The following is a 115343-nucleotide window of genomic DNA, read 5'->3' on the forward strand; positions in this document are numbered from 1 at the left end:
CCGTTTTTTGGGGGGAATGCTTAAAGATACAAAAAAGGCAACTAACTCGCAATGAATTAGTTGCCTTAAATTTTATTATTTTAGGAATATCCCTAAATAAAATGTTCTGTCATTCTGAACGCAGTGAAGAATCTGCTTTCCAATATAAAAGGAAAAGAGATTCTTCACTGCGTTCGGAATGACAGAACAATATTTTTTAGAAATTAATCATGCTCAGAACCTTGTCCGTAGCTCCGGCATTACTGGTGACGTAATATCCGGCATTGGTTCCGGTTTCCCGCAGGAAGGCTTCATCCGCCAACATCCGGTCGAGCAATTCTTTCAATTCCTCATAATTCTTGATGGAGAAAGCACCTTTAGCCTCTATCAACTGCGTGGCTTCCATAAACTTCTGATATTTAGGTCCGAATATAACCGGAATACCATAAACCGCTGCTTCCAGCGTGTTATGGATGCCTACTCCAAAACCACCGCCAATGTAGGCAATCTCGCCATAACGATAGATAGAAGACAGCAAGCCGAAGCAATCAATAATCAGACAATCAGCCTTCTGCACATTTTTCTCATCCGCACGGGTATAACGCACATACGACCGTTTCAACTTCCGGATAATCTCTACCAGATGATTTTCGTCTATCACGTGCGGCGCGATTATCAGTTTCACTTCCGGATGATTATTGAAGTATTCAATAAATAAATCTTCATCCGGTTGCCAGGAACTGCCGGCAACGAAAGTCATCGTATTGTTCTTAAAGAGTTTTACCAAAGGGAGGTCTTTCGCTTCTTCACGTATCTGCAACACACGGTCAAAACGCGTATCACCCACCACCGTCACACGGTTGATGCCTATTTTACCCAGATAGCGTTTGGAACGCTCATTTTGCACAAACAAATGGTCGAAACTGCGCAGCACATGACGATAGGTGCCGCCATACCATTTGAAGAAGATTTGTCCGCGACGGAATATAGACGACACACTGTACACCGGAATACGACGTTTGTGTAATTCATTCAGATAATTCTTCCAGAATTCATATTTGATGAAGAATGCCATGCAAGGATTAGCTATATCCAGGAACTTCTTCACATTCCGGGGCTTATCGAACGGCAGGTAGCACACCACGTCCGCTCCACGATAATTCTTACGGACCTCATATCCCGAAGGAGAGAAGAACGTCAGCAATATGCCGTAATCAGGATATTTGGCACGTATCTTCTCTATCAAAGGACGTCCCTGTTCAAATTCGCCCAAAGAAGCGGCATGAAACCAGATATAACGAACATCTTTTTCCAATTGCTGTCTGAGAAGTTCATATACCACCCAATGCCCCTTCATCATTTTACGGGGTTTACGGCTGAACGGAGCCGCCAGATGCACCAGAAGGTCGTAGATGCCTATCGCAAGGTCGTAAAGCATACTTATTGAATTAAAAATTTAAAAATTAAAAACTAAAAAGGAGTAAACCATGCCCAAGCAGTATTTTTTAATTTTTAATTTTCAATTAAGAAAGTACCTCGATTGCACGCTTCATGCGCGCCAGTGTCTCTTCTTTGCCTAACACCCAGGAGATGTCGAACATATGCGGGCCTTTCCCTTCGCCTACCAGTGTCAGACGGAAAGCATTCATTATGTTTCCGGTATGGTATCCTTTTTCGGCAATCCAGTCCATTACAATCTTTTCCTGGTTTTCAATGCCGAAGTCTTCGATACCTGCCAAGACCTCCATCAATTCGGTCATACACTGAGCCGAATCTTCTTTCCAGCGTTTCTTCACGGTCTTTTCATCATATTCGGTCGGAGCAACGAAGAAGAAGCTGCTGGCTTCCCAAAGTTCGCGTACGAAACTTACACGGTTCTTCATCATACCCACTACCGTCACTACTTTCTCAAACGGAGCTTCCACACCATGTTCTTTCAGAACGGGAACAAAAAGTTCCGCTATTTCCTCATCCGGTTTCAGCAGGATATATTCATGATTGAACCAGATACCTTTCTTAAAATCAAATTTAGCACCGGACTTGCTGCAATGGCTCAGATCGAACAGCTTTATCAGTTCTTCCATCGACATGAGTTCCTGGTCGTTGCCCGGATTCCAGCCCAGCAGAGCCAGGAAATTAATAACCGCTTCGGGCAGATAGCCGGATTCGCGATATCCGGAAGACACTTCACCGGTTTTAGGGTCATGCCATTCCAGGGGGAAAACGGGGAAACCGAGACGGTCGCCGTCACGCTTGCTCAACTTGCCGTTTCCTTCCGGCTTCAGCAACAAAGGCAGGTGGGCAAAAGCCGGCATCGTATCTTCCCAGCCGAAAGCACGGTACAGTAATACGTGCAACGGTGCAGAAGGCAACCATTCTTCACCGCGAATCACATGGGAAACTTCCATCAAATGGTCGTCCACAATATTTGCCAGGTGATAAGTAGGCAGTTCATCAGCCGATTTATAAAGTACCTTATCGTCAAGAATGGAAGAATTAATGATTACCTCACCACGGATAAGGTCGTTGACATGTACGTCTTCGTTAGGTTCTATCTTGAAACGAACCACATATTGCTTGCCTTCGGCAATCAGCGCATCCACTTCTTCCTTTGACAGTGTCAGTGAATTGCGCATCTGCATACGGGTAGAGGCATCATACTGGAAATTGGCAATCTCAGCACGCTTGGCGTCCAGCTCTTCCGGAGTATCAAAAGCAATATAAGCTTTACCGGCATCGAGCAATACCTTCACATACTTCTTGTATATTTCGCGACGCTCGGACTGACGGTACGGGCCATGGTCTCCTCCGAAACTCACTCCTTCATCGAAGGGAATGCCCAACCATTTGAACGACTCCAATATATATTCTTCCGCACCCGGCACAAAGCGGTTACTATCAGTATCTTCAATACGGAAAATCATATCGCCTCCATGTTGGCGTGCAAAAAGATAATTGTATAATGCTGTACGCACACCACCAATGTGCAAAGCCCCTGTAGGACTTGGGGCAAAACGAACTCTGACTCTTCTTTCTGTCATATTTTGCATCACTTATGAGATAATTAGATGGCAAAATTAAACCTTTTTTTCCACACTAATGTTTTTTTTTGTACTTTTCGCAAAAAATTCAACCGATATGAATAAATACAAGACCAAAAAGAGCTTTTCTTACAGAGATTTGCTATACAAAGCACTCATTTTTATCGGCACAGTAGCTGTTATTGTATACTTCCTGCCACGTGACGGCAAGTTCAATTATCAGTTCGATGTAGACAAGCCGTGGAAGTACGGACAGCTCATGGCTACTTTCGAATTTCCTATTTATAAGGATGATGCCGTCGTAAAACGGGAACAGGATAGTATTCTTGCCACTTTTCAGCCTTACTATCAATTAGATAAAAACATTGAGAAGACAGTGCTGAGTAAATTGAAAGCTGATTACCAGAGCCATCTGCGTGATGTCGTCCCTTCTTCGGACTATATGCGTTATCTGGAAAAAAGGTTGTCGGAAATCTATAAGGCGGGAATCGTTTCTACTGAGGAACTCAACAGATTACAGAAAGACAGCACCACCGCCATCATGGTGATTGATGACAAGCTTGCCAACCAACGAATCACAGAGCAACTGTTTTCCGTGAAAGATGCCTATTCCTATCTGCTCACGGCAGATACGGCTCATTATTCGCCTTATATCCTGCGGCAATGCTCCCTCAACGAATATCTATACCCGAATCTGACTTATGACGAGCAACGGACAGAAACGGCAAAGAAGGAAACTCTCGACAATTATGCCTGGGCAAACGGTATCGTAGTGAGCGGGCAGAAAATCATCGACCGGGGAGAGATTGTCACGCAGGAAACTTATAATATCCTTGAAAGCCTACGCAAAGAGTCTATCCAGCGCAGCGAATCAATCGGGCAGAAACGCCTGATACTGACGGGACAGATATTATTTGTCAGTGTGTTCATACTATGCTTCATGCTCTATCTCGATTTGTTCCGCAAGGATTATTATGAGCGTAAAGGCAGTCTGTCTCTACTTTTCACAATTATCATGTTCTATTGCGTGGTGACGGCTCTGATGGTGGCAAACAATATCTATAATGTCTACATCATCCCCTACGCCATGCTGCCTATCATCATCCGCGTATTCCTCGATTCGCGTACGGCATTCCTTACGCATGTGGTCACGATACTTATATGCTCCATCTGCCTGCGCTTTCCGCATGAGTTCATATTGCTGCAACTGTCGGCCGGACTGGTTGCCATTTTCAGTCTGCGTGAGTTGTCACAACGTTCACAGTTATTCCGGACAGCGGTACTGGTGATACTTACTTATGCTGCCGTTTATTTCTCTTTTGAACTGATAACGGAAAATGACCTGTCGAAACTGAATGGCAGTATGTATACCTACTTTACAGTCAATGGCGTACTTCTGCTGTTTGCCTATCCGCTTCTGTTCCTGCTGGAAAAGACTTTTGGCTTTACTTCCAACGTCACGCTGGTAGAGCTTTCCAATATCAACAGTCCGCTATTGCGCCGCTTGTCCGAAACTGTTCCGGGCACTTTCCAGCACTCCATGCAAGTAGCCAACCTTGCCGCAGAAGCTGCCAACCGTATCGGAGCTAAGAGTCAGTTGGTGCGTACCGGAGCTCTGTATCATGACATCGGAAAGATGGAAAATCCCGTATTCTTCACCGAGAACCAGTCGGGTGGCGTCAATCCTCACAAGAACCTCAGTTATGAGCAAAGTGCACAGGTCATCATCAGCCATGTGACGGACGGACTGAAGCTGGCGGAAAAGAATAATCTGCCTAAAGTGATAAAAGACTTTATCAGTACCCATCATGGCAGGGGAAAAACGAAATACTTCTATATCTCCTGGAAAAATGAGCATCCGGATGAGGAACCGAATGAAGAACTGTTCACTTACCCCGGCCCTAATCCGTTTACCCGCGAAACTGCTATCCTGATGATGGCGGACGCCGTGGAAGCTGCCTCCCGCAGCCTGCCCGAATATACGGAAGAGAGCATCAACAACCTGGTGGAGAAGATTATAGACTCGCAGGTGGAAGAAGGTTACTTCAAGGAATGTCCTATCACATTCAAGGATATCGCTATCGTCAAATCGGTTTTCAAAGAGAAGCTGAAGACGATTTACCATACCCGTATCAGTTATCCCGAACTTAAAAAATAAAGATTATGAGAACAGCCGCCCAAGACCAGAAACGTGCTGAAAGCTTACTGCAACACAGAGGCATCCGGCCACATGACATTCAGAGTTTCAGTTTCATGAAGCGCTTCCACGAAGCGCCACGTAAAAACAATCTGAAAGTGAAAGACAAATATGGCGCGGGCATATTGACACTGCACCTGAAACAGGGAATTAAAAGGGCTTTCTATGTCCACCCCTTCCAGCATCCGTCATCTATTATCCGCTATCTGATGGCACGGGAAATACCTTTTGATAATTCCGTGCCCAGAGAACGGACGGCTGCAGAAATCCCGACGACAACCTATCAGCGGCCATCCCTCTATATGTTCTATTTCTTTGCGCTTTTCATTACGTTCATGATATTGGGGTATCAGGCCGTTACAATTGATACATGGTGGGGCTACCTTCTCGGAGTCGTTTCATTCGGATTAGGCATTTACTTCATACATATGCTGATGACACGTTTCTGCTATCTGAAAGTGGATAATGAGAGCCTCAGCATATACAGTGTAGGGCGTGAAATCAAGTATCCTTATGAGAAAATACTCAAAGTAAACTTTGACTTTGCACGCGAACAGGCATTCACCCATGTGATGGAGATACTGGACAAGGATTACCACTATCGCCTTTACTACATAGGCAGGGTGTCCCGGCGGACATTAAGCGATATCGCCGAAGTACTGCAAAGCGCAGGGGTTGACGCCACATGCAGTCTGAATGAAAACAAACGTTTCTATCAAGATACATACGTAAACCATTAACCATACAACAATGGAATTATCAGAGACAGAACACAACAAAGCGGCACACTTCTTTCAAAAAAAGAACATACAACCGGAAGAAATCAAAAGTTTTCGTTTTATGGGGAATCACTACTGCAAGGGAGAATATTCTCCTGAAACAAAGATAGGTGCATCCATTCTTACATTGCAATTGGAGAAAGAAGAAAAAGTATTCCGCCTTAAGAAAGACCAGACAGCTATTCTCCGTTTTTTGCTCAGCAAAGGAATAACTTTCAGCAACTATACCCCGCAGAAAAGAAACGAAGGCCGGATAACGGAAAAGACTTATAGAAGTATTGCAAACATTGCATTTTGGTTTTGTGCCACTGCAATGGTAACACTTCTGGCCACTGCCGCTCTCAATGCAGTTTTCGATGGCAATACGATTTATCAATACAAATGGATGAAAGAAACAATGTTTTTCATATTAATTCCCTCATGCTTGTTCTGCGTCATTTTATGTTGGAATGCGCTCCTTTTCCAATGCAACTATGTGCAGGTCACATCAGAAGCACTAATTTTAAAAGGAATTGTATTCGAAACGATCTTGCCTTACAAACATATGCGTAAAGTCAATTTCAGCCAGGATTTCTCCAAACAGCCTTCCCCTATTTTAGAGTTGATGGATAAAGACTACCGTTATCGGAAGTATGCCTTGCGGGGAACAGCTTTCAAAGCGATTGATGAAATCACGAAAACATTGCGAGCGGCGGGTATCGATGCGACGAACAGTAATAGATAGAGCAACTCCTCACCGCAAACGTTCCAGCAGCCCCGCACAAGCATCTTCAAGCAGATCGAGCACATACTCAAAACCTTCGGCTCCACCGTAATACGGATCGGGCACGTGGTCGGCATGCGTAAAGCGGGTGCAATAGTCCGTCATGCGGTGTATCTTCTTCAATGCTTCAAGAGAAGGAGCTCGTTCCTTCAAATCCTCAATATTACGGTCGTCCATCCCGATGATTAAATCGAAGTTATAGAAATCTTCCGTCCGCACAGGACGTGAACGGTGTATCAGGTCATATCCCCTGCGAATAGCGTGCGCACGCATCCGGCTATCCGGCAGTTCTCCCTGATGATAGGACAGGATGCCGGCAGAATCTATCACGAACTCATTTTCCAGTCCGGCTTCTTCCAGCAAATGTTTCATCACACCTTCCGCCGAAGAAGAACGGCAGATATTTCCGAGGCATACAAACAGTATCTTACGTGGTTTCATAAGTATATTCTTTTTATTTTTATCAATTCTACATCGGGTCTACATCATAATAGACTATCAGAGATTTAAAACGGTCTTCAGCCACCATCTCCTTCTGCACCTGAACCAGCAATTCACGGGCACGGGCCATAGGCGCATTATACTCTATCTTCACGATAATCTTACGTATAAACAACGTCTGTATACGGGCAACAGGCGGTTTATCCGGCCCCAGCACACGATTGCCGAAAACAGCACGCAATTTGCCTGCCATGGTATACGCCATCAAGTCAAGCAATTGCTCGTTGCGATTCTTCAGATAGACGTAGACCAGGCGGTAATAAGGAGGGTAATGAAACATCTGTCGTTCAGCAAGTTGTCCGGCCACCATTTGCTCAAAATCATTACGAATGACTTGGGAGATAATGGGATGATCGATGCTTTTAGTCTGCAAAATAACCCGTCCACGTTTATTCTTCCTTCCGGCGCGTCCCGACACTTGCGCCATCAACTGGAAAGCGCGTTCGTAGGAACGGAAATCGGGATAATTCAACATCGTATCTGCATTCAGAATGCCTACCACGCTGACATGGTCGAAATCCAGCCCTTTGGAAACCATCTGCGTACCAATCAGTATATCTGTCTTTCCCTGCTCAAAATCTGCAATGATGCGTTCATAGGCCGATCGGGTACGGGTGGTATCCAAGTCCATACGGGCAACAGTAGCTTCAGGAAACAAAATCTTGATGTCATCTTCTATTTTCTCCGTTCCGAATCCACGATTGCGCAGGTCTGTCCCCTCGCATGCAGGACACTTACGGGGCAATTGATAAGTATAGCCGCAATAATGGCAAGTCAGTTGGTTCAATCCTTTATGGAATGTCAGGCTGACATCACAGTTCTTGCATTTCGGCACCCATCCACATGTGTGGCACTCAATCATCGGAGCAAAACCACGACGGTTCTGAAACAGGATGACCTGTTCTTTCTGGTCCAACGCTTCATGGATATATTGAAGCAACAATGGAGAGAAAGGTCCGTTCATGCGCTTCTTGCGATGCAGTTCATATATATCTACCGGGATAATCTCCGGCAACTGTATTTCTTTATACCGTTCTTTCAGTTCCACCAGCCCGTACTTGCCGGAAGTTGCATTATTCCAGGTTTCAATGGAAGGAGTGGCGGTACCCAGCAATGTCTTGGCACCATACATCGCTGCCAGAATGATTGCCGCGTTCCGGGCATGATAGCGGGGAGCGGGATCTTGCTGCTTATAGGTATTCTCATGTTCCTCGTCCACAATCACCAGTCCAAGATTGCGGAAAGGAAGGAAAATGGAAGAACGGACTCCCAGAATGATATCATATCCTTTTTCCGACAGTTGCTTCTGCCAGATTTCCACCCGTTCGGCATCGGGGAATTTAGAGTGGTAAATGCCCAGACGATCGCCGAATACGCGTTGCAGGCGTTCTGTAATCTGGGTGGTAAGGGCTATCTCCGGCAACAGATACAATACTTGTTTTCCTTGCCGGATGGTCTCTTCTATCAGATGGATATAGATTTCTGTTTTTCCGCTGGCAGTCACTCCATGCAGCAGACAGACATTCTTCGACTGGAAACTCTGCACAATCTCATCATGCGCCAGTTGCTGATGTTCATTCAAGGGATTCACAGGAAGGGTTTCCCGAACGACAGCACTCAGCCGTCCCACTTCCTGCTGGTAAACTTCAAAAACGTGCTTGTCCACCAAGCCATTGAATACAGCCGGTGAGGCGTCGGCCCGCAACAGAAGTTCTTTCTTCGTGACTTCTTTAGGAAAGCTTTTCAGCCCGTCTCCCCCCAGGATGCCGGACAGTTCGATGTACTTCATCAACAAATCCAACTGCTTCGGGGCACGTGCCAATTCATCAAAGAGTTCTTGCAATCTTTTCTCGTTCCGCACCGCATCCACCAGCCTTACGCGGGTTTCAGTCTTCGGTTTATAAGTCCGGCGAAGCTCTTCTTTCACAAAGATGGCCTCTTTATCGAGTAGTGATTTGATGACGGAGAGTATATTCTTGATGCCACTGTCCTTTTCCAGTTTCGTCACACATTGCTCCGGTTCGGCAGACAGCAAGTCCAGAATCTTCTGTTCCCGTTCGGGCAGACGAACTTCCGATTCAAAATCAGGATTATACTCCACCATTGTCTCGCTCTCCAGCTTCAGGCCGGAAGGCAGGGCGGCTTTATAAACATCCCCCTGTGTACAGAGATAATAATCCGCCAGCCATTCCCAGAACTTGAACTGCTCCGGCAGTAATATCGGACGGGCATCCAGCAAGATCGAGACTTCCTTTACCTCATATTCTTCCGGCTCAAAATAATGCACGTTGCGCACAATCGCCGTATAGTATTTCTTCCGCCCGAACGGTACTACCACCCGGCAACCTATTTGCACTTCATCCGCCCATTCTTCGGGCAAAGAATAGGTGAAACAGCGGGGTAAAGGCAATGGCAATATGACATCTGCAAACTTTTTCATCACGGCGGCAAAGATACAAAGAAGTATTCAATCCGGAACGAAAAGGAATGAAGCTTGTGGGCTGTAACCGCTTTTTTCTTCTTCCAACTGCTAATCCTTTTCTTAGGCATTCTTACACTTCTTTCTTCCTAAACTTAATAGTTTTGTATGTGAATAACTATTCTTTCCATCATGGGGTTCTTTTCTTTCCACCATGGATAAACTTTCTTTCCACCATGGTGGAAAGAAAAGAACCCCACGATGGAAAGAATAAATGTCTGCTACGTTTTTCATTAGCCGTCGCAGGAAAAACGGATAAAAGTGGCGGTGCGGCAACTTAGCAACATCTTTTCCGTGAGACTCTGTGTTATTCTGTGGTGAATCACATTCGTAACTGATTCATAACCTAATAAATAATGAACTAATTCAATCTATGAATTGTATATTTAGTATATAGAGAATAAAGTTATGACGCAGATTAAAATCAAACGGGTATATGAAGATCCCAAGACAGTGGACGGCTGTCGTGTGCTGGTAGACCGTCTGTGGCCCCGTGGCATGAAAAAGGAACGTCTGAAATATGATGTTTGGGAAAAAGACATCACCCCTTCCCCCGAACTCAGGAAGTGGTTTCATGAAGACCCGGTAGAACATTGGGAAGGTTTCTCTGCTATGTACCAGAAAGAGTTGGAAACATCTGAAGCTGCACGAAACTTCCTCACCAAAATCAAACCCTATAAAACGGTTACTTTGCTATATGCCTCCAAAGAACCTATCCGCAACCATGCCCGCATCCTGCAACAGTTTCTGGAAACACATCTTGGGGAATCGTGAATATTCACTATCTTTAAAGAAGATAAGCTGCATCTCAGCATAACTTTTTCATGCAAGCATGAAAGTTCTGCATTCGATTTGCATTATCTTTGCAACTGCTGTTCCTCGAAAAAGCGGACAGCATAACCATTTTTCAGAAAGGACAACCATGATAGAGTTGCGAACAGTCAACCTTACCCGTTATATCACCCCTTTACGCGAAGGCGGCTCACTACCTGCGCTGGCAGAAGCTGACGACGAATTCAAGTACGTCGTGAAGTTTCGCGGTGCCGGTCATGGCACAAAGGCACTGATTTCCGAGTTGATTGGCGGAGAAGTTGCACGTGTGCTGGGATTCAGAGTGCCGGAACTGGTTTTTCTGAACCTTGACGAAGCTTTCGGTCGTACCGAAGGAGATGAAGAAATACAGGATTTGTTGCAAGGCAGCCGTGGTCTGAACCTCGGACTGCATTTCTTGTCGGGAGCCCTGACCTTCGACCCCGTGGCAACCCAAGTAGACCCCGACCTGGCTTCCCGCATCGTCTGGCTGGATGCCTACCTCACGAATATAGACCGCACTTTCCGCAACACCAATATGCTGATGTGGCACAAGGAACTCTGGCTGATAGACCAGGGTGCTTCACTCTACTTCCATCACTCGTGGGAGAACTGGGAGAAGCATGCGGTAAGCCCCTTTGCCTATATCAAGAATCATGTATTGCTGCCCGAAGCGTCCCGGCTCGAAGAAGCCGATGCCGCCCTGCGCGTCCTGCTGACTGAGGAAAAGATACAGGAAATCGTCTCACTCATTCCCGACGATTGGTTGCACTGGAACGACACCCATGAGACACCCGAAGAAATCAGAGACATCTACCTCCGCTTTCTGACCGAAAGGCGGGCCCATTCCGAAATATTTGTAAAAGAAGCGCAGAATGCAAGGAAAGCACTTATATGAATACGCAGTTATCCGCCTGGTTCCCAAAGTAGAACGTGAAGAGTTCTTCAATGTAGGCGTAATCCTTTTCTCGAAAAAGGCAAACTTCATCAAATCCGTTTGCCGGGTGAACGAGGAGAAGTTGAAGCTATATGTGTCCGAAGTAGACCGGGAACTGGTGTTTGCACACTTGGATGTGTTCAACAAGATATGCTCAGGTGCCCGGGACGGCGGTCCCATTGCCCAGCTCGATGTTCCGGAACGTTTCCGGTGGCTGACAGCCGTGCGGAGTTCCTGCATTCAAACGTCCCGCCCACATGCCGGTTTCTCCGACGATCTGGACAGGACGTTAGAAAGATTATTCAAAGAATTGGTTTTATGACGGAGTAGCGTATTTCACTTTCAACTCCTCTACTCCCATTCCGGTGAAATAATCTTCAATAAAATTCCAGCGTTTCGTATCATCCATTCCGTCCGTTCCGAAGAAGAAGGAGAACAAATCTATCTGTTCTTGGAATATCTTTTCATTATTTTCAAGAATCAGATTATAGTATTCATCAGAAGACGCAATCCGCTCCAACGTTTCGGGCTCATCAAAAGTAACCGATACACAAGGCGTACCTCCACCTTCTACACTGAACGAAAGACAATCGAGCATAGAGAGCAGATTGAGCAACATATTCAGGTCAGAGAACGGTGTAGTATAGAACAGCAAACGATCTCCTTTTTCACCTACAATGCGCTGGCCAAACAGCTTCTGATAGCGGGACAACAACAAATCGAAACCTTTTGTCACCGTGAAAGAAAGTTCGTTAGAATCTTTCTTCTTCACGCTGCTGATGTAACTCACACTACGTCCTTCTTCCGTACGCGATTCTAACAATGAACCGATGAAACGTTTTGCCGACGGTACATCCATGTCATGTTCGGCAAACACCGCCCGTAATTCTTCTTCATCAAAGCGCCCTTTGGTTTTCCGGAGTTTGTCAACCAGCAATGTCTTCAAACTATTGAACAAGGCATCCATCCGCTGACGAATCACCGCCGCATCTTCTTTCAGCAATACTTCATGTTTGCCCACAGATACCGCACGCGAGCCTTCCCACAGTGTGCCGCCATTCAGTTTCTGCTTAAATTCCCTATATCCCAACTCTGCAAAACGTTCCTCCCAGAGTTTTTCCAGGCGTGCCGTGTATACATCTTCCGTACCGGGCACTTTCGTAAGATAAGCACTGAATTCATGAATAAAGGCGTCACCTGTCTTGTCTTGTATATATCCCTCTGTAAGCAGATTCTGCGGACTTACTTCCAGCAATTTCTTGCCATAACGATGACTCAAATCATCCTCCAGCCACAGCAAAGCGGTCTTAATCAGCTGTCCCAGTTCCGCCTCATATTCCAGCTTATTCTTCATTCGCGGCAGCTTCACCACAAACTCAAAGTCAGACAAAGACACCAGCATTTCCCGCTTTCCGCCTTTCATCCGGTACACCTCCATCAACTTTTTCAGTATCAGCGACAATTGCTCCTGTGCGATATTGCCTGCCATGTGGAGGCGTTTCATATAATAAAAATCCCGTTCGTGATAGTCCGTTGCCGAAACACCATGAATATCCATGTCGCGGGCTGCACGTCCGATTTCCTGTATATAATCGACAAACGTGCTGGATGGTGCCACATGATATACCCGGTCGATGTCACTGATATCCACACCCATACCGAAGGCTTTTGTAGCTACAATCATCCGCTTTTCGCCTTCTTTGAATTCCTGCACAATCGCCGCCTTCTGCTCTTTATCCTTCTTACCATAATAAGAAGCCACCAAATGCCAGTCGGTCGATTTCACCCACGTCTTCAGGCGCATATCGATGCCGCCTGCAAAGGGATAATAAAGAATCGTTTTATGTCCGTCGAGGAAGTCCTCCACCCTTTCGGCCACTACACGCTGCTTGGCTTTATCATACGTTTCCCCTTCCTCTATCTCCATTTGGCGAATGTCGAAACCAATATTCCTGCGCTTCACCGTACCTGCATAAAGCACACAAGGTTCCATTTGTAGCGAACGGATCGTTTCGAACACCATATCGTTGCCGCCTTTCGGATTCCAGACCGCCGTAGCCGTCAGTGCAAAAAGCGGAAACGCATAGCCGAGGCTCTTCTTCAACCCCTGCAGATAACGACCGAGGAACCAGTAATCCACACGGAATTCCTTACCCCAGGTAGTCACCGTATGGGCCTCGTCCACTACAACCAAACCGATACGACGTTCGCCCGCAAAATGCTTGATGTCATACGAAAGCAACAACTCCGGTGAAAGATAGAATAAATCCACTTCACCTTCACGCACTTGCCGGTACACTTCATTCTTTTGTTCGGGCGACAAGTCGGAAGAAGCATAAGCCACGCGCATATATCCCAGATCCTGCAAACTTTCCACCTGGTCTACAATCAGTGCTTTCAAGGGAGATACTACAATGGTAAGCAATCCGTATTCATTGCCCAAATAGATGGCGGGCAACTGGAACAACAAGGATTTTCCTGCTCCAGTGGGTGCCGTCAGCAAAATGTTGTCAACCTCTGTTTCCCCATTGCGCGCCTTCTCTGCTTCGGCAATGACACTTTCTATCAATTGCCCCTGCGAAATGTGAAGCGTGTCCTTCCCCTTGAACAAATCGTCGTACACTTCCAAGTCACGAAATTGTTCATACCCGTAAGTCTCTTTCAAAAGCGCATGTACCGCTTCCCGACAATCTCCGGGCAAATGCCGTTCTTTCAATTCCGGCAAGCGGCCTGCCGTTTCTTCTCGTGTTTCAGTCATAATGGAACAAATATAAAAAAAGAGGCAGCCCTTTAACCCGTTGTAAACAGGTCTACGGACTACCTCTTTCTATGTGTTAACTACTTTGCAACCAGTGCAAAGCTTAAAAAAAGCGTATCAATACTCCTCTTCGTTAAAGAAGAAATCCTCTTTACTTGGATAATCAGGCCAAATATCTTCGATGCTCTCATAAATATCGCCTTCATCTTCCATTTCCTGCAAATTTTCAATCACTTCAAGCGGAGCGCCCGAACGGATGGCATAATCAATCAATTCGTCCTTGGTTGCCGGCCAGGGAGCATCTTCCAATTTAGATGCTAATTCCAATGTCCAATACATAATCCTAAGTATTAAAATTGTGAATATTAAGTCCTACTTTCTATTTTTCGGCAAAAGTATAATAAAATCTCTCACTTACAACTATTATCCCAAAATATTTCATCTTTTTTCTCATCCTGGTTGATTTTCCGTGACAAGACAAACAAATAATCGGACAAACGGTTCACGTAGGCGAGTAATTCAGGAGCAACCTCACATTGTTCCGCCAAAGCCAGGATGCGACGTTCAGCCCTGCGGCAAACCGTACGGCAAACGTGACAAACAGAGGCACCGCGACTGCCACCGGGCAATATAAAAGCATGCAACGGGGGGAGAAGGTTATCCAAACGGTCTATTTCCTTCTCAATGCGTTCTATCTCTTCGGGGTGAATGATGCTGGCACACTTCAAATCCGTCTTTTCAAGATCAGTAGCCAGATTGGAGCCGACTGCAAAAAGACGGTCCTGGATGTGGCGGACAAGTGTTTTGTCCTCTTCATCGGACAGATAAGTGATGAGCACGCCTAAGTTAGCATTCAACTCATCCACTGTGCCATACGCTTCAAGACGAACGTGGGTTTTAGACACACGAGTGCCACCTACCAATGAGGTAGTACCTTTATCTCCGGTTTTGGTATATATCTTCATAACGATTAATGTTTATCACTATTGAAACGCCTAAAGATAATCAAAAGTTGACAATATAGTCCTGTTTTATCTTAGTTTTATCAAAGAAGAGGATGCCGATATCATAAAGGTCGAACGTAATGCCCACTTTCTCATCCTGCATCATACGTTTCCAGAGCTTTTTCATTTGTGGAGTATATCTTATTCCCTCTACAACAAAAACAGATTTCTTCGCAGTACGTATGGCGCAGATACGAAACACTTCCTCTACAAATTCCGGATGGCGGTAATCATGCAGATAAAGGAAGTCTACGGGTACTCCGGCTTCCAGAAACAGTTCGGAAAGTTCGGATGCGGAAGTATAGTCCGCCCCTTCTTTTCCAGCTTTCAGATAAAGGGAAGAAGCAGCCAGTCTACCGGCATCTACAATAGTATCGGGCTGGGTATAGTTGACCAAGCGGAACAAAAGACGTTTCACTTTTTTCGATTCATACATCCAGTTTTTGTCTTTCTGTGAAGCCAGTTTTTTTTGTTCCACAGCCAGATCCTTATACCTATAATAAGGAGTACTCTCATAAATAACTTGCGTAATCAGGTTGAAGGCAAAAGGTGAATGTACCCCGTAACCGCAACGGTGACGAAAGCGGCTCAACCAGATGAAAGGGCGTTTCAAGGTTAGTGTGATACGGTTCATAATCGATAAACTCTTTAATTGGGTGCAAAGATAAATAAAACCTTTCCTTTAATCACCTTCGCCTCAGAGGAATAGTTTTCTTTTACCGTCAGCTGCACATTCTCCCCGTCAAAACGGAGAGCAAGATTGAGAGCTGTAATCCAGTTGACGTAATGAGCTTTCAGCTCCAATGTGGAAGGAGACGGCCAAGCATAACTTCCCGCCACATAAAAGGGGCCTTCTATTCCGTTAAAACGTCCCTTGGCTTCAATAGAATAAGGTGGATAGCTTTCGATAGAAGCCTTTTTCCACTGTTTATAGCCAAACAGGAGGTCATACTTTGTTCCGTTAGTTTCCGTCACCGTCATTATCACTTCCTTCTGCTTAAAATGAAGTTCCAGAGACTGCCAGCCGAACTTATTCGGTTCAAGCATAATGCTTTTATCCGCATATTTTCCGACAAGGGACGAATTAGCCTTTCCCTGTACTACCGGCAACTGGTAAGAAGATTGTTTTTTCTGCAAGCGCTTATAGTCTTTCCCTGCTATCAGTGGCTGGTCATTTGTCACGGCAGGCAGCAGGCGGTTCCATACCAAGCGACGTTGCGTGGCTCCATCTATCAGGGTACATTCGGTGATGACCACTACCATGTCCTTATCGGGTATGATAAGCACATATTGCCCCAAAGCTCCGTCCATACGGATGGCACCCGGATATTCGCAAAGCCACATCTGATAGCCATAACCAAAACTACCCGTATCCGATTGTTTCGCCATCATTTGGTCTACCCACCAGGCGGGAAGCAGTTGTTTACCCTTCCATACACCACGATTCAACAGCAACTGACCAAACTTTGCCAACGATTCACTCTGTACATACACTCCCCAGCCCCCGGTATTGATGCCCTCAGGACTGACTTCCCAAGATATATCGGTGATATGCATCGGCTCAAAGAGTTTCATCCGAAGATAGTCCAACACCTTCATTCCGGTCACTTTCTGCACAATGGCGGAAAGAATGTAGGAACTCATGGAGTCATAATCGAAATGCTCGCCAGGGACTTTTACCTGTTTTCCCAAATAACCTTTTATCCAGTCGGTACGGACATTACGCATATTCCAGTCCGGAGTAACACCGGAAGTCATGTTCAGTAAGTTACGGACGGTCATATCAGCAAGGTTTGCTGAAATGCTATCCGGAAGTTGGTCAGAGAAAAAAGAAGCAACACGGTCTGTCAGCCGCAGGCGGTTCTCGGAGATGGCAAGACCGACAGCGGCACTGACAAAGGTTTTAGAACAGGAAAATACGGTATGGCGATATTCCGGTGCGAAAGGCGCGGGATAGACTTCGGCAATGACTTTACCATGACGCAGCACCATTACACTGTGTATATCAGTTTTAGGCAGTCCCATCAGAGAGTCCATCAAAGCAATAACCGCTCCGGAAGGCACCCCTTCGGCTTCCGGCGTGGAACGTTCCAACTCACGGATTTGTGCACTGACCGTTGCGGATGCCAACAAGGAGAGCGCAAGAAAAAATAAAGCAAGCTTGTTCTTCATAACTATGTTGCATTAGACACTTATACGTTAACAACGTGCAAATGTAAAAGATTCAAATGCAACGGACAAATCCTCTGAAGATTATTTCTGTCCGGCAATGAAATCACTAGTCAAGCACCGGACGCACAGAAAAGCCATAGGCTTTATTAGTACCTGCTCTAACAACAAAAGCATCATGTGTTGGATTATCCATTCCGTAATCTCTTTGATCCAAATAGATAATCGTATTCTGAGCAGTCGCATTAACAGAACTCATAGAAGAGGTTGCAATAAATGTAAGTTGCGCATGTGCCGCCCATGTTCTATCCTTAAAATAGGGATCATTGTTTTTTTCTCCCATATCTCTAAGGCCACATCCCGGAAAGAAGATAAATTTTCCGGTAGCCGCACTTCTTAATTTCCAACCTTTTATATATTTGCCCTCTAAGACACATTGTATCACAAAATTCTTCCCCCCTTCGTCATAGGCACTTATCTTATATTCATTATGGTTTTGGCCACCAGCATCTTTACCATTTAGAACTTCACCTGAAGGAGCTCCGAATCCTGTAAACGCATTTACCGGCGGAATATGATAGCCTGCAGGAGAGGGATCGTATACAGATTTAGCTCCTTCAAAATGCCAATACTGCTGACCACCTCCACTCAGTTGAGAATCCCATAAATTAATAATCTGTGCCAATTTATAGTCAGCATTTTCTCCATTATGCCAATGAGATCTATCATCGTTATAATCACCTTTTTTAATATTCATATAATGTAAATGCGGATTCTTGATAGCCTCTCCTATAGGCACCCGTGAGACACCTCGCCCAAACTCCCTAATACCCGGATAATACTTTTTGTTTGCCATAGTCATTTGTCCTATAACCGGTCTTTGGTTTTCATCGGGGCTAGGCAACAATTTTTCATTATTTATCGTTTCCGCATTATAAACTCCCGGAAGCATCGGGTCTTTCCGTCCCCACTGGAAATAAGTATTATCCCCAGCCAATGATTCTACAATCCCAGGCTGTGGAAAATGAAAGATAACAATTCTCTCCTTATGCTCGATATCGACTACATTCTCCAATATAAATCTAAAACGCACCTGTATAGTTCTTGAAGAATCTCCCTTGTGGGAATCACAATAACCAAGGTTACAAGGAGCTAAATAAAACTCTTGTTTATCCTCATGACCGGACTGCACTTTATAATCCTCCTTATTATAACCGGCATACCAAGGGTAATGAGTGGCCCATATATGCCAACTCCATAAAATCGTAGCATCGTCCCCTTCTCCATCAAGTACGGCAATCACTGCATTACCTTGGGTCAGCGTTTCTTTGGCTACATGGAATTTTACCATATTGGTAGTTTCATCATAAGACACATCTGTCACAAGACCGGGGGCATCTTGCCATACAAGCGCTGCTCTTTTAACCCCCTTCACATGTATATCATCAATAGGCAGGTCATCATGTTTTACAAATTTCTTCAATACATATTGTGCCTCTTCATTTGAAGTATAAGCATCTAGATTAGACACTCCACCCTTTCCATCACCTAGGTTTCCACTCTTACGGGCATTCCCATAAATAGCCGGGAAAGAATAATACCCCGGTTGGTTCACAATATAGCAATTGGCAGTTTCGCCACCTTGCGTCAAGTCATAAGGTGCATCTTTCGTGCTTGTAGCCACTCCCGAAGCAGGTGTAAAATTTAAAGGGAAGAATTCTTTCTGCATTTTGTAATAAGCCGGCTGCTGGGGCAGAAACATAACACCGGAAACGCGTTTGTCAACATCCTCATCGGATGCGCGGACAGTCTCTGCCACAGGATTCCATATATTAACAGCGGCATCGGGAACATGAGCCATCGAAACAGTAGAGTTCCAGGTCTTGCCATTATCCGTCGAACATTCTATGACGTAAGGCAAAGCTACCTTATCTTCCGTTTTGCCCTCCTGCGCCACTTTGGCGTACGCAATAAAATCAACATTCGGCAGATATCCGCTAATGCAAAGAGAGTCTTTCCATTCGCTTTCTTCATCTATCTCTTCTCCATCTACTGAGAATGGAGCGACTTTCTGTCCGTTAATCCTGAGTTCTACCACCGGAGTAATTGCTATCCCGTTAGTGGAAACGGAATAGGTCACCTTTTTCCCGATTTCCCACTTAGTTTTCCCCTCCGGGCTAAGATTGGCTGTCAGTGTATGTTCCCTACCGGTCATTTCGTTTACAAATTCGATGGTCAGCTTAGCCTCCTTAGGAAGCGTTTGAGGAATCATCATCAAAGTAAACTCTCCGTCTACAATGGAAACGGGATTATCGGGGTCTACGTAATTATTTTCTTTTTCCTGTGTATCTTCTGTGCCGCCGGTATCTTCCGTGTTCGACACCGCAACCTCTCTTGCTATAGTGAAGTCCCCTGGTCTCTCCCCGTCAGTGGTCCAACTGCCAAGATTATCCGCATTGGTAGCGAATTGATAAGTTCCTTTCCCGTACACGTCGGAAAAAGTCACTTCTTTGATAATGCCTTTAAGCATCTCCTTACCGGTCTTTACAGTTACGGCTGTCAAGGCATGCCGGAATTGCAACTGAACGGCGCCATTGTTTCCCTTTCCCTGATCATGAACATCGGATACCGCTACCATTAAATCAGGCTGGTTCTTAGCAACTGTGGATACGGTGTAAGTAAGGGTGGGAATGCCTGAGGCTGTAGGTGCGGAATGGCTGAGGTTTCCTCCCGCTACACCGTTTTCCGTTTCATCACCACTGCCTGGCTCATTATCCGGTTTGAAATCCTCGGAATAGGGTGAATAAGCAAAAAACTTTATATTTCCGGAGCCAAGCCAGTCGAGTTTGGATTGGGGTATCCATTCTGTACCGGTCGGGCTCTTTTTAACTCTCAAGTTATGGGCAAAATTAGTAGTCAGCTGTTTTTCTTCTTCAGAATTATCGGGCCATCCACCTGCATAGCATATTGCCGAAAGGCCGAAACTCTGCTCTATGAACTTATCCCCGGACGTCACCGGGGCGCCACGGGTTACTGCATCGGAAGCCGCTACCTCAACAGCGGCTTCCGAAACTTCCGTAACCAAATATAATTGTTGCAAACCTCCGGATTGCGACATCTTCTTTATGCTTATGTCCGTGTCGGCGGCACGTGTGGAACCATTGGTCCAACCATCCGGCACATTTACCGCAAATGACAACGGACCGGATACACCTTGACCGTACTTGTCGAATGTGTCGTCCACACACGATGAAAAGCAACAGGACAAAACGAATGTCAACATGCCGGCGGCAAAACCGGACATCGGACGGGGCATAGAAGAACGTCGCATAATCATAGGGATATTTTAATGAAATAGTGGTTACTGCACTGAAGGATCATCTACGGTTGCATCATCCCATCCATCAACAACTACACTAAAATGAATAGGCTCGTCAAGCACTGGATCACCCGGATGCTTTTCTTTAGGAATATCTTTTATAATATTATCACCGGCTGGAAGACCATCGGGCAGCTTCGTCGGGGGATAAACACCCGCACCACTGTTATGACCACAGAATTCAAGATTGTAGACATATTTTTTACCTGCTTCCCAATTAAACGCCACAGGAACACAAGTATAGCCATAGGCTTCTGGTTTATAAGTCTCCGTAATTGGGAAAAGTTGATGAATATGCTGTTTTTTCTCCGGATCCTCCTTAACTAATGGATCTTGCGTCCCCCCCTCATGTGTGACACCAGGATGCCAAGCTTCAACTCGACAAAGTAATAATATATACCCTCCAGACTTGTCTTCTTCTCCTTCTTTTTTTGCAAACTCGTAAGCTTCTACATTCTGTGGCACTAACATAAGATTCCGATTTTTTAAAGCTCCTGTTAACAGTTTATTAGCATCTACCGATTCCGTGCTCTCCTTAGCCCTAAGATAATCATCGGCACTTAGACCCCAGTTAGCACCATAGAAGCTATTTTGGGGAGTTGCAGGGGTCCAATCCAAATCATTTGTCCGCTCAGGATTACGAGATAAATCACCCTTTCCAGATACATTTACTATCCAAGCCCCCTTTATAAAAACTCTCTTAGAACTAGAATTCGGACAATGCGCTGTAATCTCAATCTGCGATAGAGCGTGATGGAAATTCAACACAACAGCCTTTCCTCCAGCGTTTGTTTTTTGCACGTCATTATATGCCACAACTAAATCTTTCTGCTTCGTTATATCACTATCAGGTACAAAATTTTCAAACTTCTGACCTTCAAAATTTATAGTGACTGTTGTTTTATCACCTAAGTCAGTCGGAGCATAGGCCCAAAATTGAATATGGCTTGCGTTTGTGGGCCAAATATGGCTTGCGTCTGTATAAAACATGCCGTCTTTATCCCTTTTTGCAATCTCTCCATCTATAAAAAAGCCGTCATAGGTATCTGCCTCAGCATATACCTTAAACTCTTGTAAGTTTTCGGTAGTTGTCCCCACCGCCCGCGTCATCCGTGTAGTAAACGAAATTTTTTCACCCTGATAAACCTCCTTCAATTCATCTGTTGTACAAGAGGCTAATGCCATGGAGAGCATTGCCATTGTGCCTAATAGCTTTACATTCCTTTTCATAACCATTTTTCTTGTTAAGTTTATTAAATTTTCATTATATCTTTTCAATTCATATTGATGTCATTGTTCACCACATCATCCCACCCGTCGACGGAGGGGGTCATTCCTCCCGTAGCCGGAGGAAGTTTTATGCCATCGTCAATCACGATATGGATTTCCTTGGGTTCGTCCACGCCACCATTACCATCATGTATCTTGTCAGTCACGTCAAAGTCATAATACGTCTGCCGTGAAGTATATATAAAAAATGTATGCTTTCCCACACTGACGGGACAATGCCCGAACGTCGGGAAGCGCGCCACAAGCTTTTTCTCATCATAGCGGCGTTCCAACTCGAACGGCATGGTCACCGAGACACCCGCGGATACGCCTTCTTTCAGCCGCCATCCCTCGCACATACCGGACAAGGCACCACTCACATCGAGCATTGGATCCATATTCTCCACATTGCACACCTCTATCGTATACCACGTGGTCACCTCGGCCGGTTTCAGCGTAACAGACTGCCCTTCTACCCCCCGCTGCACATTGAGATACGTATATTGCCCGCCCCACACCACTTCGGGGATGCCGCGCACCGGCTCGCCTGCCGTAGCCTCAGGGGGTAGTGCCGACAACTCGCCTCTTCCCATCGGGTCGAGGATGGACTGGGGTTTGGTATAGAGCCAGAAAGAGTCGTACGTATTGCCGTCCTCTCCCACAAACTCCATTTCTCCGTTGTGGAACAACAACATATATTCATCCGCCTCCATACGTACCTTTCCGCCTGCAGCCCGAGGCAACTCCCGGCTGGTGTAGTAGCTTCCATCCATCCGGAAGAAGTGCACCACCATAGTACGCGGATCGGCATCGGGCGCCTCCGACCAGTCGAAACGGATATCGAGGTCGACCATATGGGCATGGTCAAAGCAAAGTTCTTTATGGTCGCACGCCGGAAGCAGCCACACGAGCAGAAACACCACACAACATTTTTCAATAAACCGGCTCATCGCGCACCTCCTTTCCGCTCGTAGCGTCCGCCAATAAACCAAACGAGAGAAATTTCCGCCTTGGTAGGCCCGAACCATTTTCGCCCGTGGGTAGAATCCCACACATAGCAGTCGTCCTGCGGGTTGTATTTCATGTAGTCGCCCTGCAGATAGCCTACACCTAAAGTAAAGTCGATATTGAAGTGTTTGCCTACAGGTAATGAGTATCCGTAAGAAAGCCCCGCCGCCCATGTCCAGTGGTCGCCTTGGTAGCCCATGCCTCCCCACTCCACATCGTAAGTCAGCATTTGCCCATACACTCCCACATGGTGGCCGCACATCCATGTCCTGCTTCGGTGTTTCGGAGAAAACCATCTGCGCAGCTCCACATCACCGCCATACGTCCTTAAGTAACGATGCTTCGCCCCGTTACTCCACCATGCATACATCCAATTGACACCCACTGACCATACTGTTCCCAGCGGAACTTCCAACCCGATATTGGGCACAGTGACGACATCATACAACAAGTTGGTCTTGAGCAATAATCCCCGCCTGCGCTCTTTCCGCACCTGTTCTTTTCCTGTTTCCCGTAACTCCGTCTCCACTCCACTATCGGCAAACGCCTCTCCAGATATTCCCGCGCGGGCGTCATGCACTGCTCCATTCTCCGGTTCAAGCATCAACGTATCGGCTGTCACCAAGTCCGTTTCTTGTTTCTCCATCTTGAAAACATTGCCATCCGCTACTCCTTCCTTTGCCTCAACCAAAGGCTTGTGAAGCAATTCTTTCTCATAAATTATCTGAAAACGGGTATTTCTCAAGACCGGGAAAAAATGTTCCGACATATATCTCCATGCACGACCACCCCGCAACATACACAGACGGTTCTTGCGTCCGTCCACAATACGTCCTTCCTCAAATATCCAGATAGGTGTATTTGCAATGATTTCAACAGCCTCATCACGCCAAGGTTGATCGGAAGCCGCAATCATTTCACTCAACAGTTCCCACCCCACATCGGAAGGACCGACATGAACCACAGAATCAGCCAAAGAAACTTTTTCAAGAATATAAGCACGCACATTCCGGGCGCGTTTTTCCGACAGAGTATGATTCCAAGATGTATATCCCTCAGGCGAGGCACACCCTTTCACCGTTACAGATCTCACAATGGAAAGCGAATCACCGACAGCACCATTCAACAGCGTAACCAAGCTGTCCAACTGTGCCCGATTGTCACAATAAGAGGAATCGACAGAAGAATACCCCTGCCGAAAATTTATATGAATATGTAATGTATCTTGATATACCGTTAGATTTTGCGCAGATAAATTAAACCAAAAAAATAACATTAAATGGCACGCAATTACTATGCTTTTCATAAATACATGACACTAATAAAATCCCTCTTTATTTCTTTTCATTTAATTTTGTTACTGCAAAATTATATATTACTGCAAAAACCATAAAATATTTAACCAAAAATAACAAATAAAGTTACAACACCTCTATTACATATACCTACTTAATACACATGAGGTATACCACTTTAATCAAATGACAATACACAAGAGTCCCCCGTAGCCAATTGCAAAGAAATTGTCTTACTTGTATAAGTATTTCCCTGCCCGTTCAGTGTTGTTTTTGCCTGTTTGACGCCTGCCGGCATCTTTATGTGAAAATTTCCCGATGCAGTTGCCGTAAGTATAGCTTTCACCGCCTTTCCGTCTTTCCACTCTAAATCTACCGATATACCACCACGGGCTCTCATCCCACGGAAGTTTCCAGTATGCCAACTCTTCGGCAAGGCAGGCAACAGATGAATAAACCCTTCATGGCTCTGCATCAGCATTTCACCAATACCGGCCGCGCCACCATAATTACCATCAATCTGGAAAGGAGGATGCGAACAAAACAGATTCGGGAACGTACCACTACCATGACGCTTAGTCTGTGGATCGACAGCCGGATGAAGAAGACTTTTGAAAAGCGTCCAGGCACGATCGCCATCACCCAAGCGCGCCCAGAAGTTTATCTTCCAGGCACGGCTCCAACCTGTGCCACCATCCCCGCGACGGTTCAGCGTAGCACGACAAGCATTGGCAAGTTCGGGCGTAGCGTCAGGAGAAATCAAATTACCCGGGTGCAAACCATAAAGATGGGAAACATGACGATGATGTACATCCTGTTCCTTATAATCTTCCAGCCACTCTTGTAGATAGCCGCCCTTACTGATTTGCATTGGTGGAAACTTCTCCAGAGCCTCCCGCAATTTCGCAGCATAATCATCATCACACTCCAATATAGAGGCGGCTTCAATCACGTTCGTATAGAGTTCAGTCAACAATTGAACATCCATCGTCGGCCCCATGCAAACACTGACAGGTGTCGGGTCGTCTCCTACAAAGAAAGCGTTCTCAGGAGAAGACGTAGGAGCCGTCACCAGCCAACCATGCTTAGGTTCACGCACCATTGTAGAATGGAAAAACTCAGAAGCACCCTTCAGTATGGGATATATCTTTTTCAGATATTCTATATCCTGGGTATATTGATAATGCTCCCAAAGATGTGCACACAGCCAGGCGCCACCGGTATTAGTCGCGCCCCAGGAAGGGTGTTCGCCCGGAGCCGTATAGTTCCAGACATTCGTCATCATGTGGAGCACCCAGCCTTGGGCATGACTGCCATAAAAGGTGCGGGCAGTCTCCTTTCCTGAAGGAATAAGGCGTTCAACAAGACCCGTCAAAGGCTGATAAAGTTCCGAAAGGCCGGCCTGTTCAAGAGGCCAGTGATTCATCTGAATATTGATATTGGTGTGATAGTCGCCATTCCAGGGAGTTTGCACCCCATTCGCCCACAATCCCTGCAAATTCGGTGGCAGGCTGCCGGGACGGGTACTACTGATAAGCAAATAACGGCCATAGTTATAATACAGCGCAGCCAAGGCAGGAGATTCCCGTTCTGTGAAACGAACGATACGCTCATTGGTCGGCAACGCATCATCTTCCGTAGCAGGAAGAGTTAAAGAAACGCGGTCATAAAGTTCGCGATGGGAGGAGTTATTAAGTTGAGGATCGAGAATGGAAAGTTGAGAGCTGGGAGGCGTGGCGGCATCCAGCAGGCTGTCACAAACTTCTTTATAGCGACTTCCGGGGAAATCTGTGCCGACAGCGGCATAGGAAGTAGTAGCGGAAATTATCAGCCAGGCTTCCGTCCCCTGCGTCAACATTATGCCGTCTTCGGCAGAAATAAACTGCTTCCCCCCTTTGGAAACCACCCTCATGGCAACCCGATATTTCATTCCGTCCTGACCGGGTTTGCCACTATCCAAGGCACCTTCCAGCAAAAGTGTACCCGCTTCCTTCCCCCTGCCGGGAACCAAAGACACCGTCCCTTGCTGCGGACGGGAAAGAGAAGCTGTGAAAAAGAGAGAACGGCGGCGACTGGCTGTCAGGTGTATAATCATGACATCCTTATCACGGGAAGTGTAATATTCACGCTGATAATCAATGCCCCCTTTCGTAAAAGCAGTATAGGCCACAGCATCACGCAAATCGAGCCAACGACGATAATTGGTGACCGGAACCACCTCATCGGAAGCAAATTTCTTTTTGACAGGAATACTGAAATTCAAAGTAAGGTCGGCCAACATCTGATAATTGCCATAAGTACCACCCGATTCGGGTTTCTTAGGAACAAAACTGTTGTACATCAATTCTTGTGCCTCTTTATTCTTACCTTCAAACAAAAGTTGTTGAATGGCAGGCAAACTACGGGATGCATCGGGATTACCATAATCGGCCTCCATACCGCTCCAAAGTGAAATTTCATTCAGTACAATATGTTCCTTGTCAATACCTCCGTCGGGCATCATACCCAAACGCCCGTTACCCAAAGGCAGGGTTTCTTCCCAAATGGTAGCCGGAGCGGTGTAATAAAGCTGATGGTTGTGGTTATCTGCCAACGTATCGGCCACTGCGATTAGTGAAGAAGCAGAAGTAAGGAAAAACAAGATTAGTGTTTTCATACGCAAAATATAAATATGCCTCGCCTTATCGGAGAAGCGTTATTACTAACATTCTCATCCATATCAATGTCACGGGCAAAGATACTATAAAATAGGACAGGAAGAAACTTTTTGCCATTCTCTTCCTGTCCAAGCTTATTTAGTTGTTATCCCAAAGGATTCTCATCCACGCCACCACCTTCACCGGAGCCACTTCCGTCCGGTTTCGGATTAACGACTGCGTCTTTGACCACAGTACCCTTACCCAATTCCAGCCTTTCTACACTAACCTTACTCAGCATTTCCTTAAAGTAGACTCCTGAACTGAAGATTATTTTACGACGATACACCGTATTGGCATCCACATCCTTCACTCCCGCCTGGCTTTTCGCATTCAGTCCGGGACGGAAACAACCGAAATCCCCCAACTGCACGGAATATCCTTTATCCAAATCCATATTCAAGGTGTCGATCAGCCCATCAATCACCATCTTCACCACGCCACGTGGAGCCATACTCACCTTCTGCACTTCTTCGCAGAGTGTCTTAAATTCTACCATTCCCAATACTTTCGTTTGAGCCACAAACTTTTCGGTTTTGGTTTTGTCAAAACCAAATACTACTTTCTTTACTTCATACTTAATTGCCATAATCTTTTCTGTTTTAAATGATTTAATAATAATAGGTATAATACATTTCTCTTATCTCATCCGGAAGCAAGCAGCATTTCACCGTGAGGCCTCAACAGTCAGACGTTCTGGTTTCTCAGATTCGATGTTGCAAAGTTAGGGTGAGATGCATCGGAAAGCAAGGAAATGGCATCTACCGATAATTTAAGTAAATCACTATCAAACAACACATTACAATATCGTCATCTCTACAGGGGATAGAATGAAGGAAAAACAAGAGAAGACGGAAAAGAAGAAGATTTGGCAATAGGCTCTACAAGAGAAAGAACTAAAGAGCTGATAATGAATGGATGCTTTGGGGAGCATCTCTACAAGCAGACTTTTTCTTGATTACGCGAGCCTTATTGAACCTTGCAGTCATTACTACAAACTTATAGAATCGCCCACGCACTATTTATTTCATATCTTTTTAATAACGCGTGCAGGATTTCCGGCTACTATAGTACTTGACTCAACATCACGGGTAACCACACTTCCCGCACCTACCACGCTATTTTCTCCAATAGTCACACCCGGAAGAATAGTAGCGCCTGCTCCTATCCATGCCCTACGACAGATATGCACTGGTTTACAAGTAATAACCATTCTGTTTTCAAGATCATGATTATTTGATATAAGTTGTACATTAGCGGCTATCTGTACTTCATCATCAATGGTAATGCCACCGGCAGACATCATCAGACAGCCGTTCATGATAATAACGTTTCTCCCTATTTTTACATTATGGGCACGTACCACTGTTAGCGGGGTATTAATCCGGCTCCCCGTCCCCATATCAGGAAAAAGCCGATGAAGCAGTTCATCATATTCTTCTGTCATCGGCATAGTGTGGTTCAACCGGAAAAGCAGTTGTGCCTGCTCCTTTGCCAAGAGCAAATCCGCTTCGCTTTGGTGGGCACAGTCTATTCTTATTTCTTTCATTGTTCTGTTTTTATTTTTTTGCAAAGATAGCCTGTCGTTTTCAATGTCGTAATAGATAAATTACGGATTTAACAACCAAATTTCCGGTTTTATGATTTAATCGACTAATAATTTATTTATTCCTCATATACACCACATTCCTCCCCGTGCCACACCTTATCAGCAATCCATCCTCAATAAACAGGTTCAAGTCCGTAACCGCCTGCTTCACGCTGCGTCCTGTCAAGCGGGCATACTGTGCACGGTTGATGCAGGGCTGTTCTTGTTGCAAATACTCATCAAGCAAGCGGAAACGCTGCTCTACGGACAGAAGCGGCGTAGAAGATTCGGGCTTGGATGACGACTGCGGATGACGTTCCAATCGCATTTTTTTATCTAATTCTTTATAGAATTCCTTCCCTAAACGGAAGTTCAAGCCGCGAAGCGTCACCGAAGCGGCACGCAGTTCTTTTTTTTCCATTGCTTCGCGACGGCAATTCAGTGAAGGGGTGAAATAGCCAAGTTCGCCCAGTTCCACCGTCCAACCATCGGCAAGGCAGTCACGCAACTCGTCCATAAAGGCGGCCATCGCACCTTCCAACAGGCTGCGGCTGATGCCGGTGAAAAGGTGGACACGGTTTATAAATTCTTTCCGTTCAATGGTTCCTTTAGGTATGAAACGGGCGTAAAGGGGTTGCTGCTCACCGGTTTGGCGAATGTCAGGCTTCTCAAAAAGATCATAATATGCACTCATCTATCTATTTTTTATGGGGTACTCCACATCAGAAAACATGAAGTGCCGGGGTTAAGTGGTCGCGCCGCCATTTCTATCTCTTTTTCCTACGACGGCTAAGGGAAATCGCAGTAAACATTTATTCTTTCCATCATGGAGAAAGTTTCTTTCCACCACAGGGATTCTTTCTTTCCTCCATGGTGGAAAGAAAGAATCCCTGTGGTGGAAAGAAATAGTATTCGTATACAAATGTACTAAGCTTCCGTAACAAAAGCAATAGAAATGCCTAAGAAAAAGATTAATCGACCGCAAAGAGATTTCTCATGCCAGAAACATCCAAACAAACTACCCGGCAAGCTTGTTGATGTCGCAGGAACTGAGTATCTTTGTCCTGCAAGTAACGTCAGAAAAAAGAAGAAGGAATCATGATGAAATACCCCATTGGAATACAGAGTTTCGAGAAGATCCGCATCAACGACTTCGTTTATGTGGATAAAACGGCCTTGGTATATGACCTGGTAAACACAAGCGCGGTATGTTTCCTCAGCCGCCCCCGCCGTTTCGGGAAAAGCCTTCTGGTCAGTACGCTCGAAAACTATTTTCTGGGGAAGAAAGAGCTTTTCCGAGGACTTGCCATAGAGAAATTGGAGAAGAACTGGTATGTGCACCCGGTGTTCAAGATGGATTTCAACGGAGTAGTTTATAAAGAGAAAGGACAACTCACAGAAACAATCCTGTTCTATATAGGTGAATGGGAAAAAATCTACGGTAAAACACCTGTCAATGCCCCCATAGGCAAACGTTTTGAATCACTACTGAAGCAGGCTTTCGAGCAGACCGGCCGACGTGCCGTAGTGCTGATAGACGAATATGACAAGCCCATACTCGACGTGCTCGACACTCCGCTGGAAGACGTCAACCGGGATACGCTGAAAGCTTTCTACTCCACCTTCAAGAGTGCGGACGACTTCTTGCAATTCGTGCTGCTCACGGGGGTGACGAAGTTTTCGCAAGTCAGTGTGTTCAGTGGATTCAACCAGCCGAGGGATATCAGCATGAATCCCGATTTTAACACTTTGTGCGGCATCACTCAGGAAGAATTGGAACATCACTTTGCCGAACCGATTGCTGCATTGGCCCAAAAATACAAGTGCAGCCTGCAAGAAATGGAGAAACGCCTTAAACTACAATATGACGGTTATCATTTCAGCGACAGACTGACAGGGATATATAACCCCTTCAGCCTGCTCAATGCTTTTATCAACAACCGGATTGATGATTATTGGTACAAAACCGGTACGCCCACCTACCTCCAGGTGTTGCTACAGCACAACCATGAACAGCTCAACGAACTGACCGGAAGGTATTACGCTCCCGAAATGTTTGTGGACTATAAAGCGGATGTGGAGAAACCCCTGCCGATGATTTACCAGAGCGGATATCTCACCATCAAGGATTATGACCCGGAAAGCGGCGAATTCCTGCTGGACTTCCCCAATAACGAAGTACGCAAGGGCTTCCTCACGATGATTGCTTCCGGCTATCTGAAAACTAAAGAAATGGAGGTTTCCAACTGGATATCAGATGCCATCAAACTGCTGAAACAAGGCGAGACGCGAGCTTTCCGCGACTCACTCACCGCCTTCCTGTCGAGCATTTCCTATGACTCCCACGGATCTGTGAAATCTGAAGAAGCCGCCGAAAAGCATTTTCAATACACATTCTATCTCATCCTGCGCTTGCTGGGCGAGAACAACTGCCGCCTGCTGAACGAGCAGACACAGGCCAAAGGCCGTGTGGACTGCATTCTCGAATTCAAGAACTACATTTATATCTTCGAGTTTAAGCTGGATGGTTCCGCATCCGAGGCTCTGAAGCAAATTGAAGAGCGGCAGTATGCCCGGCCGTATCTCACGGACAGCCGGACAATCATACGCATCGGTGTAAACTTCTCATCAGAAACAATGACTGTAGAAGAATGGGAAGAAATGCGATAAACACCCCGCATTTCTTCCCATTCTCCAACAGTCACACTATCTTATTTACTTCAATTCAAACGGTACCACCCCGCGGACATCTGCAGAAGAAGCACCGATATAAGCCTTGAACTTACCCGGTTCGGCCGTCCATTCACCCACCGTCTCATCATAGAACTTCAAGTCCTCCGGAGTTATTGTGAAGGAGACTTCTTTTTCTTCACCCGGTGTCAAAGCTATCTTTCGGAAAGCCTTCAACTCTTTCAGCGGACGCAGGACACTACATTTCTCATCACCGATATAAAGCTGTACGACCTCTTTTCCGGCAACGTTTCCTGTATTCTTCACGGGGATGGTTACAGTCAGTGTGCCATCAGCGGCAATTGTTTTGGCGGACGCTACCGGTTTGCCATAAGCAAATGTCGTATAGCTCAGGCCATAGCCGAAAGGAAACAGGGCAGGTGTTTTCTTGGTATCGTGCCAGCGGTAGCCTACCAGGATGTCTTCCTTATAAACCTGCTTGATACTATCTCCCGGATAACTCAGTTCATCAAAGGCATGGGCGCCGCAATCTGTCAGTTTCACCGGGAAAGAGAAAGGTAGTTTTCCACTGGGATTGACCGCGCCACTCAAAACATCGGCAAGGGAATTGCCACCCATAGAGCCCAGATACCAGCCTTGCACAATAGCCGGAACTTTGTTCAGCCACGGCATCTCCACAGCATTACCACTCAGCAACACCAACACCAGATTCTTATTAACACTCAGCAAAGATTCTATCAATTCATTCTGCCCGAACGGCAAGCCATACGTCAGGCGGTCGCCGGCTTCACAGTCCTGGAAGTGATTTTTGTTTAATCCGCCGAATAAGATAACCAGGTCAGCATCTTTAGCCAGTTCCGTTGCAGCGGTACGTAAAGAGTCTGTTATGGCCTGCGGGATTTCTTCGGCACGACCATACATAGGGCGTCCGGCGGCATAACCTTGGGTATAAGTCACCTTGTCACCATACAGGGAGCGCATACCATCCAACGGAGAAACCATATCCTTCACTTTCAGTTCGGAGGAGCCACCGCCCTCGTTCAACAAGCGGACGGCATTATCACCAACTACCAGGATGCGCTGGTATTTTGCTGCATCAAGCGGTAGTAGCGGGGCTGCGGTTTTCTGCCGGGAAGTTCCCTTGGAGGCAGTTGCCGGAGCATTCTTCAGAAGCACAATACCTTCGTTGCCAATCTCACGGGCTGCCCGGTAATGCTCTTCAGAAGTCAATGAGCCGTATGGTTTCTGACGATTCATCGCTGTACGGAATATCAGGCGGAGGATACGGGAAGCTTTATCATCTACCGTACTCATGGGAACTTTACCCTCCTTCAACATCCGGAGATAAGGGCTTGCCAGATAATAATCGTCATAAGTAAATACACTTTCAGAAGTCAGACCGTTGGTATAAGAGCCCATTTCAATATCGAGGCCGTTCATGGCAGCTTCGTAAGTGTCGTGGGCACCGCCCCAGTCAGTTACAACTACGCCATCAAAGCCCCAGTCATCTTTCAATATCTTATTCAACATCAAGTCGTTGTGACAGGCATGCTGACCACGTATCTTATTGTAAGCTCCCATCACCGTCCAGGCACCGCCTTGTTGTACGGCAGCTTTAAAAGCGGGCAGATAGATTTCGTGCAGGGCACGGTCACTGAGTTCCACATCAATATGGCCGCGCCATAACTCCTGGTTGTTCAGCGCGTAATGTTTCACACTGACGGCTACACCGTTTTTCTGTACTTCCTGAATATAAGGCACACACATCACTCCCGCCAGATAAGGGTCTTCACCCATATACTCAAAGTTCCGGCCATTCAACGGAGTACGATAGATATTAACACCGGGACCGAGAAGCACATCTTTTTCGCGATAACGCGCTTCTTCACCGATGGCTTTGCCGTAGATGGCGGACATTTCCGGATTCCAGGTGGCCGCAAGGCAGGTCAGGGCGGGAAATGCAGTGATGCTGTCGTTTGTCCATTTGGCATAGCCCCAGTCATTCCAGTTGATTTCGGCACGGACGCCGTGGGGGCCATCACTCATCCAAAGTTCGGGAATGCCGAGCCGGGGGACGCCGGGGCTGCTGAATTTACTCTGGGCATGGCAAAGGGCTACTTTCTCTTCCAGCGTCATGCGGCTGAGAGCATCTTTCACGCGTGCTTCAATAGGTTTGGTATCATCTAAATACACAGGAGTCTGCGCAGTCAGAGTTCCTACTGAGCAGGCAAACAAAAGGGTTGCAAAGAGTTGTTTCTTCATAATTATTACATTTAATAAGATAAGTAGTTAGTAGTTGGTAGTAAGTAGTTACTATTTACTACTTGCAGCCATCACCGCCGATTTTAATCCATCTGCCGTAGCCGTCAGCTTAATCCCGCCTGACTGACTGTTGTTCTGAATCACCACCAGGCACTTCCCGTAGAAAGCCTTGCGACGGTCGGCCTTGAAGGGTTTCATAGAAATGGGACTGCCATTATCCACACCGGCAATGAAGCCCGCACCTTGCACATCAAACATGACCTGATTATCCGCATTCGGACAAAGATTACCATCCTTATCCAATATTTCTACCGATATGAAAATGAGGTCTTTCCCATCCGACTTTATTTCACTCCGGTCAGCCGTCAGCCGTATCTGCGCAGGTTCACCCGCAGTGCGGATTTCCCGTTCAAGCACCGTCTTTCCATTCCGGCGTGAAACGGCACGTACCACACCCGGTTCATACTTCACGCGCCACATCACATGAAAATCATCTTTTCCTTTTGTACGGATGCCTTGTGACTTACCGTTCACAAAAAGTTCCACTTCATCGGCATTATTATAGTAAGCCCACATATCGATGTCCTGACCCGGCGTCCAGTTCCAATGCGGGAAGAGATGCAATACTTCCTTTCCGGGATTCCATTCCGACTGATAGAGGTAATACACATCTTTCGGGAAACCGGCCAGGTCTACAATTCCAAAATAAGAACTGCGTGCCGGCCATCCGTAGGGAGTGGGTTCTCCGATATAATCAAATCCCGTCCAGACGTATTGTCCGCTGATAAAAGCGTTGTTCTTCACATGGCGCATGGTTCCTTCATGGCTATTCCCCCAGGGAACATGGCAATTATCGTATGAAGAACAAGAGAACGAAGCATCATAATAAGGCTTATCCCAACGTTCGGGACAAAGCACCGTTTCATCACTCGGCATACGGTAATAACCGCGCGTCATCAGTGCCGACACACTCTCCGTCACAATAAACGGCTTACCGGGAAAGTTTTCGGGTACACCTGCAAACCAATCGTCATGATAATTAAAGCCGATGATGTCCAACGCTTCCGAACGGAATAAATGATTATTCGGATTCGGCTCATTACAGCCTGCCGTCACGGGACGGGTGGAATCCAGTTTCTTCACCATATCCACCAACTTTTTCGTCAGCAAAGAATTGACACTCATCTCACCTTCCTTTGCCAGCATACTTTTGTCATGTCCGAAATTCAGTATCAGGTTTGCCTCTTCAAGGGTCAGCGTATCTGCCTTCGCGTCCGACCATTGTTCGAGCACTTCATTGCCGATGCTCCAGATAAAGATGGAGGGATGGTTGCGGTCGCGGAGTATCAGGTCGGTCAGATCGCGTTCGTGCCAGTCGTTGAAGTAACGGGAATAGTCATGGGCTGTTTTCCTTTTCCGCCACATATCGAATGTCTCGTCCATCACGATGAAGCCCATGCGGTCGCAAAGGTCGAGCAATTCCGGTGCGGGCGGGTTATGGGAACAACGGATGCCGTTGCATCCCATTTCTTTCAGTATCTCCAACTGGCGTTCGATGGCACGGAGGTTGACGGCTGCGCCCAGGCATCCCAAGTCGTGGTGCATACAGACACCGTTTATCTTCACTTGTTCTCCGTTCAGGATGAATCCTTTCTGTGCATCGAAACGAAAAGTACGGATGCCGACAGGGGTATCATAGACATCAAGTACTTCACCGGTCTTTTTCTCTTTGACAATGCTTCTTACTTTATATATATAAGGGTTATCAAGACTCCAAAGGTTCGGATTATCCAAGACCATCTCCTGCTCCACCCGATTCGGAACGGCAGACATCATCTGAACCTCCGAAACAGTCTCTCCCACCACATTTCCGTCAGCATCAATCAACCGGGATTGCAGAATGATATCTGCCAGAGGAACAATTTCCGAATCGAACACAACATACGTGCCGTCGGCTTGCCTCACTGAATCCGTCATTTGCGCCTCAACGTCGTATTGCAATTGGGTACGTATCACTAACCGGGCATTGTTCTTGGATACTTCATCAGCCACAACGTATGTGCCCCATTGCGATACGTGCACCGGATTAAGTTTTGCGAGCCACACGTTGCGGTAGATGCCGCAGCCCGAATACCAACGGGAATTGGGTTGCTCGGCATTGTCCACACGGACGGCAATGACGTTCTTTTCCCCCCACTTGATATGGGGAGTCAGGTCGTAACTGAATGAAACATATCCGTAGGGGCGAACACCCAGGGAATGGCCGTTGATGAAAACTTCGGAGTTCATGTATACGCCGTCAAAGTCAATCCTGAGGCGTTTGCCTTCGTCCGCTTTATCGGCTATGAAGGTTTTGCGATACCAGCCGATGCCGCCGGGCAACGCACCGCCACCCGTACCGGAGGGATTGTCCTTACTGAATTCTCCTTCGATGGCCCAGTCATGCGGCAGATTCAATGTCCGCCAAGCCGTGTCATCGTAGTCGGGACGGGAGGCCAATGAATCATCACCTAAACGAAAGGTCCAGTCGGCGGTAAAGTCCTGCCGACGGTCGTTCGTCATCTTCTCAGCGGAGGTGCAGCTTCCTACCGTCAGAAAAAGAAGAAAACAGGATATTTGTATTAGTAATAATCGTTTCATGATCTTTATTCTATAAATGATAATTTAGCGGGCGGATGCCCGCTAAAAATTGACAATTGACAATTGACAATTAACAATTAGGCTGCGCTATATTGTGCTTAAACAATCGTTCCGAATGGTAATTGTCAATTGTTAATTGTCAATTGTCAATTTTTAGCGGCAAAGCCGCTAAATTATCATTTAACTGTTTACAGCTTCACCTTCTGTCCCTTCCCGTCATACTTCACCACCGTACCTTTAGCCTTCATATCAAAAGGTTGCGGTTTATCCTTACCCACCTTCACGATATTGAATGTACGTTCTTTCAGCATACCGGGGAATTCACCGGCACGGTCACCGATGGTCACACTCCCTTCGGCATCGTTGTAAGTAAACGGAATAGTGGCATATTGCCCCTTTTCATAATTGTAATTCACACCTTCATCCTCATACAACGTGAACGCACCGTCCCGGCCGGCATACACATACAGCGTAATTTCCTCCGCCGGTTTCTCATCACTATACTGCATGTCCGGACCGTATGGAACAATCGCCCCCTCACATACATAAAGCGGCATACGCTCGTATGGAGCATCCACATTCAGCCGCTGTCCGCCAGCCACATACTTACCGGTATAGAAATCATACCAGCCACAACCTGCCGGGAAATACACCTCACGGTTACGCGCTCCGTATTCATACACCGGAGCCGCCATCAGTGCCGGACCGAACATAAACTGGTCACTTATATTATTCACCTTCGTATCTTCCGAAAAATCCATCACCAGCGGACGCATGATTGTATAATCATCAAAATACGTCATACCCGCCAACGAGTAGATATAAGGCATCATCGTATAACGCAGCTTCGTATAATACACGATGGAATTATAAGCCGGATGGCCTTCCGGAGCAATATTCCACACCTCGCGGAACGGATACTGACCATGCGCACGGAACAACGGACAGAATGCACCAAACTGATACCAACGCGTATTCAACTCACGCCATTCCTTATAATCCGCATTTTCCCGGCCGGTCTTATTAAATTCCTTCTGCCCATCCTCATAACGCCTTTCCACACAGAAACCACCGATGTCCATCGTCCAGTAAGGAATGCCGCTGACGGCAAAATTCAGTCCGGCAGAAATCTGCGCTTTCATATCTTCCCAGCGCGTAGCTATATCACCGCTCCATGTGGCCGTAGAGTAACGTTGCAATCCGGCAAAGCCCGAACGGGTCAACAGGAATACGCGTTTATCATTATCCACGGCACGCTGCCCGTCATAGATAGCCTCAGCATTCATCAGCGCATACGCATTGAAATACTGGTCGGAAGGACCGAGGGCAGTCGGGCCGCACAGTGCTTTCCGATAGGCCAGATCGGTGCAGTCGCGCACATTCGGCTCGCTGGCATCCATCCACCAGGCATCAATCCCGAGCGGATAAAGACGATCTTCCATCTGTTTCCAGAAAAGCTTGCGCGCACCTTCGGCGTACGCATCATAGAATGAGCCGACATAACCCGGACCAATCCAGTCGCGGATACTATCCTTTACCGCCTGCTGGTACATCCAACCTTTCTCGTCAAACTCTTTATAATGTTCCGTAGTCCGATAGAACTTCGGCCAGACAGAAATCATCATCTTGGCATTCAACGCATGAATGGAATCGACCATACCTTTCGGATCGGGAAAACGCGCCTTGTCAAACTCGTGGCTACCCCAAGCATTTTCAGGCCAATAGCTCCAGTCCAACACAATATTATCAATGGGAATCTGACGGCGGCGGAACTCTTTCAAGGCATCCAGTATCTCGTTCTGAGTCTTATAGCGTTCGCGGCTTTGCCAGTAGCCCATCGCCCACTTCGGCATAATCTGCGATTTTCCTGTCAGGTCACGATAACCGCCGATCACTTCGTCCATATTATCACCGTAAACGAAGTAATAATCTATCTCGTTCTGCATTTCCCCCCACCAGGATTGCTTGTTCTGTTCTTCGGCAGGCACAGGAGACAATGCACGCAGGCCGCAATAAGAAACATATCCGTCGGGAATCCATTCAATCTTCAAAGGAACACGCTTACCGGCTTTCAGGTCAACTGCAAACTTATAGCTGTTCGGGTTCCAGGCCGTACGCCAACGTTCGGAAACCACCAGTTCATTATCAATATACACTTTCGTATAACCTGCATAATAAAGGATGAAACGGAACTCCCCGCTTTCCATCGGCTCTATCTCACCCTCGTAAGTCACTTGCGAACCCATGAAAGGGAATCCCTCAGGCAGATTCACCACTTTGGATAAATCCTCGGACTTCAGATGTTCAAAATAGATGGAGTCTTCCCTGCGCACCAGCGTCTGCGAACTTGCCGTTGCAGCGGGCACATAGGTTCCGGTCAAAGCCCCTTCCTTGCCTTCTTTATCATAGAGTTTGAACACAGAACTCAATTGCGAATAATCGCGCGGGTCGCCAAAACGACACAGCGAATAGCTATCCCACAAAATCCCATAATTCTTATTGGAAACAATGAAAGGCACAGAGACTTTCGTGTTATACTGGAAGAGTTCCTCGTTCTTTCCTTTATAGTTGAATTCATCAGCCTGATGCTGCCCCAGTCCGTAGAATGCCTCATCATCGGGCGACCGGAATACCTGACGCACCGTATAAGCCTTCGTACCCTGCACTTCAATGGGTTCAAAAGTTCTTCCGTCCGCATCTTCCGCCAGTATCAGATTTCCCACAGCATCCGTGAAACGCACCTCTCCCGTAGCTTTGGACACAACGGCACACACCTGTGAAGTCTTTACCGAAACGGCCTCCTCACTCTCCTCCACACTAAAATCCGTTTTGTTTTTCCGGGGAACGGTAATCAGACTCTCTGTCTTCGAAAAGTTCTTTTCAGGAGTCGCCGACACGCGGATCAGCTTCTCTCCCATCACTTCGACCCGCACTTTGCGCACGTCTGTCGGTTGTTCTTGCTCGACATTTACAATAATGCCACTACTCGTCTTTTCATACCCGCGACCGGAACATGCCATCAGCATCCATCCGGCGAGCAAATAAACTGAAGTGTTTTTCAATTTCATATTATTGTTTTTAAAGTTGTTTTCTCCGGTTGTAAAAGTAGAAAATCAAAGGCAAAACAAGCCCTTCCGATGTTGAATGGAAAGGGCTTATTTGATTTATGGAACTATCAGATGTTTCAGTAATGGGTACTTTTTGTTATTTGCCCTCCTTTTCCTGGTATACAGAGGGTAAAACGCCAAATTCGTCCTTGAAATATTTGCTGAAATACTTGGGATTGTTGAACCCCACCTGATAGGCAACTTCCGATACATTCTGCTGACTTTCACGCAAAAGTTGGGCGGCACGTTTCAAGCGGATGATGCGGATAAATTCAATCGGAGTCTTACCGGTGATCTGCAACAGCTTCTTGTACAGGTGCACCCGGCTCATTCCCAACTCGTGGCTCAGCTCTTCCACTGATAAGTCGGAACGGGAGATATTCGCTTCCACATATTTAATCGCGTTTTCAATAAGTTTCTCATCCATCGATGTAATGACGATCTCACTCGGTTCAGGGTCTATACGGGTACGGAGCTTGTTCTTGCTGCTCAAATCTATCAGTTTGCGCATCCGCAATATCAGCACTTCCATATTGAAAGGTTTCGTCACATAATCGTCCGCACCGATGGTCAGGCCTTCCACCTTGTTTTCCACCGACTGCTTGGCCGTGAGCAGTACGAACGGGATATTACTTGTGCGCTTATCCGCTTTCACCCAGCGACACAGTTCATTACCATCCATTTCGGGCATCATCACGTCACTGACGATGATATCCGGCATCAGCTCCGGTATGACTTGCCAGGCTTCTTTTCCGTTTACAGCAGATTCCACGCGGAAATACAGGCTTAATGTATAGCGCATAAAAGAAACAAAGTCCTCATTATCATCTACAATCAGTGCCAATGGTTTCTTTCTCCCTTCTTCATCCGGCAGCTCAGTTTCCGGTTTTTCTTCTGATTCCAACGCCAAAACGGCCGCATCCTCTTCCGCCGCTTCTTCGGAGAGCGGAGTAGCCACATTGACAACGGAATGTTTCACAGGGATATCTACCACAAACACACTACCCGTACCTACATTATCAAACACACGAACCACACCGCCATGCAGCGTAACGTAATCGCGCACCAGGCTCAGCCCGATGCCGCTACCCGTGGTAGAACTTCCGTTTCCCTTGCGTTCCGACTGATAGAAGCGTTCGAATATCCGCTCCTTGTCCGCATCACTGATACCTACGCCTGTATCGGACACTTTGATTTCCAACGTCTCGGCAGCCCCTTTCAGCAACTCCAGCGAAACGTCCACACGTCCGCCATCGGGAGTGAACTTGAATGCATTGGAAAGCAGGTTCATCACCACCTTACCTATCTTGTCTTCATCAAACGACATATTCAGCGATTCTATCGCCGAGAAGAAAGTGAGATGCACATTCTTCTTTTCAGAGAGCATCAGGAACGAATTGCAGATATTATGCACATACGATACAATCTCTCCTTCGGAAAGGCTGAGATGCAGGCCTGCCACTTCATTCTTACGGAAGTCCAGCAACTGATTCACCAGATTCAGCAAGCGTGAGGCATTGCGGTGCATCAACTTCAATTGGCCCAGTTTCCTGTCATCCTTCGTCTCTTTTATCATACTCTCCAGCGGTGAAATAATCAGTGTCAACGGAGTACGCAACTCATGGCTCACATTGGTGAAGAAACGGAACTTCATCTGATTCACCTCCTCATTCCTTTCCGCTTCATGCTCCATTTGCTGTATCTTGAATTTATTGCGCTCACGACGCAACACTGCATTACGGGCAAGTATCAGTACCCCAATCAGCAACAGAGCATAAACGGCATACGCCCACGAAGTCATCCAGAAAGGCGGCCGGATAATAATCTTCAGGCTCGCTTCCTCCGTCCCTGCATACCCGTCACTATTGATGGCTTTTACTTTCAGCATATAAGTACCGGGCGCCAGGTTCGTGTAAGTGACGCGGTGCATATCTGCCATGCCCGACAACCAGTCTTCGTTAAAACCTTCCAGCTTATACAAATACTGGGTCTTATCGGGCAAAATGTAATTGTCCGATGCAAACAGAACGGTGAAGACATTCTGTTTATAGTCGAGCTCTATCTCCCTGACTTTATTCAATGACTCGCGCAGCAGGACACGCCCTCCGTATTCCTTCCCGATTTCAATCTCTTCATTGAACAGCTGGAAGCCGGTAAACATCACTCTCGGCAGCGTTAGGTTATATTTGATATCATTGGGACTGAAAGTATTGAGTCCGTACATCCCCCCCATCGCAATCTCTCCCGAAGTGAGCCGTTTGATAGAACGCTGATTGAACTCCGCACCTTGCAGGCCATCCTTATCATCATATATATAATAGTGGAAAGCATAATCTCCGGTTTTCGTATCAATGGAAGGAATAATATTCAGCACTCCGTTCGCCGTGGTCATCCACATATTTTTATTCTCGTCCTCTGCAATACCGGCAATATATTCTTTTGCTTCGTCCTGTCCGGAAGAGACTATCTGCAAATGGTCGTTCTTCGGATTATACAGATTCAGTCCATTGCGTGTCCCTATCCATATCAGTCCGCGGCTGTCTTCATAAACCTGGTTGATGCTTTGATTGGAGAAACGCTGGTTTCCCGACAGGTTGCCTACCATATTGGTTATCTTCCGAGTGTTCAAATCCATAATGGCAACACCCGTAGAAGAGGTGCCGATAACAAGCCGGTTGTTGCGAGTGATGCAAATAGAAGAAATATGATTGGAGATGAGGTCGGAATTAGCCATGGTATAAGTGACAAACTTCCCCGTCTTCGGGTTCAGGCATTGCAGGCCTCCACCCAATGTACCAATCCATATATTTCCATCCTTGTCCTCCGCCAATGCCCAGACATTATTATTAGCCAGTGAGTTCTCATCTCCAGGGCGGTTGCGGTAATTCACGAAACGCTTGCCGTCAAAGCAATCCAGACCTTCCCAAAAAGTGCCTATCCACAGTTTACCGTCGGTTGCCTGCAACAGAGTGACAATTACATTGGAAGCTATGGAATTTCCCGCCCGTGAGTGGGTATATATTTTCTTTTCGTCCGTCAGCGAATTCCAGTGCATCAACCCGGCATCGTTGCTGCCCAGCCATAGGCAACCGTTTCCGCACTCTTCCAGGCAGTTGATGTCGCCCAAGCGATTGATGGAAAACTTGAAGATGCCCTCGTTATAATAGGCCACACCTTTCTTATAAGTACCTATCCACATCACTCCGCCTTCGTCCTCATAAAGCACATTAATGGTATTATTGGGCAATCCGCGTTCATCGTCCACATTGTAAGTGAGCGAAACGGTTTCGCCGGTCGTCTTGTTCCAGATGTCAATGCCGTCCTGGTCTTTCCCGAACCAGATACGCCCCCGCCTGTCCTGGGCAATGGCCACCACATGAGCCTGCCCCCTGTCGCTGAAGTTCCACTGCGACCGCCACTTCTTTGCAGGCAGATTGTATGCCCACACGCCGGGAGCGCCGTATATCCATAAATCATCATCCTTGTCCACATACAAGAAGAAGATTTCTGTGCGGGTGCCCATCTCTTTCATGATATCCGTCAACTCCCATTTCACCTTCACTTCTTCACGGTCAATGCAAAGCACGTGTCCGTTATCATATACCACTATAACGCCGTCTTTACACTCGACAATATCCATGACGATACCTTCCGGCATCCCCTTCCCGCCGAAAGACAGAACTTCCGCCTTCTTTTCTCCGGGGCGGTAACGATAGCATCCCTTCCCATCCACTGCAAACCACATATTCTTCCGGCTGTCGACAAACACAAATCGCGGCGTCCCGTCTATCCCGATGTCCCACATATAGGAACGCACATCGCGCACAAAATCTTCCGTGTCCCAGTTATAAATCACATACCCGCTTTCGCCGGTACGTATCCACAGGCGTCCTTCTCCGTCCTCCGTAATCTTTTCGATGTAACTGTTCGGCAAGGATGCCGGGTCATTGTCCGAACTGTAAAAGACCTTGAAACGGTAACCGTCGTAGCGCGCCAGGCCGGATGCAGTTCCAAACCACATAAAGCCTCTCGAATCCTTGTAAATCGAATTGATTTGGTTGCTGGGCATTCCGTCCCTGACTTCCAGATGTTTGAACATAATGTTGTGTGCAACGGTAGAGGAGCACACCATAACGACCAGTACGATAAGTAAAATCAGTTTCTTCATGCCATTAGGTATAAGGGAAGTAGTTAATGTATTGCAAATGAAACAAAAAGTAACTGTAATAGCAAGGCTTTCCCACTGTTTTTTTATCATTTGATACCCCATCATTTGTTTCAACAACAGAAAATAGGGAAGCCACTTCCCTCACAGAAGCCGCTTCCCAGAACCAATCAAAAAAAAACCTGTATTAAAAACCTATCTCTCAGCTAAGAGAACCTACATTTATGAAAAACCTATCTTTCCCAATTAGTTTGCAATCCCCTCTATCAGAGCATCCAGTGCTTGCTGGTCGTAAACCTTACAGGTATTGCGGTTAAAGAGAGCCATCGTATTATCTCCATTATATCCATTGTCCCAGTAGAAAGGAACAAGACCATACTTTCCGGCATTGGCAACCACCGTTTTCAGATAGTAAGCGCGCGAAGCCAAATGCTTGGTCAGCTCATCTCCGGTTAGGGAAGAACGCCTGTTGGCACCAAACTCACCCAGAATCACTGGAATGCCCTGGCTTACATATTTCGTCTGCATCTTTTTGAAAAGAGCTTCCATTTCCGCTTCCGCACTTGCATAACCGGCGGGCTGGTAATTTCTGTCAGATCCGTCCACATGATATTCGGTTCCCCAGAAGTAGGCCATCTTTCCCCAACTCTCATCCGCCGTCATTCCGCAGAAGTGCCACGGGGTGTAGTAGTGTATCTCTACCATCAAACGGTTAGATACATTGTCCACTGGCAGCTGACCATAATCCGAAGTATTCGTGATATCTGTATTGGGTCCCTGCACAATCAGGTTGCGGACTGCATTGTTTCCACCCGTAGCACGCACGGCATCTATGAAGGTCTGTTCGTATGACTTCAATACTTCCATTTCAGCGGCATTGGCAGCATTGGGCTCGTTACATCCGGCAAATAACAGATGTTCGTCATAGTCCTTGAACTTTGTGGCAATCTGCGTCCACAAAGCCTTCTGCACCTTGTTCACATTGTCCTGTACGGCTACTTTACAATTCTTTTCCAGCCAGCCTCCGTCATAGTGGATATTCAGGATGACATACATATTCTCGGCATAACAATAATCCACCACTTCCTGCACACGGTTCAGCCAGGAAGCTTTTATTGTATAGTCCGTCTCATTCTCCATATATCCATACCAGGCACAAGGAATGCGCACAGCATTGAAACCGGCAGCTTTTACGGCACTGATCATTTTCTGTGTAGTTGCGGGATTTCCCCATTTGGTTTCTCCCGGATCCATGTCACTCAGCGAGTTCGTTCCCCACACAAAACCGTTTGTGTAAGTCACATTGCATGCTTCCAAAGAATTACCCAGATTCCAACCGAGTTTTATCTTCGCAGCCAAAGTCATGGCATCACTTTCCATGCCGACATCAGGCAGTTCACCGGCAAGCTGCTTTACTGTGACGGTTTCCGTAAAATCTCCCAGAGTAAAGGTGATGGTCCCTTCGCGAGCCTCACCATAATGGGCGGCAATGCTAAAGGTTTTAGTCACCGCAGACATTGCACGGGTATTAGTCTCACGTATCCAGCTATCATGAATAGTGACCGTGACATCACCATTCGCTTTCAGATTCACCGTAAAGATTCCACCTTCAGCAGCAACCGCTTCGGGAGAACAGGATTCTACAATCAGTCCGTTGGCTGCCACCTGCACAACGTTGAACGTTTCCGTCAAACCACCGCCGTTCACGGTAATAATGGCAGTGCGTTCCACCGCATCAGGATTTTCTTCCACCGTCACCGTATATTTAAGGACTGTAGCCGAAGCGGAAGCAGCTGGAGTTATAGTACACCAATCCTGATTGCTGGTGACTTCCAGCGACACATTCGACTTGATAGAAAGTGTGCTCGTTCCTCCTGTTTTGGAGAAATTCATTCCATTCGTCAGAATGTTTTCAGAAATTACGATTTCCGGCGCAGCCGGCTCATCATTACTGTCAGAACAAGCTGTCAAGACAGGAAAAAGGGACAGTACGGATAGTACCAGGCAAATCCCCAGTTGTTTAATAGTATTTTTCATCTTATTCTTTTTTATCATTAGCCTTAATTTTATTGCGGAGCATTGTTATAGACAGACTGCAATGTGTAGGAAGCATCTTCCGTGAAAACAGCCTTCTTCATTACTCCTACTATTTCCTCCGCATTATTCAGATAATCACCCGTAGCATGATTGAACAGACCGGACTCTTCCTTTCCTGCCCCTGTTCCACCGTTGTCCCAGTAGACCGGCGCCATACCATACTCTTTCGCCGCTTTGCACACATATTCCAGATAATACTTGCGGAAGGATTCTTCACGGGCAGTCGCACGATGCACACAACCCATCTCTCCAATATATACCGGGATGCCTTTATCCACGTAAGCCGCCTTCAGTTTTCCGAATATATTCTTCACATTGTCTTCATCTCCTCCGCTGACTTTCTTGCCCACAGCCCCGGTATGTCCCCATTCAGAATAGGTCGCATTCAATGTATACTCGTAAGGGTCGTAGAAATGCACAGCTACCATCAGACGATTCTGCACCTTATCCGTGGGCAGTTTGAAAGAGCTTATCGTAAGCTCCGGATTGGTGCAGTAGCCCGGCACACCGAGAAAACGGTCGGCATTCTCACCACCAACGGCACGCACCGCATCCACAAACACCTGGTTCCACTCGTTCAGCACCGCATATTGCTTTCCACCGTCCGTGCGGTTCTCTCCCCAGCCCCAGCCGCCGTCATGTATTTCGTTCATCGACTCAAATGCCAGGAAGTTTCCTTTATCTTTAAACCGTTCTGCAATTTGCGTCCATATAGCTTCCAACTCGGCCTTGACGGCAGTATTCTTGCTTTCACTCTTGGCAGCCTCCTTTATATTCAGCCAATAACTGCTGTCCGCCCCATCATGATGAATATTGACAATGGCATTCAAGCCTGCCTTCTCCGCATAACCTACTACCTCGGCAACACGGTCCAACCATGCTTTCTCAATTTCATAGCCGGGAGCGGCCCCGATATGTCCCATCCAGGTGACCGGAATACGTACCGTAGTGATTCCTGCGGCAGCCAGTTTGTCAAACAAAGCTTGCGTTGTCTTCCGGTTGCCCCAGATTGTTTCATTAGCTATGCCATTACTATATGCATCCAGTTGATTTCCCAGATTCCAACCCAAACCCAGGCTTTTGGCTACAGCCCAGGGGGTCTCTCCTGCAATTTCATTCGAACCGGGTTCAGCGGGCTCACCGGGTTCATCAGGTTCATCAACCTCACCGGCCAACTGCACGATGTTGAACTTCTGTTCCGCCAAGTTACCACCCTTCACGCTAATAGTAGCCGTGCGCTCATCCGTACCGGTATTGGGTTCTACATCTATCGTATATTTAAGGACTGTGCTCGAAGTGGAAGAAACCGGGGTCACCGTGCACCAAGTCTGACTGCTGGTAACTTCCAGCGGCACATTCGACTTGATAGAAAGTGTATTTGTTCCTCCGGTTCCGGAGAAGTTCAGTCCGTTCGTCAGAATATTTTCGGGGATCACGATTTCCGGCATAACAGTTTCATCGTCATTGCTGGAACAAGCCACCGCAAAAGCGGAAAGCGCAATCGTGAAAAGAAAGACAAGATAAGTTTTAATTTTATTCATGACCGTAATGTTTTTCGTTCTTAAATGTCAGGTTAAGGATAGAAATCCGTGTTGGCAAAGATAGGGCAAAACGGACATACAGTTGATTCAGGATGTTATATGGAACGGTATAATTTGTTATCACCCCGGGATAAAAGGTTTCCAATAGCCGACATATCGTCCGGAGACTTTGCCGGAACCGTGTAAAGCCCTATCTTTGAGAATAAATGTTACTCATATCTGACTTATAAAAACACTTTTAACATGAAGAAATTCCTTTTATTCTTATGTGTGACGATGGGCATGAGCTGTTTCTCACACGCTCAACAAGGTTATCAGAATCCCGTCATTCCCGGTTTCCATCCCGATCCCAGCGTTTGCCGGGTAGGTGAAGACTACTATCTGGTGAACAGCAGTTTCTGTTATTTTCCGGGTGTTCCGCTGTTTCATAGTAAAGACTTGATTCATTGGGAACAGATAGGCAACTGCCTGAGCCGCCCGTCGCAGGTGAAACTGACCAATGCAGGAACGTGGGGCGGCATCTACGCCCCTACCATCCGCCACCACGAAGGTGTATTCTATATGATAACCACCAACGTCTCGGACAAAGGAAACTTCCTGGTGCACGCCACCGACCCTCGCGGAGAATGGTCCGACCCCGTATGGATAAAACAAGGGGGCATCGACCCATCCCTCTATTTTGAAGACGGGAAATGTTACCTGGTGAGCAATCCGGACGTAGGCATCTATCTATGTGAAATCAACCCCATGACCGGAGAACAGCTTACAGCATCCAGACGCATCTGGAACGGCACGGGAGGACGCCACCCGGAAGGACCGCATATTTATAAGAAAGACGGCTGGTATTACCTGCTGATTTCCGAAGGCGGAACGGAATACGGGCATAAAGTGACCATCGCCCGCAGCCGCGACATCGACGGTCCGTATGAAAGCAATCCGGCCAATCCTATCCTGACGCACATAAACAAGAACGCGCAGAACAGTCCGATACAAGGCACGGGACATGCTGACTTCGTAGAGGCTGCCGACGGTTCGTGGTGGGTGGTATGCCTCGCATTCCGTCCGCAGACAGGAAGTCACCATTTGCTGGGACGTGAAACGTTCCTTGCCCCCGTTCGTTGGGATAAGGATGCCTGGCCTGTGGTGAATGGAGACGGAACGATGGCGATTCAGATGGATGTGCCCACTCTGCCGCAATATCCTGTTTCTCCCAAACCTGTACGAACGACATTCGCAAACGGAAAGTTGGGGCCGGAATGGATCTATCTGCGCAATCCGAAAACAGAGAATTACAGTTGCAGTCCGCAAGGTATGCTCCGGCTGAAGATGACTCCGGTCAGTCTGAACAGTATGGACAGTCCGACGTTTGTAGGCCGCAGACAGCAGCATATTGATTTCACGGCAAGTACTTCGGTAGAATTACAGAAAACCCGTCCGCAGGATGAAGCGGGGTTGACGGTATTCATGGAGAATCATTCGCATTACGATTTGTCTGTCAGGCAGGATGCCGACAAGAAGCAATCGGTAATCCTGCGTTACCGGTTAGGGGAACTGACTCATGTAGAAAAAGAAATCAGCATCCCCGAAGGTAAAGTGCAACTTCGGGTGAAAGGTAACAACGATACTTATTCATTTGAGTACGCCACGGACGGAACGAATTTCCGGGAACTGGGCAAGATGAATGCCCGATATATCAGTACGGAAACAGCAGGCGGATTTACAGGGATCATCTTAGGAATGTATGCCGTGTCCGGTTCTGCTTCATCAAAGGGGTATGCGGAGTTCGGGTATTTTGAGTATCAAGGAGAATAAGAGCAGAAGAGTCCATAGGAAAATGTGACAGAAACCCTGCTTTGTCCATCGAAGAATGTGATGAAGCAGGGCTTTTGTCCATAGGAAAACGTGATTCCCCTTACATAAGCTTCTTTCTATAAGTACAAATGCATCCGGTTAGCTAAAACCGTTTCTTCTTGTTCAGTCCAAACTTTAATCGCATTTTCAGTGCAAATTGGTGATCGCATTTCCCTCTGGCACCTCCTTTCCACATCCAACGGGCAGAGTATTCTGCACCGAATCCTAATTGGGAAATGATACAATAAATCAGACTCCACCGACCTTGCGGCACATCAAGGTTCAGAAGCCGTTCCGGCTGGTTCTGAGCCATACCGTTTTCTAAGGAAAGTAGGGAACAAAAAATAATACCCGCAAGAAAACGGATTTCGCACTTAAGCAAGTTGTGTATCATTCTGTATTTCATGGTAATTCACTTTAAATGAATAAAATCATTAGCAATGATATGAAAGATTACTTTACCATTATACATTATCTATTTTTTCTTCCAGTCTTTCAGTTTCCACCCAACGCCCTATTCATGGGACTTTCGGCTGAAGCTTCTTCCTGAAACTACCTTTTTTCAGGGTTCAGCGGGGGAACTTTCAGCCGGAAGTCCCATGAATAGGGCGTTTGCAAACAAGCTGAAAAACTGAAACTAAGGAAACAACCATTTATGGTTTAAGGAAATTAGATGGTGAACGCTCACCACTCAAATAATAAAATTCCGGGAGCCTCCCCCTTCACTATCCAAAATAACATTACTTATTCCGGATGATAACATTGCTTGTTATCATCCAGAACATTACTTGTTACGAGGCATAACTATATATGTTATCAAGTGAAAACTGTAGAATCGAGGAAAGACTAAAAGTAACGGATAACATATCTGCCGGGAAGGATATATATACCGTGCATGCAGGACATATATACCGTACACGCAGGACATTAAGCTCCTACACGCAGGAAGTTAATATCCAACATGCAGGATATATATATCGTTCGTGCAGGAAGTAGGTAAAACTGAAAGCAAGCAATCGTTTGCAACTATTGCGAATTTCACATAGCATTGTTTACTAACGGCATACAAGTTTTTATTTGCTTGATTTGCTCTTCCTGCATATAAATGATACATTTGCATCATTTATAAAACAACAAACATAGCTACCGGTTCTCCTGAGCATCATACTGCTGCTTAGCCTGCTGTCCTACTATCGTTTTGAAAAGCCGATGAACAAACTGATAAAAAGAATACTAAACAATAAATCGAATGGAACAACCTTTATCGAAAACGCCTCGCATTGAGGTAGTAGATGCCTTGAGAGGCTTTGCCGTAATGGCTATCATCCTGGTGCACAACCTGGAGCACTTCATCTTTCCCGTCTATCCCACTGATTCTCCCGCTTGGCTGAATGTTCTGGACCAAGGCGTGCTGAATACTGTCTTCTCCCTGTTTGCCGGAAAGGCCTATGCCATTTTCGCCTTGCTTTTCGGATTTACCTTCTACATTCAATGCAACAATCAGAAGAAACAAGGAAAGGACTTCGGTTACCGCTTTCTGTGGCGCCTCGTACTGCTTGCAGGTTTCGCCACGCTGAATGCCGCTTTCTTTCCTGCCGGTGACGTACTGTTGCTGTTTGTAGTGGTAGGGGTAGTTCTGTTTCTATTCCGTAACTTGAGCGACAAGATGATATTGGTGTTAGCCATTCTCTTTCTGCTGCAACCGATAGAATGGTATCATTATATAATGAGCCTGATCAATCCGGCACACCAGCTACCCGATTTAGGAGTGGGAGCCATGTATGCGGAAGTGGCAGAGTACACCAAAACAGGAACTTTAGGCCAATTCTTCTGGGGAAATGTTACATTAGGCCAGAAAGCCAGCTTCTTGTGGGCGGTAGGAGCCGGTCGTTTTTTGCAGACAGCGGGGCTTTTCCTGTTAGGGTTCTACATAGGCAGAAAGCAACTGTTTGTCACCAATGAGAAGAATATCCGTTTTTGGATAACGGCGCTTATCATCGGAGCCGTAGCTTTCGCTCCGCTATATCAGTTGAAGGAATTAATCATGAAGAGCGACGCTTTGGTTCAGCAAACGGTGGGAACGGCATTTGATATGTGGCAAAAACTGGCGTTTACCTTTGTGCTGATAGCTTCGTTCATCCTGTTATATCAGAAGAAAGGTTTCAGCAAAGGCGTTTCCAGTCTCCGGTATTATGGAAAGATGAGTTTGACCAACTATATCACGCAGTCCATTTTGGGAGCCATTGTCTACTTCCCGTTCGGGCTTTATCTGGCACCTTACTGCGGCTATACGCTGAGTCTGCTGATTGGCTTGGTCCTGTTCCTGCTGCAAGTGAAATTCAGCAAATGGTGGCTGAGCAAGCACAAGCAAGGACCGCTGGAACACATCTGGCATAAGTGGACTTGGATAGGCTCGTCACGCGCCAATAAATAAGCTATGGAAATAAAAGAAAGAATTACCCAAACGCTCGCTTTTATAGCCGACGAACTAAAAGAAGTTGCACCTTATTCCTGTATAATCGGAGCCTCAGCCATGATATTGCATGGCTACGAGATTGGCAATACTGCGGACATTGATATACTCACAACTTCAGAAGGTTCTGATAAATTGCAACTCTCCCTTAAGGAATATATGGAAACTGCACCGCTTACAAAAGAAAATGAGTTGTTTCGTTCTAACTTTGCACGCTTTCAGCTTCCGCTGATGGATGTAGAGGTTATGGGAGAATTGCAGGTATGTAAAGATAAGGAATGGCGACCGGTCTTTATTGAAGAGTACACAACCCTTCACATAGAAAATGTCGCTATAAGAATACCTACATTGAAAGAACAAATAAGGGTATTATCCCTTTTCGGCAGAGAAAAAGATTATCGGAGAATTAATCAACTCAGAAACTTGGGAGGGAAATACTAAAAATAAAAATGAGGAAGACGCTTCGTCTTCCTCATTTTTATTTTTAACACATACGCGTCCTTAATTTCGCGAATGCATCATATTCCACTCCCGACTACCACTGCGGAACAGCAAAAAGATTGTGGAACGTAAACTTCACTTCCATAGAACTGCTGAAACCGAGTTCCTTAATTACATCTCCGTCAGGCGTACCGAAAGCGCAGCCGCCCGTCTTCGTCGCTCCGTAACAATTCCAAAGCTCCAGACGATACTTGGGACTTTCATTGGCATCAAGCACTTTCGTCGCATCGAATGTTACTTCTGTACCGTCGAGGTAGAGATTATCCAACGTGGCATGCGCACCGGGGAAGAAGCCGTAAAGGTCCGCCACTTCAATGAAGGTCATGATGGAGCCTGCGGCATAATCGGTAGCTTCGTACTTGATATCGAATTGGGGAGCATCAAGGATGTATTGGAAGTTTTCATACTTCACCTCGAACGTAGCCCCTTGATTGAAACCCCAATCGCTTGTCCATGAAGGATTGACGGTAACCAGATTAGGTGTATACACGCCTGCGCCGTTACTGCTGATAGAAACAATAGTAAAGGTCACCTCGAACGTCGACTCGAATGCCAAAGCCGTCTCTTCGGTGGTTTCGCCACCACCTTCTTGGAACGGCGTATCTTTCAGGCCATTCCAGCCGTCGTTGTGACCGCACCCCCAAATGTTTGCCAGCTCTACACGGTAGTTGCCGCCACCTTCGATATTGCCGTAGAAGAACTTGCCGGCATCGAACTTCACTTCCTTGCCGTCGGCCTTGATGGCGTCTATGCGCACCAGAGCATTGGGATAAGCAGTAGCGTATCCTTCAATATCAAGCACATAAACCTGGCCAAAAGTACGGGGTGCTTCGGCATTGAACGTTATCGTATAGGTACCCACTCCGGCATCACCGGCAGGAATTGTGGTCACAGCCGAGTTCCATCCATCGGGAGCATCGCCGCCGCCATAGCAAGTCAGTTTGGCAGTGAACCCATACTTATTCAGTTGCGGGATGTAGTTGACGCTGAGCTGTGCCGCACCCTGTGTGGGGTCGGTGCGCACCACGGCAAGCTGCATGGCCGATTCCGTCAGAGAGAGTATCTTGATGTTCGTCTTCTTGTCGTTCACAAAATCGGGAACAAAATTAGCCGGAGCTAAAATGTCCACATCGAGCGTGAGGGTTTTGTCCTCCTCGTTGATGGTGAACGTGCCTTCACTTTCAACGAATGTGCCTTCGGCAGTGACTTGCGAAACAACCACCTTATTCGTTCCGTCTTCTTCCTTCGAGAAGGTCATGGTTCCGCGGCAATTGTCGGCACTTCCGCCTACAGCCCAGCTGTTTCCGGCAAAGTCGGCAGCCCAGCACCAGGAATCACCAAGCACCGGTTCACCGTTGGAAACAGTCCGCCAGCTATCATCCATGCCATAAAAATAAGTAGGACCGGGGAAGATAAGATAGGAGCCATCACTCTTCAAGTCGATTTCCCAAGTCTGATAGAGCAAATCTTTAACGAACGGGACATTCTTGGCAGCAGAAACCGGACGGATGGCAAGAGCTTGATAAACAGGAGTGGTAGTACGCGTGTCGGCTGCACTGTTGAAGTGATAACTCATAGCAAACTGACCGTCAGAAGCATTGATGGAGCCGGAAAGATAATAACCTTCCATCCCGGCACCGGTAACAGTGCCTTGCGTACGTGAACCTGCGGCAGGCATAAAAATAGAATTTCCATTGGGGCCGGTGAACTTATATCCGGCCACACCTTCCACCTCAACCCATTCTTTGGTGCAGAGTGCAAAGAGTTCTTCAAACTCGGCAATGGTAGGCATTGTAACTTTTCCACCAAATGCTTTGTTGGCTATGTCATTAACAGTTTTGTAGATATCGGCAGAAGCATAGTGTGCAGGGTCGATACTGGTATTAAAGCCCGTCATATCACCGAAACCGAACAGGCCGCCGATTTCCGTTTCCGAGGTAGCGCCTACATTGTATTTCGCCCATTTGGTAGAAAGGCCAAGGTCTACAAGATCATTGTCGAGGTCGAACACGTGAGCCGTAGTAGTGAATGACTTCTCTTCACCATACACTACGCCTGCACCGAGGTCCAGGTAAGCTACATAATAATAGGTGGTGTTGGGTAGCAAGCCTTCCACATTCACCGTATAGCTTCCTTTGGCATCGGTGGCGATGCGCACGCCGGCACGTACATTCTCGGTACCTGCTATACCCGACACCATGATGCCGCTTTCGGCATCTGTGGGAAAGTCGGCAAGTGAACCGGCCAAAGTTGCCTTGTTGGCACCTACTTGGGTTGCATCGCCTGTTGTGGCACGGGCATTGGTCAGCACAAGGCTTTTCACTACGCCCTTATAGGTAACTTTGCCTTGCAGGGTGACGTATGCCTGATAGTAAATGGTCTGGTTCACGCTGCCGGTGACGGTGGCTGCAAATTCGTCACCACCTGTAGCAACTATCCTTTCGGTAAGGTCATCGACAGCAGCACCGTAGTTGAAACCAGTGACGTATGCGCTGGCAGATTGGTTTTCGAGTCCCGATACGGTACCGTGCAGTGTGGCAGATGTGGCAGTCACATCTGCCGAACCCGTCACTACGGACGAGTCGGTGAGAAGAGGGGTAGCGTTAATCGCATAGTCATCATCACTGCATCCCGTCACCAAAACACCTATGACGAGAGCCATTATTCCAAATAATATTTTGCTTTTCATATTTCTATACTATTATTTATTGAATGGTGCAAGATACAATCTCAAATCCAACGACGCTCCAATCGGGATTTCCGTCTTCTGCCATGACATCAGCGGTGCCGTAATCGGTGTACTGTATGGAGAGGTCGAGACAGGTAGGAAGGAACGTTACAGTAGCTCCGGTAGTATTAGTCAGAGTAACGGTCGTTTCGCCGGCAGTATTCACAGTTACCGCATCATCAAGGTCGAAGCATCCGGGTTCCCAGGTTTGCTTGATATTGTTATCAATCAATGCACATTTGGGAGCAGCTGTCCAAGTGATTCCGCCATTTATTTTAAAGGTCACGCTGATAGTCTGGTTCTTCTTCAATTTCACAGAGGCTACGTCCTTAAAGATACCGGTACCCGTATCACCGTAGTGATGGAAACCGATACGGATACATCCATTCTCCAACCAAGTGTGTTCGGCAATTGTAGAGTTGTCAATACCTACGACCGTGGGGCCTTCCGGGCCACCCGTACTAATCTTCTTATAAAGCAGATTGGCAACAAGATAAGAATTCACCACGCCATTCTCGTCTCTCGATTCGGGAATACCGACAGCCAATGTTTCACCAGCCTCAACACTGAGCACCGTAAACTCACTGCCTGTAACAGCAACCGTGCGCTGATCGCTTGAAGCAGTAAGGATAGTGATTTCCTTGTCGAAAGTCATCACACCTTCTGCAATGGTCACCTTGCCGCTGACTTCACCGCATTCATAATTGTACGAACCATCGGAGGCTTTACTCAGGATAAGCTCAAAGTCTTCCGTCTCATCACCGGCAGCAGGTGCCCATGAGTCATTGTAGACACCTCCTGTCACGCTTTCCCACTTCTGTGAGCTGGGGGAGCCGTTCCACCACAACCAGTCGTAAGGTATTTCAGTATCAAGATTGAATGTCATCTGATTGCCTACATAAGTCACACCGTTGATTTCGGTAGTGAAGAGGTCGGTAGTTAGGTTATCGAATGTAGGAAGCACAGGGGCAGCCTTCTCTATCAGTCCACTATCTTCTTTAGGAATACATTCGCCTTTGGTTGCAATCACCTCTTCGGACACGAAGTTCCATACAATGTACCAGTTACCTTCGGAATTGGTACGCTTGGTTGCCACTTGCAGTATATACGGAGTAAGTTCTATAATCTGAATATCCTGCGTGTAGTTGGAACATACTTCATCGAAAGCCACGTTATGCATGGAATAGCAATCGGTGAAGGTGATGGTAGGCTTGGTCTTTTCAGTGAGATTCATGTTGAACTTTCCTTTCATATTGGTACCAGTGCTTGAGCCTTTTACTCCAGCCTCACCGCGATACATAGTAGCCACACAACCATTGGCGGCATCCATGCTGAAGGTCATATACGAATCCATATAGGCATCGGTTTCGGGAATGAGCCAGCTTTGGAAGCCCGGATCCCAGTTGGGTTTCCAATTTCCGGTGCCGAAGACGATATCTTTATAGACTCCGTTATCCACATCATCCTGGGTATATCCGGCGCCGTCACCGTCAGGATCGTATGGAGACAGATACATCACAGGCCCTGAACACTGTCCGATACCATAATTACCATCGCAAGGATACCATTTTTTACTAACCCCCTCAGCCAATGTCTCAGCATCAGGAATAGCATCGCCCGACTTGAAATCCTCATACGCCAGCAAGAACCACTTCTCATCGCTCAACAGCGAGAAGTCGTTTTGTGCCAGATTAAAAGCATAAGGTTCGCCATATACGACACCACCGGGTGTCTCTACACCGAAAGTCACCTCATACTCACCTGCAAAAGGCAAGCTGACGGCAAGTTCGCTCTCTTGAGAGCGTCCCTGCGGAGTAACCCACAACGGAGTGCAACCGGTAATATTCGACTTGAGGCGTACTTCATTTCCCTTAATAGTCACAGTGTAGGCAATGCCTTCCGCCAAGTCATCGGATACATAGGTTTTCTTGCCCATATCATATTCATCGGGTGAACAGGCCGACAACATCAACACCAAGCCTGCAATGAGCGTATATATATAATAATTCAATTTCATATCTTATTATTTTTAATGTTTTTCCTTGATAAACCTAAGCCTTCGTGGATTTACCAACCGGCATTCTGAGTAAGCACATTACCCGAAAGGGTGATTTGTGTATTCGGAATCTGCATCAGCCCTTTCTTCGAGGTGAAATTGCTTTCGGAGAATGAAGTGGTTTCTTCATTTCCACCGTTCATCACCTTGGCGCCATTTTGTGCGGCAGCGATGACACGTGCAGCGTATGCACCCTCTTTCTCATAACGCATCAAGTCCCAATAGTGCACGCCCTCGAAAGCCAATTCTATGGCGCGTTCCTTACGGATGTTTTCAATGCTGTAAGCCAGTGTCTCACCGGGATATACACGCTGGTGAACCTGATTTAATCCATCGGCATTACCATTGAGTTCGGAATGCATCAGCAGTACATCGGCATAACGCATGATGGTGTAATCCTGATAGTAAGTAATGTTCTGGTGCTGCTCACCCAACTTGAATCCGACTTCCTGACGCGTACCATCGGCAAAGCACATCGGCGCATACTTGCGGGTATAATAACCCGTGTATTCATACGAATCGGTGATATCGGCATTGAAACCGGCTTCGCTGCAACTCCATACGCAAGCATTGAAGCGGGGATCATTCTTATATTGCTCCACGAAAGCGGGAGTCACCGGGCAAGCCCCCCAGCCACTGGCAATACATACACTTGTGGCACTCCTGTTGCGAGGTCCCAGATAAACAGAGAAAGCATTACCATCACCATTGCCATTGTAGTCATGAGTAGTATTCATCTTCAGATTGAGCACAATTTCTGCCGAGAGTTTACCTTGTCCGGCTTGCCAGGCGGAACCATCGTACCACTTGCCGGCGTAGGTTGTATTCCAGGCGTATGTATCGCCACTTGAAGCGTCGGTAGTGCAAGAAGGCATCCAGAAGTCGGCATAATTTTTTTCCAGTTCATATCCTCCATGCTGCACCACATCGTTGATGGCAGCCACCGCCTCAGCCTTGGTGCATGAGGGATGTTCGGCACCGTAGTAACCGGTATAATAAAGATAGGCACGAGCCATCAACGCCTCTGCGGCATATTTGGTGATGCGGCCATCATTGGTATTCCGATTATCCAAAAGATATGCATCAGCAGGAATATGCTCAATAGCATACTTGAAGTCTTCAAAGATGACTTTATAGACATCGCTTGCCGGAGAACGGGGAACGTTCTCTTCGGAGGGAACAGTAAGCAAAGGAACATCTCCAAACATACGGACAAGGTCGAAGTACAAGATGCCGCGAAGAGCATGCGCTTCACCCATCACGCGTCCTTGCGCTTTGGTGTCGCCTGCCCAGTCGATGTTTTCCTCCTGAACGATGAGCTGGTTGCAACGGAATATGGCTTTATAATAGTTCTGCCAGTCCACATTGAAGATATCGTTGTATGAAGGGGCGATGCCCAGATTGAACTGGTCAACCACATTATTGTTCTTAGCATCGGAAAGACCGAGACCGGCAAAAGCCTGTTCGGAAGCGAATTCCGCCAAAAGATACATACCTACCCCTGCATCGGAAATAGTACGTTGCCATCCATCGTAACAGCCCACTAAAGCCATTTCGGCAGACTCCAGGTTGCTGTAAGCCGTTTCAGTATTCAAGTCCTTTTTTGATGAAGTGTCAAAGAAGTCTTCACACGAGGTGAAAGCTAAAGCTGACACAACGAGCGCACTCGTCAATAATATATGTTTTGTATTCATACTACTTTTCTTTTTCATGATTTAAAACGCAAGATTAATGCCCACGATGAAGGTACGGGGGTGCGGATAGTAACCCATATCTACGCCCGACACCCATGTATCGTTATTGTTGCCGTCCGTACCGTTAAATGAACCGATTTCGGGGTCCATGCCATCGTACTTGGTCAGTGTGAAGAGGTTTTGAGCCTGCACATAGAGGCGCAGTTTCGACAAACCCTTCCAGGAGATAAGACGCTTGAAGTCGTAGCCCAACGTGATGTTCTGCAAACGGATGTAATCACCGTCCTGCAAATAGAGGTCGGAGAACTGCCAGTTGCCCACATCACCGTAGGTCACGCGGGGAATCCGGTTGCTGGTACCTTCGCCCGTCCAGCGGTTCAGTATCTGGCGGCTATAGTTGGACTGTGAGGAGTTAGGGTCGCGATAGGACTGGGCAATCTGGAAACCGGCGGCACCGGTGGCGTTCAGGCTAAGGTCGAAACCTTTATAACCCAAGTTAAGATTGAGGCCGAATGTGTATTTGGGAAGTCCGTTGCCTAAGTCCACCTTATCGTTGGCGTCAATGGCTCCATCGTGATTCACATCTACATACTTCACGTCGCCTGGTTGCACATTACTTTGATATACACCGTTTCCGGCAGCAATCCAGTCGTTAATCTCCTGCTTGTTCTGGAAGACACCGGCTGTCTTGAACCCCCAGAAGTAACCGATGGCATGGCCGTTCTCGGCACGGTAGAACTCTTCCGCATTACTGTAGATTTGATTGGTAGCACCATGAATGATACCGTCTTCGGTAGGGATGCTTCCCACTTCGTTGTGGTTGTATGCCATGTTGGCACCTACGCTATAAGTGAAGTTCTTTCCGATCTGGTCGTTCCAGGAAAGCCCCAGTTCGATACCTTTGTTTTTCACGTCACCACCGTTGATGATAGGCCCATCGGTACCTGCCGTAGCCAATACGGGAGCCTGCACCAGCCAGTCCTTAGTGTTCTTGATGTACCCGTCGGCAGTGAATGCGAGGCGGCCATTCAGGAAACGGGTATCAATACCCACGTTATATTGTTCGGAGGTCTCCCACTTCACTTTCTCGTTGGCCAGACGGCTGGTATAAGAACCCGTAACCCAGGCATCCTGGCCTCCACCGGAACCGAAGTTATAATTGGTGTTCGTGGTAGACACGGGAGCAAGGTATTGGTAGCAGTTGATATTAGCATTACCCACCTGTCCCCAACTGACACGTATTTTTAAGAAATCAAGCCAGGACTTCGCCGACTCCATGAATTTCTCTTCGGAGATGGTCCAACCGGCAGATACTGAAGGAAAATATCCCCAGCGGTTACCTTTGGCAAACTTCGACGAGCCATCGGCACGCATGGTGGCGTTCACCATATAACGTTCTTTCCATGTCCAACCCAAACGGGCGAAGAATGACATACCACGGGTAGAATCATAAGGAGAGCCTTTCACTGTCTTGTTCTCCGTACCGTTCGTATTCACCAGATAAGCATGGTCCCAATCATCGAATCCGGGAATAAGGCCGGTGTTGGAGCCTTCGGTATTGCTGCCATCATAGGTGGACAGTTCGCTACCTATCAAGGCATTTATATGATGCTCGGCGGCAAGGTCGAAATCGTAGGAAAGAGTATTGGTCCACACCATCGACAGGCCGTTGCCATGACTCTGGCTCACTTTGCTCACGGTGTTTGCCGTCTGCGGAGTGAACTGGTACTTCGGTGTATAAGAGCGATACTCGGAAGCACCGTAACTGATGCCGTACACCGTCTTGAACCTCAAGTTCTTGATAGGTTCAATCTGCACGTACACGTTGGCATCGAGCGAACCGTTCTTGCTGTTGTTGTAGCGGTTCATCATCATGTTACCGTAAGGGTTGCCGTCGTTTACGTTCCAATCGGAGTTCACCGTAGAATTGTAGTTGCCGTCGGCATCATAAACGGGAATGATGGGAGATGCGGAGAATGCACTGCGGAGGTTGTTGTTCCAGATGTTCCCGGTATTCATGCCACGCGAATCTTTATAGACAAAACTCACGTGCTCGCCTATGGTCACCAGTCCGTTCCACATCTTGTGTTCGGAGTTCACGCGGAAGTTATACCTTTTATAATAAGAAACGTCCGAACCGCCTATCAAGCCATCCTGACCGGTGTAACCACCCGAAATGGCATAAGTAGAAGTTTTGGAGCCGCCTGTGAACGAGAGGTTGTGACTGGTGGTCAACCCGCCGTCTTCAATGGCCTGGTCAATCCAGTCGGTATCATATATATTACCATTGGCATCACGTATAGAGCTAAGCGAAGCCCAATCTACCGGCGACATACCTGAGTTGAGACGGGCTTCATCCATAATGTTCATATACTCCGACGCATTGAGCATGCTGTACTTGCGTCCTATCGTCTGCCAACCGGCATAACCGTCGTAGCTGATTCTGCAAGTACCTTCCTTACCACTTTTAGTAGTAACCAACACTACACCATTGGCAGCCTGTGCACCATAGATAGCAGCCGAAGCGGCATCTTTCAATACATCAATACTTTCAATATCAGCGGGATTCAAAGTAGAGATGTCGCCCCCCACACCATCGATAAGATAGAGAGGCTGCGAATTACCCACCGTACCCAGACCACGGATGGTTACACTCATGCTGGCGCCCGGCTGTCCCGAAGTAGAGACGATGTTCACACCGGGTGTTTGTCCCTGCAAGGCAGAGAGAGGGTTGGTTGTATTCAGTTTGGCAATGTTTTCACCTTTCACCTGAACCGTAGCACCGGTCACCAGTTTCTTTTTCTGAACGCCGTAGCCCACTACGACTACTTCATCCAGCATTTCGGTATCTTCTCTCAATGCTACATTGATAACCGAAGCATCGCCTACCTTGAACTCCTGGGATTTGTAGCCGATATAAGAAAATACCAGCGTTTGTCCGGGCTGGGCAGTTACAGAATACTTACCGTCCATATCGGTAATACCACCGGTGGAAGTCTCTTTCACCTGAACGCTGACACCGATCAACGGCTCATTGTCCGTAGCAGATGTCACAACTCCCGAAATGGTTTTGCTTTGAGAAGGGTTAGCCTGAAGGCTACTGATTGCAGGTACCAGAAGTAGCAGTACCAACGCAACACGGCATAAATGCAGATTTATGCACTTTTCAAAGAATGTCTTTCTCATCGTACATTGTTTAATGGTTAATATCAAAGATTTTATTGCGTACTTTTTTAAGTTTGCAAAAGAAACCATGACAAATGTATGGAATGAAACCGAAAGACCTCCGGAGGAATGTTACGAAGAGGAGACAGATTGGTTAATCATCCTCCCCGAAATGTTATAAAAAAAGGTATAATTTGTTTTTATCCCCCTCACAGATATGCCATGAGGGGGATAATGACTTATTGATTTACTACAAAATTACGTATCTGACACCCGGTTTTATCCCCTTTTGCCACACGCAAGCGCAATGTATGACGACCGGAAGCCAGTTCTGTTTCCAGCATATACACCCACGGAATATATAGTTTCTGACTCCAATCCGTAAATGTATCCAGCTTCTTGAAAGGAGCACCGTCTACACTATATTCCAACACGCAGGCTTGCGGGCCGGCTGCACAGAAGATACCCACCGCACGGCCTTCGAAAGAGAAAGAAAGACTGGCTCCGGCACGGTCAGCCACCAACATGGGAACATGCACAAAGCCTTTACGGGTATTCCCTTTCACTGTAGGCGTCCAATCATCCACTACTTTCCAACCATTCAGTTGCTTGGCCAAACGAATATCGGCAAACATGCCCTTATCATAGGAATAAGCATCTATCGGTTGCTCCGGCACCTCATGCGGCTGAACCGTTTTCTGTGCCACATCCCCACTCCATTCAAGGTCGAAGAGACGATTGATAGCGGCAGCGTAATATTTATGCCCGTCCCAAGCAGGATGCGTACCACCGAACTGCTTCCAGTCGAACTCGCCGTCACGCATGCGGTGTGCCACTTCCTCCGCCAGATTGATGGAAGAAACATTGTAATGATTAGCCACACTTTCATGATTCATAATCACCTGAGGCTGTATTCCCTTGTCCAACAAAGGGATGAAAGGATCGTAAATAAAATGAAGCATGACAATGTCCATTTCGGGGCTGGAAGTACGTGCATGGCGGATAATACCTTCCATGCCACGTGTTTGCTGAATATAGTTGAAGTAATTGGTATTGTCATTCACTGCCGCCTCAACAAACAGCAAATCGGGTACACCTTTTTGCAGAACATCATTTTGGAACCGGAAAGAATGAGGTGTAGTTCCGGTGGAAGATATTCCGGCATCAATAAAAGTAAATTCCGTATCAGGGAAACGTTGTTTCAAATCTTCCTGTATCATATTCCGCCAACCACGCATTTCGGTAATGGAACCACCGAGAAAAGCAACGCAACCTTTTTTCTCTTTCGCAAACTTCAGATAAGAGTTAGCAAGGCTACCACGTTGATGGAGCACTTGCTTCTTCTGATAATCCGGCTGATTACGGACAATGAAGTCAACTACCGCTTCCGGATTTTCCAGACTATGGGGATGATGGTCACAACCGGGTTTCAGAATAATTTCTACAGGTCCGCCCAAAGTACGGTAGCGTTCAGCTACAATCTTCATATTCTCTTCATTGGGGACTGTGCGATCACTATCACCACAAACACTGATAACAGGAATACCTGCATCGGCTAAAGGTTCCAGATTATCAATCGGATTACCTTTGAAGTTATTCATCTGCCCATCAGTTAATCCCCACTCAGCAAGTAATCCGCTCCATAATTCCCTGTGCCTGCCGGGCCAGCTGAACACATCACACACCGGGGCATCCACATAAATACAAGCCACTTTATCCGGGTTCTTCGCCCCCCAGTTGAAAGCAAACATACCGCCACGGCTGAAACCTTCCAGCGTTACTTTAGGAGACAAACGATAGTATCTGCGCATAATGTCGTAAAAGTCCGTACCCAGACGTTGAGCACGAGGACTACCGTAAAGATGTGTCAAATCGTAATAAGCAACGTGGAAACCTTTTTCCAGCAAGGCTTTATCCACTGAGGGGAAAGCTCCAAAGAAAGCTGGACGCCATATCCAGGGACGGCCTTCAGCCACCTTACGGGGAACAACCACCGTAGCCTGGCGGGCATTGCAGATAAAATCGTAACGGTCGAATCCTTCCCATTGCGACTTCTTGCCGGGGAAGGGTTGGTCTGTTACAATGGCAGGTGCTTCGGTGCCGGTCAGCGTACGGTAAAGTTCACCTGCTATCAGGGCAGCACCTTGTTCATTGGGATGAATGCCATCGGTATAATAATCGGGATGCGGTTTCAGAACCGTATAAAGGTCGACCATCGGCAGGTGGCGTTTCTTTGCGACACTGCGTATCACGGGAATAATACCGTTTGTAATAACGCTGTCATTGATGCCAAAATTTGATTTAGCTGCGGGAACAGGCAGACAAAGATAGACTTTTGGGTTTGAAGGCAGTTCCTGAAGAATATCCAGCATCTCTGTCAAATCTTTCTTGAAATCTTTTCCATAACGCCAGTTCCAGGGTTTGCTGTCATTGGTTCCTAACTTTATGGTGACAATATCCGGTTCAAACTTCAGGAGATCGCGAAACTTCTGTTCGTGCATGTAAGGACGATCTCCTTTATTCAGCAGAACGCGGCCACTGACTCCGAAATTGCGGACATCGTACCCTTCGCCCAGAAGTTGGGAAAGCAAGCCCGGATAACTGTTCTGGAACTGATTTTTAATTCCTGAGCCATAAGTGATACTGTTTCCGACACAGGCAATCTTTACAGGTTTCTTTTCTTGTGCCACTGCCCACAGACTGAACAGGCACAAAAAAAGTAAAAGAGTGTTCTTTCTTCTCATGGTATTCTGATTTAAATTAATGCTTTATAGTGCTTTTTACCGGCACAAAGATACATTTTTTTGAAATACAGAACCAATTTGTTCATGAAAAGATGGAACGGTGCGCATTCATCTTCTCATAAGGCAATGTAAACCAGAAAGTAGAACCTTTACCCAACTCCGATTCCACCCCAATCTCTCCTTTTAGCTCCTTAACTATATTCTGCGAGATTGCCAATCCCAGCCCTGTCCCTTGTTTAAATGAATCGAGTTTCACAAAACGGTTGAAGATAGCTTCTATATTCTCAGGTGGTATACCGGCCCCCGTATCGGCCACGAAGAAACGTATATAACCATCTTTCGGCAAATCATATCCCATAGAAATACTTCCGGCTGTTGTGAACTTCATAGCATTGCTGATAAAGTTGTTTATAACCTGGGTAATTCTGCGCTGGTCAGTATACAATAATAGTTCAGGCAATGGAGTGACAGTAATCAGATCAACATTCTTATCGGTCAGCCTGATTCTGATAGCCTGCTCTATTTCAGACAACATCTTGTTAATGTCTATATTGGCATAGACATACTCCAGCGTACCTGCTTCAATCTTTGACAAATCAAGAATGTCATTTATAAGTTGTAATAAAAGCTCGTTGTTTTGCTCGATGATGCTAAGATACTCCTCTCTTTCCTCTTCCGAAACATCCGTAGCCAATATACTTGAGAAACCGACAATGGCATTAAGCGGAGTACGGATCTCATGACTCATATTAGCCAGGAAAGCGGATTTAATACGGTTCGATTCTTCCGCCTCCTCTTTAGCCAGACGCAATTTGCGTTCCATGATTTTCAAGTCGGTAATTTCCCATGCTGTATAAACAATCCATTTCCGACCATCGGAAAAGGTGATAAGGTTATTATTCTGAAAAGTGAAGCACTCTTCATTCTTGTTAGTGAAGAAGCGCCTTGTACCCGACTGGGCATTATTCGTTCTCACCAGCTCTTCATCTTCCTTCCTTATCAGTTTTGCGGCTTCGGGCATCACTTCAAAATCTGTTTTTCCGATCGCTTCCTTAGCCGGATATTCAAATAGTTCTTCCGCCTTCTTATTCCAGAAAGTATAACGCATATCGTTGTCCACGTCTTTCACCTTGGCAGCAATGGGAAGGTTATCAAGAATATTCTCCAACAGATGCAGATGCTTTTCACGCTCCCTTTCACTCAGAGTTTTTATGCGCCTGTTCATAAAGAAGAATAAAATGAAGACGGCTGCACCTCCCAGTACAATTACAACATAAGTCATATTTCTCTGAATGAAGCTGGGCGGAACAGCATGAAAAATAGCATCTTGTGGAATATTTTTCAAAGAGCCTCCTTTATCAAGCAATGTCTGATAATTGAGATGCGTATCGGGTGCACCGGCAATAATTGTCTTCGCCTGATAGGTACCGTCATCCTTTAGCGCACTCTTTATCTCGCTGACAACCGTATTTTCTATTTCAGGACTACTGATATAATGTCCGCCTACGAATAGCGAACGACTCTCTGTGTACTGGTCGGACAAAGTAAAAACCGGATTTTCAGCAGCATCGGAAATATAAGAGTGCATCCTTTCGTCGGGATAGTACCGTTCGGACAAGCTTTGACTGGATATATTCACCCACGAACAGTAAATAATACCGGTTTCTTTGCCATATGTACTAATCTCATGAAGCATTTCTTCCGAGTTAGTGTAAGGATAGGTAATAAAGCTTAATTCCAGTTCCGGGAAGTGTTGTTGATGAAGCTCTTCAAATTCTCTACGAATCAGTGAACAGACAAACCTGTCATCCGACAATAAAACAATCTTTTTCATTTCGGGAGTAATTTGCTTCATCAGGTGTACGGTCTCCCGAATATAAACAGGTATGTTTACCGCAGTGATATTATAGCGTTCCTGCATCTCAGGCGTAGTTATAATCTGATCGGCGGTGATGTCCTTGCCACCATAATACTTATTTATATCTTCCGGCAGATGTGAGACCGAATGACAAATAATGGTAGGCACACCTTTCCAAATAGTATCAAAAAGCGGTTGACACACGTACCATCCCGGAGCACCTATAACAACCACAGCTTTAGGGGGGATCGGATATTTATTCTTCAGATATTCAGTCTTCTGTTCCACCTCTTCCTGATTATGAAGATGCCAAACGGTAAGGGCTTCCGAATATACCTTGAATGAATCTTCCTGATTGAATGTTTTTTCTACAGCCTCAAGCAAGTCATAGGCCCATTTCTCACGGAAAGTAGAGGAACTAATAAAAATTATATAATCCTGATTTTTTGTATCTGCCATCACTCTGGGAGCAAACGAAAGACAAGCGAGAATAGTTATCGCAAGTATTCGGAATGTCAAAGGAGGATACAGAAGGATATTCTGATTTGGCATAGAGATAAAGATTTAAATATAAAACAGCAAAAGCCTCTCAACTAATTGCTGCAAAGTTAGAAAAAAATAAATGCATAAGAAGTTTCAGGTAACAAATTTGCTTTTTACGTTCATCTTTTTGCAATTTATATCCCCTAAAGTACTTATCTCAAGGCAATATCCCTTTGGAATTTCAATAACCCGATATGGCTACTTCTTACGGACAACTCTCTCTTCCTCCCATTCAAGCTCTCCATACTTTTGTTGGTAAGTTATAAGTGAATAGCTATTGAAAAGTTACATCACCCGATTGTAACATATCCCGTTCTTTCTTCGTCAAATTCTTAACCACGATATCATAGGATTTTCTTACCAGTTCCTTTATTTTAGCATCTGATACATCCTGATTGAAATAAACACTAATCCAGTATTTCTTATTCATGTGCCAGCCCGGTTTTATGCCAGCATACCCGCTTTGCAGTTCACTCGACTCTTCCGGATTGCATTTGATGCAACAAAAATCAAAAACCTCAATATTTACAAAACAGAACCATTTATCCAAGACATAAAAACACAGAACATCACGACTGTATCTATCAGCCACATTGGGAAATGGCATTTTCTCATGAACCCCTTCAAATGAAAGGCAGTACTCTCTAAAATCTTCAATATTCATATCTCTTAAGCATTAAAATATAAAATTGAACTGAAAATGTGGGGAAATTTTAGATAAAAGAAAAAGCTAAGTGTTGATTACTCAATACTTAGCTTTCTTCTTTGTACCCAGACCCGGGGTCGAACCGGGATGGAAGTGAATCCACTGGTGTTTGAGACCAGCGCGTCTACCGATTCCGCCATCTGGGCATGCTTGATTTCTCAATTGCGGTGCAAAGATACGGCTTTTTTCTAAACCTGCAATACTTTTCCTAAAAAAAGGAGAAAAAACTCATAAAACTCTCTACAAACATTCCTAGTTTCCAAAATATAGTGTACTTTAGCAGAAACTTTTAAAACAAACGATATGACAACAAATAAGGATAATTTCTGTGTTATCATGGGTGGCGGCATTGGCAGCCGTTTTTGGCCATTCAGCCGGAAAACACTCCCAAAACAGTTTCTGGACTTCTTCGGTACAGGCAGATCACTGCTTCAACAGACCTTCGACCGTTTCAATAAAGTTATTCCCACAGAAAACATACTTATCGTTACAAACGACTTGTATGCCGACCTCGTAAAAGAACAGCTTCCCGAACTGAACCCCGAACAGATACTCCTGGAACCTACACGCAGAAATACTGCTCCATGCATCGCATGGGCGGCTTATCATATCCGCGCACTAAACCCAAACGCAAACATCGTTGTAGCCCCGTCCGACCATTTGATTCTGAAAGAAGATGAATTCCTCGACGCTATTGAGAAAGGCCTGACATTTGTATCCCAATCGGAAAAGCTGCTCACTCTTGGCATCAAACCTAATCGTCCCGAAACAGGTTACGGCTACATACAGATAGCCGAACAAGCCGGAGACAACTTCTATAAAGTGAAAACCTTTACCGAAAAGCCGGAACTGGAATTAGCAAAAGTATTCGTAGAAAGCGGAGAATTTTATTGGAACTCCGGTCTCTTCATGTGGAACGTAAACTCTGTCATCAAAGCTGTAGAAGCATTGCTCCCCGAACTGGCATCTAAACTGGCTCCAGGCAAGGACGTATACGGCACAGCCTCCGAAAAAGCATTCATTGATGAAAACTTTCCTGCTTGTCCCAATGTATCCGTCGACTTCGGCATCATGGAAAAAGCAGATAACGTATATGTTTCTTTAGGAGACTTCGGATGGTCCGATTTAGGAACATGGGGCTCTTTGTACGACCTGTCTCCAAAGGACGAAACAGGAAACGTCACATTAAAATGCCAGTCTTTGCTATATAACAGCAAAGATAATATCGTGGTGCTTCCACAAAACAAACTTGCCGTCATCGATGGATTGGAAGGTTACCTCATTGCCGAATCGGACAATGTACTGCTGATTTGTAAAAAGGATGAAGAACATTCCATCCGCAAATACGTAAACGACGCACAGATTAAATTGGGTGAAGACTACATTTAATTGAAATTTGAGAACTGGAAGTCCGAACTTTCAGACAACGATATAAGGAAACGGGGACTGAATTTTCACTTCAGTCCCCGTTCTTATTATTTAAAAGGAAGGAATATTCTTTCAGAGCGCCGCCCGAATCGCTTCGGAAACTGCCTTGAATTCTTCATCAGAAAGTTTAAGTTTAGGATTAGAAAACAACATATCTGATTCCTTCTGTATAGGAATAAGATGAATGTGCGCATGAGGCACTTCCAGACCGATCACTGCTTCGCCCACTTTCTTGCAAGGGAAAGCTTTCTCAATGGCACGGGCCACCTTCTTGGCAAAAACGTGCATTGCCGCCAGATCTTCGTCATTTAAGTCAAAGATATAATCCACTTCCTGCTTGGGAACGACCAACGTGTGACCTTTCACCAACGGATTGATGTCCAGAAATGCAAAAAACTTATCGTCCTCCGCTACCTTGTAGCTCGGTATTTCACCAGCGATAATTCTACTGAATATTGTTGCCATAGCTTTTACAATATATAAAATAAGGCAAGCCCGCATGCAGACCTGCCTTTACATTAAAATGATATGTTCACTACTTCGAGGTTAATCATGCCCTGGGGCACTTTAATTTCAGCCACATCACCTACCTTCTTGCCAAGTAGACCTTGTGCAATCGGAGTGTTAACCGAAATCTTACCTTCTTTCAGGTTGGCTTCGCTTTCCGAAACAATGGTATAAGTCATCTTCATTCCATTCTTTACATTCTTCAGTTCCACCTTATTCAATATCTGCACGGAGTCTGTTTTCAACTTGGACTCATCAATAATCTTGGCATCTCCGATAACCATCTTCAATTTATTGATTTTCATCTCAAGCATACCCTGAGCTTCTTTGGCGGCATCATACTCTGCATTCTCCGACAAGTCACCTTTATCACGTGCCTCGGCTATCGCAGCCGAAATCTTAGGACGCTCTACCGTCTCCAATTCTTTCAGTTCAGCCAACAATTTCTTGTAGCCTTCTTCTGACATATAAGCCATACTTTTTTCCTCCTTTTTAGTTTCTAAATGGTATTATATAACAAAAAGAATTCCAACATGGTCAGCATGCTGGAACCCTCTTTCGATTTTTCTTTTGCAAAGATAGCCTTTTAATTAATGCGTGTCAAGCAAAAATTGCTGCTATGTAACATATTTAAATAAAAACTTCTAATTTATAACAAGTTACAACAGTGCTTTCACTGCGGCATCCAGGTCTTTTATAGTCTCTCCACGAGCACTCAACTCGCTATTCCGGTTAATCAGGAACAGTGAAGGAACCGATTTAACGTTGTACATAGCGGCTATATTTGAGTAAATTCCATTTGCATCGCGCACACAGGTCCAGGGCAGATTATCAGCTGTCGTTTTCCAGAAATGTTCGTCCGCATCCAGCGAAATCTGATAAATCACCAGTCCTTGGTCCTTATATTTAGTATACAGGTCGTTCAACAGAAAATTATGAGGAGCGGAAACGGCACTCTGATAGATGGTGAAGTCCAGCAACACCACTTTACCTTTCAGTTCGCTCAATTTATGGGTATTACCTTTCATATCACGAAGGCTGATATCGATGATACCGGTTTCCGAAATGGCTTCTTCCGGCAATTCCAGCACTTTCTGCTGAGGTGTACGGGTATTCTTCATTCCTTTAATCACGATATTATAGAGATTCTTGGAACGGTCGGCATGCGGATAAAAGTTGTTCAGGCTGGTTGCTACCGCTGCAAAACACTTGATATCATCCTTGTTGTTCAGAGGATCGAAAATAAGATAATTGTTCAGCTTCTGGAACAGGGCAAAATAAGCCGCAGCCGTGTTTGGAGCGGCGAAGATATATTTTGTTTTCACCTCATCCTTATAGTCCTTCATCAAGACAGACAGTTCTTCGTCGAAAACATCGGCACCTATCTGGTGAGCCTGCATTTTCTTAATCAGCTCATTTACCTTACTTTGTAGCTGCACTTGCTTCAATGTCAGCTCTTTAATCTTAATGCTGTTTGCCGAACCTTCCACCGTATAAGCGGTTGCAAAATCAGCATACGGGGCTTTCACCCCGACAGTTTCCGTAGAATCTACTGAGAAATTGATAACCTTGTCGTCCACACGCAGGCGGTAAAATTCCGGAGACTCCGGGCGTGTCTGTTTAAAACTGAAAGAACCGTCACCCTTCAATTTAACAGAATCCAAAGGTACGATACCTTCCAAAGCGGCAGCTTCCAGATACAGCATCTTGCCGTCGGCACCGGATACTTCGCCTTCAACCTTGAATTTCGGTTCAGAATTACATGCACTCAAAGCAATTACTACAAGTGCCACAAAAAAAACTTTTTTCATGTTCTGTTATTATGTTATTTATTATTTGTCGTCCGCATCCGTACCCCACCCGAGCCATACCTGCTCCACTGTTTCTCCACTATTTCTCCACTTACGGGTACCTCCGAGTGGAGGAACAGTGGAGCAGGTGTGGAGCAGATGTGGACCAGACATGCAGGAGATACGATGCAAATATACGTCTTTTCAAGTTTAGTCAAAGCATTTTCACCGCTTCTTCCACCCGGAAACTAAAAAAAAACAGTCAATTAGGAACTTTTCATCTCATTCCCACTTGATTACATGAATTAATATGTATCTTTGCACGAATTTTGAAAGAAAAAATAGATAAAACATTTTTTATGATTAACCCAATTGTTAAGACGATCGAGCTTCCTGATGGCAGAACCATCACACTCGAAACGGGAAAGCTGGCAAAACAGGCAGACGGTTCTGTAATGCTTCGTATGGGCAACACCATGCTTTTAGCTACTGTTTGTGCCGCTAAGGACGCAGTTCCCGGAACAGATTTCATGCCGTTACAGGTAGAGTACAAAGAGAAATTCTCCGCATTCGGACGTTTCCCCGGCGGTTTCACCAAACGTGAAGGACGCGCTTCAGATTACGAAATCCTCACCTGCCGCCTCGTAGACCGTGCTCTCCGCCCTTTATTCCCCGATAATTACCACGCAGAGGTATACGTAAACATTATCCTCTATTCTGCTGATGGCATTGATATACCGGACGCACTTGCAGGACTCGCCGCTTCTGCTGCTCTCGCAGTTTCAGATATCCCTTTCAACGGACCGATTTCCGAAGTACGCGTAGCGCGTATCGACGGACAATTCGTTATCAACCCTACTTTCGACCAACTGGAAAAAGCTGACATGGACCTCATGGTCGGTGCCACTTACGAAAACATCATGATGGTGGAAGGTGAAATGAATGAAGTATCCGAACTTGACTTGTTGAACGCCATGAAGGCCGCTCACGAAGCAATCAAGGTACAGTGTAAAGCTCAGATGGAGCTGGCAGAAGAAGTTGGTTCTACTGTAAAACGCGAATATTGTCATGAAGTAAACGACGAAGAACTGCGTAAGGCCGTTCGCGAAGCTTGCTATGACAAGGCTTACGCCATCGCTGCTTCCGGCAACAACAACAAGCACCAACGTATGGATGCTTTCGATGCTATCCGCGAAGAGTTTAAGGCACAGTTCAGCGAAGAAGAACTGGCAGAAAAAGCAGCTTTGATCGACCGTTACTACCACGATGTGGAAAAAGAGGCTATGCGCCGCAGCATCCTGGACGAAGGCAAGCGCCTTGACGGACGTAAGACTAACGAGATCCGCCCCATCTGGAGCGAAGTCAGCTACCTGCCCGGACCTCACGGCTCGGCTATCTTCACCCGTGGTGAGACTCAATCCCTGTCTACCGTAACTTTGGGTACCAAGCTGGACGAAAAAATCATTGACGACGTACTGGAACATGGCAAAGAACGTTTCCTGCTTCACTATAACTTCCCCCCGTTCTCTACCGGAGAAGCTAAAGCACAACGCGGCGTAGGCCGTCGCGAAATCGGCCACGGTCATCTGGCATGGCGTGCACTGAAAGGACAGATTCCCGCTGACTATCCGTACGTAGTGCGCGTAGTATCCGATATCCTCGAATCTAACGGTTCTTCTTCAATGGCTACCGTATGTGCCGGAACACTGGCATTGATGGATGCAGGTGTGAAGATCAAGAAACCGGTATCGGGCATCGCAATGGGATTGATCAAGAATGCAGGCGAAGAAAAATATGCAGTATTGTCCGACATCCTCGGTGACGAAGACCACTTGGGCGATATGGACTTTAAGGTAACAGGAACTAAGGACGGTATCACCGCCACCCAGATGGACATCAAGGTAGACGGATTGTCATACGAAATCCTGGAACGCGCTTTGAACCAGGCGAAAGAAGGACGTCTGCACATCCTCGGTAAGATTATGGAAACCATCCAGGAGCCTCGCGAAGAGCTGAAACCTCATGCTCCGCGCATTGAGATGATGACTATTCCTAAAGAATTCATTGGTGCCATAATCGGCCCTGGTGGAAAAATCATCCAAGGTATGCAAGAAGAAACCGGTGCAACCATTACTATTGAAGAAGTGGACAACATCGGAAGAATCGAAATTTCCGGAACCAACAAGAAGAGCATTGACGATGCTATGCGCCTCATCAAAGGCATCGTTGCCGTACCGGAAGTTGGCGAAGTATACAAAGGCAAAGTACGTTCAATAATGCCTTATGGTGCTTTCGTTGAATTCTTGCCGGGCAAAGACGGTTTGTTGCACATTTCAGAAATCGACTGGAAACGCTTGGAAACCGTAGAAGAAGCCGGCATCAAGGAAGGTGACGAAATCGAAGTGAAACTGCTCGATGTAGACCCGAAGACCGGTAAATTCAAACTTTCACGCAAGGTATTGTTGCCAAGACCAGAAAGACAAGAAAGGCCAGAAAGACAAGAAAGACCGGAAAAGAAATAAGATTTTCCTTATTCCTTATTATATTAAGCCCGACGGAAACCCGCCGGGCTTTCTTTTTGTAAAAAAGATAAGACTAAATCCGAAAAACTCTTTCATAATTTTGCGTATTCCGAAAAGATTATATTACTTTACCCTACAAACCTTAAAGAAGAGAGAAAATACTTAAGAATGCTTGCCTCCGAGAATCTACATACTATGGATTTATTTTCTCGTTTCTTTCGTGAGAATCAAGAAAAATTCCTCGCATTTGCCTATTCCTATATCAGAAGTTGGGCGGAAGCGGAGGATATTCTTATGGAATCCATGATCTCTCTTTGGGAATGCCGCGACCGCTGGGAAGAAGATAAAGGTCTGCACGCCCTGCTCCTTACCATTATCAAAAACAAAGCCCTCAACTATCTGGAACGCGAACAAACCCGTTTGCGCATCGAAGAAGATTTGAATTCGCACCGACAACGCGAACTGGACTTACGTATCGCAACCTTAAAGGATTGCGAACCCGACAAAATTTTCAGCACCGAGATACAACACATCGTAAATAAGGCATTGGAGAAGATGCCATCGCAAAGTCGGGAAATATTCATGCTCAGCCGATACAAGAACCTACCCAATAAAAAGATTGCCGAACAACTCAATATTTCACTGAAAACAGTAGAATTCCACATCACCAAAGCATTGCGCATCCTGCGCGTTGAACTGAAAGATTATATCGCTTCTATCCTCCTTTAAAGAAAAAACAAAAAAAGTTTCATTTTCCGTTAGGGTAGTTTCGGGTTCACCTGTATTAATTATAGAAGGGGAGGAAAACCTCTCCCATTCAACTAACAATTTGAGTACGTATGAACCAAGAACTATTATATAAGTATTTTAAAGGAACCGCCACCATTGAAGAAGAAAAGCGCATCCTCGATTGGGTGGAAGCCTCGGAAGAAAATCGGGAAGCTTTCTTAAAAGAACGTATGATGTTCGATGTCGCCCTATTCTCCAACCGACAGGATGCAAAGAAAAAGACAGCACGCCTGACTCCGATACTCAAGTGGGGAATGCGTGCAGCTGCGGTTATCATTGTAGGCGTATGCGGTTACTTCATGGCAAACGATTATCTATATAATAAATTAGCCCAGCCGCAAACCGTCACCGTCCCCGCCGGACAACGTGCGCAAATCACCCTTGCCGACGGCACCCGCGTATGGCTGAATGCACAATCCACATTGACGTATACCTCTAACTTCGGACGCGATGAAAGAAATGTGGAACTGGACGGAGAAGCTTACTTTGAAGTTGCAAAAAACAAAGATATTCCGTTCTACGTACGCACTGAGATGAACAATGTGAGAGTAGTCGGCACCTGCTTCAACGTTTGCGCCTACAGAGGAAGCAAAGAATTTGAAACCACCCTCGTAGAAGGCATCGTAGACATCTACCCTGCCAATAACGACAAAGCCATCACCCGCTTGCAGAAAGATGAATTCTTCGGAAACTATGACGGAAAGTGCAAGAAAACCATACTTCCCTCCTACGAATACCTGCGTTGGAAAGAAGGACTATATTGCTTTGACGATGTACCTTTCAGTGGCATCCTCGACAAACTTGAGAAATACTATAATGTGAAGATTACAGTAGCGGATCCTGAGTTGCTGAATTATGACAGTTGCACCGGGAAGTTCCGCGAACAAGATGGGATAGAGCATATTCTCCGTACGATTTCGAAAGACCATCCTTTTGAATTCAGCATCAACGAAGATAAAGACTCCATCGTCATTTATAAGAAGTAATTTGATATCAAAGATAAAACCTTAAAATTTAGTACTAACCTCTTAAACTGAAAAGCATTATGAAATAGAAGAAACAGTCACTCAATCCCCCCCACAAAAAAGATCGGAAAGTACCCCCATACTTTCCGATCCGAAACAGTCAAAAATCGACCTTAATCAATTTATTAACTTAACACATTACAAAGATATGAGAAAAATTTCTTTGAATGGGCTTTTTTGCCCAAAAAGTTTAGTATTTAAGCAAATATTACGAACTATGAAGATCACACTATTCCTTCTCTTGTTTGTAACGTTCCAAGCGTACAGTAGTAGTAGTTACTCTCAGAATGCCAAAATCAGCATCCCCCGCTCTGAGTTACGAGTAGGCGAAATCCTCGATAAAATCGAGGCTCAGACCGAGTATCTGTTTGTTTACAATAAGAAAAGCGTGGACGTGCGCCGCACCGTAAATGTAGATGCAGACAACCAGCCTGTGTCCGAAGTTTTGGACAAAATCTTCAATGGCACGGACATCAGATATGTAATGGAAGGCAAGAACATCGTGCTGACCAAACAATATGAAACTGCAACCGAAGTCATCGCCGCCGTACAACAGGAAAACAAACCTGTGAAAGGTGTTGTGACCGACATGCAAGGTGAACCGATTATCGGTGCCAATGTGGTAGAGAAAGGTACGACAAACGGTGTTATCACCAATATTGATGGTGAATTTACACTGAATGCACCTGCCGACGCCACACTGATTATCAGCTATATCGGATACCAGCCGGTAAGCGTTGCCCTGAATGGTCAAGAAACAATCAACGTGCAGATGCAGGAAGAAGCGCTGTCACTGGAAACGGTGGTGGTAACCGCTATGGGTATCAAGAAAAAAGCCGCTTCACTGACTTACTCTACCCAGCAAGTGGGTGGCGACGAACTGACACGCGCCAAAGACCCGAACATGATTACCGCATTAGCAGGTAAATCAGCCGGTGTACAAATCAATAAGAGTGCGTCCGGTCTTGGTGGTTCTGCCAAAGTATCTATTCGTGGCACACGTTCCGCTTACGAAAGTGGTAATAACCAACCCCTATATGTTATTGACGGTGTTCCTATGCTGAACACAAGTACCGAATCCACTTCCACTGTTATGGGTGGAGAAAATGACGGTGTGAACCGTGATGCTGGTGATGGTATCTCCAACCTGAACCCAGAGGACATTGAAAGCATGAGCATCCTGAAAGGTGCTTCCGCCGCCGCTCTTTACGGATCACAAGCCGCCAACGGTGTTATCCTGATAACTACCAAGAAAGGTAAAGCAGGTATGCAAAGAATAACCTTCTCATCCAACCTGACCGTTGACCACGCCATCAGCCTGCCTGAATTCCAGAATTCATACGGCGCAAGCGGCACTGACAGTTGGGGAGAAAAGAAATCGCTGACCAATTACGACAACGTAGGTAATTTCTTAGGTAACGGCGTGACTGCCATCAACTCCATATCTTTGCAAAGTGGCAACGAAAAAATGCAGACCTACTTCTCTTATGCCAACACCACAGCCAAAGGTATCATTGATTCCAACAAATTGCAAAAGCACAATCTTACGTTCCGCGAAACAGCCAGTTTCTTCAACGACCGTTTGAAACTGGATGGAAGCGCCACGCTGATGACGCAGAAGATTAAAAACAGTACTGCATCTGGTGGTTTATACCTGAATCCATTGGTTGACTTATACAGCTTCCCACGTGGTATGGACATGTCTGAATATGCTTCCAAGTATGAAGTAGGCGATCCTACACGTAACAATATGCCAGTTCAAAACTGGTATACCGAAGTTTCGGAATGGTCACAAAACCCATACTGGATTAAGAATCGCGTTACCAATACCAACAGACGCTACCGCGCAATGGCATCATTAAGTGCCAACCTAAAAATTAACGATTGGTTCAGTCTGCAAGCCCGTGGCAATGCTGATTATGTAAGCGATAAATTCGATCAGAAAATGTATGCTTCCACAGCCCCCAACATTACAGGTAGTTACAATGGAAAGAGTAACGGACGTTATGTATGGTCAGAGAACGAACAGTTCCAGATTTACGCCGACGTAATGGCTATGTTCAACAAGACATGGAACAAATGGTCATTGAATGCAGCTATTGGTACCAGCATCAACCAGAATAAGGTGAACTCACTGATGCTCGACTCTAAGATTGCATCGCTCTATAAACCTAACTTATTTACCGTTGCCAACATTGTAATGGGTTCCAATGCTTCAGTAAACCAAACTATCGACCAAAAGCGCACCATCCAATCCGTATTCGGAACGGCACAGCTAGGCTTCAACGAAGCCCTCTATCTGGACATCACAGCCCGTAATGACTGGTCGTCCACGCTAGCTCACACAGAAAGTATGAACTCTGGTTTTTTCTATCCATCCATTGGTCTATCTTGGATTATCAATAACTCACTGAAAATGCCGGAATGGATTTCATTCGGAAAAATACGCGGTTCATGGGCACAAGTGGGTAACGACTTACCTATCGGCATAACAAACCTCGTAGACATCATTCAGGCCGGTGGTGTATTGCAAGCTGCCGATACTTACAACAAAGGTGACCTGAAACCGGAAATCAGTAGTTCCATTGAATTTGGTATGGAATGGAGATTTTTCCACAACCGCTTTGGCATTGACTTTACCTGGTATCAGACAGATACTAAGAACCAACTGCTAAGAATGCCTACTGCCGCTGGTGACAAGTATGCATTTCGTTACATCAATGCAGGTAAAATCCGCAATAAAGGTATTGAACTTACAGTAGACGCAACCCCGGTAATGAATGACAATTTCCGCTGGAAAACCGCTGTTAACTTCTCAACAAACAGTAACAAGGTAGTTTCCTTGCACCCGGATTATACTTCATTTACTTACGGTAGTACAGGACTTTCTATGGGTTACCTGATGCGTATCAAAGAAGGCGGTTCGTTGGGTGATATCTACGGAAATGCATTCCAACGCGAAAATGGTAAGATCAAACTCAATAAAGACGGAAGCCCTGTTGTAAAAACCGGTAACAACGACCTGCTGGGTAATGCAAATCCCGACTTCCTGTTGGGTTGGAGCAACACTTTCTCTTATAAAGGATTCAGTTTGTACTTCTTGATTGATGCCCGCGTAGGTGGTGATGTAATGTCACTTACACAAGCTATACTCGATCAAAATGGTGTAACCAAAACAACAGCCGAAGCCCGTGATAGAGACTATGTGGAATATGAAGGAACCCGCTTTGAAGGTGCCGAACAAGTCAAGGGATTCTTTAAATCTGTTGGTGGTCGCAACGGTATCTCCGAATACTATATGTACGATGCCACTAACATCCGTCTTCGCGAACTATCTATCGGTTACTCCTTCCCGCAATCATTGCTGGAAAAAACAAAAGCGTTTAAAGGTATAGATGTATCGCTGGTGGCACGTAATCTGTTCTTCATTTACAAAGATGCTCCATTTGATCCGGATGCTACACTGTCTGTTGGTAATGGACTACAAGGTGTAGATGTATTTGGTATGCCTTCTACCAGAAATATTGGTTTTAACATTAAATTTACATTCTAACTTAAAACTATTACGATTATGAAATACAATAAATTCCTAACTATACTTTTGGCAAGCGGATTGCTGGGCATTGCTGTCGCATGTACCGACAATTTTGAATCGGATAACAGAAACAAAACAGGCTTTGACTCTGAGCTGCAAGAATATGATTTCCAGAAATATCTGTTGAAATTTGAAATCATTCAGACTGGTATCTATTACAATTACGACTGGGGCGAAGGTAAGAACTGGACTTTCCAGATTGCTCAAAATCTGGGACAAGATATGTTCTCTGGTTATTTCCATGACTTCAATCAAGCCTTCAATGACAAAAATAGTGTTTATGCACTCAATGATGGATGGACTTCTACACACTGGTCGTACAACTACTCATACATAATGCCCGAAGTGCAGAAGTGCGAACAGATCAATGTAGATCAACCTGCGTTACTAGCGGTAACCCAGATTCTAAAAGTGGAACTGATGCACCGCGTGGCAGACTGCTACGGCCCACTGGTTTATTCTAAATTCGGACAGGAAGGTGACAATGTAGATGACCTGAAGACAGCCTATACCCAGTTCTTCGCCGATTTGGAGAATGGAATCACTGCATTGCAAAAGTTCATCAAAGAAAATCCCGGCGTTGAACCTTACAAGGATGCCGACCTGCTGACTCCTAACAAAACACTGGCGGAATGGGTAAAATTTGGTAACTCACTGCGGTTACGGCTGGCTATGCGCGTTGCCAACGTTGACAAAACCCTTGCTACCGAACAAGCTCGGAAGTCATTCACCCTGGGTGAGTTTCTAGAAGAACCGGGTGAAGTAATTGCTGTATCAACAGCCGGTGGATATACGAACCCATTGGGTGAGATCAACAAATCATGGGGTGAAGTATTCATGGGTGCCACCATGGAATCCGTACTAACCGGATACGACGACCCGCGCACTGCCAAATATTACGACAAGGCAAGTGGTCAAGTGATTACATGGAAAGATGACAGCGGTGAACATACACTCCCGCAACTTTTCGACTATGCTAACACTTATAAAGGTGTACCGCAAGGAACTGGCTTACTTTCTGCCGATCAACGCTACAGAGAATGCTCAAAAAGTACAATTAGTCAAAGCACAAACGCTATTCTGATGACTGCTGCCGAAGTGTGGTTCCTCCGTGCAGAAGCTGCCTTGCGAGGCATCTCCACTGAAAGTCCTAAGGAATGCTACGAAACAGGGGTAAGAACCTCCTTTAATCAATGGGGTGCAGGTGGAGTCGATGCTTACCTGCAAAGTAGTGCCATACCTGCCAACTATAAGGACCCGTTCGATAGTAAATTCGATATGACTGCGCTTATCACTACCACTCCTAACTGGGCTGACGCCAATGGTACGGAAGAACAGTTCGAGAAAATTATGACACAGAAATGGCTGGCTATGTATCCCGAAGGTAACGAAGCATGGACAGAACAGCGTCGCACAGGTTATCCAAAACTGTTTAAAGTGAAAGTGAACAATAGCGGTGGCGCAATTGATACGGACATAATGATTCGCCGCCTTCCTTATCCTTCAACTCTGGCAACATCCAACCCTACTCAATATAGTTCATTGACAAGAGCACTGGGTGGTGCAGATAATGGTGGTACCCGTCTCTGGTGGGATGCAGGAAAGAACAATTTCTAAAAACAGAAGAATGGAGTTGACTAAAAAACAGAAAAGCCTAAAAGAAGCGAAATTTTAGTCATCTCCATTTTAGTCAAACACAAATAATTATAAAATTAGAATTTATGAAAATAAGAATCACATTAAACAGTCTGTTTATAGTGTGCTGTCTCACTCTTTCATTACTTATGAATGCTTGTAATAATGACTTAGAAACTTTGGATTCTACAGAGCAGCCAATCACTTCAACTCAAGATAATAAACATCCTCTGTTAGTGTTGAGGTCACGGATGTTTATGGCGACATATATCGTATTAGTAAAGACTATTTAACTCAAACTACTACTGAAGAATTATTAACGCATCCATAAATTAAACCAAGGTATAGAATTTTGATTAGTGGTGTTTTCTCCGTATTAGTTACGAGGGAAAGAAGATTGGAAGGAGTAAAGTCATTTGGGGGGCTTTACTCCTTTTCTATCAGCGCATTGCATTTACCGATCATTTACCGCAGGATGTAAAAGCATTTACCGCAGGATGTAACGACCTTTACCACTTATTGTAACGACCTTTACCTCGGTGTGTAAACGGAGTTACCATTTGAGGTAAACAGAATCACCATAGGAGGTAAACAGAATCTTCATGAAATGAAACAATCGTCGGGCTTATATCCTCCAATTATCACTTATAAACCTGTATCGGCAACTCCCCGCGCAAAGCTCCCAAAACATTCACTGCAAGTGCTTCCAACTCATCTTCACCGGGATATACATGCACCGGAGCGAGGAAAGAAACCCGTTCCTTCAAACGGGAAGTAACATACTCTGAGTGGGCAATGCCTCCCGTCAACAGAATTGCATCCACTTTGCCGTAAAGCACAACGGCAGCAGCACCCACACTCTTGGCAACCTGATAAATCATCGCGTTCAGCACCAGTTCCGCTTTTTGGTCTCCCGCTTCTATAGACTTGATGATGGCAGGAATATCAGTAGTGCCCAGATGTGCCGCCAAACCGGCATGACCGGAAATGCGCTTCTTCAATTCATCTTTTCTGAAACGATGGGAATAACAAAGATCAATCAGCGGTCCTGCCGGCAGTGTTCCTGCCCGCTCGGGAGAGAAAGGACCTTCTCCGTCAAGAGCATTGTTCACGTCGATAGCACGTCCGTGATTATGAGTACCGACAGAAATTCCGCCTCCCAAATGGCAGATAATCAGATTCAAATCCTCGTAACGGACCGGATGGCCGGGAGAAGCGGCCGTAAGCTCGGCAGCATAACGCCGGGCAATGGCACGTTGGTTCAAGGCATGCCAAATAGTGATACGCGGCATCAAGGGTGAACCTGTGATACGGGCTATCTCATCCAATTCATCCACCACACCGGGGTCGGCAATGAAGGCTCGGCAACCGGGCAGCAGTGCAGCCAGTTCGGCAGCGATAAGACACCCCAAATTGCACGCATGGCTGCGCATGGCATGGGCGATATCATCCAACATGGCGTCATTCACCTCATATACCCCACCCGGAATGGGCTTCAACAATCCTCCACGTCCCACAATGGCATCAAACTCAAAAGGAATTCCATTCTCTTTCAAAGCTTCTATCACCAGATTCTTGCGAAATTCAAACTGGTCGATGACACGTGGAAAATGCGAAAGTTCCTCCACCGAATGACGGATATTACGCACCAGGAGCGGAGTTGTGTCTTCGTATACCGCAATCTTCGTTGAAGTGGAACCGGGATTGATAGCGAGGATTTTCATAGTCAGAGGATTTTTATATTTAATTTTATTCTTTACATGTCAGACATGCCATAGCAATGCTGTAATACTTAGACAGGCCGGAATCGCTGCGCGAAGGCAACACCACCGGACAAACAGGCCCTTGCAACAGGCCAGCCATATCGGCATAGGCAAACAGGGATACAGCCTTGTAGAAAGCATTGCCCGACTCTATATTTGGGAATATCAGCACGTCCGCCTCTCCATTGATAGGAGATGCAATGCCCTTAATATCACCACTTGTTTTCTCGCAGGAAGTCTTTACATCCAGCGGGCCGTCGATGATTACATCGCCAAACTCCCCGGCTTCCGCCAGTTCCACAATATTGACATAGTCTAACGAGTGGGGGAACTTGGCACTAACCTTCTCCGTGCAGTGGATAAGTGAGATACGGGGTTGTTCGATACCGAAATGGCGACAGGTATGTATCGCATACCAAATCATCTCTATACGCTGTTGCAAGGTCGGCCGCGGAATAACGGCGGCATCCGAGAAGAACAACAGTTTATCATACGTAGGAATCTGCATCACAGCCAGGTGAGTCAGGATTTTACCCTTAGGCAACAAACCTTTTTCCTTATCGAGAATCGCATGCAGAAGGTTATCAGTATTGATAATCCCTTTCATCAGAATATCCGCTCCGCCCTCACGCACAATGCGGACTGCCTCACGGGCCGCCTCATCAGAATCTTCGATATGCACAGTTCTGACGTATTGCGGATATTTCTTTAATGTAGGATATTTTTCCAAAACAGCAGAGTCACCAATCATCAGGAATTCGGCAATTCCTTCTTCCAGGGAGCGGGCAATGGCATATTCCGTATTGGGGTCATTAGCGCAAACAACCGCAATACGTTTCCTTTTGTTCAAGGATTTCAAATGCGAGGTCAGTTGATCGAAGCTTCGAATAGGTTCCATAACGTTAGATTTTTAGCAAATATCTGAAAAAATGTCGAGAAATACAGCATGACAGACAAGGAAAATTCGAGCATTCTATATCATTTTGATAACTACACCACAGATTAACACAGATTTTTATCCTTTCATCAGAAAACGTAATAATCTGTGTTAATCTGTGTAATCTGTGGTGTAAACTAAATTTTAGTTTGAGTTTTTTGTGTACTTTTGTCCCCATACACAGAATATAGAGTCTATGAGCAGCCTTATTTTTCCACCATACGTACAAAAAGGTGATCGCGTCATCATCCTTTCTCCTTCCAGTAAAATAGACAAGTCTTTTCTGAAAGGAGCCAAGAAGCGTTTGAAGTCCTGGGGACTGGACGCTGTGATGGCAAAACATGCCGGAAGTTCAAACGGAACATACGCAGGCAGCATCAAACAGCGCGTAGAAGATTTGCAGAATGCTTTGGACGATGAGAAAGCAAAAGTTATTTTGTGTAGCCGCGGCGGATACGGAGCTGTACATCTGTTAGGCAAACTGGATTTTACACGTTTCCGCGAACATCCCAAGTGGCTGATTGGTTTCAGTGACATCACCGCGCTGCACAATGTGCTCCAGCAGAATGGCTTTGCCTCCCTTCATGCCCCGATGGCCCGCCATCTGACGGTAGAAAGCGAGGAGGATTTCTGTACACTGGCACTAAAGGATATTTTGTTCGGCCATTTCAAGCCGGAGACAGCAGAGTCAGTGGAAACTTCGGAAAGTGGTTTCAACTACATCTGCCCCGGGCATAAGCTGAACCACAAAGGAACCGGCAATGGTATTTTGCGGGGCGGCAACCTGTCCGTGTTCTATGGATTGCGGGGCACGCCATATGATATTCCTGCCGAAGGAACCATTCTCTTCATAGAAGATGTGGGTGAGCGTCCGCACGCGGTAGAACGCATGATTTATAATCTGAAACTGGGCGGTGTACTGGAAAAACTCTCCGGCCTCATCATCGGACAATTCACAGAGTATGAAGAAAACAAATCTTTAGGCAAAGATTTATACGGCGCTATTGCCGACCTGGTGAAAGAATACGATTATCCGGTCTGTTTTAATTTCCCGGTAGGGCATGTCACCATGAATCTGCCCATGATAAACGGAGCAGCGGTAACGTTGGAGACCGGAAGAAAAGAAGTGAAACTAAGTTTTAATTTAGATAAAGAATGAAACGGAATTATACTCTCATCCCCTTATGCCTGGCGTTGCTCGCATTCATAGCATGCAGCAACAACACCAAGAAGGCAAGCGATGGTACGGAGACGACCACAAAAAGTGTTGTCAATGTTCCTCAGTTCAATGCGGACAGTGCTTATCAGTATGTGAAAGCACAAGTGGACTTCGGCCCACGCGTTCCCAATACGAAAGCACATGTAGAATGTGGAAATTACCTGGCAGATAAATTGACGGAATTCGGTGCTAAAGTCACCAGCCAGTATGTAGACCTTCCGGCTTACAACGGTACGCTGCTGAAAGCACGCAATATTATCGGTTCCTACAAGCCGGATACGAAAAAGCGTATCGTCCTTTTTTCGCATTGGGACAGCCGTCCGTGGGCGGATGCCGACCCGGATCCTAAAAAGCATTATACTCCGATTCTGGGTGCCAATGACGGTGCCAGCGGTGTAGGCGTAATGTTGGAAATAGCACGCCATCTGCAGAAGCAATTACCGGAAATGGGTATCGATCTTATCTTCGTTGATGCTGAAGATTACGGCACACACCAAGCTTACAACGGCCCGCATAAAGAAGAATACTGGGGACTTGGCTCACAGTATTGGGCACGCAATCCTCATGTGCAGGGATATAATGCACGTTTTGGCATACTGCTGGACATGGTAGGGGGCAAGAATGCAGAATTCCGTTATGAAGGTTTGTCTCATGAAGTAGCTCCCAATGTCAATGAGAAAATCTGGAAAACAGCCAATGCTTTAGGTTTCGGGCGGCACTTTGTACAGAAAAAAGGCGGGTTCGTGACCGATGACCATACGTTTATCAACAGATATGCAAAAATTCCAACCATTGATATTGTTCCTTATTATCCGGAAGGCGATTTCTTTGAGCACTGGCATACCGTGAAAGATGATATGGATGCCATTGATAAGGCTACCCTGCAAGCAGTGGGGCAGACGGTGATGCAAGTCATTTACAGTGAGAAATAATTCATAAATCAAAAATCATAAATCAATAAGTATGAGTATCAACGAGGCACAAGACGAAGTGATTGCGGAATTCAGTGACTTTGACGACTGGATGGATCGCTATCAACTCCTCATCGACTTAGGAAACGAGCAGGAAACGCTCGATGAAAAATATAAAACGGAACAGAACCTGATTGAAGGTTGCCAAAGCCGCGTATGGCTGCAAGCTGACGAAGAGAATGGAAAAATCATCTTCAAAGCTGAAAGCGACGCTTTGATTGTTAAAGGTATCATTTCGTTGCTGATGAAAGTCCTTTCCGGACATACACCGGACGAAATTCTGAATGCCGATCTTTATTTCATTGATAAGATAGGATTGAAAGAACATCTTTCGCCTACCCGTAGCAATGGTTTGCTGTCTATGGTGAAACAGATGCGGATGTATGCGCTGGCTTTCAAGGCGAAAAATCAAGAATAAAAAAGTGGTAGGGTGATAAGTTTATCACTCTACCATTTCCTCTTATTCATCTCCCTCCTGATATTCCAGAATATCTCCCGGCTGGCAATCCAGAATCTTACAAATAGCCTCCAGCGTAGAGAAACGGATGGCTTTTGCCTTTCCCGTTTTCAGAATAGATAAATTAGCGGGTGTAATATCCACCTTTTCGGCCAGCTCTCCTAAAGATATCTTTCGCCGAGCCATCATTATATCAAGGTTTACTATAATCATATAAATCACTTTTATCAAGGTTAGGATTAAATAGTCAGGTCTTGTTCTTCTTTCATTTTCACACCTACGGCAAATATCTCGGTAAACAATGCCAGTATCAGGAACGAGAACCAGGAGAATGTTAACCCATAAGATGTCAACTCGTAACCACTAAACTGAATCTGGGAAACAGCATCCCTATGCAGAAGATACTCGTAAGTCTCCATACAAATGCCGAGGAGTATTATCGAATAGACAAAAAGACGCATACGATTTACATTTTCACGTGTGAATACCTTCCCACGGCTTACTGAAATAACTACCCTAACCATACAATAAAACCCGTAAAGAGCAAAAAATACAAAAGGAATAGCCAACGCAAGAATCAATTTATTAACAAATGACGGTTGTATTTCCGTCTCCATCGAAGCCATCCAGCAAGGTACATTCTGCTGTATGGCACTATTAAACAGGGAGTCAACTGCTACGGTTTTCTCAGCCTTAATCGAAATATCTACAGTTGAAAAATTAAGTTCTCTACTATTACCTGCACTGTTCCAGCCACGTCTGAAATCAGCTGTTCCGCTTGACATTATCACTTCAGCAATAAACACTACTATCACCAATAAAGCTAATATTCTAATCTTTTTCATAACTCACCTTTTACTTAAATCGTCAAATCCTGTTCTTCTTTCATTCTCAATCCGATAGCAAATACTTCCGCCACAATCAAGGCAGAAAGTCCCAATACCAATGAAGTGATATGCACCATATCTGCCATACTCAATGAATAGCCCGTTACAGAAAATACTTTTCCCACATTATAGAAACTCAGAAACGCAGTAAAAAAAGTGCATGCAAAACTAATAATAAGCAATACCCCTAAGCGCCTGAGCCGCCGTACATTCTTCCAATTGAATATATCGGATTTATTGATCGATACAATAAGACGGATAAAGAGCACCACAGCCCAGACAATGGCGACATAGTCTGCAATAAGAATCAAAAGAGAAATGATTCTCGATAAGACACTCGGTTGGGTATTCACACTGACAATCATTTGCCCGTAAGCAGCAGGTACATATTCACCGGATTTCTCATTATAAACGGAATCAATCAGAATTGCACCACCCAAATCTTTAGGCACTAACTGCACAACTTGCAAATTAGTCATCTCTTCCTTTTCTTTCACGTCAATCTTGGAATCAAAGCCTTTCTCAATACCGGTTTTAATTCCCATGCCTACATAATAGGTGGTTTCCAAAACCGAATAGCCCAGCACAAACAATACGATCACGCAAAGAATATTCAATCTCCTTTTCATACTTTAGTAGTTGTATTAGATAATTTATAAGTGTTCATCATTCTCCAGGAAAGCATAAACAATAGTACGGAAACTACCAGACTAATCATGTATGTCGGCTCTCCTATTAAATCGGATGTATAATCCACATCCGGAAACTTCAGACTAAGATAAACAGAAAGGCTGTTGTTCATGATGTGAATCAGGATACAAGGTACCAGACTGCGTGTCTTATAATAAATCCATGCAAGAACAAATCCAACCAATGTAGCTCCTACAATCTGTGCCGGGTTCATGTGGAAGATACCAAACAACAGGCCGGATATCAGAATAGCCACCAGCGGATTATATTTCTTCAACAAGACTTTAGTAACCGCTCCCCGAAACAATAATTCTTCCAAAATGGGGCCCAGTATGCTTACACAAATAATTCCCAACCAACCGGATTGCAAAACATTAAAAGTATCATTCAACCAGTCCGGAAGAAACGTGAGATGGGACATCAGAAAATCTACCATAAAAATGACGGAAATCCCCATGATGGCACTCCAGAATAAATAAGATGCAGATACAGGCGAGTACAACTGCTTGTCGCCCGTCAGATATCCTTTCCACCACAAGTAAATCAGCATAAAAACAAATCCTGCCAACAAAGTGGGAGCTAAAGCAAACTCATTCGCCTTTTCCACAGTGCCGTATTCTACATACGCATAGATCATAGTAAATGGAGTCACTGCCAATGCTCCGAGAATTTGCATCGCCAAGTAAATTAGAACCAGTTTTATTGCCGTTTTCATCGTTGTCTATCGCTTAAAAGTCTGCAAAGATACTATTTTCTCTTTCAAATTATCAAGCTGCAGCGCCTATACCACAAAGAACAGCCATCAACATGGAGAGGGAAATCACTAACAAAGAGATACTCATAAATGCCTTTTTCATAATCGTCAACCTTTATACGTTTTGTTATTCAATAATAATTTATCGTTTTTCGATATGCAAATAAAGGGGGATTTTTTGAAACAAACAAGTAAAACAGAAAATATTTATCGAAAAACAATAAAATAAGTATGTTTTTCGATAATAATGCAGAATATATAAAGAGAGAAAGACAAAAAAGCATATAAAAGAAGTAATGTGCACCCAAGATTGAATGCAACACATATACGGGGAGAAGATGCTTCGACTACGCTCAGCATGACAGATAGCACTGATAATCAGCACATATTACACCAGAGTAGTTACCCCGGTATATATAAAGTGTTTTTTGAAGTATTAAAGATAGCGGGAAGCATCCTCAGCATCCTTATAAAGTTGGGCAATCAAGCCATCTATAGAATCGAATTTAAGTTCGGGACGGAGATAACGGACAAAGGAAAGGCAAATATACTGCTCGTAAATATCCGAATGGAAATTAAAGATATTCACTTCAATACTGCGATCGGTGCCGTTAGCCATTGTAGGACGATAGCCGATACTAAGCATACCCCCATAAACACGACCTGCCACAGTAACACGCACAGCATATACTCCATCGGAAGGGACCAGTTTATCCGGGTCGTCCACCCGAAGATTAGCTGTAGGGAAGCCGATTTTACGGCCGACACGATACCCACTTACTACCATACCATTCAAGAAATAGTCATATCCCAGACAAGCGGCTGCCTCCGAAACACAACCTTCCAACAGTAACTGACGAATGCCGGAGGAGCTTACCGCAGTCTCCTTATCTATATATGCACGGGCAAGGATAACTTCTATTCCCAGCTCTTGCCCATAGCCCACATAATCATCAAAGCCCTCACTCCGATTATGCCCGAAGCGATGATCATAGCCTACCACAAGAGCACGTATATTATAATGGTCACGAAGAAAAAGCATGAACTCCCGTGCCGACAATACAGCAATCTCAGAAGTGAAATCAAGCATCATGCAATAGTCCAGGCCGGTATCAGCAAGCAAAGAAACCTTTTCTTCACACGTAGTCAACAGTTCGGGGCGATACTCCGGCTGCACAACTTTGCGCGGATGCACCGGAAAGGTCACTACCCCCGAAGCCAGACCGCGCACAGAAGCTGCTTCGCGCACCTGTTCTATCAGGTAGCGATGCCCAAGATGAACCCCATCAAAAAAGCCTATGGTAGCGACACAGGCACGGGGAAGCACTTCCGGTATGTTACGAAGCAACTGCATTTTAACTCTCAACTTTTAACTTTCAACTAAACAAATGACTCCAATCTTCGCACGCTTTCGGCGTATAAGTAGAGATGCCCAGTGTTTCCGCCACACGGCAATTCTCGGCGGAATCATCTATAAAGAAAGTTTCTTTCGGGTCAATACCGGTCTCATCCAGTAATCTCTGGAAAATAGCTACATCAGGCTTTGCCATCTTCATTTCATAAGAAAGGAAGATTCTCTCAAAATAATCTTCCACCCGAAAAGCTTTATAGTGGAAAGCGTGTTTACATGACCATTTCCAGTGAATATCGTTAGTATTACTCAACAAATAGACCACGTATTTCTCACGCAGTTTCAGCAGTAAATCCAGCTTATAGGTAGGGATGCCTCCTAAAAAACTATTCCATGCAGCATCTATGCGGGCATCGGTCACTACCTTCCCTATTTGTTCACGAATCGCATTCCGGAACTCTGCACTGGTAATCAATCCTTTTTCATGTTGCAAGAAGAAACCTTGCTGGTGGCAGACATCAAGCATAGCCTCTACATTGGGCAAACCTAACTTTGCGAAATTCTCAATACAACGCTGGCGGTCCAAATCAATCAATACGCCGCCAAAATCAATAATAAGGTTTTTAATTCCTTTTTCTTTCATTTCATTTCTGTGTTAAACGCTGGATGAAACGTATCGCCTCACCTATCCACAAAACGAGTGAGGTAGAAGCAATAATAATCACCCAAGTGACTAAATCAAGCGGTGTGGTACGGAATACAGCACCACCGAACTGTACAATAAGGAACTGGCCTATCAAGATGGCAAGCACTATCAGCTCCATACCATACGATTTGGAAATCCCTTTAAATGCAGAATCCGTAGTACCAAACACACGGGCATTGAAAAGGTTCCAGAACTGCAACATCACAAAGAATGTAAAGAAGATGGTCAGACGCTCCGGAGTCATACCGCCCTCGGCATGATTAAACCAGTATAGCATCCCCATCAATATAACAAGGAAAGCGCTTCCTACACCAAGGATATAGGAACGCATAGGCTTGGAGATAATAAAATCATTGCTACTGCGCGGTTTCTCTTTCATCACACTTTCGCTGGGCGGAATGGAAGCCAACGCCAGAGCCGCAAAAGTATCCATGATAAGATTCACCCACAACATCTGTGTTACGGTGAGCGGTAACTCCGTACCAATCAGCGAACCAAGCAATACAATAAGCAGAGCAACGAAGTTGATAGTCAGCTGGAAAACGATGAAGCGCTGGATATTCTTATACAGCGAACGCCCCCACATCACGGCAGTACCGATACTATTGAACGAGTCATCCAGCAAGGTTATGTCGCTGGCTTCCTTGGCAACGGAAGTTCCCGTACCCATAGACAAGCCTACCTGTGCATGATTCAATGCGGGAGCATCATTGGTGCCGTCGCCTGTTACTGCCACAACCGCTCCTTTTTGCTGCAACAATTGCACCAGGCGTTGTTTATCCGTGGGACGTGCACGAGACATGATCTTCAAATCCATCACGCGGTCAAGCGCTTCCTCGTCCGTCAGTTCTGCAAAGGCGACGCCTGTAATCCGGTTGCGCTCCGTATCTTCCGGTTTCCACAGACCAATCTGACGTGCAATTTCCGTAGCCGTGCCCGGAGTGTCTCCCGTCACAATCTTGATTCCGATACCGGCAGACTGGCATTTGGCAACCGCCGCAGGTACATCCGGACGGATAGGGTCACTGATAGCAACCACGCCGAGGAATGACAAATCTTTTACTAATTGACAATTGACAATTGACAATTGACAATTACCGTCCGGGGTGTTGCCTGCACAACACGGTTCTTCGTTCTCATCGATTATCTTGAATGCGAAACCAAGGGTGCGCATTGCCATATTCTGATATCCCAGCAGTTGTTTTTCAACTGTAGAACGGTATTCTACCGCATCTACCCGTTTGCCATCCAGAACGACATCCTTGCATTTGCCCAAAACGATTTCGGGAGCACCCTTCACATACAATACTTTCTTGCCTATCAAAGGAGACTTCACCAACGTAGCCATAAACTTCCGTTCGGTAGAGAAAGTCAACTGGTCGACAACCGGAGCATTCTCACGCAACTCCAGATAATCACGGTTCTGACTATTCAACCATAAAAGCAAAGCCACTTCCGTAGGATTTCCTACACCTTTAGGCTTCTCACCTTCCGCCATTTCTTCCAGAAAAGCTGTGGAATTGGTACTGATTCCCTCTACTACCAACTGACTGATATCATCGTCGCCAACTTCCCCGCCGTTTTTCAGACTATAAAAACTCGGCTCGTAAACCTGCATCAGGTTTTGAGTCAACGTACCGGTCTTATCCGTGCAAATCACGGTAATGGCACCCATCGTTTCACAAGCGTGCATCTTACGCACCAGGTTATTGGTGGAAAGCATACGGCGCATATTCAATGCAAGACTCAGTGTCACACTCATCGGCAATCCTTCGGGCACTGCAACCACAATCAAGGTCACTGCCATCATGAAGTATTGCAAAGTAGCTTTCAAAGCCGGAAGCCAGTCTGCAAAAGTATGGAAAGATGAAAAATCATAGTGCAACAGCACATCTTTGATAAAGAAGATGGCAAATGCCAGTCCGGCCACGGAGAAACCGATTTTACCGATCAGATTGGCAAGTTTGGTAAGCTGTATATTCAGCGGGGTAGGTTCTGTGCTCTGCTCCGTACTCTGACGTGCGACTTTACCGATTTCCGTATCATCGCCCACACAAAGCACACGCATAGTGCCGTGACCGTCTACTACCGTCGTACCACGCATCACCTTATTGGAAGCATAGGTAGCCTCTTCATCAAAATCCGCCTCCACCGTGGTCTTACTTACCACAGGTTCACCGGTCAGATTCGACTCGTTAATTTGCAGGGATATAGCCTCCAGCAGTTCGCCGTCAGCAGGGATTTCTTCTCCGGTCTCCAGCACGATGATATCACCTACTACCACATCTTTCCGGGGAATCTCCTGTACACGGCCGTTACGGATTACCTTCACCAAGGTTTCCTCATTCACCGCATTCAGCAAGTCGAACTTCTTACTGGCATCATATTCGAAATAGAACCCGATACCCGTAGCCAACAAAATAGCGGCAATGATACCTATAGTCTCGGCATACTCATTCTCTATGACAGAGATTATCAGAGAGAATATCGCTGCAACCAGCAGTACCCTGACAACAGGGTCTTCGAACTTTTCGAGATATAGTTTCCACAGGGAGGGACGCTTGGGAGGCGTTAACAGATTGACTCCGTACTTTTCGCGACTCTGCCTTACTTCGTCGTCAGTAAGTCCGCCATGATAAAAATCATCCTTCATTGCATTCATGCAAATAGTTAGCTTTGATTAAGAGCCGCAAAAATACAATATTAATTTGGGATAGCGAATGTTATTAAATCTTTTTATAGGTTAGTCTTACCCTCGATTTCCGTTCCCTGTTTTCTAATTGCCTCCCCGTTGAGCGGTAGGGTAAACCAGAATGTAGATCCTTTGCCATATTCCGACTCTACGCCAATCTTGCCACCCAGTTTGCGGACTATCATCTCGCAAATAGAAAGTCCCAGTCCGGTTCCTTTCTTGTGCTGTTCCACTCTTACAAAGCGTTCAAATATATGGTCTACCTTATCTGCCGGAATACCGCTTCCGGTATCTTTCACATAGAAGTAAAGGCCGTCAGCACAAGGCTTATATCCCAACGTAATACTACCTTCATCTGTAAATTTCACAGCATTCGTCATAAAATTGGCTATCACCTGCATCAGGCGGTTTCTGTCGGTATATAAAATGTTGTTCTCCGGCGGTGTCTCCTTGAAAATCTGAATAAGACTCTCCTTCTCTCCCAGTCTCATACGGGACAGCTGTTCCATATCAAACATCAGCTGATTGACATCCACTTCCGAGAAAGTAAACTCCAAAGTACCGGCCTCTATCTTTGAAAGGTCGAGAATATCGGCTATCAGTTGCTGCAACATTTCATTATTGGAATGAACAATGTCCAGGTATTGCGTCTTTTCCTCTTCCGAACCGGCAGAAGCCAGCAACTCGGAAAAGCCGACAATGGCATTCAGCGGAGTACGTATCTCATGACTCATATTGGCGAGGAAAGCTGACTTGGAACGATCTGCATTCTCAGCTTTTTCACGGGCTTTCATCAATTCTCCCTCTGCATTCTTCAGGCGGGTGATGTCATGCACAGTGATTACCATGCCCTCTTTATCATCTATCGTCATATACTCACCGGAAACATAGGTTTCACATTCGGCAACGTTTCCCCTTCTGTCACGTATATTCAGCACAGCTTCCAAATCGGTAAAACTGCTTTTCCGCTGGAAAGTCTCTTCTATTTTATTCCGGATAGGACACTCTTTGCAAAGCTCGTGCGTACCGCAACCGCCAACGGCGGACAGGGCATTATTACAACGCAACAAGTCGCCTACACGAGCCAACCGGTCTTCCGGCCTATGTGCTTTGGTGATGTCGTAATAGTTAGTCCGCGTAACAATAAAATTACGGTCGATCAGAAGAATGAACGCATGTACATTTTGCATTATAGAACGGAAAAGTTCTTCCGAACTGCGCAAGGCCTTCTTCGCATTCCCTGCTTTGAGCAATAATCGCCTGCTTCTACCGAGTTCAAGCACATAAAGCACCAGCACTCCTACCAGTACCAGCATACCGATTAAAATTAGTATCGTCATAAAGAGTTCATTTACAATAAAAATGGAACAAATATATCTCTTTCAGATTAAAACAGGAAACAAAAGAGGAGGAAATATTGTTATTTAGGGATAAAACCTAAAATAGTAATCTTATGGACAAGTACATTTGCACCGTTTGCGACTACGTTTACGACCCGGAAATGGGTGACCCCGAAAACGGCATTGAGCCGGGAACATCATTTGAAGACCTTCCTGATGATTGGGTATGCCCCTTATGCGGAGTCGGAAAAGAAGAATTTGAGAAAGCGTCCTAAGACGCTTTCTTTTCTTTTATATCACTGCTTGCTTCCACTACATTCACCACATAATCGCCCAGTTTCTCACATTCGGCAATGATGTCCATATAGTAAACGCCCATCTGGTAGTCATATTCCTTGTTGTTGACATCCAGAATATTCTGGTTCTTCAGCTGGTTGCGGTAATTATTCATTTCATTCTCAATATTGAACGATTTATTCACATCGATACTCTGATGTTCAGAGCGTTCCACCACAACAATCATCTGAGCCAAAGCATCGTCCGTCAGCTTCATCATGAAGTGGATATGGTCATATTGCTTTTCCGTGAAGTCCTGATTGGTCTGGCGCTTGCGGTTAATGGTACGCGCGAGGTTGTAACAGCTATCGCCGATACTCTCAATTTCCGTCACTTCGCGAAGCATGGCACGTATCTGAAGCTTACTCTCCGAACTTAAACGTCCTTCTGACACTTGATTCAGGTAATTGGCAATCTCCAGTTCCATATTATCGCTGATATTCTCATACTTCTCAATACGGCTGAATAATTTATTGAAATCATCGTCCTTATCCGTATGCAGCAAATCCTGCACCATATTAAACATGCGGTGAGTACGTTCCGAAAACAGGTGTATCTCCTTATGCGCCTGCAAAATGGAAAGTTCCGCCGTAGAAAGCATACCACCGGAAATGAAACGCAGGCGATATTCTTCGTCGACCTCTTTCTGCGGAATAATAGCACAAACGGTACGTTCTATAAGCTTCACGAACCAAATAAGAATCAGCACGTTGCAGATATTAAAACAAGTATGGAATGCCGACAGTTTAAATGATACCGCCACAGCAGGATCTTTCGTTCCCATTACATTTTCTACAAACCAGGATACGCCACTCGTAAAGGGAGAGAACAGGCAAAGCACCCAGATAACGCCGAAAACATTGAACACCAGGTGAGCCAATGCAGCCCTCCTTGCCTGCGTGTTACCGGTCAGTGCAGCAAGATTGGCGGTAATGGTAGTACCGATATTCTCACCCAGCACCAGTGCCGCCCCCAATTCAAAACTGATCCATCCATTGGCACACATGATAAGCGTGATAGCCATTGTTGCCGCCGATGCCTGCACAACCATAGTCAGAATGGTACCGATAAATACAAACAGAAGAATGGAGAGATATCCCATATCCGTATAACTCTGTACAAATGCCAGCATCTCCGGATTCGCCTTCAAGTCCGGCGCATTGGATTGCAGCATGGAGAGTCCCATAAAAAGGAAAGAGAAACCGAATATAAATTCACCGATAGACTTACGATGACTTTTTTGAGAGAAGAGAAGAGGAATACCGAAAGCGAGGAGAGGAAGTGCGAAAGCGGCGATATCAACTTTAAATCCTAACGCCGAAATAATCCATGCCGTAACTGTAGTACCGATATTGGCTCCCATAATAACCCCGATGGATTGGGATAGGGTCAGCAGGCCGGCGTTCACAAAACTCACCACCATGACTGTGGTTGCAGAAGAAGATTGAATCAGTGCCGTAATCAGCACACCCGTCAGCACTCCGGTCACCCGGTTGGTAGTCATTGCCGTTAGAATTTTCCGGAGCCTGTCACCAGCGAACTTTTGAAGTCCTTCACTCATAATTTTCATTCCGTACAGGAATAATGCCAGTGAACCAAGCAGCTTTAAAAAATCATAAAAAGAATATTCCATCTTTAATTAATTAGAAGGTTTTATGCTACATCTGTTATTATATCTATATTTAACGTGTAATCACCCTAAAATGAAGACGTCATGAAACACATGTTACAAATTTGTTGCAAAAATAACAATATTTCTAAAGAATTCCCTATCGGAAGTTCACTTTTGGATATTTATTACGGTTTTAATCTTAATTTTCCCTATCAAGTGGTCAGTGCAAAGGTTAATAATCGTTCTGAAGGGTTAAATTTCCGAGTCTATAATAATAAGGATGTAGAATTCCTCGATATACGCGATTCTTCCGGTCTGCGCACATATGTACGCAGCCTTTGTTTTGTATTATACAAGGCTGTCAGCGAATTGTTTCCGGACGGAAAGCTGTTCGTTGAGCATCCCGTTTCCAAAGGCTATTTCTGCAACCTGCGCATCGGGCGCACCATAACATTGGAGGACGTATCTGCCATCAAAAAGCGGATGCAGGGAATCATTGACGAGAACATCATATACCGTCGCACAGAGTGCCACACCTCCGAAGCTGTGCGCATTTTCAACGAACGGGGAATGACGGACAAGGTGAAACTGCTGGAAACTTCCGGCTCCATCTATACCTATTATTATTCACTGGGCGATACCATCGACTATTATTATGGCAACCTGTTGCCCAGCACCGGCTTCATCTGGCTGTTCGACATCGTGAAATATTACGATGGCCTGCTGCTGCGCATTCCCAACAAAGCAAATCCCAGTGTACTGGAGGAAGTTGTGAAGCAAGAAAAGATGCTTGATGTCTTCAAGGAACACCTGCGCTGGAATTATATCATGGGATTAAGCAATGTGGGAGACTTCAACCTCGCCTGTGAAGAAGGACATGCCACCGATTTAATCAATGTGGCCGAAGCTCTTCAGGAAAAGAAAATAGCCCAGATTGCCGATGACATCTACAACCGCGGCGAAAACGGCAACCGGGTGAAACTGGTTCTCATCTCCGGGCCCTCTTCTTCGGGTAAGACCACTTTCAGCAAGCGCCTCTCCGTACAGTTGATGACGAACGGATTACGCCCCTATCCCATTGCGCTGGACAACTATTTCGTGAACCGTGAAGATACCCCGAAAGACGCTAACGGCGATTATGATTACGAATCACTCTATGCGCTCGACCTTAAGAAGTTTGAAGAAGACCTGCAAGCTTTGTTGAGAGGCGAAGAGATAGACCTGCCCAGCTTCAACTTCAGCACCGGACGACGGGAATACAAAGGTGACAAACTGAAAATTGACGAGCATACCATTCTTATATTAGAGGGTATTCACGCACTGAACCCGGAACTTACTCCGCAAATCCCCGCAGCGAACAAATATAAAATCTATGTGTCCGCCCTGACCACCATTTCCCTGGACGACCATAACTGGATTCCTACAACGGACAACCGATTGCTGCGCCGCATCATCCGCGACTTCAACTATCGTGGCTACTCGGCACGCGAAACCATCTCCCGCTGGCCCAGCGTGCGCGCCGGAGAAGACAAATGGATTTTCCCCTATCAGGAGAACGCCGATGTGATGTTCAACTCCGCACTGCTATTTGAATTTGCCGTGTTGCGTTGCCATGCCGAGCCTATATTGACCAGCGTGCCACGCAATTGTCCGGAATATGCCGAAGCATACCGGTTGCTGAAATTCATTAAATACTTTACTCCGATACAGGACAAGGAAATCCCGCCGACTTCACTTCTGCGCGAGTTCCTGGGAGGAAGCAGTTTCAAATACTAATCCCGCATATCCCGCCGTATGCGGGGCCGGGATATAAATTCACCCGCCACTATCACCATAAAAATGGGACAGGTGAAGATTTTTAGGCACTTTTCTTGTACAACCTACAGAAGAATGTCTTAACTTTGTAAGCAAATAAAATGAATCACAAAATGAGAAAGATAATTACCGTACTCTTCTTAGCAGCTTTCTGCATCTGCAGCCAAGCCTATTCGCAAACCCGTGCCGATGAGCAAATGAAACAAGCGCAAGAAAACCTTGCCAAAAAGGAATATATCAAGGCACGTTACTTATTTTTACAAGCTTACAATGCTTTCTCCTCTCAGGGAAAATATGATAAAGCTGTAGAATGCGGCGTCAATGCCAGTGCACTTTATCACAGAGAGAACTACTACAAGGAAGCCTTCGAACTGCTGCGCGGCGCAGAATTGCTGGTGACTGACGGTGAACAAAAAAGCGGTAAAACCATGCCCGCCCTGCGTTTCCGCATCAACAAGGAACGCTTGCAGATGTACATCAACCTGAAGAATCCTGCCCGTGCCAAAGAGCAACTGGCCAAACTGGAAGAAACCGCCAAAGCAGCCCGCAATGATTCATTAAGCAACGACTTACTATACACCCAGGCCAATTATTATTATACTTTCGGCATGAACTCGCAAGGAGATGCCTACATCAACCGCCTGATAGGACAGTATAAGGAACAGAAAAACTACGCCAAAGTAGACGAATCTTATAAAACCCTTATCGACATTGCCCGCAAGGCTAACAATGCCGGACTGGTGGCACGTACTTACGACAAATATATCCTTTGGACTGACTCTGTGAAAGCCCTCACCGCTCAGGATGAACTGAACGTACTGAAACAGAAATATGAAGAAAGCCTGGCAACCATCCAGGATAAGGATGACTCCCTGAGTGCCAAACAATATATCATCATCGGACTATGCGTATTGGCAGCCATTCTTGCCGCTGCACTTGTATTGGCAGGTATCGTATTATTGCGTTTTGTCCTCCTCACCCGGAAACAGAAGAAAGCCATCCAGATAGCTAATGAACACAATGAGCTCAAAACCCAGTTTATACAGAATATCTCCGGACAAATGGAGCCGACGCTGAATACCCTGGACGCAACCCAACCGGGTGTACGTGCATTGAAAGGCTTTGCCGAACACATTCAGGAACTCTCCGAACTGGAAAGCACCCTTTCCGAAACTTATGAAATGCGCGAAATCAACATCAATACTTTCTGCGAAAGCGTAATGGATAAAATAAAAGCAGACTTGAAGCCGGATATAACCACTACCGTCAACGCTCCGAAACTTAGTGTCAAGACTAACCCGGAACAGCTTGAGCGTATTTTGCTTCATCTGCTGAACAATGCGGCTGAGTTCACTCCGGAAGGTGGGAAAATATGGTTGGACTTCAAGAAACGCGGTGCGCATACACATCAGTTCATCGTTAGTGATACCGGAAGCGGTATTCCGGCAGAGGAACAGGAAAATCTGTTCAAGCCTTTCACCGAAGTGAAAGACCTTACACAAGGCGATGGTTTAGGATTGCCTATTTGTTCGCTGATTGCTACCAAGATGAATGGTAGCCTGACTCTGGATAGCAGCTATACCAAAGGCTGTCGCTTCGTACTGGAACTGCATACCTAATCCGAACTCCACATTTTTAATATACTCAATGTGTCAAAAGTGTTGTCGTGCGGGCGAATGATTATTCGCCCGCACACACGTTGTAACGGTACTTGTAGGGGTGAGTAATCATTCGCCCGGAATGCAAAGTGATTTTTGGCACTATCTCATTAAATCTCCAGACCTGCATTACATTGCTTTTATCGCAAGAAAGGGGTACTTTTGCAAGCTGCAACCTCAAAAGATAAAACAATGAAAACCACCGTATTAGCTACAATATTATTCACATTTTGCTTATTGGTGGCCTGTACACGTTCCGAACCAAGTTATAAACTCGTACAAGCCGACTCCCTCATGCAGAAATCCCCCGACAGTGCTTTACGCTTTTTAAGAGAAATCTATCCGGAAGAATTAAGGACGGCGGAAGACAAGGCATATTATGCATTGCTGATAACCCAGGCACAGGATAAGAATTTCATAACTCAGACAGACGACTCCCTGATATGCATAGCAGTGCAATATTACGATTCTACAGAATGTATCCCTAAACAAGCAAAAGCATATTATTACTGGGGATGCATCAAAAGGAATAAAAATAATCATCCGGAAGCTCTAAAAAAATTCTTTATCGCTATAACCCATGCAAAAAAGCTTTCCGATGGCAAGTTAGCCGGACACATTTATAATAATGTAGCCAATATATACACATTACAGAAATTAGACGAACAAGCCGATTCAATCTACCAGATTACGGAGAAGTTGGCTATTCAAGAGAAGGATTCCGGACTTTGGATAGACGCTGTATCACAACGAAGCATGATTGACATACGGAAAGGCAAGGAATATTATCACAGGGCGGAAGAAAAACTGCTCCATGCCTTCGAGATATCACAACACACCGCTCAAAGAAACATGATAGCCAAAGCAGCTTATTCATTAAGTCTGCTGTATGGGCGTATGAATATGGGAAGAGAAGCGGTTATATTTGCCAAATTGAACATTGACAACCAAGACAACACAAAGGTGCTATACAGAGGATATTTGCTTTTAGGAGACGCTTACTACAAAACAGCTCAATATGATTCCGCTTTAATTTACCTTAATAAAGCCTTATATAGCAAAGACCACTTTACCAAGGCAGGCGCTTATATGCGTTTGGCCGATATTGCCCAAAAGCAGGGAAAATTAGAAAAAGCGCTTGAAATGGAAAGAAAATACTCCTCTCACATGGATAGTGCGCAGCAAAAGCAGCAAAGTAGCGAAATCATCGCAACGGAGAAAAACATGCTGATACAGAGCAAGCAGTCGGAATACAAAGCAAACTTAAACCAGTTTTATTATTATACGATTACAGGAGCGGTGATTTTTCTAACCTTATTCCTTGTTATATGGAGAAGATATAGGAAAGAAATTCTCCACTTCAAGCAAAAAGAAATAGAACAAGACAAAAAGATAGGAGAACTACTCCAACAAAAAGACGAGCAAATTGCTTCCCTGCAAAAGGAGATAGCACTGCACAACTATAGCCAGACTGAAAAGCAAAACTTAAAAGAAGAACTGCATATTCTGAAAACGGAGCGGCAAGCGCTGCTTAATGAATCCTACGAACATTCTGAAGTATATGTGAAAATGAAGCGCATCATTCAGGCATATAAAAAAACTGATAAATCGAGCGAGCACTTCAGTGAAGAAGACTGGAAACAATTGATTGCCGAAACCGATATGCGTTGGAATAATATAACCCTCCGCCTGGCCACAAGATATCCCTTGTCTCAGAATGAGATACACCTTTGTTGCTTATATCTGACAGACATACCGACCAGCCACTTCAGGTATATAATGGAATGTAGCAGAGACGCCATCTATAAAAAGACAAAAAAAATATTGGAGCAAAAGATAGAATGTTCTGATAAATCGACCACTCTCCGTGATATATTGGAGAATTTTCTATAAGAATAAGAAAAATCATCCGATAATAAGGCCTTTCCCTACATTTCTACACTTTTTATACACTTTTATTGGAGAATTTCTCTCTAAATTTGCCACCGTCATAACAAATTAAAAGTATATCTTATGAAAAAGTTATTATTTGTATTTTTCGTGTTAGCTGTGGTTTTGGGCAGCAATTCATTGTATGCCCAGCATGTATCAATGGTTAGTAATGATGACGAGAGAGAGATTCCTCTGTTTCCGGCAGGTTCAGAAGAGGGTGGTCCTGTAGCCCGGAGTATCATCATTCAGCCCGCCAATGCTTACGTCGGTAACGATGCAGTCAGTGTAGTGTTCAAGGAAGAGATGTCCTCCGTTAACATTTCAATTAAGGATGCCTCAACAGGGGCAACTGTTTATTCCGAAACTTATTTCAATCCTACGCTTGTCACCATAGATTTAAGCGCAAAAGCTCCGGGACAGTATTACCTGGAAATTGTATCGGAAGAAGTCCAGTTAAGCGGCTACTTCACCCTTTAAAACGAACCTAACCTAAACTTTAACTTTTAATTCAAGACTATGCTGGGAGTTGATAATGCCACCAGTGAGGTAGTCCATCACTTTTTACGGTCGCTGACCGTAAAAGTGAGCAGGACTACTTTATGCCGCTTGCTCGACAATCCGTTGGGCAACACAATGCAAGGTATCAGCAATGCCTTAAATGCACTTCATGTAAAGAACGTAGTTTACCAGCTTCAACCGAGGCATCTGGAAAAGCTGCACGCCCCGTTTATCACACAACTGGAAACAAGCCATTCCACATTCTGCCTCGTCGAAAAGATAGAACAGGACCGGCTTATTATCAGCACTGCCGAAGTGAGCCATATGCCGATAAGCAGGAAACTGTTTACCTATCAATGGACGGGGACCGTCCTGTTTGGTGAGACTACTCCGAAAACCGTCTGTGAATCTCATTGCCTGCTCAGAAACATGAATTATATATGCCGGCAACACAGAATACTGATTGCCGGAATCATATCCGTCCTCCTGGTTTTTTCTTCAATCTGGAGCAAGAACTATCCTGCAGGACTGCCGCTCTACCTTTCCGCACTGACTTGCGGTATCCTCATCTCTACCGTAATCCTATATAAAGAAATGGTAGACAAACATTTCCTGCACCGTTTCTGCCACATAGGCAAAGTAATAGACTGCAATAAAGTGCTCAAATCAAAAGGTGCGCACATAGCCGGAATAGGCATTGGAGAACTATCGTGGATGTATTTCACAACCATGTTTTTCTTCACGGCTGTCTGCCCCGAAGAGTTTCATTTTCTGGCTGCGCTGTTTGGTTTCATAGCCATTGCATTTACGCTTTACTCCATCATATACCAGATATTCATCATTCGTAAAGCCTGTTTGTTTTGCATCCTCACCATTTTCTCGGTCTGGCTGACTGCCGCATCGCTTTATGTCATAAGGAATAACTTTGAATGGAAGTTTTCAATCCGTATTCTCTTCTCTATGATTGCAATCAGCACCATCTGCCTGATTTTCTGGATACAGGCCAAGACGCTCGTCTCTTCTGATAAAGAGAAAAGCTTCCTGCAGGCCAAGCTGTCCGGCTTACTCAATCCGATCACTTTTCAGAAGCTGCTGGCGCTAAAGCCCAAAGTAAGGAGGATGATTCATCCGGATATAGCGCTGCATAATTCTGCCGGGAATGCGAAGGACAGACTGATGGTGGTGGTTAATCCCAACTGCAAGGCATGTGCCAAAGTGCACCGGCACATCCGGGAAATATCAAGAGACATATCCATATCTTTGGTCATATACACCAACGACCGTCTGGGGATACATATAGCGCAGACAATCCTGTCCGTCTATCTTTCAGAGGGATGGGACAGAGCTACTTACCTGCTGGAAGCATGGTTCGAGATGCAGGAAATACCGGATGTGGAAAGATATAATATCAATGATACCGCACAGTTGCTTTGGAGGCAACAACAGGAGTATTGCCTCCAAAATAACGTCAGTCATACTCCGGCTGTCATAGTCAATGGGCATTACATACCAAGTGTTTATCAGCTGGCAGAGCTGAAGTATGTATTGGCATAGGAACGACTGTAATGACTCTCTAAATTGCCACTTTCCTGCCACCGTATTGGCTCGGTTGTGCCATGCCTATGGCAAAGTCGTGCCAATGCGATGGCAAAGTTGTGCCAATGCGATGGCAAAGCCGTGCCAATGCGATGGCAAAAGTTGGCCAATGCGGTGGCAAGATATCGGCACAGTAATTGCGATAATCCCATGATTCAGATGGCAGATATCCGCTTCTAAAGAAAGATAGTCATAGCAACCATATCTTCCCCGAAAAAAGATTATCTTTGCATACAAACTACTTCCTGAAGATTATGAGAAAACGAGTGTTTCATATTTGGTTAACAATGCTTCTTTCATTAGCCTCATGCACACAGCACCATAGCCCTAATGTACTATTAATGCAGGCGGACTCCCTGATGGAAGCATATCCTGACAGTGCATTGCGTATTCTGGAAAATGTAGAACCGCAACAATTGAAAACACCGGCAAACCAAGCTTACTATGCCTTACTGCTGACACAGGCGAGGGATAAAAATTATATTGTACAGACGGATGATTCGCTGATACGGATTGCTGTGCAATATTACGACTCTATAGGGGATATACCAATGCAGGCTAAAGCTCATTACCATTGGGGGGGTGTGCTAAGAGATCAGAATAACTATTTTCATGCACTACACCTATACACAAATGCCGCCAATTATGCCAAGCGCAGCGAAAGGTCAAAACTATTATCATTGATATATAACAATATCGGCAACATTTACTATCAAGAAAACCATTATAGCAAGGCCGATTCCATGTATCAATTGCTACAACAGCAAGCAACCTTGCAAAAAGATACAATCAATCTGGTTGAAGCTTTATCCAAACGAGGAAGTATAAATATAGAAAAGAGGAAAGCCTATTACCAGCAAGCTGAATCATTACTATTACAAGCCTCAGAACTTACAAAATACTTTCCCAACAATATGCTGAAAGCCAATATTGCATCTTCCTTGAGTGCTTTGTACAGCAGAATGCAGAAAGGTAAAGAGGCTATAAAATACGCCAAAGAAAATTTCACCCACTTAACTGACACTACATTATATGCCAAAGGATATCTTCTATTAGGAGACGCCTACTATAAAGCACAACTATATGATTCTGCCCGGTTGTATTTCAATAAAGCCTTGCATACCCAAGAATACACCACCAAAGCCAGTGCTTATATGCGCCTTGCTGATATTGCAAAAAAGTCAAATAAATTAAAAGAATCACTTGAGCTGGAGAGACTTTACTCTGCCTATCAAGATAGTGCACACAATCAAAATCTCTATATATTGTCGACAAACACATTGTATTCTCCTACTCCACCCCAATATAAATCTGATTTCTCCGTAAAACGATGGATATTATATATCAGTATAGGCATACTTATAGTAGGGAGCTATCTATTTATAAAACAATATAAATGCAAGAAAGTTTCATCAGAAAAAGATAGTATAAGAACAATAGAAATAGAAATAGAAATAGATATAGAAAAAGTAAAAGGTCAATTACAGGAAACTGCTTTTTATAAGAAAGCACAAAGCATATTGAATCATCAAAATGATATTAATGCAAAGGCAACAGAAAAACCGGAATTAACAAACGATGACCAAAAGTCATTAATAAAGGAGATTAATTGTTTGATTCCCGAATATACTTCACACCTGAAAAAGAACTTTCCATTACTGACCGATAAAGACATTTTCTTTTGTTGCATTCACTTGTCAGGCTTTTCCATACAGGAACTTGGAGTCATTTTGAGCAGAACCCCTAATAGCATATATAAAAGACGGAGTAGCATTCTTGAAAAGAAAATGCAACTTGACAAAAATGATAATTTCATCAAAGCTATCACTTCTATCTGAAAAGAGACCTCACATTGCACAGAAACTACATCTGAGAAAGCAAAACTACACAAAAACTACACACCTTTAGAGTTGTTTTTATGAATACCAATCTCTTAATTTGCACACATAACATAATCAAAAAAAATAATTTTATGAAAACACTTTTGATCATATTAATCACTGCATTTATTAGTGTTTGCTCCATTCAAGCACAGGAAAAAGGAAGTATGGTGGAATATAACAATACAGAAAGAGAAATTCCACTAAAGAATTTACAACCGAACAAACCTATAAGTAGAAGTCTTATCCCACAAGTTGCGCATGCTTACTTATATGACAAGGTAGTATCCGTATCACTTGAAGAAGTGACGCAAACAGTTACTATCAAAATTACTAAAGAAGCTACAGGTGAAACTGTTTATTCACAAGAGTATATGAATCCGGCTGCACTCTCTGTAAACCTGACTATGCAAGATTCAGGAATATACTATATAAAAATTGTTTCAGATACTATTTCTTTAGAAGGGGAATTTATTCTTTAAAATAGTACTAACAGAACAACTATTACAGAATTTAACAATAGCATTAATACGATATTTGTGCACTAAATATAAGCGGAGTCGAAAAGCTTTAATAGAGTAGAATTTACTAAAATCTAAGAATTATGAACTTTAATGATTTGAAAAACAATGCTCTTACCAAGAACCAGATGAGAGCAATTAAAGGTGGTGGTCTTAACGGCAACGGAACTTGCGGTGCAATATCGCCCACAGGCACAAGAATCTGCAATGTATCAAAATCAACAGCATTAGCTGCATTCGCCGGCGGAGGGAATGGAGCCCGTTGGTGCTGCGACAGTTGTGGAAGCACCAAGTATTGCGGTTAACTCGTAATATCAGTCCATTCATTATACATTTGGAATAATTCATTTGATTCAGTAATTGATCAGATGAATCACTTACTTAACAGATGTTAGGAATAAACTGAAAACGAAAATTTAAGAAAAAGATCAGAAAAAGGAGGGTGTGTTGTACACACGTATTATGCACTCTCTTTTTACTTATTGAAATAGACTCCAAATTCTTTAAGTCAAAAAACAACACTAATGAAGTTTAGTAGAATAGTCCTACCGATATTCCTCTGTATACACATTTCTTGCCAAAGAAATGAGTACAAAGAGACTGATATTAATAAAGAAATAGTCTTATGCTTTAACCATTATAACCCCAAACCATACAAAACTCCTGGATTAGGTTTCTTCCACATAGACATGCCCAAAATCTCCTATATAAACGACCTGGGAAATTTCGTAAGTCATACTCCTAAAATTGATTTCGATACTCTAGTCCTCAGTTGCCCAAAAGAATATAAAGAAATTGCATTAAGTTATTTGAATTTCGAATACATCTATTACTCTATTAAGCAAGGAGATACCATCATTATTTCTATGGACTCTTTAGATTATCCTCTCTTAAAAAGTAAACATTATCCAAAATATAACCATATATATAATATAAACCATAAGTTGCGTAAAGGACGTACACATTCTGGGCTAGAAGCAAAAACATGTTTAGGAAGCGATTGGGTTTGGATTGCCCAAAATATAGATTTCGCCCAAGCACAAAACATAGAAGGTTGGATAAAAGATTATTGCCCACTAGATTCTCTGCATAATATGTTTAATGATTATAGAAAAGCATATATAGATACAGTCAACTTTCTCAAACAACAACGATTCATCACAAATGAAATATACAATCGCTGCAACTACTTGTTGCAATTGAAAGTACACGAATCGCAACGGATGCTAAATAAAGATTCTACATACTACCATAAGATGGAACAAGAAATCTTGGACGAATATACCTGTTATCCATCTTATTATGAATTTCTGGATTATTACTTATGGTTCTTCAATTATCACGTTAAGGGAATAATAGAATCGCAGAGCTCATACTACGACTGGCGACAGACTTTTGATGAATTATCCGCAAAACCCTTTCAACCTAAATCCATGCAAATTTTGCTTCAGCGATGTATTAATGAAATAGGAGAAAACTTTTCTGCTGAAGATTTAAACACCTATCTCAATAAATATGTCAAAATCACAGGGGACTCTATCCTTTACAGCAAGTTCGTTGAACAATATAATCTATCAGCAGATGCCAACCAACTTTTGCTGAAAGACATCCAAGGCAATATAATCAATTTCCAGCAGCTATTAAAGAAACACAAAGGGAAAGTTATCTATATAGACTTTTGGGCAAGCTGGTGCGTACCTTGCCGAAAAGAAATGGAGCCTGCGAGCGAATTAAGGAAACAATACGAGGGAAAAGATGCCGTATTCGTATATCTGGCATACAATGATACGGAAAACAGTTGGGAAAAAGCAGTCCAGGAAGAAAAACTATCAACAATAGCAACCAACTATTTTATCCTGAATTCTAAAAACTGTAAAATGCTGGAGGATATAAATCTAAGACTAATTCCTCGCTATATCATAATTGATAAAAACGGAAAGTTGGTAGAAATGAATGCCCCCAGACCAAGTGACAAACGAATAAAAGCAACCTTGAATAAATATTTGTAATATGAATGCACATCGTAAGATTATAAAAGACAATGCAAGGAGTTTATTGAAAATTATTGCAAAACAATATAACTGTAACTATTCTAGCGCGCTATTCCAAATATTAAAAGAGCACCCGAATGCACCTAGTTTCCTTTCCCTGCAATACATTCTACAACAAATGGGAAAAGAGAGCTTTGCTATGCATGTAACTTATGAAGAATTACAAAATCTGCCACGCCCATTCATTGCACATATTACTACGAATGTTGATTTATTCCTTTTTATCACGAATATAACTCCTGACAATGTTCAGATGATAGATGTAGAAGGAAATATCGAAACTATAGACAGGACAGATTTCGATCATATGTGGGATGGCAATATTCTTTTAATAGATGAGAAACAAGGCTACATTAAAATTTCATTTAAGGAAAAATTCAACACCTTTATTAATCAAATAAGGTTCCCTTTTTTAATTCTCTGCATTATTTTGTCGTTCATCTATACACTCATTTCAAAACAAGAACAAAGCATTCTATTTTATCTATATCTAATAGGTATTTTAGGAGGAATATCCGCATCCACACTTCTCTTCATAGAACAAATAGACAAAAACAATATTCATATAAAAAAATTATGTTCTGCATCAGGAAATAAAAGCAAAATAGATTGTTCATCTATCTTAGATTTCAAAGATGCATACTTTCTCGGTCTTATATCTTGGAGCGATGTAGGATTTGTGTATTTTGCATTTCTTCTGATAGTAACACTACTTTTTCCATTTAGTATTTCTCAAATAGTCATCAATCTATTCTCGATCCTTTGCATCGGATATGTATGCTATTCTCTCTACTATCAAAAATACATTGCAAAAAAATGGTGTACCCTTTGTCTATCCGTACAAATAGTTTTTATTTACCTATTTGCATTAAGTATATGTACACTAAACATTAAAAATATATATAAAGTAATTCAGCCTAATAATCTGCTTGGATTAATGATAACAGCCTTAACCATACTTTCAATATATATGATAATAAAGCAACTTATTAGTACCCATACAAAACATCTTTCCTTACAAAGAAAATTCAATGAACTTATTTATGATGACAACATCTCTCAGTATCTTTTTTCAAAAGAAGTACAAATTACAAGCCTAAATAAAGTTCAAAAGTTAAGTATTGGAGTCCCCAATGCAAAAACGCAACTCACACTAATTTTCAGTCCTATCTGCACCTCATGCATAAAGGAATTACAAATACTACTTCCTATTCTGCATAGGAAAAAGGATATTCAATTAGAATTAGTATTCTTATTGGACCGAGAAAAGCATCCAGAATCTCAAACTATCACAAAACTATTAATACAAGAGTATAATAATGATTCAGACAAATTTTCAATACTATTAGAGGATTATGTTACTAAGTACCCTATAAGTAAGAACAAATTGCTAAAAGAGGCAAAAATAACACAAGGAGAATTTGAGATTGAAAAATTAATTGTCGCACAAGAAAAATGGTGTTTAAATCATAAAATATATACTACTCCAACAATTTTTATTAATGGGTACAAGCTACCCAACTACTTCAGTATTAAAGACATTGACTACCTATATTAAGATTCAACAATGAAGCACTTCCCTCACTACATCCAGCATGACGCCATGGACTGCGGCCCCACCTGCCTCCGCATGGTAGCCGCCTTCTATGGCAAACGCTATTCGCTGGAAGGGTTAAGGGAAAAGTCATTCATCACCCGTGAAGGGGTATCCATGCTTGGTATCAGCGAAGCGGCAGAAAAGATTGGTTTTCGCAGTATTTGCGTACAAGTGGGTTATGAAAAGCTACAGGAAGCCCCTTTACCCTGCATCATACATTGGAACCAGCAGCACTTTGTCGTAGTATATAAGCTCAACGACAAGCATGTTTGGGTGGCCGATCCCGGTGCAGGAAAGCTAAAATACACCAAAGAAGAATTTTGTAATTGCTGGCTGAGTTCCCGAAAGAACGAAGAAGACACAGGTGTGGCGTTGTTGCTGGAGCCCACACCCGAATTTTATACAATAGAGGACGAGGGAGACGAAGTGAATCGCAGAGGTTTTAGCTTCCTCTACTCCTATCTCCGCCCGTACCGGGGGTTGGTGGGGCAACTACTTTTAGGTCTGCTACTGGGCAGCATGATACAGCTCATGTTACCCTTCCTTACACAATCGGTAGTAGACTTCGGCATCAACAACCAGAATCTCGGTTTTATTTATCTGGTGCTGATTGCCCAATTGATGCTGTCTTTCAGCAGCAGTGCCGTAGATTTCATACGGGGCTGGATATTGCTACATCTGGGCACACGCATCAACATCGCCCTCATATCGGACTTCCTTATCAAACTGATGAAGATGCCTATCAGCTACTTCGACAGTAAAATGACAGGAGACATCCTGCAACGCATCAACGACCACAAGCGCATACAGGATTTCCTGACGGGAAGTAGCCTCAGCGTTATCTTTTCCGTATTCAATATTATCATCTTCGGCATTGTACTGTTGGTGTACAGTGGCATGATATTCCTTATCTTCATGGGCGGAAGTGCCCTGTACGTTGCATACGTCTGGCTATTCATGAAGAAGCGCGCCGAACTGGATCACAAGCGTTTTGCCCAGCAGAGTGCCAATCAAAGCACGGTAGTACAACTGGTAAACGGTATGCAAGAAATAAAACTCAGTGCCTGCGAACAACAGAAGCGCTGGGAATGGGAGCGAATACAAGCGAAGCTATTCAAAGTAAACATCAAAAGCCTTGCCCTGCGACAGTATCAGGATTCGGGAGCAGTGCTGATTAATCAAAGCAAGAACCTACTGATAACCGCACTTGTGGCAAGTCTGGTGGTGAAAGGAGAAATGACACTGGGTATGATGCTCTCCGTGCAATACATCATCGGACAACTGAACAGTCCGGTAAACGAACTCATCGCCTTTGCCCGCGATATGCAGGATGCACGCCTCAGCATGAACCGCCTCAGCGAAGTGCGCGACAAGCCGGATGAAGAAGACCCCACACGCGAATTACTGCGGGAAATACCGGAAGGAAAAGAAATAAGACTCCAAAACCTTAACTTCAAATATGATCCGCTAAGCGAATACCCGACGTTGGACAATGTAAGTCTGGTGATTCCACCGGGCAAGCAAACAGCCATCGTGGGTATGAGCGGAAGCGGAAAGACAACACTCGTTAAACTACTGTTAGGATTCTACCCGCCCGCAAGCGGCGATATCTTCATCGGGGATACTCCACTGGGAAGTTATAGTATTCGCGAATGGCGCAAGCGGTGCGGTGTAGTAATGCAGGATGGTTTTATATTCTCCGACAGCATAGCCGGAAATATCGCTCCCGGTGTGGAACGCATCGACAAGAAGAAATTGCGCCATGCCGCCGAAGTGGCAAACATACACGATTTCATAGAAGAACTGCCTTTAGGGTACAACACCAAGATAGGACAAGAAGGACACGGATTAAGTCAGGGACAGAAGCAACGTATACTCATTGCCCGCGCCGTGTATAAAGACCCGGAATTCATCTTCTTTGACGAAGCAACCAACGCACTGGATGCCAACAACGAACGCATCATCATGAACAACCTGCAAACCTTCTTCAAAGGAAGGACATCTGTCGTTGTAGCCCATCGTCTGAGCACTGTGAGGAATGCAGAGCAAATCATCGTAATAGAACAGGGAAAAATAGCAGAAACCGGAACGCATGAAGCGCTGATTGCTCTGGAAGGAAGATATTATCAATTGGTGAAAAATCAATTGGAGCTTTGAGAAGTTGAGAGTTAAAAGTCGAGAGTTGAGAGTTATGAAGAAGCAAGAAGAGAAAGACATAGAATTAAGGTGTGAGGAGGTGCAGGAGATACTGACACGGCCGCCGCACGCACTAATCAGATGGGGAATAACAGTTTTCTTCGGAGTATTGGCACTACTTTTCATCGGTGGTTGTTTCTTCAAATACCCGGATATCATAAGCACTGAAATCACTATCACAACCGAACATCCACCTGTATGGATCGTATCAAAAGGAAGCGGAAAGGTGCAGGAAGTATATTGCAAAGACCGGGATACCGTGCAAGCTGGAGACATCATAGCTGTACTGGAAAACCCGGCCGTCACTACCGACGTCCTTAATATAAAAGAGAGACTCGCCACTTTTATTCTGACGGACAGTTGCATTTGTCAAGCCATCTTTCCTGAGAAACCGCAACTCGGAACCATACAGAATACGTATGCTTCATTCATCAAAAGTCTGACGGATTACCGTAATTTCCTTTCAATTGACCTCTACACGCAAAAAGAACAGGCAGCCTGTAAGGAACTGCGAGAATATCAAAAGTATATCCTGCACCTGAACAAACAAGCCGAACTGGATAAAGAACAGGTGCAAATAGCATCCGCCACCCACGGACGTGAAAAGATATTGTTCGACAAAGGACTGATATCGAAAGCAGATTACGAAGAGGCACAACAGACCTATCTGAATCGCAGGCAAGGACAGGAACAATTAATGACATCCCTCTCATCTGCCAGAATACAGGAAGCACAACTACAACAGAATATTGTTGAAATCCGCATGGAACGCAGCCGGGAGGCCAATACTCTAAATGCTTCTCTAAAAGCAGCTCTCAATGATTTGAAAGTAAGCATCAGCGATTGGGAATTGGAGTGTCTTTTCATCAGCCCTGCCGGAGGTATACTATCCTACAACAATATATGGCAAAAGAACCAGAATGTCAATGCAGGAGACAAGGTATTCTCTATCGTGACGTCCGCACCGGGAGATATTATCGGGAAAATAAAACTACCGGTCAGCGGTTCGGGTAAGGTTACCACCGGTCAGAGAGTAAATATTAGCGTCACAGGATATCCGTACATGGAATTCGGTTTCCTCACCGGAGAAGTGTTGTCTGTTTCGCTATTGGCGAATGAAGAAAACGTGTACACAGTCACCGTCAGTCTGCCACAAAACTTATGCACTTCCTATGGCAGGCAACTGGACTTCAATGGAGAACTTTCGGGCACGGCAGAGGTCATGACAGACGAACGGAGCGTAACTGCACGTTTGTTCAGTCCGCTCCGTTATCTGTGGGAGAAATATCTCTGAAATACTCCTTATTTCAACCAAGTCGCCCGTTTCCACAAGTACTCCAACGGCCCGTGAGCATGTCGCTTCATCCACCAGCAGCAGAAAGCAAACTGGACGAAGAAGAGAAGCACACCTACCAGGAAGCTGGCAGTAATGCCCAACTGAGAGTGCATGGCAAGCCCCCAATTATAGAAAATCAGCGAGCCGATGATGCTTTGGGTGATATAGTTGGTGAGACTCATCTTACCATAAGGAGTAATCTTCATCAGCAACCCGTGCAGGTTCGTCCGGTAGAAAGCAAAGATGACGCCGGACACCAGTATCAGCATAAATGAGAACTTGGAAAGTGAAGTGATGATAAGGGAGAGAGGGGCAAGAATGGATTTATTAGTAATGAAATCCGGAAGCATATTGCCCAATCCGTACAAAGGAAAGAAAGCGATAAGGGCACCACAAAGCACCTTATTCCATACTTTCAGGTTTTCTTTCAGGAAAAGTCCCCGGCGTCCTATCAACAGACCGAGCAGGAAGAGAGCAGCAGTCTGGAATACACGTCCGTGGTCCCATGCCCAGGCAAGGCTGGCAATCTGCCCCTCCCACAAATTCACACGCACAGTTTCGAGGAATGTACCGTGGCTTTGGACTTGGAAGGCAGCTCCCCAGTAACTACCCGTAGGAATGGAAGGCGTCACAAAAGAGGAATCCATGCAAGCGCGTATCACGTAATAAAGTGGCAACGGCTGTATCAGCAACACACAAGCCAGAACGAATAACCATTTATCCTTCAACCGGCAGGTAAGCGGCAAAATAAAACCTACCAAAGAGTAGAGCACCAATACTTCGGCCGTAAAGAATGCAGCATTTATATTACCAAAAATGAATAGCAGCACTAACCGCCAGCAGAAACGCAGACGGAAATCCTTGCCACGCATACGCTGGTTATTGTCCTGAATGAAGAAACTGAAACCGAACAGCAAAGCAAAAACAGCATAAGCTTTCCCTCCGAACATAAAGAAAAGTCCGTCCCATATCGCCTTGTCTGAAAAGTTAAGCCAGGCACTCTGGGTGGATGTATCAGGAAATGAATAGAAATTGAAATGCTCGATAGAATGTAATACAATGATGCCCATAACAGCCAGTCCGCGTAGCACGTCGGCCACATCAATACGCGTGTGTTCTCCTAATTTTTGTACCATATTATTATAAGTTCATTAGCAATCAGCCCATTTTAATGTTAAAATCGCAAATATAGAATTTATAATCCACTTTTGCCCCCAAATTCCCAATTTCTTCCAGAATTGCCCGCCATCTTTGCAACACAATCAGTAATAATCTGACAGAACAATGACATTAATAACTCTAAAAGACAAATAGCTATGAAATTGAAAATGTATTTCGCCCTGTTGACCATGGGCATGATTGGCTTGCAAAGTTGCAGTAACGACGATGACGACGACCTCCCAAGTTCCAAAGTTCCCGAAGCTGTACGCAATGCGTTCGACAGCAGCTTCTCTAACACAGCTAATCTGAGCTGGGAAACCAAAACCGTTTCGAAAGGACAATACTACAAAGCGGAGTTTAACAACAAGAGTGACAACGGGTATAAAACAGAAGCCTGGTACACCGCAGACGGTACCTGGTACATGACAGAAACGGAAATGCCGTACAATGCCATTCCGCAAGCCGTGAAAACTTCTTTCGAGAGCAGTGAATATGCTTCCTGGAAAAGAGACAATGAAGTGGACCGCATTGAGCGTAATGCTGTGAAAGAAATCATCTATATCATTGAAGTGGAATCTCCACAGGATGTAGATATGGACTTGCATTATTCGGCAGATGGCAT

The 115343-nt window shown here is 45.1% G+C and carries 82 protein-coding genes and 1 tRNA gene (1 of these 83 running past the window's edge); 35 read left to right on the forward strand and 48 right to left on the reverse strand.

The genetic code is table 11. The features are described 5' to 3' along the window. On the forward strand, positions 1 to 182 hold a 182-nt coding region (locus BUC01_RS25680; protein WP_217653894.1), incomplete at its 5' end, for a hypothetical protein. A 14-nt stretch (positions 183 to 196) separates the two neighbouring features. Here BUC01_RS25680 and BUC01_RS12285 read toward each other — a convergent pair. Next, entirely contained in the window at positions 197 to 1417 is a 1221-nt protein-coding gene (locus tag BUC01_RS12285; protein ID WP_025830554.1) for a 3-deoxy-D-manno-octulosonic acid transferase, read from the reverse strand. A gap of 85 nt (positions 1418 to 1502) precedes the next feature. Further along, positions 1503 to 3020: a glutamate--tRNA ligase gene (gene gltX, locus BUC01_RS12290; RefSeq protein ID WP_025830555.1), complete on the reverse strand. Its 1518-nt coding sequence runs from the start codon at positions 3018 to 3020 to the stop codon at positions 1503 to 1505. Positions 3021 to 3117: 97 nt separating this feature from the next. Here gltX and BUC01_RS12295 point away from each other — a divergent pair, with 97 nt between their 5' ends. The 3 genes from BUC01_RS12295 to BUC01_RS12305 are packed head-to-tail and all read left to right on the forward strand — an operon-like array spanning position 3118 to position 6720. Beyond that, positions 3118 to 5178, forward strand: coding sequence for an HD family phosphohydrolase (locus BUC01_RS12295; protein WP_025830556.1), 2061 nt, complete (start codon positions 3118 to 3120; stop codon positions 5176 to 5178). Between the two features lie 5 nt (positions 5179 to 5183). After that, positions 5184 to 5957, forward strand: coding sequence for a hypothetical protein (locus tag BUC01_RS12300; RefSeq protein WP_025830557.1), 774 nt, complete (start codon positions 5184 to 5186; stop codon positions 5955 to 5957). 10 nt (positions 5958 to 5967) lie between these two features. Next, a complete protein-coding gene (locus BUC01_RS12305) occupies positions 5968 to 6720 on the forward strand; it encodes a hypothetical protein (protein WP_025830558.1) in 753 nt (250 codons plus the stop codon). 9 nt (positions 6721 to 6729) lie between these two features. On the opposite strand, the gene BUC01_RS12310 is transcribed toward BUC01_RS12305, so the two are convergent. Together BUC01_RS12310 and priA are read right to left on the reverse strand one after the other, a co-directional pair. After that, on the reverse strand, positions 6730 to 7200 hold the full coding sequence (locus BUC01_RS12310; protein ID WP_025830559.1) for a low molecular weight protein-tyrosine-phosphatase: 471 nt from the start codon (positions 7198 to 7200) through the stop codon (positions 6730 to 6732). Positions 7201 to 7228: 28 nt separating this feature from the next. Continuing rightward, positions 7229 to 9700 (reverse strand): replication restart helicase PriA, encoded by a 2472-nt coding sequence (priA, locus tag BUC01_RS12315; protein ID WP_073313827.1) that lies wholly within the window; start codon positions 9698 to 9700, stop codon positions 7229 to 7231. A 447-nt stretch (positions 9701 to 10147) separates the two neighbouring features. Between priA and BUC01_RS12325 the strand changes: the two genes are divergently transcribed. The 3 genes from BUC01_RS12325 to BUC01_RS12335 all read left to right on the forward strand — a co-directional run bounded on the left by BUC01_RS12325 (position 10148) and on the right by BUC01_RS12335 (position 11808). After that, positions 10148 to 10513, forward strand: coding sequence for a DUF488 domain-containing protein (locus tag BUC01_RS12325; RefSeq protein ID WP_025830560.1), 366 nt, complete (start codon positions 10148 to 10150; stop codon positions 10511 to 10513). A gap of 151 nt (positions 10514 to 10664) precedes the next feature. After that, the gene (locus BUC01_RS12330; RefSeq protein ID WP_025830561.1) at positions 10665 to 11447 is read left to right on the forward strand and encodes a HipA family kinase; all 783 of its coding nucleotides are present in this window, start codon (positions 10665 to 10667) and stop codon (positions 11445 to 11447) included. Continuing rightward, positions 11425 to 11808 carry a DUF3037 domain-containing protein gene (locus BUC01_RS12335; RefSeq protein ID WP_025830562.1) on the forward strand — a complete coding sequence of 128 codons (384 nt, stop codon included), beginning with the start codon at positions 11425 to 11427 and terminating at the stop codon, positions 11806 to 11808. Before BUC01_RS12330 ends, BUC01_RS12335 begins: the two co-directional genes overlap by 23 nt. On the opposite strand, the gene BUC01_RS12340 is transcribed toward BUC01_RS12335, so the two are convergent. The 13 genes from BUC01_RS12340 to BUC01_RS12400 all read right to left on the reverse strand — a co-directional run bounded on the left by BUC01_RS12340 (position 11803) and on the right by BUC01_RS12400 (position 29346). Next, a complete protein-coding gene (locus tag BUC01_RS12340; RefSeq protein ID WP_073313831.1) occupies positions 11803 to 14244 on the reverse strand; it encodes a helicase-related protein in 2442 nt (813 codons plus the stop codon). The two genes, BUC01_RS12335 and BUC01_RS12340, sit on opposite strands and share 6 nt — an antisense overlap. Before the next feature lie 117 nt (positions 14245 to 14361). Continuing rightward, on the reverse strand, positions 14362 to 14583 hold the full coding sequence (locus BUC01_RS12345) for a DUF2795 domain-containing protein (protein ID WP_007212024.1): 222 nt from the start codon (positions 14581 to 14583) through the stop codon (positions 14362 to 14364). 71 nt (positions 14584 to 14654) lie between these two features. Continuing rightward, positions 14655 to 15209, reverse strand: a complete 555-nt coding sequence (locus BUC01_RS12350) for a cob(I)yrinic acid a,c-diamide adenosyltransferase (protein ID WP_073313833.1) — start codon at positions 15207 to 15209, stop codon at positions 14655 to 14657. Positions 15210 to 15249: 40 nt separating this feature from the next. Continuing rightward, complete coding sequence (locus BUC01_RS12355) at positions 15250 to 15882, reverse strand: hypothetical protein (RefSeq protein WP_025830563.1); 633 nt, start codon at positions 15880 to 15882, stop codon at positions 15250 to 15252. 14 nt (positions 15883 to 15896) lie between these two features. Next, complete coding sequence (gene bas-suc, locus BUC01_RS12360; RefSeq protein WP_025830564.1) at positions 15897 to 17420, reverse strand: 3-succinylated cholic acid synthase; 1524 nt, start codon at positions 17418 to 17420, stop codon at positions 15897 to 15899. Positions 17421 to 17526: 106 nt separating this feature from the next. Then, entirely contained in the window at positions 17527 to 20748 is a 3222-nt protein-coding gene (locus tag BUC01_RS12365; protein ID WP_175560879.1) for a fimbrillin family protein, read from the reverse strand. A gap of 30 nt (positions 20749 to 20778) precedes the next feature. Then, positions 20779 to 22026 (reverse strand): fimbrillin family protein, encoded by a 1248-nt coding sequence (locus BUC01_RS12370; protein WP_034523939.1) that lies wholly within the window; start codon positions 22024 to 22026, stop codon positions 20779 to 20781. A 44-nt stretch (positions 22027 to 22070) separates the two neighbouring features. Then, on the reverse strand, positions 22071 to 23015 hold the full coding sequence (locus BUC01_RS12375) for a DUF5119 domain-containing protein (RefSeq protein ID WP_073313837.1): 945 nt from the start codon (positions 23013 to 23015) through the stop codon (positions 22071 to 22073). Then, positions 23012 to 24220, reverse strand: coding sequence for a DUF3575 domain-containing protein (locus BUC01_RS12380; protein ID WP_243462230.1), 1209 nt, complete (start codon positions 24218 to 24220; stop codon positions 23012 to 23014). Before BUC01_RS12380 ends, BUC01_RS12375 begins: the two co-directional genes overlap by 4 nt. Before the next feature lie 326 nt (positions 24221 to 24546). Next, complete coding sequence (locus tag BUC01_RS12385; protein WP_073313883.1) at positions 24547 to 27024, reverse strand: glycoside hydrolase family 95 protein; 2478 nt, start codon at positions 27022 to 27024, stop codon at positions 24547 to 24549. 146 nt (positions 27025 to 27170) lie between these two features. Continuing rightward, positions 27171 to 27653 (reverse strand): HU family DNA-binding protein, encoded by a 483-nt coding sequence (locus BUC01_RS12390; RefSeq protein WP_073313839.1) that lies wholly within the window; start codon positions 27651 to 27653, stop codon positions 27171 to 27173. Between the two features lie 438 nt (positions 27654 to 28091). Continuing rightward, positions 28092 to 28613 (reverse strand): DapH/DapD/GlmU-related protein, encoded by a 522-nt coding sequence (locus tag BUC01_RS12395; protein WP_025830573.1) that lies wholly within the window; start codon positions 28611 to 28613, stop codon positions 28092 to 28094. A gap of 112 nt (positions 28614 to 28725) precedes the next feature. Then, positions 28726 to 29346: an HU family DNA-binding protein gene (locus BUC01_RS12400; protein ID WP_025830574.1), complete on the reverse strand. Its 621-nt coding sequence runs from the start codon at positions 29344 to 29346 to the stop codon at positions 28726 to 28728. Between the two features lie 407 nt (positions 29347 to 29753). Between BUC01_RS12400 and BUC01_RS12405 the strand changes: the two genes are divergently transcribed. Then, positions 29754 to 31322, forward strand: a complete 1569-nt coding sequence (locus tag BUC01_RS12405; protein WP_025830575.1) for an ATP-binding protein — start codon at positions 29754 to 29756, stop codon at positions 31320 to 31322. A gap of 45 nt (positions 31323 to 31367) precedes the next feature. On the opposite strand, the gene BUC01_RS12410 is transcribed toward BUC01_RS12405, so the two are convergent. From BUC01_RS12410 to BUC01_RS12435, 6 genes are all read right to left on the reverse strand, one after another. After that, on the reverse strand, positions 31368 to 33605 hold the full coding sequence (locus tag BUC01_RS12410) for a glycoside hydrolase family 3 C-terminal domain-containing protein (protein ID WP_025830576.1): 2238 nt from the start codon (positions 33603 to 33605) through the stop codon (positions 31368 to 31370). Between the two features lie 51 nt (positions 33606 to 33656). After that, positions 33657 to 36245, reverse strand: a complete 2589-nt coding sequence (locus BUC01_RS12415) for a glycoside hydrolase family 2 TIM barrel-domain containing protein (RefSeq protein WP_073313841.1) — start codon at positions 36243 to 36245, stop codon at positions 33657 to 33659. Between the two features lie 188 nt (positions 36246 to 36433). Continuing rightward, positions 36434 to 39313, reverse strand: a complete 2880-nt coding sequence (locus BUC01_RS12420; protein WP_025830577.1) for a TIM-barrel domain-containing protein — start codon at positions 39311 to 39313, stop codon at positions 36434 to 36436. Between the two features lie 136 nt (positions 39314 to 39449). Beyond that, positions 39450 to 43520 (reverse strand): hybrid sensor histidine kinase/response regulator transcription factor, encoded by a 4071-nt coding sequence (locus tag BUC01_RS12425; RefSeq protein WP_073313885.1) that lies wholly within the window; start codon positions 43518 to 43520, stop codon positions 39450 to 39452. A gap of 243 nt (positions 43521 to 43763) precedes the next feature. Then, positions 43764 to 45554, reverse strand: coding sequence for a cellulase family glycosylhydrolase (locus BUC01_RS12430; RefSeq protein WP_025830578.1), 1791 nt, complete (start codon positions 45552 to 45554; stop codon positions 43764 to 43766). 29 nt (positions 45555 to 45583) lie between these two features. Then, positions 45584 to 47155, reverse strand: a complete 1572-nt coding sequence (locus BUC01_RS12435; RefSeq protein ID WP_025830579.1) for a cellulase family glycosylhydrolase — start codon at positions 47153 to 47155, stop codon at positions 45584 to 45586. A 243-nt stretch (positions 47156 to 47398) separates the two neighbouring features. On the opposite strand from BUC01_RS12435, the gene BUC01_RS12440 reads away from it, so the two are divergent. Then, on the forward strand, positions 47399 to 48967 hold the full coding sequence (locus BUC01_RS12440) for a glycoside hydrolase family 43 protein (protein ID WP_025830580.1): 1569 nt from the start codon (positions 47399 to 47401) through the stop codon (positions 48965 to 48967). Positions 48968 to 49109: 142 nt separating this feature from the next. Here the strand turns inward: BUC01_RS12440 and BUC01_RS12445 are convergent, their stop codons facing one another. Then, positions 49110 to 49319 carry a hypothetical protein gene (locus BUC01_RS12445; protein ID WP_148304400.1) on the reverse strand — a complete coding sequence of 70 codons (210 nt, stop codon included), beginning with the start codon at positions 49317 to 49319 and terminating at the stop codon, positions 49110 to 49112. Between the two features lie 936 nt (positions 49320 to 50255). On the opposite strand from BUC01_RS12445, the gene BUC01_RS12450 reads away from it, so the two are divergent. Both BUC01_RS12450 and BUC01_RS12455 read left to right on the forward strand, forming a co-directional pair. Continuing rightward, complete coding sequence (locus BUC01_RS12450) at positions 50256 to 51440, forward strand: DUF418 domain-containing protein (RefSeq protein ID WP_073313843.1); 1185 nt, start codon at positions 50256 to 50258, stop codon at positions 51438 to 51440. Positions 51441 to 51443: 3 nt separating this feature from the next. Further along, positions 51444 to 51920: a nucleotidyltransferase family protein gene (locus tag BUC01_RS12455; protein ID WP_025830583.1), complete on the forward strand. Its 477-nt coding sequence runs from the start codon at positions 51444 to 51446 to the stop codon at positions 51918 to 51920. A 94-nt stretch (positions 51921 to 52014) separates the two neighbouring features. Here the strand turns inward: BUC01_RS12455 and BUC01_RS12460 are convergent, their stop codons facing one another. The 8 genes from BUC01_RS12460 to BUC01_RS12495 form a co-directional block, all read right to left on the reverse strand. Beyond that, a complete protein-coding gene (locus BUC01_RS12460) occupies positions 52015 to 54669 on the reverse strand; it encodes a hypothetical protein (RefSeq protein WP_073313845.1) in 2655 nt (884 codons plus the stop codon). A 16-nt stretch (positions 54670 to 54685) separates the two neighbouring features. Further along, a complete protein-coding gene (locus BUC01_RS12465; RefSeq protein ID WP_073313846.1) occupies positions 54686 to 56725 on the reverse strand; it encodes a hypothetical protein in 2040 nt (679 codons plus the stop codon). Positions 56726 to 56775: 50 nt separating this feature from the next. Continuing rightward, positions 56776 to 58458, reverse strand: a complete 1683-nt coding sequence (locus tag BUC01_RS12470; RefSeq protein ID WP_073313848.1) for a RagB/SusD family nutrient uptake outer membrane protein — start codon at positions 58456 to 58458, stop codon at positions 56776 to 56778. A 21-nt stretch (positions 58459 to 58479) separates the two neighbouring features. Continuing rightward, positions 58480 to 61644, reverse strand: a complete 3165-nt coding sequence (locus BUC01_RS12475; RefSeq protein WP_073313850.1) for a SusC/RagA family TonB-linked outer membrane protein — start codon at positions 61642 to 61644, stop codon at positions 58480 to 58482. A 218-nt stretch (positions 61645 to 61862) separates the two neighbouring features. Next, the gene (locus tag BUC01_RS12480; protein WP_073313852.1) at positions 61863 to 64367 is read right to left on the reverse strand and encodes a GDSL-type esterase/lipase family protein; all 2505 of its coding nucleotides are present in this window, start codon (positions 64365 to 64367) and stop codon (positions 61863 to 61865) included. 82 nt (positions 64368 to 64449) lie between these two features. After that, positions 64450 to 66777 carry a sensor histidine kinase gene (locus BUC01_RS25510; RefSeq protein ID WP_175560880.1) on the reverse strand — a complete coding sequence of 776 codons (2328 nt, stop codon included), beginning with the start codon at positions 66775 to 66777 and terminating at the stop codon, positions 64450 to 64452. Between the two features lie 265 nt (positions 66778 to 67042). Next, complete coding sequence (locus tag BUC01_RS12490) at positions 67043 to 67432, reverse strand: MmcQ/YjbR family DNA-binding protein (RefSeq protein ID WP_025830584.1); 390 nt, start codon at positions 67430 to 67432, stop codon at positions 67043 to 67045. Between the two features lie 104 nt (positions 67433 to 67536). Beyond that, a tRNA-Leu gene (locus BUC01_RS12495) sits at positions 67537 to 67620 on the reverse strand. Between the two features lie 157 nt (positions 67621 to 67777). Here BUC01_RS12495 and BUC01_RS12500 point away from each other — a divergent pair. Continuing rightward, a complete protein-coding gene (locus tag BUC01_RS12500; protein ID WP_025830585.1) occupies positions 67778 to 68863 on the forward strand; it encodes a mannose-1-phosphate guanylyltransferase in 1086 nt (361 codons plus the stop codon). A 111-nt stretch (positions 68864 to 68974) separates the two neighbouring features. Here the strand turns inward: BUC01_RS12500 and BUC01_RS12505 are convergent, their stop codons facing one another. The 4 genes from BUC01_RS12505 to BUC01_RS26090 form a co-directional block, all read right to left on the reverse strand. Next, positions 68975 to 69367 (reverse strand): HIT family protein, encoded by a 393-nt coding sequence (locus BUC01_RS12505; protein ID WP_025830586.1) that lies wholly within the window; start codon positions 69365 to 69367, stop codon positions 68975 to 68977. A gap of 53 nt (positions 69368 to 69420) precedes the next feature. Continuing rightward, the gene (gene greA / locus BUC01_RS12510) at positions 69421 to 69885 is read right to left on the reverse strand and encodes a transcription elongation factor GreA (protein ID WP_073313854.1); all 465 of its coding nucleotides are present in this window, start codon (positions 69883 to 69885) and stop codon (positions 69421 to 69423) included. Positions 69886 to 70068: 183 nt separating this feature from the next. Beyond that, positions 70069 to 71220 (reverse strand): TlpA disulfide reductase family protein, encoded by a 1152-nt coding sequence (locus BUC01_RS12515; RefSeq protein WP_073313856.1) that lies wholly within the window; start codon positions 71218 to 71220, stop codon positions 70069 to 70071. Positions 71221 to 71241: 21 nt separating this feature from the next. Beyond that, complete coding sequence (locus BUC01_RS26090) at positions 71242 to 71373, reverse strand: hypothetical protein (RefSeq protein WP_259321815.1); 132 nt, start codon at positions 71371 to 71373, stop codon at positions 71242 to 71244. Positions 71374 to 71558: 185 nt separating this feature from the next. On the opposite strand from BUC01_RS26090, the gene pnp reads away from it, so the two are divergent. From pnp to BUC01_RS12540, 5 genes are all read left to right on the forward strand, one after another. Continuing rightward, the gene (gene pnp / locus BUC01_RS12520; RefSeq protein WP_025830588.1) at positions 71559 to 73721 is read left to right on the forward strand and encodes a polyribonucleotide nucleotidyltransferase; all 2163 of its coding nucleotides are present in this window, start codon (positions 71559 to 71561) and stop codon (positions 73719 to 73721) included. A gap of 195 nt (positions 73722 to 73916) precedes the next feature. Further along, entirely contained in the window at positions 73917 to 74450 is a 534-nt protein-coding gene (locus tag BUC01_RS12525; RefSeq protein ID WP_394363905.1) for an RNA polymerase sigma-70 factor, read from the forward strand. A 110-nt stretch (positions 74451 to 74560) separates the two neighbouring features. Further along, a complete protein-coding gene (locus BUC01_RS12530; protein WP_025830590.1) occupies positions 74561 to 75496 on the forward strand; it encodes a FecR family protein in 936 nt (311 codons plus the stop codon). Positions 75497 to 75683: 187 nt separating this feature from the next. Beyond that, a complete protein-coding gene (locus tag BUC01_RS12535; RefSeq protein WP_025830591.1) occupies positions 75684 to 79088 on the forward strand; it encodes a TonB-dependent receptor in 3405 nt (1134 codons plus the stop codon). A gap of 18 nt (positions 79089 to 79106) precedes the next feature. Beyond that, the gene (locus BUC01_RS12540; protein ID WP_073313858.1) at positions 79107 to 80747 is read left to right on the forward strand and encodes a SusD/RagB family nutrient-binding outer membrane lipoprotein; all 1641 of its coding nucleotides are present in this window, start codon (positions 79107 to 79109) and stop codon (positions 80745 to 80747) included. Between the two features lie 659 nt (positions 80748 to 81406). Here BUC01_RS12540 and buk read toward each other — a convergent pair. Then, on the reverse strand, positions 81407 to 82489 hold the full coding sequence (buk, locus tag BUC01_RS12545; protein ID WP_073313860.1) for a butyrate kinase: 1083 nt from the start codon (positions 82487 to 82489) through the stop codon (positions 81407 to 81409). Positions 82490 to 82514: 25 nt separating this feature from the next. Further along, positions 82515 to 83426 (reverse strand): phosphate acyltransferase, encoded by a 912-nt coding sequence (locus tag BUC01_RS12550; protein WP_073313862.1) that lies wholly within the window; start codon positions 83424 to 83426, stop codon positions 82515 to 82517. A 235-nt stretch (positions 83427 to 83661) separates the two neighbouring features. On the opposite strand from BUC01_RS12550, the gene BUC01_RS12555 reads away from it, so the two are divergent. From BUC01_RS12555 to BUC01_RS12565, 3 genes are read left to right on the forward strand one after another with little or no spacing between them, the layout of a single operon-like run. Then, positions 83662 to 84624, forward strand: coding sequence for a S66 peptidase family protein (locus BUC01_RS12555; protein ID WP_073313864.1), 963 nt, complete (start codon positions 83662 to 83664; stop codon positions 84622 to 84624). Then, the gene (locus tag BUC01_RS12560) at positions 84621 to 85616 is read left to right on the forward strand and encodes a M28 family peptidase (protein WP_025830592.1); all 996 of its coding nucleotides are present in this window, start codon (positions 84621 to 84623) and stop codon (positions 85614 to 85616) included. Before BUC01_RS12555 ends, BUC01_RS12560 begins: the two co-directional genes overlap by 4 nt. Before the next feature lie 31 nt (positions 85617 to 85647). Then, the gene (locus tag BUC01_RS12565) at positions 85648 to 86073 is read left to right on the forward strand and encodes a SufE family protein (RefSeq protein ID WP_025830593.1); all 426 of its coding nucleotides are present in this window, start codon (positions 85648 to 85650) and stop codon (positions 86071 to 86073) included. Between the two features lie 42 nt (positions 86074 to 86115). Here BUC01_RS12565 and BUC01_RS12570 read toward each other — a convergent pair whose 3' ends face one another. The 8 genes from BUC01_RS12570 to BUC01_RS12605 all read right to left on the reverse strand — a co-directional run bounded on the left by BUC01_RS12570 (position 86116) and on the right by BUC01_RS12605 (position 94532). Next, positions 86116 to 86325 carry a helix-turn-helix domain-containing protein gene (locus BUC01_RS12570; protein WP_007662013.1) on the reverse strand — a complete coding sequence of 70 codons (210 nt, stop codon included), beginning with the start codon at positions 86323 to 86325 and terminating at the stop codon, positions 86116 to 86118. Between the two features lie 26 nt (positions 86326 to 86351). Then, positions 86352 to 86957, reverse strand: coding sequence for a DUF2975 domain-containing protein (locus BUC01_RS12575; RefSeq protein WP_025830594.1), 606 nt, complete (start codon positions 86955 to 86957; stop codon positions 86352 to 86354). 14 nt (positions 86958 to 86971) lie between these two features. Continuing rightward, complete coding sequence (locus BUC01_RS12580) at positions 86972 to 87628, reverse strand: DUF2975 domain-containing protein (RefSeq protein WP_073313866.1); 657 nt, start codon at positions 87626 to 87628, stop codon at positions 86972 to 86974. Continuing rightward, entirely contained in the window at positions 87625 to 88404 is a 780-nt protein-coding gene (locus BUC01_RS12585; protein ID WP_025830595.1) for a type II CAAX endopeptidase family protein, read from the reverse strand. The genes BUC01_RS12580 and BUC01_RS12585 overlap by 4 nt, the downstream gene beginning before the upstream one ends. 475 nt (positions 88405 to 88879) lie before the next feature. After that, positions 88880 to 89797, reverse strand: coding sequence for a bifunctional riboflavin kinase/FAD synthetase (locus BUC01_RS12590; protein WP_025830596.1), 918 nt, complete (start codon positions 89795 to 89797; stop codon positions 88880 to 88882). Positions 89798 to 89819: 22 nt separating this feature from the next. Continuing rightward, a complete protein-coding gene (locus BUC01_RS12595) occupies positions 89820 to 90437 on the reverse strand; it encodes an HAD family hydrolase (RefSeq protein ID WP_025830597.1) in 618 nt (205 codons plus the stop codon). A 1-nt stretch (position 90438) separates the two neighbouring features. After that, a complete protein-coding gene (locus BUC01_RS12600) occupies positions 90439 to 93162 on the reverse strand; it encodes a calcium-translocating P-type ATPase, PMCA-type (protein ID WP_025830598.1) in 2724 nt (907 codons plus the stop codon). A gap of 74 nt (positions 93163 to 93236) precedes the next feature. Beyond that, the gene (locus BUC01_RS12605; protein WP_025830599.1) at positions 93237 to 94532 is read right to left on the reverse strand and encodes a PAS domain-containing sensor histidine kinase; all 1296 of its coding nucleotides are present in this window, start codon (positions 94530 to 94532) and stop codon (positions 93237 to 93239) included. A gap of 113 nt (positions 94533 to 94645) precedes the next feature. On the opposite strand from BUC01_RS12605, the gene rd reads away from it, so the two are divergent. Beyond that, positions 94646 to 94807 (forward strand): rubredoxin, encoded by a 162-nt coding sequence (rd, locus tag BUC01_RS12610; RefSeq protein WP_025830600.1) that lies wholly within the window; start codon positions 94646 to 94648, stop codon positions 94805 to 94807. On the opposite strand, the gene BUC01_RS12615 is transcribed toward rd, so the two are convergent. Beyond that, on the reverse strand, positions 94804 to 96501 hold the full coding sequence (locus BUC01_RS12615; protein WP_025830601.1) for a Na/Pi cotransporter family protein: 1698 nt from the start codon (positions 96499 to 96501) through the stop codon (positions 94804 to 94806). The genes rd and BUC01_RS12615 overlap by 4 nt on opposite strands. Positions 96502 to 96582: 81 nt before the next feature. Here BUC01_RS12615 and BUC01_RS12620 point away from each other — a divergent pair, with 81 nt between their 5' ends. From BUC01_RS12620 to BUC01_RS12675, 13 genes are all read left to right on the forward strand, one after another. Then, on the forward strand, positions 96583 to 98256 hold the full coding sequence (locus tag BUC01_RS12620; protein WP_073313869.1) for a nucleoside kinase: 1674 nt from the start codon (positions 96583 to 96585) through the stop codon (positions 98254 to 98256). A gap of 152 nt (positions 98257 to 98408) precedes the next feature. Continuing rightward, entirely contained in the window at positions 98409 to 99914 is a 1506-nt protein-coding gene (locus tag BUC01_RS12625) for a sensor histidine kinase (RefSeq protein WP_073313886.1), read from the forward strand. A gap of 231 nt (positions 99915 to 100145) precedes the next feature. Further along, complete coding sequence (locus BUC01_RS12630) at positions 100146 to 101846, forward strand: tetratricopeptide repeat protein (RefSeq protein WP_025830602.1); 1701 nt, start codon at positions 100146 to 100148, stop codon at positions 101844 to 101846. A 120-nt stretch (positions 101847 to 101966) separates the two neighbouring features. Then, positions 101967 to 102362, forward strand: coding sequence for a DUF3244 domain-containing protein (locus BUC01_RS12635; protein ID WP_025830603.1), 396 nt, complete (start codon positions 101967 to 101969; stop codon positions 102360 to 102362). Between the two features lie 39 nt (positions 102363 to 102401). Then, positions 102402 to 103937, forward strand: a complete 1536-nt coding sequence (locus BUC01_RS12640; RefSeq protein WP_025830604.1) for a vitamin K epoxide reductase family protein — start codon at positions 102402 to 102404, stop codon at positions 103935 to 103937. A gap of 90 nt (positions 103938 to 104027) precedes the next feature. Continuing rightward, positions 104028 to 104159 (forward strand): hypothetical protein, encoded by a 132-nt coding sequence (locus BUC01_RS26095; RefSeq protein ID WP_262484419.1) that lies wholly within the window; start codon positions 104028 to 104030, stop codon positions 104157 to 104159. 74 nt (positions 104160 to 104233) lie between these two features. Further along, on the forward strand, positions 104234 to 105817 hold the full coding sequence (locus BUC01_RS12645; protein ID WP_025830605.1) for a tetratricopeptide repeat protein: 1584 nt from the start codon (positions 104234 to 104236) through the stop codon (positions 105815 to 105817). Positions 105818 to 105951: 134 nt separating this feature from the next. Beyond that, on the forward strand, positions 105952 to 106341 hold the full coding sequence (locus BUC01_RS12650; protein ID WP_025830606.1) for a DUF3244 domain-containing protein: 390 nt from the start codon (positions 105952 to 105954) through the stop codon (positions 106339 to 106341). A gap of 122 nt (positions 106342 to 106463) precedes the next feature. After that, positions 106464 to 106685 carry a hypothetical protein gene (locus BUC01_RS12655; protein WP_025830607.1) on the forward strand — a complete coding sequence of 74 codons (222 nt, stop codon included), beginning with the start codon at positions 106464 to 106466 and terminating at the stop codon, positions 106683 to 106685. 219 nt (positions 106686 to 106904) lie between these two features. Continuing rightward, on the forward strand, positions 106905 to 108389 hold the full coding sequence (locus BUC01_RS12660; protein ID WP_025830608.1) for a TlpA family protein disulfide reductase: 1485 nt from the start codon (positions 106905 to 106907) through the stop codon (positions 108387 to 108389). Between the two features lies 1 nt (position 108390). Then, positions 108391 to 109989 carry a cysteine peptidase family C39 domain-containing protein gene (locus BUC01_RS12665; RefSeq protein WP_073313871.1) on the forward strand — a complete coding sequence of 533 codons (1599 nt, stop codon included), beginning with the start codon at positions 108391 to 108393 and terminating at the stop codon, positions 109987 to 109989. A 9-nt stretch (positions 109990 to 109998) separates the two neighbouring features. Continuing rightward, positions 109999 to 112185 carry a peptidase domain-containing ABC transporter gene (locus BUC01_RS12670; protein WP_025830609.1) on the forward strand — a complete coding sequence of 729 codons (2187 nt, stop codon included), beginning with the start codon at positions 109999 to 110001 and terminating at the stop codon, positions 112183 to 112185. A gap of 34 nt (positions 112186 to 112219) precedes the next feature. Beyond that, positions 112220 to 113518 (forward strand): HlyD family secretion protein, encoded by a 1299-nt coding sequence (locus BUC01_RS12675; RefSeq protein WP_025830610.1) that lies wholly within the window; start codon positions 112220 to 112222, stop codon positions 113516 to 113518. Between the two features lie 8 nt (positions 113519 to 113526). Here the strand turns inward: BUC01_RS12675 and BUC01_RS12680 are convergent, their stop codons facing one another. Then, positions 113527 to 114696 (reverse strand): DUF418 domain-containing protein, encoded by a 1170-nt coding sequence (locus BUC01_RS12680; RefSeq protein ID WP_025830611.1) that lies wholly within the window; start codon positions 114694 to 114696, stop codon positions 113527 to 113529. 180 nt (positions 114697 to 114876) lie between these two features. Between BUC01_RS12680 and BUC01_RS12685 the strand changes: the two genes are divergently transcribed. Next, positions 114877 to 115343, forward strand: the 5' portion of a protein-coding gene (locus BUC01_RS12685; protein WP_025830612.1) for a PepSY-like domain-containing protein. Its footprint extends 412 nt past the window's final position; the window shows 467 of its 879 coding nt (coding positions 1–467); the start codon lies at positions 114877 to 114879; its stop codon lies off the right edge, out of view.

This window comes from Bacteroides stercorirosoris (assembly GCF_900142015.1).
GTDB classification, from domain to species: Bacteria; Bacteroidota; Bacteroidia; order Bacteroidales; family Bacteroidaceae; genus Bacteroides; species Bacteroides stercorirosoris.

What these genes read in the sequence shown, in the direction of transcription:
- BUC01_RS12285 (WP_025830554.1), bottom strand. Translation starts at nt 1,417, where the DNA reads ATGCTTTACGACCTTGCGATAGGCATCTACGACCTTCTGGTGCATCTG.
- gltX (WP_025830555.1), bottom strand. Translation starts at nt 3,020, where the DNA reads ATGACAGAAAGAAGAGTCAGAGTTCGTTTTGCCCCAAGTCCTACAGGG.
- BUC01_RS12295 (WP_025830556.1), top strand. Translation starts at nt 3,118, where the DNA reads ATGAATAAATACAAGACCAAAAAGAGCTTTTCTTACAGAGATTTGCTA.
- BUC01_RS12300 (WP_025830557.1), top strand. Translation starts at nt 5,184, where the DNA reads ATGAGAACAGCCGCCCAAGACCAGAAACGTGCTGAAAGCTTACTGCAA.
- BUC01_RS12305 (WP_025830558.1), top strand. Translation starts at nt 5,968, where the DNA reads ATGGAATTATCAGAGACAGAACACAACAAAGCGGCACACTTCTTTCAA.
- BUC01_RS12310 (WP_025830559.1), bottom strand. Translation starts at nt 7,200, where the DNA reads ATGAAACCACGTAAGATACTGTTTGTATGCCTCGGAAATATCTGCCGT.
- priA (WP_073313827.1), bottom strand. Translation starts at nt 9,700, where the DNA reads ATGAAAAAGTTTGCAGATGTCATATTGCCATTGCCTTTACCCCGCTGT.
- BUC01_RS12325 (WP_025830560.1), top strand. Translation starts at nt 10,148, where the DNA reads ATGACGCAGATTAAAATCAAACGGGTATATGAAGATCCCAAGACAGTG.
- BUC01_RS12335 (WP_025830562.1), top strand. Translation starts at nt 11,425, where the DNA reads ATGCAAGGAAAGCACTTATATGAATACGCAGTTATCCGCCTGGTTCCC.
- BUC01_RS12340 (WP_073313831.1), bottom strand. Translation starts at nt 14,244, where the DNA reads ATGACTGAAACACGAGAAGAAACGGCAGGCCGCTTGCCGGAATTGAAA.
- BUC01_RS12345 (WP_007212024.1), bottom strand. Translation starts at nt 14,583, where the DNA reads ATGTATTGGACATTGGAATTAGCATCTAAATTGGAAGATGCTCCCTGG.
- BUC01_RS12350 (WP_073313833.1), bottom strand. Translation starts at nt 15,209, where the DNA reads ATGAAGATATATACCAAAACCGGAGATAAAGGTACTACCTCATTGGTA.
- BUC01_RS12355 (WP_025830563.1), bottom strand. Translation starts at nt 15,882, where the DNA reads ATGAACCGTATCACACTAACCTTGAAACGCCCTTTCATCTGGTTGAGC.
- bas-suc (WP_025830564.1), bottom strand. Translation starts at nt 17,420, where the DNA reads ATGAAGAACAAGCTTGCTTTATTTTTTCTTGCGCTCTCCTTGTTGGCA.
- BUC01_RS12365 (WP_175560879.1), bottom strand. Translation starts at nt 20,748, where the DNA reads ATGCGACGTTCTTCTATGCCCCGTCCGATGTCCGGTTTTGCCGCCGGC.
- BUC01_RS12370 (WP_034523939.1), bottom strand. Translation starts at nt 22,026, where the DNA reads ATGAAAAGGAATGTAAAGCTATTAGGCACAATGGCAATGCTCTCCATG.
- BUC01_RS12375 (WP_073313837.1), bottom strand. Translation starts at nt 23,015, where the DNA reads ATGAGCCGGTTTATTGAAAAATGTTGTGTGGTGTTTCTGCTCGTGTGG.
- BUC01_RS12385 (WP_073313883.1), bottom strand. Translation starts at nt 27,024, where the DNA reads ATGAAAACACTAATCTTGTTTTTCCTTACTTCTGCTTCTTCACTAATC.
- BUC01_RS12390 (WP_073313839.1), bottom strand. Translation starts at nt 27,653, where the DNA reads ATGGCAATTAAGTATGAAGTAAAGAAAGTAGTATTTGGTTTTGACAAA.
- BUC01_RS12395 (WP_025830573.1), bottom strand. Translation starts at nt 28,613, where the DNA reads ATGAAAGAAATAAGAATAGACTGTGCCCACCAAAGCGAAGCGGATTTG.
- BUC01_RS12400 (WP_025830574.1), bottom strand. Translation starts at nt 29,346, where the DNA reads ATGAGTGCATATTATGATCTTTTTGAGAAGCCTGACATTCGCCAAACC.
- BUC01_RS12405 (WP_025830575.1), top strand. Translation starts at nt 29,754, where the DNA reads ATGAAATACCCCATTGGAATACAGAGTTTCGAGAAGATCCGCATCAAC.
- BUC01_RS12410 (WP_025830576.1), bottom strand. Translation starts at nt 33,605, where the DNA reads ATGAAGAAACAACTCTTTGCAACCCTTTTGTTTGCCTGCTCAGTAGGA.
- BUC01_RS12415 (WP_073313841.1), bottom strand. Translation starts at nt 36,245, where the DNA reads ATGAAACGATTATTACTAATACAAATATCCTGTTTTCTTCTTTTTCTG.
- BUC01_RS12420 (WP_025830577.1), bottom strand. Translation starts at nt 39,313, where the DNA reads ATGAAATTGAAAAACACTTCAGTTTATTTGCTCGCCGGATGGATGCTG.
- BUC01_RS12425 (WP_073313885.1), bottom strand. Translation starts at nt 43,520, where the DNA reads ATGAAGAAACTGATTTTACTTATCGTACTGGTCGTTATGGTGTGCTCC.
- BUC01_RS12430 (WP_025830578.1), bottom strand. Translation starts at nt 45,554, where the DNA reads ATGAAAAATACTATTAAACAACTGGGGATTTGCCTGGTACTATCCGTA.
- BUC01_RS12435 (WP_025830579.1), bottom strand. Translation starts at nt 47,155, where the DNA reads ATGAATAAAATTAAAACTTATCTTGTCTTTCTTTTCACGATTGCGCTT.
- BUC01_RS12440 (WP_025830580.1), top strand. Translation starts at nt 47,399, where the DNA reads ATGAAGAAATTCCTTTTATTCTTATGTGTGACGATGGGCATGAGCTGT.
- BUC01_RS12445 (WP_148304400.1), bottom strand. Translation starts at nt 49,319, where the DNA reads ATGGCTCAGAACCAGCCGGAACGGCTTCTGAACCTTGATGTGCCGCAA.
- BUC01_RS12450 (WP_073313843.1), top strand. Translation starts at nt 50,256, where the DNA reads ATGGAACAACCTTTATCGAAAACGCCTCGCATTGAGGTAGTAGATGCC.
- BUC01_RS12455 (WP_025830583.1), top strand. Translation starts at nt 51,444, where the DNA reads ATGGAAATAAAAGAAAGAATTACCCAAACGCTCGCTTTTATAGCCGAC.
- BUC01_RS12460 (WP_073313845.1), bottom strand. Translation starts at nt 54,669, where the DNA reads ATGAAAAGCAAAATATTATTTGGAATAATGGCTCTCGTCATAGGTGTT.
- BUC01_RS12465 (WP_073313846.1), bottom strand. Translation starts at nt 56,725, where the DNA reads ATGAAATTGAATTATTATATATATACGCTCATTGCAGGCTTGGTGTTG.
- BUC01_RS12470 (WP_073313848.1), bottom strand. Translation starts at nt 58,458, where the DNA reads ATGAATACAAAACATATATTATTGACGAGTGCGCTCGTTGTGTCAGCT.
- BUC01_RS12475 (WP_073313850.1), bottom strand. Translation starts at nt 61,644, where the DNA reads ATGAGAAAGACATTCTTTGAAAAGTGCATAAATCTGCATTTATGCCGT.
- BUC01_RS12480 (WP_073313852.1), bottom strand. Translation starts at nt 64,367, where the DNA reads ATGAGAAGAAAGAACACTCTTTTACTTTTTTTGTGCCTGTTCAGTCTG.
- BUC01_RS25510 (WP_175560880.1), bottom strand. Translation starts at nt 66,777, where the DNA reads ATGCCAAATCAGAATATCCTTCTGTATCCTCCTTTGACATTCCGAATA.
- BUC01_RS12490 (WP_025830584.1), bottom strand. Translation starts at nt 67,432, where the DNA reads ATGAATATTGAAGATTTTAGAGAGTACTGCCTTTCATTTGAAGGGGTT.
- BUC01_RS12500 (WP_025830585.1), top strand. Translation starts at nt 67,778, where the DNA reads ATGACAACAAATAAGGATAATTTCTGTGTTATCATGGGTGGCGGCATT.
- BUC01_RS12505 (WP_025830586.1), bottom strand. Translation starts at nt 69,367, where the DNA reads ATGGCAACAATATTCAGTAGAATTATCGCTGGTGAAATACCGAGCTAC.
- greA (WP_073313854.1), bottom strand. Translation starts at nt 69,885, where the DNA reads ATGGCTTATATGTCAGAAGAAGGCTACAAGAAATTGTTGGCTGAACTG.
- BUC01_RS12515 (WP_073313856.1), bottom strand. Translation starts at nt 71,220, where the DNA reads ATGAAAAAAGTTTTTTTTGTGGCACTTGTAGTAATTGCTTTGAGTGCA.
- BUC01_RS26090 (WP_259321815.1), bottom strand. Translation starts at nt 71,373, where the DNA reads ATGTCTGGTCCACATCTGCTCCACACCTGCTCCACTGTTCCTCCACTC.
- pnp (WP_025830588.1), top strand. Translation starts at nt 71,559, where the DNA reads ATGATTAACCCAATTGTTAAGACGATCGAGCTTCCTGATGGCAGAACC.
- BUC01_RS12525 (WP_394363905.1), top strand. Translation starts at nt 73,917, where the DNA reads ATGGATTTATTTTCTCGTTTCTTTCGTGAGAATCAAGAAAAATTCCTC.
- BUC01_RS12530 (WP_025830590.1), top strand. Translation starts at nt 74,561, where the DNA reads ATGAACCAAGAACTATTATATAAGTATTTTAAAGGAACCGCCACCATT.
- BUC01_RS12535 (WP_025830591.1), top strand. Translation starts at nt 75,684, where the DNA reads ATGAGAAAAATTTCTTTGAATGGGCTTTTTTGCCCAAAAAGTTTAGTA.
- BUC01_RS12540 (WP_073313858.1), top strand. Translation starts at nt 79,107, where the DNA reads ATGAAATACAATAAATTCCTAACTATACTTTTGGCAAGCGGATTGCTG.
- buk (WP_073313860.1), bottom strand. Translation starts at nt 82,489, where the DNA reads ATGAAAATCCTCGCTATCAATCCCGGTTCCACTTCAACGAAGATTGCG.
- BUC01_RS12550 (WP_073313862.1), bottom strand. Translation starts at nt 83,426, where the DNA reads ATGGAACCTATTCGAAGCTTCGATCAACTGACCTCGCATTTGAAATCC.
- BUC01_RS12555 (WP_073313864.1), top strand. Translation starts at nt 83,662, where the DNA reads ATGAGCAGCCTTATTTTTCCACCATACGTACAAAAAGGTGATCGCGTC.
- BUC01_RS12560 (WP_025830592.1), top strand. Translation starts at nt 84,621, where the DNA reads ATGAAACGGAATTATACTCTCATCCCCTTATGCCTGGCGTTGCTCGCA.
- BUC01_RS12565 (WP_025830593.1), top strand. Translation starts at nt 85,648, where the DNA reads ATGAGTATCAACGAGGCACAAGACGAAGTGATTGCGGAATTCAGTGAC.
- BUC01_RS12570 (WP_007662013.1), bottom strand. Translation starts at nt 86,325, where the DNA reads ATGATTATAGTAAACCTTGATATAATGATGGCTCGGCGAAAGATATCT.
- BUC01_RS12575 (WP_025830594.1), bottom strand. Translation starts at nt 86,957, where the DNA reads ATGAAAAAGATTAGAATATTAGCTTTATTGGTGATAGTAGTGTTTATT.
- BUC01_RS12580 (WP_073313866.1), bottom strand. Translation starts at nt 87,628, where the DNA reads ATGAAAAGGAGATTGAATATTCTTTGCGTGATCGTATTGTTTGTGCTG.
- BUC01_RS12585 (WP_025830595.1), bottom strand. Translation starts at nt 88,404, where the DNA reads ATGAAAACGGCAATAAAACTGGTTCTAATTTACTTGGCGATGCAAATT.
- BUC01_RS12590 (WP_025830596.1), bottom strand. Translation starts at nt 89,797, where the DNA reads ATGCAGTTGCTTCGTAACATACCGGAAGTGCTTCCCCGTGCCTGTGTC.
- BUC01_RS12595 (WP_025830597.1), bottom strand. Translation starts at nt 90,437, where the DNA reads ATGAAAGAAAAAGGAATTAAAAACCTTATTATTGATTTTGGCGGCGTA.
- BUC01_RS12600 (WP_025830598.1), bottom strand. Translation starts at nt 93,162, where the DNA reads ATGAATGCAATGAAGGATGATTTTTATCATGGCGGACTTACTGACGAC.
- BUC01_RS12605 (WP_025830599.1), bottom strand. Translation starts at nt 94,532, where the DNA reads ATGACGATACTAATTTTAATCGGTATGCTGGTACTGGTAGGAGTGCTG.
- rd (WP_025830600.1), top strand. Translation starts at nt 94,646, where the DNA reads ATGGACAAGTACATTTGCACCGTTTGCGACTACGTTTACGACCCGGAA.
- BUC01_RS12615 (WP_025830601.1), bottom strand. Translation starts at nt 96,501, where the DNA reads ATGGAATATTCTTTTTATGATTTTTTAAAGCTGCTTGGTTCACTGGCA.
- BUC01_RS12620 (WP_073313869.1), top strand. Translation starts at nt 96,583, where the DNA reads ATGAAACACATGTTACAAATTTGTTGCAAAAATAACAATATTTCTAAA.
- BUC01_RS12625 (WP_073313886.1), top strand. Translation starts at nt 98,409, where the DNA reads ATGAGAAAGATAATTACCGTACTCTTCTTAGCAGCTTTCTGCATCTGC.
- BUC01_RS12630 (WP_025830602.1), top strand. Translation starts at nt 100,146, where the DNA reads ATGAAAACCACCGTATTAGCTACAATATTATTCACATTTTGCTTATTG.
- BUC01_RS12635 (WP_025830603.1), top strand. Translation starts at nt 101,967, where the DNA reads ATGAAAAAGTTATTATTTGTATTTTTCGTGTTAGCTGTGGTTTTGGGC.
- BUC01_RS12640 (WP_025830604.1), top strand. Translation starts at nt 102,402, where the DNA reads ATGCTGGGAGTTGATAATGCCACCAGTGAGGTAGTCCATCACTTTTTA.
- BUC01_RS26095 (WP_262484419.1), top strand. Translation starts at nt 104,028, where the DNA reads ATGGCAAAGTTGTGCCAATGCGATGGCAAAGCCGTGCCAATGCGATGG.
- BUC01_RS12645 (WP_025830605.1), top strand. Translation starts at nt 104,234, where the DNA reads ATGAGAAAACGAGTGTTTCATATTTGGTTAACAATGCTTCTTTCATTA.
- BUC01_RS12650 (WP_025830606.1), top strand. Translation starts at nt 105,952, where the DNA reads ATGAAAACACTTTTGATCATATTAATCACTGCATTTATTAGTGTTTGC.
- BUC01_RS12655 (WP_025830607.1), top strand. Translation starts at nt 106,464, where the DNA reads ATGAACTTTAATGATTTGAAAAACAATGCTCTTACCAAGAACCAGATG.
- BUC01_RS12660 (WP_025830608.1), top strand. Translation starts at nt 106,905, where the DNA reads ATGAAGTTTAGTAGAATAGTCCTACCGATATTCCTCTGTATACACATT.
- BUC01_RS12665 (WP_073313871.1), top strand. Translation starts at nt 108,391, where the DNA reads ATGAATGCACATCGTAAGATTATAAAAGACAATGCAAGGAGTTTATTG.
- BUC01_RS12670 (WP_025830609.1), top strand. Translation starts at nt 109,999, where the DNA reads ATGAAGCACTTCCCTCACTACATCCAGCATGACGCCATGGACTGCGGC.
- BUC01_RS12675 (WP_025830610.1), top strand. Translation starts at nt 112,220, where the DNA reads ATGAAGAAGCAAGAAGAGAAAGACATAGAATTAAGGTGTGAGGAGGTG.
- BUC01_RS12680 (WP_025830611.1), bottom strand. Translation starts at nt 114,696, where the DNA reads ATGGTACAAAAATTAGGAGAACACACGCGTATTGATGTGGCCGACGTG.